This is a genomic window from Paenibacillus sp. JCM 18996 (assembly GCF_055392555.1).
This window is the reverse complement of the sequence record NZ_AP043884.1, coordinates 2,444,902-2,558,328: the sequence shown is the minus strand read 5'-3', so window position 1 is coordinate 2,558,328 and position 113,427 is coordinate 2,444,902. Positions and strand designations below refer to the sequence as shown.

109 protein-coding genes, 5 tRNA genes, 5 pseudogenes and 1 other annotated feature (1 of these 120 only partly in view) are annotated in these 113,427 nt (G+C 50.4%); of the genes and pseudogenes, 77 read left to right on the top strand and 42 right to left on the bottom strand.

Annotated features, from left to right (window positions below; genetic code table 11):
• From rfbB to ACZ5N7_RS12490, 12 genes are all read left to right on the top strand, one after another.
• Nucleotides 1-594, top strand: the 3' portion of a protein-coding gene (gene rfbB, locus ACZ5N7_RS12545) for a dTDP-glucose 4,6-dehydratase (protein WP_464654580.1). The gene continues 414 nt to the left of window position 1, outside the view; the window shows 594 of its 1,008 coding nt (coding positions 415-1,008); its start codon lies beyond the left edge, outside the window; the stop codon is at nt 592-594.
• An 11-nt stretch (nt 595-605) separates the two neighbouring features.
• Nucleotides 606-1,448 (top strand): dTDP-4-dehydrorhamnose reductase, encoded by an 843-nt coding sequence (rfbD, locus tag ACZ5N7_RS12540; RefSeq protein ID WP_464654579.1) that lies wholly within the window; start codon nt 606-608, stop codon nt 1,446-1,448.
• Between the two features lie 31 nt (nt 1,449-1,479).
• Entirely contained in the window at nt 1,480-2,109 is a 630-nt protein-coding gene (locus ACZ5N7_RS12535; protein WP_464654577.1) for a hypothetical protein, read from the top strand.
• A gap of 75 nt (nt 2,110-2,184) precedes the next feature.
• The gene (locus ACZ5N7_RS12530; protein WP_464654575.1) at nt 2,185-3,051 is read left to right on the top strand and encodes a glycosyltransferase family 2 protein; all 867 of its coding nucleotides are present in this window, start codon (nt 2,185-2,187) and stop codon (nt 3,049-3,051) included.
• A gap of 6 nt (nt 3,052-3,057) precedes the next feature.
• Nucleotides 3,058-4,464: an undecaprenyl-phosphate glucose phosphotransferase gene (locus tag ACZ5N7_RS12525; RefSeq protein WP_464654573.1), complete on the top strand. Its 1,407-nt coding sequence runs from the start codon at nt 3,058-3,060 to the stop codon at nt 4,462-4,464.
• 78 nt (nt 4,465-4,542) lie between these two features.
• Complete coding sequence (locus ACZ5N7_RS12520) at nt 4,543-4,674, top strand: hypothetical protein (RefSeq protein ID WP_464654571.1); 132 nt, start codon at nt 4,543-4,545, stop codon at nt 4,672-4,674.
• Nucleotides 4,675-4,803: 129 nt separating this feature from the next.
• Nucleotides 4,804-6,117, top strand: a complete 1,314-nt coding sequence (locus ACZ5N7_RS12515; protein ID WP_464654570.1) for a LolA family protein — start codon at nt 4,804-4,806, stop codon at nt 6,115-6,117.
• 148 nt (nt 6,118-6,265) lie between these two features.
• Nucleotides 6,266-7,429, top strand: a complete 1,164-nt coding sequence (gene alr, locus ACZ5N7_RS12510; RefSeq protein WP_464659263.1) for an alanine racemase — start codon at nt 6,266-6,268, stop codon at nt 7,427-7,429.
• Nucleotides 7,430-7,612: 183 nt separating this feature from the next.
• Complete coding sequence (locus tag ACZ5N7_RS12505; RefSeq protein ID WP_464654568.1) at nt 7,613-7,930, top strand: CopG family ribbon-helix-helix protein; 318 nt, start codon at nt 7,613-7,615, stop codon at nt 7,928-7,930.
• A gap of 2 nt (nt 7,931-7,932) precedes the next feature.
• Nucleotides 7,933-8,283, top strand: a complete 351-nt coding sequence (locus ACZ5N7_RS12500) for a type II toxin-antitoxin system PemK/MazF family toxin (protein WP_464654566.1) — start codon at nt 7,933-7,935, stop codon at nt 8,281-8,283.
• An 87-nt stretch (nt 8,284-8,370) separates the two neighbouring features.
• The gene (locus tag ACZ5N7_RS12495; RefSeq protein ID WP_464654564.1) at nt 8,371-8,721 is read left to right on the top strand and encodes an EamA family transporter; all 351 of its coding nucleotides are present in this window, start codon (nt 8,371-8,373) and stop codon (nt 8,719-8,721) included.
• Between the two features lie 100 nt (nt 8,722-8,821).
• On the top strand, nt 8,822-11,002 hold the full coding sequence (locus ACZ5N7_RS12490) for a Tex family protein (RefSeq protein WP_464659261.1): 2,181 nt from the start codon (nt 8,822-8,824) through the stop codon (nt 11,000-11,002).
• A gap of 52 nt (nt 11,003-11,054) precedes the next feature.
• Here ACZ5N7_RS12490 and cmpA read toward each other — a convergent pair whose 3' ends face one another.
• Nucleotides 11,055-11,207: a cortex morphogenetic protein CmpA gene (cmpA, locus tag ACZ5N7_RS12485; RefSeq protein WP_464654562.1), complete on the bottom strand. Its 153-nt coding sequence runs from the start codon at nt 11,205-11,207 to the stop codon at nt 11,055-11,057.
• A gap of 75 nt (nt 11,208-11,282) precedes the next feature.
• Entirely contained in the window at nt 11,283-11,633 is a 351-nt protein-coding gene (locus tag ACZ5N7_RS12480) for a hydrolase/acyltransferase (protein WP_464654560.1), read from the bottom strand.
• A gap of 109 nt (nt 11,634-11,742) precedes the next feature.
• Here ACZ5N7_RS12480 and ACZ5N7_RS12475 point away from each other — a divergent pair, with 109 nt between their 5' ends.
• The 3 genes from ACZ5N7_RS12475 (at nt 11,743) to ACZ5N7_RS12465 (ending at nt 12,412) form a co-directional block, all read left to right on the top strand.
• On the top strand, nt 11,743-12,216 hold the full coding sequence (locus ACZ5N7_RS12475) for a SprT family protein (RefSeq protein WP_464654559.1): 474 nt from the start codon (nt 11,743-11,745) through the stop codon (nt 12,214-12,216).
• Nucleotides 12,217-12,234: 18 nt separating this feature from the next.
• Nucleotides 12,235-12,310: transfer RNA gene (locus tag ACZ5N7_RS12470), tRNA-Asn, on the top strand.
• A gap of 13 nt (nt 12,311-12,323) precedes the next feature.
• A tRNA-Ser gene (locus ACZ5N7_RS12465) sits at nt 12,324-12,412 on the top strand.
• A gap of 112 nt (nt 12,413-12,524) precedes the next feature.
• Here the strand turns inward: ACZ5N7_RS12465 and ACZ5N7_RS12460 are convergent.
• A pseudogene (locus ACZ5N7_RS12460) lies at nt 12,525-12,747 on the bottom strand (hypothetical protein); the annotation flags it as partial.
• A gap of 372 nt (nt 12,748-13,119) precedes the next feature.
• On the opposite strand from ACZ5N7_RS12460, the gene ACZ5N7_RS12455 reads away from it, so the two are divergent.
• The 3 genes from ACZ5N7_RS12455 to ACZ5N7_RS12445 all read left to right on the top strand — a co-directional run bounded on the left by ACZ5N7_RS12455 (nt 13,120) and on the right by ACZ5N7_RS12445 (nt 13,394).
• Nucleotides 13,120-13,194, top strand: a tRNA-Glu gene (locus ACZ5N7_RS12455).
• 8 nt (nt 13,195-13,202) lie between these two features.
• A tRNA-Lys gene (locus tag ACZ5N7_RS12450) sits at nt 13,203-13,278 on the top strand.
• Nucleotides 13,279-13,312: 34 nt separating this feature from the next.
• Nucleotides 13,313-13,394: transfer RNA gene (locus ACZ5N7_RS12445), tRNA-Leu, on the top strand.
• Nucleotides 13,395-13,539: 145 nt separating this feature from the next.
• On the opposite strand, the gene ACZ5N7_RS12440 is transcribed toward ACZ5N7_RS12445, so the two are convergent.
• Nucleotides 13,540-13,689, bottom strand: a complete 150-nt coding sequence (locus tag ACZ5N7_RS12440; protein WP_464654558.1) for an IS3 family transposase — start codon at nt 13,687-13,689, stop codon at nt 13,540-13,542.
• Between the two features lie 301 nt (nt 13,690-13,990).
• On the opposite strand from ACZ5N7_RS12440, the gene ACZ5N7_RS12435 reads away from it, so the two are divergent.
• Entirely contained in the window at nt 13,991-14,284 is a 294-nt protein-coding gene (locus ACZ5N7_RS12435; protein WP_464654556.1) for a YciI family protein, read from the top strand.
• Nucleotides 14,285-14,841: 557 nt separating this feature from the next.
• On the opposite strand, the gene ACZ5N7_RS12430 is transcribed toward ACZ5N7_RS12435, so the two are convergent.
• Complete coding sequence (locus ACZ5N7_RS12430; protein ID WP_464654555.1) at nt 14,842-16,047, bottom strand: IS110 family RNA-guided transposase; 1,206 nt, start codon at nt 16,045-16,047, stop codon at nt 14,842-14,844.
• Between the two features lie 357 nt (nt 16,048-16,404).
• Between ACZ5N7_RS12430 and ACZ5N7_RS12425 the strand changes: the two genes are divergently transcribed.
• The 7 genes and pseudogenes from ACZ5N7_RS12425 to ACZ5N7_RS12395 all read left to right on the top strand — a co-directional run bounded on the left by ACZ5N7_RS12425 (nt 16,405) and on the right by ACZ5N7_RS12395 (nt 22,907).
• Complete coding sequence (locus ACZ5N7_RS12425) at nt 16,405-17,691, top strand: IS110 family RNA-guided transposase (protein ID WP_464654553.1); 1,287 nt, start codon at nt 16,405-16,407, stop codon at nt 17,689-17,691.
• Nucleotides 17,692-18,163: 472 nt separating this feature from the next.
• Nucleotides 18,164-18,613, top strand: a complete 450-nt coding sequence (locus tag ACZ5N7_RS12420) for an SgcJ/EcaC family oxidoreductase (protein ID WP_464654551.1) — start codon at nt 18,164-18,166, stop codon at nt 18,611-18,613.
• A gap of 69 nt (nt 18,614-18,682) precedes the next feature.
• A complete protein-coding gene (locus tag ACZ5N7_RS12415) occupies nt 18,683-18,913 on the top strand; it encodes an SRPBCC family protein (protein WP_464654550.1) in 231 nt (76 codons plus the stop codon).
• A gap of 443 nt (nt 18,914-19,356) precedes the next feature.
• Nucleotides 19,357-20,232, top strand: a complete 876-nt coding sequence (gene istA / locus ACZ5N7_RS12410; RefSeq protein WP_464654548.1) for an IS21 family transposase — start codon at nt 19,357-19,359, stop codon at nt 20,230-20,232.
• A pseudogene (istB, locus tag ACZ5N7_RS12405) lies at nt 20,232-21,010 on the top strand (IS21-like element helper ATPase IstB). Before istA ends, istB begins: the two are co-directional and overlap by 1 nt.
• A gap of 369 nt (nt 21,011-21,379) precedes the next feature.
• Complete coding sequence (locus ACZ5N7_RS12400) at nt 21,380-21,850, top strand: YdeI/OmpD-associated family protein (protein WP_464654547.1); 471 nt, start codon at nt 21,380-21,382, stop codon at nt 21,848-21,850.
• 685 nt (nt 21,851-22,535) lie between these two features.
• A complete protein-coding gene (locus ACZ5N7_RS12395) occupies nt 22,536-22,907 on the top strand; it encodes a hypothetical protein (RefSeq protein ID WP_464654545.1) in 372 nt (123 codons plus the stop codon).
• A gap of 141 nt (nt 22,908-23,048) precedes the next feature.
• Here ACZ5N7_RS12395 and ACZ5N7_RS12390 read toward each other — a convergent pair whose 3' ends face one another.
• Entirely contained in the window at nt 23,049-24,014 is a 966-nt protein-coding gene (locus tag ACZ5N7_RS12390) for an FTR1 family iron permease (protein WP_464654544.1), read from the bottom strand.
• 830 nt (nt 24,015-24,844) lie between these two features.
• Here ACZ5N7_RS12390 and ACZ5N7_RS12385 point away from each other — a divergent pair.
• Entirely contained in the window at nt 24,845-25,165 is a 321-nt protein-coding gene (locus ACZ5N7_RS12385) for a hypothetical protein (protein WP_464654543.1), read from the top strand.
• 334 nt (nt 25,166-25,499) lie between these two features.
• Entirely contained in the window at nt 25,500-27,209 is a 1,710-nt protein-coding gene (locus ACZ5N7_RS12380) for a hypothetical protein (RefSeq protein ID WP_464654541.1), read from the top strand.
• A gap of 73 nt (nt 27,210-27,282) precedes the next feature.
• Here the strand turns inward: ACZ5N7_RS12380 and ACZ5N7_RS12375 are convergent, their stop codons facing one another.
• Nucleotides 27,283-28,326, bottom strand: a complete 1,044-nt coding sequence (locus ACZ5N7_RS12375; RefSeq protein WP_464654539.1) for a hypothetical protein — start codon at nt 28,324-28,326, stop codon at nt 27,283-27,285.
• Nucleotides 28,327-28,639: 313 nt separating this feature from the next.
• Between ACZ5N7_RS12375 and ACZ5N7_RS12370 the strand changes: the two genes are divergently transcribed.
• The gene (locus ACZ5N7_RS12370; RefSeq protein ID WP_464654537.1) at nt 28,640-28,819 is read left to right on the top strand and encodes a hypothetical protein; all 180 of its coding nucleotides are present in this window, start codon (nt 28,640-28,642) and stop codon (nt 28,817-28,819) included.
• A gap of 73 nt (nt 28,820-28,892) precedes the next feature.
• Nucleotides 28,893-29,150, top strand: a complete 258-nt coding sequence (locus ACZ5N7_RS12365) for a hypothetical protein (RefSeq protein WP_464654535.1) — start codon at nt 28,893-28,895, stop codon at nt 29,148-29,150.
• 132 nt (nt 29,151-29,282) lie between these two features.
• Here the strand turns inward: ACZ5N7_RS12365 and ACZ5N7_RS12360 are convergent, their stop codons facing one another.
• Entirely contained in the window at nt 29,283-30,395 is a 1,113-nt protein-coding gene (locus ACZ5N7_RS12360) for a polysaccharide deacetylase family protein (RefSeq protein ID WP_464654533.1), read from the bottom strand.
• A 314-nt stretch (nt 30,396-30,709) separates the two neighbouring features.
• Here ACZ5N7_RS12360 and ACZ5N7_RS12355 point away from each other — a divergent pair, with 314 nt between their 5' ends.
• A complete protein-coding gene (locus ACZ5N7_RS12355; RefSeq protein ID WP_464654531.1) occupies nt 30,710-31,492 on the top strand; it encodes an S-layer homology domain-containing protein in 783 nt (260 codons plus the stop codon).
• A gap of 146 nt (nt 31,493-31,638) precedes the next feature.
• Here the strand turns inward: ACZ5N7_RS12355 and ACZ5N7_RS12350 are convergent, their stop codons facing one another.
• Nucleotides 31,639-32,661, bottom strand: a complete 1,023-nt coding sequence (locus ACZ5N7_RS12350) for a HoxN/HupN/NixA family nickel/cobalt transporter (RefSeq protein ID WP_464654530.1) — start codon at nt 32,659-32,661, stop codon at nt 31,639-31,641.
• Between the two features lie 421 nt (nt 32,662-33,082).
• Between ACZ5N7_RS12350 and ACZ5N7_RS12345 the strand changes: the two genes are divergently transcribed.
• On the top strand, nt 33,083-34,036 hold the full coding sequence (locus tag ACZ5N7_RS12345) for a hypothetical protein (RefSeq protein ID WP_464654528.1): 954 nt from the start codon (nt 33,083-33,085) through the stop codon (nt 34,034-34,036).
• 84 nt (nt 34,037-34,120) lie between these two features.
• On the opposite strand, the gene ACZ5N7_RS12340 is transcribed toward ACZ5N7_RS12345, so the two are convergent.
• Nucleotides 34,121-35,065 carry a substrate-binding domain-containing protein gene (locus tag ACZ5N7_RS12340; RefSeq protein WP_464654527.1) on the bottom strand — a complete coding sequence of 315 codons (945 nt, stop codon included), beginning with the start codon at nt 35,063-35,065 and terminating at the stop codon, nt 34,121-34,123.
• A gap of 176 nt (nt 35,066-35,241) precedes the next feature.
• Here ACZ5N7_RS12340 and modA point away from each other — a divergent pair, with 176 nt between their 5' ends.
• From modA to ACZ5N7_RS12325, 3 genes are all read left to right on the top strand, one after another.
• A complete protein-coding gene (gene modA / locus ACZ5N7_RS12335; RefSeq protein WP_464654525.1) occupies nt 35,242-36,063 on the top strand; it encodes a molybdate ABC transporter substrate-binding protein in 822 nt (273 codons plus the stop codon).
• Nucleotides 36,064-36,065: 2 nt separating this feature from the next.
• Nucleotides 36,066-36,734 (top strand): molybdate ABC transporter permease subunit, encoded by a 669-nt coding sequence (gene modB, locus ACZ5N7_RS12330; protein ID WP_464654523.1) that lies wholly within the window; start codon nt 36,066-36,068, stop codon nt 36,732-36,734.
• Nucleotides 36,735-36,877: 143 nt separating this feature from the next.
• A protein-coding gene (locus ACZ5N7_RS12325; RefSeq protein WP_464654521.1) for an IS3 family transposase occupies nt 36,878-38,226 on the top strand; the annotation gives its coding sequence in 2 pieces (ribosomal slippage) (nt 36,878-37,322 and nt 37,322-38,226; 1,350 coding nt in all).
• Between the two features lie 251 nt (nt 38,227-38,477).
• On the opposite strand, the gene ACZ5N7_RS12320 is transcribed toward ACZ5N7_RS12325, so the two are convergent.
• The 4 genes from ACZ5N7_RS12320 to ACZ5N7_RS12305 are packed head-to-tail and all read right to left on the bottom strand — an operon-like array spanning nt 38,478 to nt 41,960.
• Complete coding sequence (locus ACZ5N7_RS12320) at nt 38,478-40,157, bottom strand: hypothetical protein (RefSeq protein WP_464654519.1); 1,680 nt, start codon at nt 40,155-40,157, stop codon at nt 38,478-38,480.
• Between the two features lie 17 nt (nt 40,158-40,174).
• Complete coding sequence (locus ACZ5N7_RS12315) at nt 40,175-40,612, bottom strand: divergent PAP2 family protein (protein ID WP_464654517.1); 438 nt, start codon at nt 40,610-40,612, stop codon at nt 40,175-40,177.
• 36 nt (nt 40,613-40,648) lie between these two features.
• On the bottom strand, nt 40,649-40,999 hold the full coding sequence (locus tag ACZ5N7_RS12310) for an SMR family transporter (RefSeq protein WP_464654515.1): 351 nt from the start codon (nt 40,997-40,999) through the stop codon (nt 40,649-40,651).
• A 31-nt stretch (nt 41,000-41,030) separates the two neighbouring features.
• A complete protein-coding gene (locus ACZ5N7_RS12305; RefSeq protein ID WP_464654513.1) occupies nt 41,031-41,960 on the bottom strand; it encodes a decaprenyl-phosphate phosphoribosyltransferase in 930 nt (309 codons plus the stop codon).
• A gap of 443 nt (nt 41,961-42,403) precedes the next feature.
• On the opposite strand from ACZ5N7_RS12305, the gene ACZ5N7_RS12300 reads away from it, so the two are divergent.
• The 4 genes from ACZ5N7_RS12300 to ACZ5N7_RS12285 are packed head-to-tail and all read left to right on the top strand — an operon-like array spanning nt 42,404 to nt 48,126.
• Nucleotides 42,404-43,588, top strand: a complete 1,185-nt coding sequence (locus tag ACZ5N7_RS12300) for a HEAT repeat domain-containing protein (protein WP_464654511.1) — start codon at nt 42,404-42,406, stop codon at nt 43,586-43,588.
• 13 nt (nt 43,589-43,601) lie between these two features.
• A complete protein-coding gene (locus ACZ5N7_RS12295) occupies nt 43,602-45,059 on the top strand; it encodes a glycosyltransferase family 2 protein (RefSeq protein WP_464654509.1) in 1,458 nt (485 codons plus the stop codon).
• A 14-nt stretch (nt 45,060-45,073) separates the two neighbouring features.
• Nucleotides 45,074-45,874: a response regulator transcription factor gene (locus ACZ5N7_RS12290; protein WP_464654507.1), complete on the top strand. Its 801-nt coding sequence runs from the start codon at nt 45,074-45,076 to the stop codon at nt 45,872-45,874.
• A gap of 29 nt (nt 45,875-45,903) precedes the next feature.
• On the top strand, nt 45,904-48,126 hold the full coding sequence (locus ACZ5N7_RS12285; protein ID WP_464654505.1) for a hypothetical protein: 2,223 nt from the start codon (nt 45,904-45,906) through the stop codon (nt 48,124-48,126).
• A gap of 114 nt (nt 48,127-48,240) precedes the next feature.
• Here ACZ5N7_RS12285 and ACZ5N7_RS12280 read toward each other — a convergent pair whose 3' ends face one another.
• On the bottom strand, nt 48,241-48,576 hold the full coding sequence (locus ACZ5N7_RS12280; RefSeq protein WP_464654503.1) for a helix-turn-helix domain-containing protein: 336 nt from the start codon (nt 48,574-48,576) through the stop codon (nt 48,241-48,243).
• Between the two features lie 473 nt (nt 48,577-49,049).
• Entirely contained in the window at nt 49,050-49,217 is a 168-nt protein-coding gene (locus tag ACZ5N7_RS12275) for an anti-repressor SinI family protein (protein ID WP_464654501.1), read from the bottom strand.
• Between the two features lie 460 nt (nt 49,218-49,677).
• Here ACZ5N7_RS12275 and ACZ5N7_RS12270 point away from each other — a divergent pair, with 460 nt between their 5' ends.
• Nucleotides 49,678-50,610 (top strand): alpha/beta hydrolase, encoded by a 933-nt coding sequence (locus tag ACZ5N7_RS12270; RefSeq protein WP_464654499.1) that lies wholly within the window; start codon nt 49,678-49,680, stop codon nt 50,608-50,610.
• Nucleotides 50,611-50,763: 153 nt separating this feature from the next.
• Here ACZ5N7_RS12270 and ACZ5N7_RS12265 read toward each other — a convergent pair whose 3' ends face one another.
• Entirely contained in the window at nt 50,764-52,047 is a 1,284-nt protein-coding gene (locus tag ACZ5N7_RS12265) for an S-layer homology domain-containing protein (protein WP_464654497.1), read from the bottom strand.
• A 266-nt stretch (nt 52,048-52,313) separates the two neighbouring features.
• On the opposite strand from ACZ5N7_RS12265, the gene ACZ5N7_RS12260 reads away from it, so the two are divergent.
• Nucleotides 52,314-53,171 carry a DUF72 domain-containing protein gene (locus tag ACZ5N7_RS12260; protein ID WP_464654495.1) on the top strand — a complete coding sequence of 286 codons (858 nt, stop codon included), beginning with the start codon at nt 52,314-52,316 and terminating at the stop codon, nt 53,169-53,171.
• Here the strand turns inward: ACZ5N7_RS12260 and ACZ5N7_RS12255 are convergent.
• Both ACZ5N7_RS12255 and ACZ5N7_RS12250 read right to left on the bottom strand, forming a co-directional pair.
• Nucleotides 53,163-54,365, bottom strand: a complete 1,203-nt coding sequence (locus ACZ5N7_RS12255; RefSeq protein WP_464654493.1) for an ornithine--oxo-acid transaminase — start codon at nt 54,363-54,365, stop codon at nt 53,163-53,165. The two genes, ACZ5N7_RS12260 and ACZ5N7_RS12255, sit on opposite strands and share 9 nt — an antisense overlap.
• Nucleotides 54,366-54,383: 18 nt before the next feature.
• Nucleotides 54,384-55,307: a proline dehydrogenase family protein gene (locus tag ACZ5N7_RS12250; RefSeq protein WP_464654491.1), complete on the bottom strand. Its 924-nt coding sequence runs from the start codon at nt 55,305-55,307 to the stop codon at nt 54,384-54,386.
• Between the two features lie 151 nt (nt 55,308-55,458).
• On the opposite strand from ACZ5N7_RS12250, the gene pruA reads away from it, so the two are divergent.
• Nucleotides 55,459-57,006, top strand: coding sequence for an L-glutamate gamma-semialdehyde dehydrogenase (pruA, locus tag ACZ5N7_RS12245; RefSeq protein ID WP_464654489.1), 1,548 nt, complete (start codon nt 55,459-55,461; stop codon nt 57,004-57,006).
• A gap of 151 nt (nt 57,007-57,157) precedes the next feature.
• Entirely contained in the window at nt 57,158-57,283 is a 126-nt protein-coding gene (locus ACZ5N7_RS12240; RefSeq protein ID WP_464654487.1) for a hypothetical protein, read from the top strand.
• A gap of 329 nt (nt 57,284-57,612) precedes the next feature.
• Here the strand turns inward: ACZ5N7_RS12240 and ACZ5N7_RS12235 are convergent, their stop codons facing one another.
• The gene (locus ACZ5N7_RS12235) at nt 57,613-58,023 is read right to left on the bottom strand and encodes a DUF2621 family protein (RefSeq protein WP_464659260.1); all 411 of its coding nucleotides are present in this window, start codon (nt 58,021-58,023) and stop codon (nt 57,613-57,615) included.
• Nucleotides 58,024-58,150: 127 nt separating this feature from the next.
• Between ACZ5N7_RS12235 and ACZ5N7_RS12230 the strand changes: the two genes are divergently transcribed.
• The 4 genes from ACZ5N7_RS12230 (at nt 58,151) to ppnP (ending at nt 63,115) form a co-directional block, all read left to right on the top strand.
• Nucleotides 58,151-59,278 (top strand): deoxyribonuclease IV, encoded by a 1,128-nt coding sequence (locus ACZ5N7_RS12230; protein ID WP_464654485.1) that lies wholly within the window; start codon nt 58,151-58,153, stop codon nt 59,276-59,278.
• A 72-nt stretch (nt 59,279-59,350) separates the two neighbouring features.
• Complete coding sequence (gene purU, locus ACZ5N7_RS12225; protein ID WP_464654483.1) at nt 59,351-60,250, top strand: formyltetrahydrofolate deformylase; 900 nt, start codon at nt 59,351-59,353, stop codon at nt 60,248-60,250.
• A 441-nt stretch (nt 60,251-60,691) separates the two neighbouring features.
• Nucleotides 60,692-62,710 (top strand): transketolase, encoded by a 2,019-nt coding sequence (gene tkt / locus ACZ5N7_RS12220; protein ID WP_464654481.1) that lies wholly within the window; start codon nt 60,692-60,694, stop codon nt 62,708-62,710.
• 87 nt (nt 62,711-62,797) lie between these two features.
• Nucleotides 62,798-63,115 carry a pyrimidine/purine nucleoside phosphorylase gene (gene ppnP, locus ACZ5N7_RS12215; protein WP_464654479.1) on the top strand — a complete coding sequence of 106 codons (318 nt, stop codon included), beginning with the start codon at nt 62,798-62,800 and terminating at the stop codon, nt 63,113-63,115.
• Nucleotides 63,116-63,286: 171 nt separating this feature from the next.
• Here ppnP and ACZ5N7_RS12210 read toward each other — a convergent pair whose 3' ends face one another.
• Entirely contained in the window at nt 63,287-64,579 is a 1,293-nt protein-coding gene (locus ACZ5N7_RS12210) for an NAD(P)-binding domain-containing protein (protein WP_464654477.1), read from the bottom strand.
• A gap of 111 nt (nt 64,580-64,690) precedes the next feature.
• On the opposite strand from ACZ5N7_RS12210, the gene ACZ5N7_RS12205 reads away from it, so the two are divergent.
• The 5 genes from ACZ5N7_RS12205 to ACZ5N7_RS12185 all read left to right on the top strand — a co-directional run bounded on the left by ACZ5N7_RS12205 (nt 64,691) and on the right by ACZ5N7_RS12185 (nt 69,047).
• Nucleotides 64,691-66,046, top strand: coding sequence for a glucose-6-phosphate isomerase (locus ACZ5N7_RS12205; protein ID WP_464654475.1), 1,356 nt, complete (start codon nt 64,691-64,693; stop codon nt 66,044-66,046).
• Nucleotides 66,047-66,855: 809 nt separating this feature from the next.
• On the top strand, nt 66,856-67,500 hold the full coding sequence (locus tag ACZ5N7_RS12200) for a YigZ family protein (RefSeq protein WP_464659258.1): 645 nt from the start codon (nt 66,856-66,858) through the stop codon (nt 67,498-67,500).
• A 19-nt stretch (nt 67,501-67,519) separates the two neighbouring features.
• Nucleotides 67,520-68,086, top strand: coding sequence for a TetR/AcrR family transcriptional regulator (locus tag ACZ5N7_RS12195; RefSeq protein WP_464654473.1), 567 nt, complete (start codon nt 67,520-67,522; stop codon nt 68,084-68,086).
• A gap of 179 nt (nt 68,087-68,265) precedes the next feature.
• A complete protein-coding gene (locus ACZ5N7_RS12190; RefSeq protein ID WP_464654471.1) occupies nt 68,266-68,490 on the top strand; it encodes a DUF1128 domain-containing protein in 225 nt (74 codons plus the stop codon).
• A 281-nt stretch (nt 68,491-68,771) separates the two neighbouring features.
• A complete protein-coding gene (locus ACZ5N7_RS12185) occupies nt 68,772-69,047 on the top strand; it encodes a hypothetical protein (protein WP_464654469.1) in 276 nt (91 codons plus the stop codon).
• A gap of 233 nt (nt 69,048-69,280) precedes the next feature.
• On the opposite strand, the gene ACZ5N7_RS12180 is transcribed toward ACZ5N7_RS12185, so the two are convergent.
• Nucleotides 69,281-70,195 carry a LysR family transcriptional regulator gene (locus ACZ5N7_RS12180; RefSeq protein ID WP_464654467.1) on the bottom strand — a complete coding sequence of 305 codons (915 nt, stop codon included), beginning with the start codon at nt 70,193-70,195 and terminating at the stop codon, nt 69,281-69,283.
• A gap of 139 nt (nt 70,196-70,334) precedes the next feature.
• On the opposite strand from ACZ5N7_RS12180, the gene trxA reads away from it, so the two are divergent.
• Nucleotides 70,335-70,652 carry a thioredoxin gene (gene trxA / locus ACZ5N7_RS12175; protein ID WP_464654465.1) on the top strand — a complete coding sequence of 106 codons (318 nt, stop codon included), beginning with the start codon at nt 70,335-70,337 and terminating at the stop codon, nt 70,650-70,652.
• 156 nt (nt 70,653-70,808) lie between these two features.
• Here trxA and ACZ5N7_RS12170 read toward each other — a convergent pair whose 3' ends face one another.
• The gene (locus ACZ5N7_RS12170; protein ID WP_464654463.1) at nt 70,809-71,534 is read right to left on the bottom strand and encodes a class I SAM-dependent methyltransferase; all 726 of its coding nucleotides are present in this window, start codon (nt 71,532-71,534) and stop codon (nt 70,809-70,811) included.
• Nucleotides 71,535-71,742: 208 nt separating this feature from the next.
• Here ACZ5N7_RS12170 and rpiA point away from each other — a divergent pair, with 208 nt between their 5' ends.
• The 3 genes and pseudogenes from rpiA (at nt 71,743) to ACZ5N7_RS12155 (ending at nt 73,504) form a co-directional block, all read left to right on the top strand.
• On the top strand, nt 71,743-72,417 hold the full coding sequence (gene rpiA, locus ACZ5N7_RS12165; RefSeq protein ID WP_464654461.1) for a ribose-5-phosphate isomerase RpiA: 675 nt from the start codon (nt 71,743-71,745) through the stop codon (nt 72,415-72,417).
• Nucleotides 72,418-72,437: 20 nt separating this feature from the next.
• Nucleotides 72,438-72,586 (top strand): annotated as a pseudogene (locus tag ACZ5N7_RS12160) (winged helix-turn-helix domain-containing protein); the annotation flags it as partial.
• A gap of 129 nt (nt 72,587-72,715) precedes the next feature.
• Nucleotides 72,716-73,504: a class I SAM-dependent methyltransferase gene (locus tag ACZ5N7_RS12155; protein WP_464654459.1), complete on the top strand. Its 789-nt coding sequence runs from the start codon at nt 72,716-72,718 to the stop codon at nt 73,502-73,504.
• A gap of 49 nt (nt 73,505-73,553) precedes the next feature.
• On the opposite strand, the pseudogene ACZ5N7_RS12150 reads toward ACZ5N7_RS12155, so the two are convergent.
• Nucleotides 73,554-73,826 (bottom strand): annotated as a pseudogene (locus ACZ5N7_RS12150) (right-handed parallel beta-helix repeat-containing protein); the annotation flags it as partial.
• Between the two features lie 401 nt (nt 73,827-74,227).
• Between ACZ5N7_RS12150 and ACZ5N7_RS12145 the strand changes: the two are divergent.
• Entirely contained in the window at nt 74,228-75,661 is a 1,434-nt protein-coding gene (locus tag ACZ5N7_RS12145) for a DHA2 family efflux MFS transporter permease subunit (protein WP_464659257.1), read from the top strand.
• Nucleotides 75,662-76,730: 1,069 nt separating this feature from the next.
• Here the strand turns inward: ACZ5N7_RS12145 and ACZ5N7_RS12140 are convergent.
• From ACZ5N7_RS12140 to ACZ5N7_RS12120, 5 genes are all read right to left on the bottom strand, one after another.
• Nucleotides 76,731-77,360 (bottom strand): ABC transporter permease, encoded by a 630-nt coding sequence (locus tag ACZ5N7_RS12140; RefSeq protein WP_464654457.1) that lies wholly within the window; start codon nt 77,358-77,360, stop codon nt 76,731-76,733.
• Nucleotides 77,361-77,386: 26 nt separating this feature from the next.
• A complete protein-coding gene (locus tag ACZ5N7_RS12135) occupies nt 77,387-78,280 on the bottom strand; it encodes a glycine betaine ABC transporter substrate-binding protein (RefSeq protein WP_464659255.1) in 894 nt (297 codons plus the stop codon).
• Nucleotides 78,280-78,972, bottom strand: a complete 693-nt coding sequence (locus ACZ5N7_RS12130; RefSeq protein ID WP_464654455.1) for an ABC transporter permease — start codon at nt 78,970-78,972, stop codon at nt 78,280-78,282. Before ACZ5N7_RS12130 ends, ACZ5N7_RS12135 begins: the two co-directional genes overlap by 1 nt.
• On the bottom strand, nt 78,969-80,123 hold the full coding sequence (locus ACZ5N7_RS12125) for an ABC transporter ATP-binding protein (protein ID WP_464654453.1): 1,155 nt from the start codon (nt 80,121-80,123) through the stop codon (nt 78,969-78,971). The genes ACZ5N7_RS12130 and ACZ5N7_RS12125 overlap by 4 nt, the downstream gene beginning before the upstream one ends.
• Before the next feature lie 124 nt (nt 80,124-80,247).
• Nucleotides 80,248-81,246: a cation diffusion facilitator family transporter gene (locus ACZ5N7_RS12120; protein ID WP_464654451.1), complete on the bottom strand. Its 999-nt coding sequence runs from the start codon at nt 81,244-81,246 to the stop codon at nt 80,248-80,250.
• Between the two features lie 218 nt (nt 81,247-81,464).
• Here ACZ5N7_RS12120 and ACZ5N7_RS12115 point away from each other — a divergent pair, with 218 nt between their 5' ends.
• Complete coding sequence (locus ACZ5N7_RS12115; protein ID WP_464654449.1) at nt 81,465-81,797, top strand: ASCH domain-containing protein; 333 nt, start codon at nt 81,465-81,467, stop codon at nt 81,795-81,797.
• Between the two features lie 77 nt (nt 81,798-81,874).
• On the top strand, nt 81,875-82,318 hold the full coding sequence (locus ACZ5N7_RS12110; protein ID WP_464654447.1) for a hypothetical protein: 444 nt from the start codon (nt 81,875-81,877) through the stop codon (nt 82,316-82,318).
• Here ACZ5N7_RS12110 and hxlB read toward each other — a convergent pair whose 3' ends face one another.
• Nucleotides 82,319-82,876, bottom strand: a complete 558-nt coding sequence (hxlB, locus tag ACZ5N7_RS12105) for a 6-phospho-3-hexuloisomerase (RefSeq protein ID WP_464654445.1) — start codon at nt 82,874-82,876, stop codon at nt 82,319-82,321. It abuts the gene before it with no gap.
• An 8-nt stretch (nt 82,877-82,884) separates the two neighbouring features.
• Nucleotides 82,885-83,517 (bottom strand): 3-hexulose-6-phosphate synthase, encoded by a 633-nt coding sequence (hxlA, locus tag ACZ5N7_RS12100; RefSeq protein WP_464654443.1) that lies wholly within the window; start codon nt 83,515-83,517, stop codon nt 82,885-82,887.
• A 257-nt stretch (nt 83,518-83,774) separates the two neighbouring features.
• Between hxlA and ACZ5N7_RS12095 the strand changes: the two genes are divergently transcribed.
• From ACZ5N7_RS12095 to ACZ5N7_RS12085, 3 genes are all read left to right on the top strand, one after another.
• Nucleotides 83,775-84,176 (top strand): winged helix-turn-helix transcriptional regulator, encoded by a 402-nt coding sequence (locus ACZ5N7_RS12095; RefSeq protein ID WP_464654441.1) that lies wholly within the window; start codon nt 83,775-83,777, stop codon nt 84,174-84,176.
• 110 nt (nt 84,177-84,286) lie between these two features.
• Nucleotides 84,287-85,009: a futalosine hydrolase gene (locus tag ACZ5N7_RS12090; RefSeq protein WP_464659253.1), complete on the top strand. Its 723-nt coding sequence runs from the start codon at nt 84,287-84,289 to the stop codon at nt 85,007-85,009.
• On the top strand, nt 84,981-85,820 hold the full coding sequence (locus tag ACZ5N7_RS12085; RefSeq protein WP_464654439.1) for a 1,4-dihydroxy-6-naphthoate synthase: 840 nt from the start codon (nt 84,981-84,983) through the stop codon (nt 85,818-85,820). Before ACZ5N7_RS12090 ends, ACZ5N7_RS12085 begins: the two co-directional genes overlap by 29 nt.
• Nucleotides 85,821-85,901: 81 nt before the next feature.
• Here ACZ5N7_RS12085 and speD read toward each other — a convergent pair whose 3' ends face one another.
• Nucleotides 85,902-86,729, bottom strand: a complete 828-nt coding sequence (gene speD, locus ACZ5N7_RS12080; protein WP_464654438.1) for an adenosylmethionine decarboxylase — start codon at nt 86,727-86,729, stop codon at nt 85,902-85,904.
• A gap of 175 nt (nt 86,730-86,904) precedes the next feature.
• Nucleotides 86,905-88,521 (bottom strand): 23S rRNA (uracil(1939)-C(5))-methyltransferase RlmD, encoded by a 1,617-nt coding sequence (gene rlmD / locus ACZ5N7_RS12075; RefSeq protein WP_464654436.1) that lies wholly within the window; start codon nt 88,519-88,521, stop codon nt 86,905-86,907.
• 160 nt (nt 88,522-88,681) lie between these two features.
• Here rlmD and ACZ5N7_RS12070 point away from each other — a divergent pair, with 160 nt between their 5' ends.
• Both ACZ5N7_RS12070 and ACZ5N7_RS12065 read left to right on the top strand, forming a co-directional pair.
• Nucleotides 88,682-89,638, top strand: a complete 957-nt coding sequence (locus tag ACZ5N7_RS12070; RefSeq protein WP_464654434.1) for an ABC transporter ATP-binding protein — start codon at nt 88,682-88,684, stop codon at nt 89,636-89,638.
• Nucleotides 89,635-90,738, top strand: coding sequence for an ABC transporter permease (locus tag ACZ5N7_RS12065; protein ID WP_464654432.1), 1,104 nt, complete (start codon nt 89,635-89,637; stop codon nt 90,736-90,738). Before ACZ5N7_RS12070 ends, ACZ5N7_RS12065 begins: the two co-directional genes overlap by 4 nt.
• A 265-nt stretch (nt 90,739-91,003) precedes the next feature.
• On the opposite strand, the gene ACZ5N7_RS12060 is transcribed toward ACZ5N7_RS12065, so the two are convergent.
• From ACZ5N7_RS12060 to ACZ5N7_RS12050, 3 genes are all read right to left on the bottom strand, one after another.
• Nucleotides 91,004-91,228, bottom strand: coding sequence for a hypothetical protein (locus ACZ5N7_RS12060; RefSeq protein WP_464654430.1), 225 nt, complete (start codon nt 91,226-91,228; stop codon nt 91,004-91,006).
• Between the two features lie 233 nt (nt 91,229-91,461).
• Entirely contained in the window at nt 91,462-91,719 is a 258-nt protein-coding gene (locus ACZ5N7_RS12055; RefSeq protein ID WP_464654428.1) for a DUF5132 domain-containing protein, read from the bottom strand.
• A gap of 100 nt (nt 91,720-91,819) precedes the next feature.
• Nucleotides 91,820-96,517: a cation-translocating P-type ATPase gene (locus ACZ5N7_RS12050; protein ID WP_464654426.1), complete on the bottom strand. Its 4,698-nt coding sequence runs from the start codon at nt 96,515-96,517 to the stop codon at nt 91,820-91,822.
• A gap of 166 nt (nt 96,518-96,683) precedes the next feature.
• Here ACZ5N7_RS12050 and ACZ5N7_RS12045 point away from each other — a divergent pair, with 166 nt between their 5' ends.
• The 6 genes and pseudogenes from ACZ5N7_RS12045 to ACZ5N7_RS12020 all read left to right on the top strand — a co-directional run.
• Nucleotides 96,684-96,881 carry a hypothetical protein gene (locus ACZ5N7_RS12045; protein WP_464654424.1) on the top strand — a complete coding sequence of 66 codons (198 nt, stop codon included), beginning with the start codon at nt 96,684-96,686 and terminating at the stop codon, nt 96,879-96,881.
• Between the two features lie 104 nt (nt 96,882-96,985).
• A complete protein-coding gene (locus ACZ5N7_RS12040; protein ID WP_464654422.1) occupies nt 96,986-97,351 on the top strand; it encodes a hypothetical protein in 366 nt (121 codons plus the stop codon).
• Nucleotides 97,352-97,581: 230 nt separating this feature from the next.
• Nucleotides 97,582-99,735 carry a polyphosphate kinase 1 gene (gene ppk1 / locus ACZ5N7_RS12035; RefSeq protein ID WP_464654420.1) on the top strand — a complete coding sequence of 718 codons (2,154 nt, stop codon included), beginning with the start codon at nt 97,582-97,584 and terminating at the stop codon, nt 99,733-99,735.
• Nucleotides 99,736-99,922: 187 nt separating this feature from the next.
• Entirely contained in the window at nt 99,923-100,141 is a 219-nt protein-coding gene (locus ACZ5N7_RS12030; protein WP_464654418.1) for a hypothetical protein, read from the top strand.
• 134 nt (nt 100,142-100,275) lie between these two features.
• Nucleotides 100,276-102,039, top strand: coding sequence for a B12-binding domain-containing radical SAM protein (locus ACZ5N7_RS12025; protein WP_464654417.1), 1,764 nt, complete (start codon nt 100,276-100,278; stop codon nt 102,037-102,039).
• A gap of 36 nt (nt 102,040-102,075) precedes the next feature.
• Nucleotides 102,076-102,183: pseudogene (locus ACZ5N7_RS12020) on the top strand (metallothiol transferase FosB); the annotation flags it as partial.
• A gap of 160 nt (nt 102,184-102,343) precedes the next feature.
• On the opposite strand, the gene ACZ5N7_RS12015 reads toward ACZ5N7_RS12020, so the two are convergent.
• From ACZ5N7_RS12015 to mnmL, 4 genes are read right to left on the bottom strand one after another with little or no spacing between them, the layout of a single operon-like run.
• A complete protein-coding gene (locus tag ACZ5N7_RS12015; protein WP_464654415.1) occupies nt 102,344-103,318 on the bottom strand; it encodes a type I phosphomannose isomerase catalytic subunit in 975 nt (324 codons plus the stop codon).
• A 58-nt stretch (nt 103,319-103,376) separates the two neighbouring features.
• Nucleotides 103,377-103,955, bottom strand: coding sequence for a tRNA 5-(aminomethyl)-2-thiouridylate-methyltransferase MnmM (gene mnmM, locus ACZ5N7_RS12010; RefSeq protein ID WP_464654413.1), 579 nt, complete (start codon nt 103,953-103,955; stop codon nt 103,377-103,379).
• 28 nt (nt 103,956-103,983) lie between these two features.
• A complete protein-coding gene (locus ACZ5N7_RS12005) occupies nt 103,984-104,199 on the bottom strand; it encodes a hypothetical protein (protein ID WP_464654411.1) in 216 nt (71 codons plus the stop codon).
• Nucleotides 104,200-104,231: 32 nt separating this feature from the next.
• On the bottom strand, nt 104,232-105,179 hold the full coding sequence (gene mnmL / locus ACZ5N7_RS12000; protein WP_464654410.1) for a tRNA modification radical SAM protein MnmL/YtqA: 948 nt from the start codon (nt 105,177-105,179) through the stop codon (nt 104,232-104,234).
• Between the two features lie 180 nt (nt 105,180-105,359).
• Here mnmL and ACZ5N7_RS11995 point away from each other — a divergent pair, with 180 nt between their 5' ends.
• Nucleotides 105,360-105,830, top strand: coding sequence for a WGxxGxxG-CTERM domain-containing protein (locus ACZ5N7_RS11995; protein WP_464654408.1), 471 nt, complete (start codon nt 105,360-105,362; stop codon nt 105,828-105,830).
• Nucleotides 105,831-105,977: 147 nt separating this feature from the next.
• Nucleotides 105,978-106,736: a tRNA (guanosine(46)-N7)-methyltransferase TrmB gene (gene trmB, locus ACZ5N7_RS11990; protein WP_464654406.1), complete on the top strand. Its 759-nt coding sequence runs from the start codon at nt 105,978-105,980 to the stop codon at nt 106,734-106,736.
• A 56-nt stretch (nt 106,737-106,792) separates the two neighbouring features.
• Here the strand turns inward: trmB and ACZ5N7_RS11985 are convergent, their stop codons facing one another.
• Nucleotides 106,793-107,917, bottom strand: a complete 1,125-nt coding sequence (locus tag ACZ5N7_RS11985) for an MGDG synthase family glycosyltransferase (RefSeq protein ID WP_464654404.1) — start codon at nt 107,915-107,917, stop codon at nt 106,793-106,795.
• 144 nt (nt 107,918-108,061) lie between these two features.
• Nucleotides 108,062-108,589 (bottom strand): phosphatase PAP2 family protein, encoded by a 528-nt coding sequence (locus tag ACZ5N7_RS11980; protein ID WP_464654402.1) that lies wholly within the window; start codon nt 108,587-108,589, stop codon nt 108,062-108,064.
• 225 nt (nt 108,590-108,814) lie between these two features.
• Here ACZ5N7_RS11980 and ACZ5N7_RS11975 point away from each other — a divergent pair, with 225 nt between their 5' ends.
• The 5 genes from ACZ5N7_RS11975 to rplT all read left to right on the top strand — a co-directional run bounded on the left by ACZ5N7_RS11975 (nt 108,815) and on the right by rplT (nt 113,149).
• Complete coding sequence (locus ACZ5N7_RS11975) at nt 108,815-109,987, top strand: glycosyltransferase family 4 protein (RefSeq protein ID WP_464654401.1); 1,173 nt, start codon at nt 108,815-108,817, stop codon at nt 109,985-109,987.
• A 384-nt stretch (nt 109,988-110,371) separates the two neighbouring features.
• A complete protein-coding gene (locus ACZ5N7_RS11970; RefSeq protein ID WP_464654399.1) occupies nt 110,372-111,607 on the top strand; it encodes a glycosyltransferase family 2 protein in 1,236 nt (411 codons plus the stop codon).
• 73 nt (nt 111,608-111,680) lie between these two features.
• Nucleotides 111,681-111,816: a sequence feature (ribosomal protein L20 leader region), on the top strand.
• 133 nt (nt 111,817-111,949) lie between these two features.
• Nucleotides 111,950-112,483 (top strand): translation initiation factor IF-3, encoded by a 534-nt coding sequence (gene infC, locus ACZ5N7_RS11965; protein WP_464659251.1) that lies wholly within the window; start codon nt 111,950-111,952, stop codon nt 112,481-112,483.
• A 69-nt stretch (nt 112,484-112,552) separates the two neighbouring features.
• On the top strand, nt 112,553-112,753 hold the full coding sequence (gene rpmI / locus ACZ5N7_RS11960; RefSeq protein ID WP_464654397.1) for a 50S ribosomal protein L35: 201 nt from the start codon (nt 112,553-112,555) through the stop codon (nt 112,751-112,753).
• A 36-nt stretch (nt 112,754-112,789) separates the two neighbouring features.
• Nucleotides 112,790-113,149 carry a 50S ribosomal protein L20 gene (gene rplT / locus ACZ5N7_RS11955; RefSeq protein WP_464654395.1) on the top strand — a complete coding sequence of 120 codons (360 nt, stop codon included), beginning with the start codon at nt 112,790-112,792 and terminating at the stop codon, nt 113,147-113,149.
• Nucleotides 113,150-113,427: the final 278 nt, after the last annotated feature.

Here is a 113,427-nt window from a genome sequence, read left to right as displayed (position 1 = left end):
GAGGAAACACCGCTAGCCCCTAATAGCCCTTATTCAGCTAGTAAAGCGGGAGCTGATCTGCTTGTTAGAGCCTACCATGAAACGTTTGGTTTTCCTGTAAATATTACGAGATGCTCTAATAATTACGGCCCTTTCCACTTTCCGGAGAAGTTGATTCCATTAATGATAATTAATGCACTGAATAACAAAGAACTTCCAGTGTATGGAGACGGCTTAAACGTTCGCGATTGGCTACATGTTGAAGATCATTGTGCTGCCATTGACTTGGTACTCCATAAAGGTGCGAATGGAGAGGTGTACAACGTCGGCGGGAACAATGAAAGGACGAATATCCATATAGTGAAGAAGATTCTTGAACTTTTGGGTAAATCGGAAGATATTATTAAATACGTAAAAGACCGACCAGGTCACGACAAGCGTTATGCAATAGATGCGACAAAACTTAAAAATGAGTTGGGTTGGAAACCAAAGTATACGTTCGAAACGGGTATAACTGAAACAGTTCAATGGTATTTAAACAATCGAGACTGGTGGAAACGCATCATAAACGGTGATTATCAGAATTACTATGAACAGCAATACATTAAACGATAGCAGAGGTATTTATGAAAATTCTTATTACTGGTGGCAGCGGTCAGTTGGGGACAGATGTTACTCTTCTATTAAAAGAGTGTTGTGAAGTTTTTTCTTACTCGAGTAAAGAATTGGATATCATTAATCAATTCTCAGTTTATAATAAAGTAGATCACATCAGACCTGATGTTATTATTCACTGTGCTGCTTATACAAAGGTAGATTTGGCTGAGTCAGATTCAGATAGAGCCTACCAAGTCAATGCTATAGGGACTCGAAATGTAGCAGTAGCTGCTGAAAAAATAGGGGCCAAAATTGTTTATATCAGTACGGATTACGTGTTTGGCGGCACTTCTAGTATACCTTATAAAGAGTATGACCAAACCAACCCTATCACGGTATATGGTCGTTCTAAATTGGCCGGTGAGGAATTTGTTAAGTCCTTGTCAACCCAATATTTTATACTTAGAACGTCCTGGGTGTATGGCAAGTATGGGCAAAATTTCGTTAAAACAATGCTGAATTTGGCTAAGGATCGTAGTGAACTGAGTGTTGTTAAAGACCAGGTCGGTTCACCAACTTACACAGTGGATTTAGCTAAATTTATCCAACGGGTTATCCAAACCGAGTACTACGGCATTTATCATGTGTCTAATTCCGGCGTCTGTTCTTGGCATGAATTTGCAGAAGCGATATTTAGAGAGGCTGGCTTTAATCAAATAAAAGTTAACCCTGTGACTACTGCTGAGTTTCCAAGGCCAGCTCCAAGACCGGCTTTTTCGGCAATGGATCATATGGCCATAAGAATCAATGGGTTTGAAGAATTAAGACATTGGCAGGATGCATTGAAAGAGTTTATAAACGAAACCGAATGAGCAATACGGTAGTAGGAAATGGAGGGTCATCATGAAAATTATCGTTTCAAGGTTCATAAAATCCCTTCTTTTTCTTGTCTTAGGTGCCGGTTTTGTTTATTTTTACTATCAATGGTATGAAACAGAATCTGCTCAAACTCAATTGGTTAGTAAACAACAAAATACTAAATCTAACAAACAAGATCAACCAGCTCAAAGCGAGAAACAAATTGCGGTGGAGTATTTTGACGCCAATAAGTGGGATAATAACACGGACTTAAAAAAGGTATATAAGGGAACATATGAAATTGAGGGAGACAACGGCAAAAAAGCTGTTTGGGTCAAAAAAGAATCGGATATTCTAATCACTGTTCCCCAAGCTAATGATATTCTGGTTAAAGGATATATACCTTTCTCATTACACAAAAAAGCGGATGAGAACATAAAGGAAGTTAAAATAAATGTTCTGGTAAATAAAAAAGTTATCGGTGAGTTAACGTTTACAGAGGATAAATCTTTTGAGTATACTGTTAAAAGGTCTGCTTTTGAGAATGATGGAAAACAAGTTGATATCCAACTTGAAGTCGATCATGATTACATTCCTTCTAAAACTGGTCTATCCAAAGATGAACGGTCATTAGCAATGTTAATAAATTACATTGGTCCTAACCAAACTCCCTAATGAGGGAGTTTTTTTAATCTTTCCCGGGATTTCATGCTATAATAAAAGCAAATAAACTTTTTCGGGGAAAATTTCATGTATTTAAGTATTTTGGTTGTTAGTTATAACACTAGAGATTTAACATTAAACACTTTAGAGTCCATTTATCGTTCCAAAACGAAATATGAATATGAAGTTATTCTAGTAGATAATGCCTCTGTAGATGATTCTGTTGAAAAAGTAAAGCAGAGTTTCCGATCTGTGAAGATTATAGAAAATGCGGAGAATGTTGGTTTTTCAAAAGCGAACAATCAAGCCATGAAAGTTGCATCTGGAAAATACATACTATTATTAAACTCAGATACAATTGTAGAAGAAGATTCACTTGACATCATGATTCGTTTTATGGATTCCCACACTAAGGTGGGTGCTGCCGGCTGCAAGGTGGTGCTTCCTGACGGATCTTTAGATAAAGCGTGTCGTAGAGGGTTTCCTACACCCTCGGCGTCGTTCTATTACGCTTTCGGCATCAGTAAGTGGTTTCCTCGGAACCCGCGGTTTAACCAATACCAGCTGTCCTACCTGGATCCCGACGAAGAATATCCGGTAGATTGCCTGGTGGGGGCTTTTATGATGGTTCGGAGCGAAGTGATAGAGCAGGTGGGGATGCTGGATGAGGAATTTTTCATGTATGGCGAGGATATTGATTGGTGCTACCGTATTAAGCAGGCCGGATGGGAGAATTATTATTACCCACGTACGCAAATTACCCATTACAAAGGTGCCAGCAGCCGGAGGAAGCCTTTTAAAATCATATATGAATTCCATAGGGCCATGATTCTGTTTCACAGAAAGCATTACAGGCAAAAGTATTCCTGGGTCGTTAATAGTCTCGTATATGCCGGGGTTTGGGTTAAGCTGGGACTTTCTCTTTTACTAAACCGTTTTGGTTCCGTGAGGTGAACAATCGTGTTAAGGCAAAGGCAAGGATTACTACCACAGATTTACTCGTTTTTTGACTTTCTTTGTATTCATGCGGTGTTTGTTTTTTCATGGTGGTTGAAATTTCAAAGCGGATGGATTGCTTATGAGAATCCTCTTCCTTTTGCCCGGTATACTTTCTGGACATCCGTCTATGCTGTAGTTGCGATAGGAATTGCGTATTTCCTCAATTTTTATGTTCCTAAGAGGAAGAAGAAGTTCTCTTATGAAGTTTTTAAAATCCTTCAAATTCATATTTTAAGCTTATTGATTCTGATCAGTATTTTGTTCGTTTTTAAAGAAATCAACGTGTCGCGGCATTATCTTACGCTTTTTCTGGTAAACAATATCATTTTTATGATCATCTACCGCTTTATTGTCAAAGCCACACTAATCCAGCTCAGAGAAAAGGGCTATAACAAACAGTACATACTTATCTTGGGTGCGGGATCGCTGGGCAGAAGGTTTTACGAGAATGTCGTTAACAATCCGGAGTTGGGCTATGATGTGGTTGGGTTTTTGGATGATTTCCACGACAGCCATGAAGAAAAGTATGCCAATTACAAGCAAATCATCGGTAAGATTGACGAACTGGAGAACATTTTACATAAAACCATGATTGATGAGGTTATTATCGCTCTTCCTTTGGCGGCTCACAAGAAATTTGCCCAGATCATTAATACCTGCGAAAAAGCGGGGGTAAAGACATTAATTATTCCGGACTTTTTCGATTTTCTGCCGGCGAAGCCTTATTTTGATAATTTTGCGGGGATTCCTTTGATCAATGTCAGGGACATTCCGTTGGATGAAGCTGGAAACCGGTTTATAAAACGCACGTTTGATATTACTTTCTCTCTGGCTGCTTTGATTGCTGTCCTGCCGTTGATGTGTTTGATTGTAATTGGACTGAAGCTTACGTCGCCCGGTCCGGTCCTGTTCAAGCAGGAAAGGGTGGGCCTCAACCGCAGAAATTTTATGATGTATAAGTTCCGTACGATGAAGATTCTTCCCAAAGAAGTGTCCGACACTGGCTGGACGGTGGAAAATGACCCCAGAAGGACGAGGTTCGGGGCGTTTTTGAGAAAAACTAGTCTGGATGAGCTGCCGCAGTTCATCAATGTTTTGAAAGGCGATATGAGTGTGGTGGGGCCGCGGCCGGAGCGTCCGTTTTTCGTGGAACAATTTAAAGAAGATGTGCCTAAATATATGATTAAGCATCATATTCGGCCTGGGATCACCGGTTGGGCCCAAACGAACGGGCTGCGCGGGGATACTTCCATTGAGGATAGAATCCAGCATGACATTTTTTATATAGAAAATTGGTCTTTTGTTATGGATATGAAGATTATTATGAAAACGATAGTGAACGGACTTATAAATAAGAATGCTTATTGAAAGCCTGCGGCCAAGTATATTTACATCCAAAACTCCTAATACTGTCTGATAGATAGAAAAGTAACAGGAGGTATCGCAATGTACGAACCGGATGATCCTCGCCAAGAGGACAGTTTGGCTGTAGGCAAAGGAATTGTTTTTGGGGTCCTGTTCGGGGCCATTCTATGGGCGGTTATTATCGTTGGGTGGATTTATTTTTTTGTGAAGTGAGGGATCGGACTGTGTCCGGTCTTTTCTTTTTTTAATAGGGCAGAACTCCCGGCTAGTCTGCATAATCGTCCAAGTCCTCTCATAGACATGTACCAGTATGTAATTTCATGGGATTGAGGGGATGATGGAATGCGTCGGGTCACATGGGTATTAGCTGTCATAATGAGTCTGGCCTTGGTTCTGGCGGGCTGTGGAAAAAAAGATGCAGGCGCGGTAGTAAAGGATTTGGATCGTGTGATCAATAAGCTGGACAGCTACCAAGGCTCGGGAACGATGGTGCTTCATACGGGGCAGCAGCCTCAGGAGTATCAGGTCGAAGTTTGGTATCAGAACCCTCATTATTATCGCATTGCTTTAACGAATGAGAAGAAGGATATTACGCAGATTGTCCTGAAAAACGATGAAGGGGTGTTTGTGCTCACTCCGCATCTGAACAAAAGCTTCCGTTTCCAAAGCGAGTGGCCTGAAAAGCAGGGGCAGGTGTATCTGTTCCAGTCGCTGGCCCACAGTATTCTCAATGATAATGACCGTCAGTTTACGACCGATGATAAAAATTATGTGTTTAATGTGCTCGCGAACTATCAGAATGGATCGTTGGCCCGCCAGAAAATTTGGCTGGATAAAAAGAATTTGGCTCCAAGGCAGGTCGAGGTCCTCGATTCCAATGCGAATGTGATGGTGGATGTGAATTTTACGAAATTTGAGTTCGGCAGGAAGTTTGATAAGGATTCTTTTCAAATGCAGCGGAATTTGACTGGCTGGAATATTCAGAAGCTTCCGACGCTGGGGCTGGGCAAGGATGTTTCTGGTCTGAATGCGAGCGGCGGCCAGACTGATGTAGCGGCGAAGCAGGGAGACGCGGGTAAGGCGGCGACTGGCGCGGACGTGAGCGGTGGCAAGGCGGACGCGGGAGCGAAGCAGGGAGACGCGGGTAAGGCGGCGGCAGGAGCGGGAGTGAGCGGCGGCAAGGCGGATGCGGGAGCGAAGCAGGGAGACGCGGGTAAGGCGGCGGCGGGAGCGGGAGTGAGCGGCGGCAAGGCGGATGCGGGAGCGAAGCAGGGAGACGCGGTCAAGACGACGACTGGCGGGGGAAGCGCCGCAGCGCAGCAGTTCGGTGTGATCGAGCCGCAGTACTTGCCAAAGGGTGTTGCGCAGCGGGACGTAACCGAGATTAAGTTAGGCGATGAGAAGGCGATCATGCTGAGATACTCCGGAAAGTTCAACTACAACCTTGTGGAGTCCCGGCCTTTGGCTCAAACGGCGACATCAATGTCGGCAGATCTGGTTGATCTTGGGTTCGGGTTTGGCGTACTGTCAGGCACGGATATGAAGACCCTGACCTGGATGTCTGACGGCGTTGAATTCAGATTGTCCAGCGGGGATTTGCCTATGACTGACATGATTCATGTAGCTCAAGCCGTGCAGGGGCAGATGGGTAAGTAACTTCCATGTTCACATTGACAGAGCGGCGGGAACCGATTAACATAAATACTGTCGGTCCATGATCGGTACAAGAGATCGATAAGGGGAAGGGTCTGCGATGTCGGACGGCTTCCCTTTATCGGTTTATTTTATGAAGAAGGTGAACAAGGTGGACTCGTTTTACCGTCCCACAAGGGTGGAGATTTCTTTGGACGCCCTTCGCCATAACATCCAAAGCTTTCAGCAAATACTGCCCAAGACGATGAATATTATGGCGGTCGTTAAAGCGAATGCGTACGGGCACGGGGCCGTTGAGGTTTCAAGGGAAGCATTGGCTTGCGGCGCGAGCAGATTGGCGGTGGCTTTCCTGGACGAAGCGCTGGAACTGCGGAGAGCGGGTATTACAGCTCCCATTCTGGTTCTGGGCTACACGCCCCCGCAGGGGCTGCTGACAGCGGCGGAGAACGATATCACGTTGGCTGTGTACAGCGACAATGTTCTGGAGGCTCTTACCAGCCTCAAAAACGAAAAGCGTCTTAGAATCCACATCAAGCTGGACACCGGAATGGGCAGAATCGGCCTTTATAAGGAAGAGGATGCGCAGAGGTTCGTCGAAAAGGCGCTTCAACTGCCCAATGTGTTGGTGGAGGGGTTGTTCACTCATTTTGCGGCCGCTGATGAGGCGGACAAATCCTATACGTTCGAGCAGTACAGCCGTTTCGAGCGGATTGTGGATTATTTTGCACAAAGGGGAATCCGTTTCGACCTGCTTCACACTGGAAACAGCGCAGCAGCCATAGAGCTTCCCGAGCTTTCTTATAATATGGTCCGGCTTGGCATCAGTATGTACGGGATGTATCCTTCGGACGAAGTGAACAGGGAGCGGGTAGAACTTCAGCCGGTATTAAGCCTGAAAACAGCTGTCGTGATGGTCAAGACGCTTCCTCCGGGCTCTGGCATCAGCTATGGCACAATTTATCACACTAGCAAAGACGAGAGGATCGCCACGCTGCCCATAGGCTACGCCGACGGCTTCTCACGCATGCTGACGGAAAATGCGGAGGCTTTGCTGCACGGCCGCAGATATCCTGTCGTCGGCAAAATTTGCATGGACCAGTGTATGATCGAGGTGACGGACGCCCCGCGCTGCGATTTTCACGATGAGGTGGTGCTGATCGGCAAGCAGGGAGATCAAACCATTTCCGCGGACGAAATTGCCAGCCGGCTTGGCACGATCAATTATGAAGTTACCTGCATGATCTCGCATCGGGTGCCGCGCATTTATATGCGGGATGGCGCCGCCATAAAGGTGGTAAATCCGCTTAATCCTTAAGGGGCACAGAGGTGTGGAAACATTTGGAGATGTAAATTTTGATAGAATTCTTATATGCTAAAGAGGAATTTGTCTTTTTGTATCGAATAGTATAGCTTGTGCAAAATTGAAGAAGTGTATATCATAATTGCTGTATCTATGCATATACTTGCTTTTGTATAATTCTGCTTCATTATCGTCATAATGGTAATATTGGGTCGTTATGTGGGGGTGCGATTAGTAATAATGCATAATACTACGAAAAGAATCATGATCAGCCTGCCAGACCAACTGCTGGAGGAGGTAGATGGGATCGTGGAAGCGGAAAATTCCAATCGGAGCGAGTTTATTCGTCAAGCTATGAAGCTTTACCTCCTGGAAAGAAAGAAAAGGTACCTGCGTGAGTCGATGCAGCGCGGTTATATGGAGATGGCAAAGATCAATCTTAATATGGCCTCGGAGGCATTTCAGGCGGAGGAAGACGCGGAAGTCACGCTGGACCGCTTAGTTAGCGGGGTGTAGCCTTGATTGTCAAACGTGGCGATGTATTTTTCGCAGATTTGTCCCCCGTCGTAGGCTCGGAGCAGGGCGGTATCCGGCCTGTTCTTATCATTCAGAATGACATTGGCAACCGGTTTAGCCCTACGGTCATTATCGCGGCCATCACCGCGCAGATCCAAAAGGCCAAGCTGCCCACGCATGTGGAAATTGACGCGGAAACTCACGGTTTTGACAGAAACTCGGTCATTCTCCTGGAGCAGATCCGCACGATCGATAAGCAAAGGCTCACCGACAAAATTACTCACTTGGATGAAGAAACCATGCGTAAGGTCAACGATGCGCTGCAGATTAGCGTCGGGCTGATTGATTTTTAGCGGGTGGAAGGCATATCAATAGCAAGCATGGAGACGTCGCAAGACGTTTTTTTTGTGGTAAAAGAAAATAAGATAGGGGATTCATACATGGCAATTAACGTGTTCTTAATTATCTCCAACATCATTCTTTTGGTCGCGGGACAAACTCTTTGGAAACTAGGCCTCAATAAAATCGGGAGTTTTCAGCTTTCCAACCTGTCGAAAATCCTGTTCTCCCCCTACATCATCTCAGGCGTTTTTCTTTACGGTATAGCGACGGTTTTATGGCTGGCGATTTTGTCGCGGCTGCCTCTGAGCCTTGCTTATCCTTTACAAAGTCTGGCCTACGTGGCAGGGATGATAATCGCGCTGTATTTATTTAATGAGACGATCCCTGTGACCCGTTGGGTTGGGGTTGGAATTATTTTGGTGGGAGTATCGGTTCTGAGCTGGAAATAAGCGGCGCGTATAGGAAAATAGTCAGTCTTAAGATTTAAGCAAAGGATGGTTTGTTTTGGATAAAGAACTGGTTGACACACATACACAGGAAGATCCCAAAATCGCGAAGCAGCAGGCCGCCCAAAGAAAAGAACGTATGCTCGAGCAGATCGGGGCCGAACTGCAGCTGCCGGTGACTAAAGTGCGCGCTGCCATGGGGCTGCTGGACGAAGGGAATACGATTCCTTTTATCGCCCGGTACCGCAAGGAAATGACAGGTGAGCTCGATGAGAACCAGCTGCGCGATGTGGAGGAACGGCTGCAGTACCTGAGAAACCTGGAGGACCGCAAGCTGGAAGTGATTCGGTTGATTGACGAGCAGGGGAAGCTGACGGAGGAGCTGAGAGCCTCCATAGAGCAGTCAGCCAAGCTGCAGGAGATAGAGGACCTGTACCGGCCTTACCGCCAGAAACGCAAAACGCGTGCCAGCGTCGCCAGAGAGCGGGGACTCGAGCCTCTGGCCGTGTGGATCATGGCGCAGCCTAAGATGGGGACTCTTGCGGAGGAGGCGGCGAAGTATGTCGATGCGGAGAAAGAAGTCCATAGCGCCGAAGAAGCCGTCCAGGGGGCTATGGATATCCTTGCCGAGAATATCGCCGACGACGCGAAAGTGCGGGCTTGGGTGCGGAAGTTTACTTTTGACCAGGGAGCGGTAAGGACGGAAGCAAAGGATGCGGAACAGGATTCGGTGTACGAGATGTACTATGCTTATCAGGAGCCCGTGCGGAAGCTGCCGCCCCATCGGATTCTGGCCATAAACCGGGGCGAGAGGGAAGATGTGCTGAAGGTTTATTTGGAAGTGCCTGTGGAGAAGATCCACGAGTACATTGCGCGCCAATACATAAAAGGTCCTTCCATTGTCAGAGACACGCTTCAAGCGGTGGTGGAGGACGCCTACAAGCGGCTCATCGCCTCCTCCATCGAAAGGGAAGTGCGCAACGAGCTGACGGAAAAAGCCGAAGAGCAGGCGATCCGGATTTTCTCCGAGAACCTGCGGAATTTATTGCTGCAGCCCCCTGTGAAAGGGAATGTGGTGCTTGGGGTCGATCCGGCCTACCGGACAGGCTGCAAGCTCGCTGTAGTGGATGAGACGGGCAAAATGTTGGAAGTCGCCGTCACTTACCCTACACCTCCGAACAACAAAGTCGCGGAAGCCAAGGCAAAGTTCAAGTCCATCATCGAAAAATACGGCGTACAGCTCATTGTCATCGGCAACGGCACGGCTTCCAGGGAGACGGAGCAGTTCGTCGCGGAGCTGATCGGGGAGATGAAAAAGCCGAGCCTCCATTACATTATTGTCAGCGAGGCGGGCGCCAGCGTGTATTCGGCGTCCAAGCTTGCGCAGGGAGAGTTCCCGGATCTGGACGTGGCGGAGCGAAGTGCGATTTCCATCGCGAGAAGGCTGCAGGATCCGCTCGCCGAGCTGGTCAAAATCGAACCAAAAGCGATCGGGGTCGGCCAGTATCAGCATGACGTGTCGCAGAAGCGGCTGGACGAGAGCTTGAAGGGAGTCGTAGAGTCGGCGGTGAACCATGTGGGAGTGGATGTCAATACGGCATCTGCAGCGCTTTTATCCTATATCTCCGGCATTAATGCGACACTTGCCCAGAATGTGGTGAAATACCGTGAGGAGAACGGCAAGTTTGCCACCCGTGCCCAGCTGCAGAAGGTGCCCCGACTGGGCGCTAAGGCTTTTGAACAGTGTGCGGGATTCCTCCGGATCAGTGACGGCAAGAATCCGCTCGATAACACTCCGATCCATCCGGAATCCTATGATGTGGTGGATAAGCTGTTCGGCGAGCTTAGGATGGAGCTGAAGCAGTTAGGGTCTGCCGAGCTCAGGGAGAAGCTGAAGCAGGTGGAGGCGGACGAACTGGCTGTGAAGCTGAATGTGGGTGTGCCTACGTTGAAGGATATTTTGGACAGCCTGCAGCGGCCCGGTAGGGATCCTCGGGAGGAACTGCCGCCGCCGATTTTCCGTACGGATGTGCTGCAGTTGGAGGATTTGACGCCCGGTATGGAGCTGCAGGGAACGGTGCGTAATGTGATTGATTTCGGGGCTTTTGTGGATATCGGCATTAAAAATGACGGGCTTGTCCATATTTCCCAGCTGGCCGACCGTTTTGTAAAACATCCGATGGATGTCGTCTCCATAGGCGATATTGTGAAAGTCTGGGTGTTGGGTGTGGATTTGAAAAAAGGCAGAGTCAGCCTGACGATGAAGAATCCGAAAGGCGAGTAGAACGACAAAGAGCATTTGATGAGAAGCGATCTCTTCAGATGCTCTTTTTATTTTATCTTTTTTTGGTTCCCTGCTTGGAGGTGAACAGTTCGGCATCCGTACGTTTCGACCGGTAAAAAAACCAGCAATCGTTCAGCAGACGGATTTGCCGGCGGTTTTTGGTGTAAAAGGCACGCATCAATTGATTGCTAAGCCATTGCGGCATGCTTCCAGCCCCTTCCTGAATCCTTATATCAGCATATGGAAGGAATGGGCGAATGGTGCAGGTCCGCTTGACGGGTTACTCGAATTCTTCTTCGTACCACTGCTCAAGCTGCGCCTGAAGGGCGCGGATTTCCGTCAGCAGAGACACCAGCGGGTATTTGGTCTCCTGGATTGCGGCAAACTTTTTCTCCAATTCGTTTATGTAGTCAAGTCCGTTCGTAGAGGCGTACCGCGGGTCAACCGCTTCCAGGTTATCGCATTCGGCGATGAGGCAGGGCAGGGAAGGGATGTCCTCGGCGGTTAGCTTATCCGCTTCTTTATGTAACCTTTGGTGAAGCGCGGTTAGCTGATACATATGGGATGACGGCATTTCGACAAACCGGATTTCGTTCGGTGATTTCAGGATTCCGTACCTCATGGTTGGCATGCATATTTCCCCTCTTTCGTAAAGCCGCTTATCTTTACTTGACAGTGTAGCCTAAGATAAGGTACAAATTCAAGTGGATACCAGCAAAAAAATCGGGAGAGGATAACGAATGAACGATGCGCAGCTGCAAGCTTGGGTGGAACGAATTTCTTTGGCGTCGTTCGGTGTTCCTTTTCGACACCAGGCGCGGTTCAACACTCGGCTCCGTTCGACCGGCGGGAGGTATTTTACACGCACCCACGATATCGAAATCAGCGCTCTGCAGTATGAGACATATGGTGAGGATGAAGTGGAGAAAATCATCAAGCACGAGCTTTGTCATTATCATCTGCATTTGGCCCGAAAAGGATACAAGCACCGCGATGATGATTTCAAAAGCTTGCTGAAGAAGGTGGGGGGGAGCCGCTTTTGTACGGCATTGCCGCAAGCGGGACGCGCGGAACCGTACCGGTACCAGCTTCGGTGTGTGAGCTGCGGGAAAGAATATTTGCGCAAGCGCAGGCTCGATCCCGGGAAGTATGCGTGCGGCCGGTGCAGGGGGAAGCTGCAGCTGTTTACGCTTGACACCGTTAATAATAAATGATATATTAGTGTTCGTCCTTCCCTGATAGCTCAGTTGGTAGAGCACTCGACTGTTAATCGAGTTGTCACAGGTTCGAGTCCTGTTCGGGGAGCCATTTTTTATTTTTTGGAGAGATACCCAAGTGGCTATAAGGGGACCCTCTGCTAAGGGGTTAGACTGCGTAAGTGGTGCGAGGGTTCGAATCCCTCTCTCTCCGTACAGACCGAGTAAGTCGTCCAATTTGGACGGCTTTTTTTAACGTTAAGGCTAAGTTTAACCTCAATGTTGATTTTCAGCGTTTGATTAATTTATTTTCTCATCGAATATACTTCAAAAGCAGTTTTCAAGGAGGGAATTCATCGAATTTATTTTGAAATTCTTCAGGAATTATGAATTCTGTATTCTTTTTAAAATTCACTTATTAGAATACCATGGGCATCTTGTAACAAGGCACCTTTGAAAAAACAGAAGCCCAAACGTGTAACAAGGAACACCCCGCTTCAATTCTTCGGTCAGCTGACAGTCAAGAATGAGCATTCTCAATTTCTCCAATTCTTTCTGTCACTTTTTGAATTTACTTAATTCCACAGTAAGCCATCCTTCGAAGTGTTATATTCGTATCCTTGACAGAAAACAGGCATAAAGAGACTAACATATTCTTTTTATTCGACGTTGTGTTTTCGTACTCCTTGTTATCCAGGTAGTGAAACTATGTCAGGTAATGCTTCAAATATTTTGTTGCAGCCCATTAAAGCGGTCCATCCAGGGGCCAAAGGAAAGTGGTTTGGATTACTTTTAACAGGCTTTCACAGAAACATGATATAGTAACACTGGCTGGTAATACTTTCTTTATAAAGGGACTTGCCAAGCGGCTAATTCTCAGCTATAATAACACTTGTCGTCTTTGAGACGTCGCTGTATCTAGGCCCGTTGGTCAAGCGGTTAAGACACCTCCCTTTCACGGAGGTAACAGGGGTTCGATTCCCCTACGGGTCACCAATTTTTATGAGCCATTAGCTCAGTCGGTAGAGCACCTGACTTTTAATCAGGGTGTCGAAGGTTCGAGTCCTTCATGGCTCACCATTTTCACCTCTGAAGATGGTTCATATTGTAACGTGCGGTCATGGTGGAACGGCAGACACGCTATCTTGAGGGGGTAGTGCCCATTGGGCGTGAGGGTTCAAATCCCTCTGACCGCATACCTCGAAAGTCCTTTCTCAGCTTGGTCAAAGTTGAGTGAGGACTTTTTTGGTTTTATTTTTATAAGTGCCTCTGTAAGGACTCCGGTCACGGTTTGGTCACATTATATAGAAAGATAAACAAATGTAAAGATTATTACATTGTCTACATATTAAAAAAGAAGCAAGCTGTTTTCTTCTTAAAGCATGCAGCAAAATGAACTGGTGATAAATAGCCGATCGCACTGTGGATTCGTTTGTGGTTGTAGAAAAATTCAATATACCGATAGATGGCATTGTAAGCCTGTTGCTTCACTACATCTGCGAGAGTCCAAAAAAGACAGTAAAGAAAATCGTTGTTTTGAAATGTCGATTACACATCAACAACTTAACGTCTGTTGCTCCATTCTTATGATCTGTTAACGTACACGATATTATTAAGCTAACTGGCAGTAGAGCAGTGATGATTAGAGCTCGAGAATCACATATACGGCATTGTGTTATAATAGAAATACTTGGTTACAGCGGGGTATTTCGCACTGTTTCAGACACGAAAGGGAACCGAAATTGGCGTACAAAGTATGGCATAAGCTTTGCAAAAGAAAGGATGAAGAAAAATGCATTTCATGATCAAATATCCGCCAAAGAGAGCTTCATTCGCACAGGACATGACCGAAATGGAAAGAGAAATTATGGGCCGGCACATCGCCTATTGGACAGATCTGATGAACAGGGGCCATGTTTTAGTGTTTGGCCCGGTGATGGCTCCGAGTGGCTTCTACGGATTGGGGATTGTAGAGGTGGAGGGCGAAGAACAGATTCGTGGTTTTCTCCAAGAGGATCCTGCCATCCAAGCAGGGTTAATGGACACAGAATTCTACCCGATGCAGGCGGTTGTGCCGCAGAAATGAGAAAAGGTTATGTAGAGGACGTATTCCAAATGGGAGCGTTCTTTTGTTTGTTCAACTATGGGGTAGCATAAGCTTGAATCACCTTCCTTCCAGGATATGGGTAAAAAGCGTTGAGCTAACGAGGTATTCTCCTTCCATAGCTTGTCTGAATTAACTTTGTTGAAATATAAAAGAACCATTACTTGATGTACGAGTTTGTAATGAGATACGTCCTGATTGAGTTATACCAATTCGGGCGATTCAAAAAGGTCTTACTGTAATAGATTGAACCCGATTCAGGAGTCGACGCACGTATTTTCACCCCGCTTCTGAGTTCCTAATATTTAAATTATTCACGGAAACGGATTATGCTTGGGTACTTTTTAACGGATAACGATAGTGGAGGAGTTGCTTCAGGCAGCTCCTCTTTTGGTTTATTGAAGTAACCCAGCTAATATCTTGTCAAGATTTTTCTAGTTAACGAGTAGTGGATTGATGTTATACTTGAAATTGAGCATGCCAAATAACCTTCCAATACAATTATGGAAGGTTTTTCACGAATTTCAGTAAATTATAAACTAAGTTAATTCGTGGAAGGCTTCTTTCCTGTTAAGCATAGCAAAGATCCAATGGAGCAACTTATTCACACAGGCGATCATCGCTACTTTATGGGGTTTGCCCTCGGACATTTTCTTGTCATAAAAGGCTTTAAGCTTTTTACTTCCGGTACGTCTCAACCCGCATAGCACAGCCATATATAAGGCGTGCCTCAGGCTGCTGGAGCCTCGCTTCGTGATCCGGTTAATTGTTGCGGTAAACTTACCGGAGATATGCACGCTTGGATCTACACCAACGAAGGCAACGAGCTTCTTAGGATGATTAAACCGACTGATCTCACCAAGTTCGGAAATAATCGTTGCAGCGATTTTCTCTCCGATACCGGGGATCGACTGGATAATCTTATATTCAACAACTTCATTTGCAAAGGCATCTATTTGCTTTACGAGGGTTGATAGATGCTTTTTGTAATGAAGCAACATATTGATGTACATACTCATGCTGAACAAATGACTTTGGAATAGAGCTTTCCGAAAGGGATTCCGGGTCGCCGCTGCCATAAGCTCTTGAGCCTTATCCTTAGCCCATTGTTCGGAACGATGTGGACATAGAATCGCGATCCTCTCCGTTAATTGAGCTTCACCGGCACTCAGAACAGCCTCAGAAGTAGGGAATTCTAATAAGGTTTGTAAAGAGATCACCGAATACAAATCCCCGAATACGCCCTTATACTCGGGAAACACTTGATCTAAAACCGCATGGAATTGAAGTTTGATCTGAACAAATTGATCCGTTACCGATTCATGCTGTCTTGTAAGATTACGAAGGTTTAGTAATTGAATACCTCTTTTCTTACGGGGTTCAAAATCTTCCTTGTAAAAGAACTCGCATAAAGCATAAGCATCAACGGCATCTGTCTTCACTTTACGTAAGCTTGAAGACTTTTTCGCTTGATAAGACAGAAGTGGGTTTATAACAATGTAAAGGTAGTTATGTTCATCCAGAAACTGAGTAACAGGGGTATGGTAATGACCTGTTGCTTCCAGAATGACCATCGGTAGCTGTCCTGTCATGGCTTGAATATCTATCAAGAGTTGAAGGAAGCCCCCCAATCCATCACGGGTGTGAAGGACAGTAAAGCTTTTGCCATAAGGCTTTCCCTTGTCTAAGAAGATTTGACCTTTACTCTCTCCACTAGCAACATCCAGTCCAAGTACTGGATTCATCCTTGTATCACCTCTATGATTTTATTTGCCGGTATCCCCTAGTCCTTCTTGCAGTGTCATAGCTTCGCTTGTTATACGAGATCTATGTCTCAACCAGCCTCAAACATGTTTCTACAAGTAGGGGGCGAACATGTTACTTCACGGGATCACAGTCCCTCGGGCAGTGACGTTCTACCCCGGCTACCCGTAAACTAAACCCCTTAAAGAAAAAGAGGTCAACCAGTAAAAACTGGTTAACCTTATAATACGAACGGGCAGCATTCCTGTTATGAAGTAATTTTCGGATTTGAGATAATAAAAAACTCCTGATAGTGTTGGGTTGTCGCACCATCACTAATCAGGAGGTAGATCTACAACATGAGTATAACGCAAAACAGCAAGATTCGCAGCATCACACATTCAACATTGGTCGTAGGTGCAGACATTGCTAAGAAAGTACACGTTGCCCGGGCCAGCGATGTTCGGGGCGTAGAACTTGGCAAACCCCTAACCTTTGACAACAGCAGACGGGGCTTTGAGAAGTTGCTGTTATGGATTCAGTCGCTCTTGATTGAACACAGCTTTAATAACGTCGTTTTCGGTGTTGAGCCAACGGGTCACTATTGGATGAACCTCGCACAATTCCTCCGTCACCAAGGGATTCAGGTTGTTCTGGTCAACCCGATGCATGTGAAAAAAACCAAGGAACTTGAGGACAACAACCCTACCAAAAGCGACCGAAAGGATGCGCGCGTCATTTCGCAGCTGGTCAAAGACGGAAGGTACTCCGTACCCCACATTCCCAAAGATATCTACGCCGAATTACGGGTGGGAATGAACGAAAGAGACCGTTTGTCTGAGGATCTGAAGCGAGTGCAAGCGCGTATTCACAATTGGCTGGATCGGTTCTTTCCTGAGTTTACTGAGGTGTTCAAGGACTGGGAAGGCAAGGCAGCCTTAGTCTGCCTGCATAATTTCCCTTGCCCACAGGATATTCAAGAAAAAACGGCATCTGAGATTGTTGGCATGTGGAGAACAAACGGAATTTCACGGGGAGTTGGAATGAGCAGGGCGAATCTGCTGCTTGAGGTGGCACAACAGTCGATCGGTCTTACAGAAGGACTGCAGATGGCGCGTCATGAACTGGCGATTCTGCTCAGCCAGTATGACTTGTGTCAAGAACAGCTGGAGCTTCTTATGATAGAAGTCGAGCGGTTAGTCAGCCAAATTCCTGGTACAAAGCAAATGCTGACTATACCGGGCGTCGGGTTAGTGACCGTTGCCGGGTTTATTGCTGAAGTTGGGGATCTCTCTAGCTATGACAATCCAAGACAAATTCAAAAGCTGGCAGGGCTGACTCTCAAGGAGAACAGTTCCGGCAAGCATAAAGGTCGAACTCAAATTAGCAAGCGTGGACGTCCTAAGCTCAGGGCACTTTTATTCCGCTGTGCCATCCCATTGCTTGCAAAGAATACGGAATTTCAGGAATTGCATAGATACTACACACAAAGAGCGCAAAATCCGCTCAAGGCCATGCAGTCGGTGATAGCGCTGTGCTGCCGGCTCATACGGGTGTTATTTACACTTGGGCAAAAAAAGGTGCCGTACGATCCAGCAAAAGTGTTGGGACCGGTGCACATTGCACGATTACAGAATGCGGCTTAATTCTTTGAAGTTTTCCTAGCAGCTGGCTGATTCACAGTAACATCTGACAAACGAAGCACGGAGAACCGGTACGACACTATTACTTGGGGCACCGACCCTGCCGGGCAGCAAAATACTGGTCTCCACCCTTTGATAGGCAGAACGATGGAATGAAACGGGACGAAACAAGGACCCTGTGAGACATGGGAGGGTAAGCCGCAAAGGTACGGTGTGGAGCTCCAATGTGCGACCATATTTTAACAAGAGGGATTTATCCCTTGTTTGCGTGCGCCCATTTTCTCCGGAATCTTACCAAGGGAGAACCTTTGCCCAAATCGTCTGCTCGATTGACTCAGAAATACTATGAAAAAGCTAGAAAACGTGAGAAAACAAAAGAACATAGAGGGAGATTAGTTGCAAAAGAAAGAGGTTATCTGTGTAGGAAATTGTTATAATTGAGATAAGAAAAGTAACGCTTTAGGGAGGAAATGTAATGGAGCAATCAGTATCGAATGAAATCGAAACTGTATATTATCAATTATTAGACGCTTGGAATAACAGAAGTGCTAGTAGTATGGCTGAGTTGTTCACAGATGAGGGTGAGCAAATCGGGTTTGATGGGAGTCAATCAATTGGTCGTGACGAGATATTTTCACACCTCAAATCCATTTTTGAACATCACCCAACGGCTAAATTTGTAAGCAAGGTTAAAGATGTGCGATCACTTGGTTCTGATGCAGCTATTTTACGAGCAATAGCAGGTATGGTGTCTCCAGGAAAATCAGACCTCAATCCTAATGTCAACACTCACCATACTCTAGTTGTAGTTAAAATCGAAGGGAATTGGCGTATACAACTTTTTCAGAACACCCCAGCACAGTTTCATGGAAGACCTGAGTTAGTTGAACGAATGACAGAAGAGCTACGACGGTTGATTAAATGAATCCAATTAAGCTTTTTCCAGTTCAGTAACTCCCAATCAATGTTGTTGTTCAGCTCACGGGTACGATAGTTGAATAAAAGAGAAGTTTCATTTAGGCATAAATTGGAGTTTGATTATCCAGTTCCACCAGAAAAAGTTTGGGAAGCCATCACAGACAGCCGTAAGTTGAAGTCGTGGTTTATGGAAAACGACCATGTTCCTGTCGTTGGGCATAAGTTTCAGTTAAAAGAGAAGCCTCAACCTGGCTGGGATGGCATAGTTGATTGTGAAGTGATTGAGGTAGATAAACCGCACATGTGAACGGCAGTGCTAAAATCCCCAATAATGGCACTTGAAAATTCCCCATAATCGGCAGACACTCTTCCTTATGGGGGAGAGACAATGATCAGGAATGGGGAGTTTTACGTGATTCAGCACATGAGACAAAAAGGAATGAGCAAGACGCAAATCGCCGAGGAACTCGGCCGTGACCGGAAGACCATCGGGAAGTGGCTCCGGGAAGACGGTCCGCAAGCTTACAAGCGGCAAACGCCGAAACCGAGCATCCTGGCGCCGTTCCAAGACTACATCCGTTCGCGAATGGAAGAAGGCTGCCTGAACGCAGCGGTACTGTTCGACGAAATCAAAGCCAAAGGCTACATGGGCCAGATCCGACTATTGCGTTCGTTCATGGAGCCACTGCGGCCAGCGGTGCTCGCCAAAGCGACCGAACGTTTTGAAACGCCGCCGGCAAACAAGCGCAGGTGGACTGGGGACATTTCAAAGTCGAATGGAAGGGCGAGGCGAAACGGCTGTATGCCTTCGTCATGGTGCTTGGCTATTCCCGGACGATGTACCTCGAATTTACGGAAGACGAACGACTGGATACGCTGATGGGCTGCCATGTCCGGGCGATGCAGTATTTCGGCGGCAGGCCGGAAACCGTGCTCTACGATAATATGAAAACCGTTGTCACCGGTGTGGACGATCAGGGCCACCCGGTATGGAATGAGCGGTTCGCCCGTTTTGCCGCTCATCACGGGTTCCTGCTCCGGCGCTGTGCGCCGTATCGTCCACGCACCAAAGGGAAAGTGGAAAACGGTGTCGCGTATGTACGCAAAAACTTTTGGCCGCGCGTGCGCACCTTTACCGGTTTGACCGATCTGAACATCCAAGCCCGCTTGTGGCTCGATACGGTGGCCAATGTCCGTATCCACGGCACCACGCATGAAGTGCCGCTGCAGCGTTTACAGCAAGAAGTTCTGCAGAAGTTTAATGTGCGCCCCTTCGATGAAGCGGAGCGGCATGCCCGCAAAGTGTCTGCCGACTCCCTGATCTCCTATGCGGCGAATCGCTACTCGGTGCCCTGGCGGTATGTGGGGCAAACAGTGGAGGTGCAGGATGAGCGCAATGGCCGCCTCCGAATTTTTGCTGGGGACAAGCTCATCGCCGAACACGACAAAGCCACTGGGCACCATGAGGTGGTCTTCGACCGCAAGCATTCCGAAGGCATCCGCTCCGCAGTCGGGAAGCCCAAGCAGCTGCCCATGCCGCGCTTAGTCCAGCAAGCGTTGCCCGACGTGGTCGTGCGCGATCTGTCGGTCTACGAGGCGTTTCTGAATGAGGCGGTGATCCAATGATGGTGGTCACCGAACGGTTACAAGAGGCTTTCGAAGAACTCGGGTGGAGCCGGATTCCGGAGATTCTGCACCACCATGCCGAGGAAGCGGCGGCACAGAACCGGACATATCTGGAGTTTCTGGATGGGCTGCTGCAGGAGGAACTGTCCGCTAAGCATGACCGGTTCATCCGCATGAAAACCCGCATGGCACACTTACCGTACCACAAAACGCTCGATCAGTTCGACTTCGGCTTCCAGCCGTCGGTCGAAGAGCGGCGCATCCGGGACCTGGCGACACTGCGCTTTGTCGAGCACCAAGAGAATCTGGTCTTTTTGGGGCCGCCCGGTGTGGGTAAAACCCATTTGGCCGTAGCACTCGCGCTGGAGGCGATTAAACGGCGCTACACGGTGTATTTCACCACCGCACACGATTTGGTACAGACCTTGCAGCAAGCGCATCTCAATAACACGATTACGCAGAAAATGAGGGCGCTCACCAAACCGAATCTGCTGATCATCGACGAGATCGGCTACCGGAAGATGGATGAAACTGCCGCCCACTTCTTCTTCCAGATCATCGCGGAGCGCTCGAGTCTGGCTCGATCATTCTCACCTCTAACAAGTCTTACGGCGCCTGGGGAGAAATCTTTGGGGACTCGGTCCTCGCTACCGCCATCCTCGACCGCCTCCTCCATCACTCCAGCACGATTAACATCAAGGGGGAGAGCTACCGAATCAAAGAGAAGAAAAAAGCCGGATTTTTCCGACCCGATCCGGATGAGGAAAAAGAAAATTAAATAGATTTTCACCGGCCTCACTCGGGCCTTCTACTTGCACCTTTTGGGGAAAATTCAAGTGCCGGTTTTGGGTAATTTTCGTTTGCAGTTGACACACAGGCTTGTATGGAAATGGTGGGGCGGTTCATCTAAAAAAAGACGCACACAACTGTCATTTGGATACTCATATCGATGAATGGAGGCACGCGTCTCATGCTTGAGCATAATGGCTTCGAAGGAATGGGTGGTATATTACTTAGTTTCATGTTGAAATCAGGATGGCGAAAGAAACTTCTTGGAGAAGGATTCGCCGCACTTCTATAAGACGGGATAAAAACACACACTAGACATTATAGGTTGCCAACTTAAATTTAATTAGAGGGGTTTCAAATGATTACATTTCAAGCTAAATTATACAGGCCAAATGCCCCAGGAACATGGACATATGTGGAGTTCCCATTTTCTGTAGAGGAGAAGTTTGGAACAAAGGGACGTGTCCCTGTAAAAGGAGAAATAAATGGCGTTTCCTTTCGTAGTTCTCTAATGTCCCAAGGGAAGAATACCCACCATATTCTGGTCGTTAACGGGGACATAAGAAAAGCAATCAGTGCAGAAGCAGGGGATCTTATAAACGTTTGGTTGGAGAAGGATGACGCTTTACGTGAGGTAGCAATACCGGACGATTTTCAATCTGCGTTACAACAGCAGGAGCAGGCACTTAACCATCTTGATAAAATGTCCTATTCTCGCCGTAAGGAATACGTCGATTGGATAGAGGGAGCAAAGAAGGCGGAAACACGCAGCTCCCGTATTAAGAAGGCGGTAGAAAGGTTAACCGAGGGATTGGGCTTGAAAAACTAACTTTAAGGAATAGGATCAGCTACCATACCGCCGAGTCAAGCATCATCAAACGATGTTGCTATTTCTTATCAGAATTTCTAAGAAGCCCATACAGCACGAACGAATACGTTGTGTGGAAGCAGGAGTGCTACTGTCGTTTTTCATTATTCGAAATTTGGAAATCGTGTAAACGTAGCCCCGCGGGGGATTCGCAAGCACTAGCGTGGGTGTATACATTAAAGGGTTGCCTTCAAAGGACTGAGGGGACAAAATAAGATGTAGTCAGCGGTCATTCACAAAAATAAACGCTCCAACGGTCTCTGAAATACCTTATACTGAAGGCAAACAAACTGAATCAGATAATTCCAATCCTCTACAACTTCATTAATCGTTCCATGCTGTCAGCAACTAGTACATTTATCCACTTTCATGCCTGCTCAACTCCTTTTGTAATAGAGTTATAGTTTAACTTCTTATCCTTTACCCACAGAATAATGAAAATCTTATGTAGACAGCTTATTCATTTGTTTACAAAGTGAAAAATTTGTTTATTTGTTTTTGTGATGCTTAGCATCAGCGGCCAAGTGGAATTTGAATAAGAGGAATCGCACATTGGCTGAAGGAAGAGGCTTCCACTGGGCAAGGAAGCGTATTGATCTCCACCTCCAGACAGCTCCATCAGGATGTGAAGCAAGCGGCTTCCGCTTTGGAACTGGCGATCCATGCGGTTAAATACAGTCCGCTGGTAAAACAAAGACATTTACAATTATTGAAGGAACAACAACATCTGCAGCTTTTAAAGAAAGTGTATTATCACCTTTTCGAAATGCAGAATTTTCTGGTGGAATGGTCACAAATGGGAGAGATTACGGAAGCTGACCGAAATGAATGGAGTGAAAGATTTCAAAAATTTTCCTATTTAGTCAGAAGGGAACACACAGAGCGAGCTGATTCGCTAAAGATGATGGTACCCTCAACTGTAAAAAGCTATGCATTTCCTCTCTACCTTGAAGCTCGTCAATTGTTTTCTATCTTTCAAACCATACAAAAAAGGGATATGCCGACTGAAAATTTGTGACGGCCATATCCCTTTTTAACTATTTCTTAATTTTCTAAAGTTTTCTGCGGATGCAAAATGCTCGAATAAGAAAATCAACAGTTACGTTTTCTACTCTTTAGACTATCCGAGAAAGAAGACAACACAGATCCACAGCTCATATTAACTTAATTTTTCTGCCAACTTTGGCTTCCAACTTCGTGTGAACTGCAAGAAGACATACGAGCCAACAACAAAGACAAAAGCAAAGCCTTGAGCAACTAATGTTTCAACATTGGGGAAGATCGAGAACCAAACTCCCATCCAATCAGGAATATTTAGATCCATTTTTGTAGTCGGAATCCATCCTGCTTGTTGCATTTCTAAGGCGGTTTCGCCAGTCATAACTAAAAGAACCACGACCAGCAGAGCACCAGTTATAATCAACATTTTCTTATAAGGGAGTTTTTGATGAGCGACAAAGTTCAGCAATGCCACGATTCCGGTAAAGAACAATCCGATCAATGCTCCCAATAGAACGAAATGGCTTCCTACTTGTAAGCGGATGTTTTGAAGGAAGAGTACCACTTCAAAACCTTCGCGATACATCGATGTTAAGCCGATGACCACAAGACTCCAATACGAAGCTGAAATGTTTGTGTTTCCCTCTTTTGGAACATCGGTGATTTGACGGCGTTTTTTATTGTGCAGCGAGATCCAACCCGTCCAATAAATTTTGTGAAAGAACCAGTTCATGATGACTAGAAGAACGATATTCGCTAAAAGTCCGGTTCCCGCCTGAATGTTAAGTTCAGACGTTGTATTTCCCACTAAAGAAATAATACCCACTACCACGAACCACGTTACAATGGTTGCTAAAAAGGAAATGCCTGACCCAACAAATATTGGTTTCCAGGAATCTTTTTTAGTTCGTACAAGACCTGCAGTAATCGCCGATAAAACCAGGATTGCTTCTAATCCTTCGCGAAAAACAAGGATAGAAACATTCAATATGGCAGTGGATGGAGTTATATTACTTGCGGTTGGGTCTGGTGCGCCTCCCGAAGTAATTCCTTGCCATACCAAGACACCGACGATGATAAGAGCCAATATACCGAAAGTAACGTTTTTCATATTTAAAGATTTCAAGTTGTCTCCCTCTTTTTCTCAGTTTATATACGATATTGAAAATCATTATCACTGAAATTGATTATAAAAGAGAGATCGAATTTGGTCAATAATTTAGAGGAAGATGAGAATGATTATTAATTAATATTAAATTTAATGAGAGGTTTTATCATGATAAGTGGGCAAAGTGTAGGATTAGATGAAACATATGAGGTTCGTTATTCAGAGTAAAAGCAACAGATTGACAGCAAACTGTGAAAGGGTATTGGTTTGGTGATGAGAAGATATCACATTATCCCGCCCATGCCAAAGTAGCCGTTTTCCCTCGTTCGCTCCGAATTTGTATCTAATTCTACCAGCCGTAAAGGAACTGCACTAGGCAAGCTCCTTCAGTATCGTATCCGGTAGCCTAATGTCCTAGCGCATAAAAACCAACAAAAAAGTGGCCCCAGTCCCTTCAAATTCTTACTTCCTCGCCTTTTAAAACTCATGACCAAGCTTCATTAGTACCCGCTTCTCGATCCGAAAAACATTCGAATGTGGGTACCGAGCTCCTTAACGATCTCATATTGTTAGTAGTCTGTTTAGACGACCATTTTGCATTTGATTGATCAATATCTGAATTCCAATTAATTGAGCGAATTGCAAAATAAACCCACTAACTTACGTGAAAACAACACGTTAAGGGATTGGTTTTTTTGTTGAAATTTTCTGTTCAAGACTTTGTAAATTACAAATTTAATGTTGAAAGCGGTTTGGTTTGATTTTCTCTCTTGGAGAGGTTCACCGGGTCAGCTTTCGGGTAAATAAAATTTACAATATTTTCAAAATATTCCAAGGCGGTGAGAAGGATGACAATAAAATACAGCATTAAGTGTCATGGCTGCGAAGTTTTGGTGCGTCAAACAGAAGATAAACAGTATCATTTAGTCATTCAAGCGAAGACGAACCCGCTGAGTTATGGGAATTTATTAAAAACATACAAGGGCAAGCATGAGGCGATACAAGCAGCTGAACAATTTTGCAAGATGATGGCTTCGGCCAAGGAACGCGGTTATCATTTGGAAAAAGAATATTTCGTCAGACCGGAAGGGAAAAAAATTCCGATCTCCGCATGTTTAAGAACGGAAGCGGAAGCTTCGCATTGGATGGAGCAAAACAACCAGGTCTAAGCCGATAAGGAGGCCTGCTAGGTTCCGGCTAGTGGCAGGTAACGGACGGGGCATTCATTTCCGGCATTATGTCGATAGTCCCAATCAAGGGCTGCGTCGAATACTGGGCTGTTGTGAAATTGGGTCAAATTAAGATTGAAACCTCCTGTCCTTCACGGTTCGGGAGGTTTTTCTCATGACTCTTTAGTGTTTATGAAATGACTTGTCATGTCCATAATGAGGGTGATGTTTTTCTTGTGTGACTACGAGAAAGTTCTTTTAAAAGAACTATTTGTTCTATATAATGAAAATAGAAATCCGTAATCTACCATTTTATAAGTGAGGATGTGATCTCTTGTCCAAAAGAAACAAGTTTACACTACTTCGTGGTTTCGTCTGCAGTGTCGTCTGTTCATTTGTACTTACGGGCGGCGTTGCGGCTTTGGCGGAACCTGCTCCTGAATCCGTTTCGGAAAATCTGCTGAGCATAACAGCCAATCGGCTTCCCCTGCTTCAGAGTGATAGAAAAGGGGGCTTTGTAAAGGCCGAGCTTAGTGGTAAGGAGATTCAGCTTAACCGTGTTACAGCATCGGGACAAGTCGTAAGCAGTGCTTTTTCCGCCCCTGGGCAGCTCTCTTCGTTAAACGGCTTTACACAAACTGCAGACGGCGGATATCTGCTGGCGGGACAAGCCTCAAACGATTCCTCCGGACAGCTGAAGATCGTTAAAATCAGTCCTTCCGGCACAGTAGTATGGGAGCAAGCTACTAACCAGATGACCGATTACACTCCCGCTTATTTTCAGGAAACAAATCAAGGCGGAATTATGCTGGCGGCTACTCGGAAAGGGCAGACTACGGCCAGCGATATTTATCTGTTAAAATTGGATTCTAACGGAAGCAAAAAATGGGAGCATGTGATCAGCGGCCCTTACAATGAGGCAGTCCATTCGTTGTCGGCAACCGGAGACGGCGGAGTGGTACTAGCCGGGGAGTGGCAGGTCGGCACCAGTGACGGGAAGATCAACCGTGATTTGTATGCAGCCAAGTATGATGCGGACGGAAATCGCGTGTGGGAGCGCAAGCAGGAAACGGGCGGAGATACGACGGGGAACGACGTTGCCGAAACACATGACGGCGGTTTTATAGTCGCCGGTAATAATGCGGATCTGAGCTATACACCCGCCTACTCAGGATATTTATTGAAGCTGAATGCCAAAGGCGAGCCTGTTTGGGACAAACAGCTGACTTCTTCTTTGCAAAACAGCTATGCAAACCAAGTCCAGGAAGACAAGGACGGAAATCTGATGGTTGCCGGTACCGTAAACCATCACATGATCAACATGGGTACTCATGAGGCAGACGGATATTTGCTGAAGCTGGATCCGTTCGGCAGCCCAATCTGGGAGAAAGTTATGAAAGGCGGAGAGCGTACGTATAGAAGTGTTTCCAAAATTCAGCTGACACCGGAAGGCTATCTCGCCATTGGCAGCACAGAAAAGTATCGGGGAGTTTCCTCCGGTATGATTCTTACGAAACTGGATGCAGGGAACAAACCCGCACCTTCCACCCTTTCATTTGATAAAGAGGAATATAAACTCACCGCAGGACAATCGGTTTACTCCGTTCTTAATTCGGTGTACGGCGGCCAGGCAGTGGATGTCACTCGCGGCGGCCACTTGACTATAGACAATCCGGCGGTAGCTACGGTGGATTCCTCCGGACGTATTTCCGGGCTCCAGTCCGGCGATACGGTTCTGAGGGCCGTGTACGGAGGAGCGTCTTCCAGTGCCAAAGTGCATGTTGAAGGGGCGGAAAACCCGGCATTGAAGTTCGATTCCAGCGAATACAGCATTATTGTGGGGCAATCGCTCGACACTCACCTGTATGCGGAAAACGGCGGCCATCAAACGGAAGTCCCAACTGGGGCACATTATGAATGGTCCAATCCTGCGATCGCTTCAATCGATGATAAAGGCAATATAACCGGGCATAAAAACGGAATAACGGAACTTACAGCGACTTACCAGGGAAGAAAAACGAAGGCAATCATATACGTCTATTGATCATAATGCATGTGTGTTAACCGGTTCCCGAGGGAGCCGGTTTTTTGCCATTCCATAGAAATAAACGACTGTGCTACTTGGCGACAATGGCCGGGTTGGCGATCAGGAGCGACTCAGTGGTCTCCCAGAGTGTGGGTAAAAACTGGATGACTTCCTCGCCTCGACGGATGAGGTCCCCGGTAGACGTTATGCCTAAGTCAGCGACGATAGCATCAAAGGCTGGAGCGAGTTCACGTTGCAAGTCCGATGAGGCGTCTGCAGCCAGAATCTTGTGGCAGCGTGCAAAGGTCGCCACGATCCAGAACACCGCTTCGTGGTGGTCGCCATCATGGATTAGTTTACGGCTTCCGTCGATGGCAATAGGACGAGCTGCGCTGGTGATGTCCGTGCTGAAGAAGAACGGAGTCTTAGCTACTGCTGCAGCGGCGTCGAATGTTCGGGCGAGTTCGTCGAGATGATGTTCGACGCGCTGAGGGGTTAGATCAGCGCAGCCGAGCAAGTTCAGCAGGTCCGGGTAGAGGCTGCTGTGGCCGTATTCTTTAAGCACTTCACGTGCGGCCAGATAGCGGCGTCGAACGGTGGGATTTCGTAAGGCGGCCACGAGGAGTACGTGCGTAGTCACGCCGGTGGAGAACAGCCACGCCATCACCTGGTCGTGCCACGGCGCGGAGGTGTCGATGCCCCGCAGCCCGTTCTCGATCTTCTGCCGAACGTTCTCGCATCGGCGACGGACCCACAGCAGCTCAGCAAAGTGGCGGGACACCTCTGTTTGCAGTTTGCGCAGATATCCGGTGGGGTCGGAGATGATGGTGTCCACTCGGAAGCTGCCTGCCAGGTGATATGACGTCAGAACCTCCTCGGCCGAAGCGAGCTGGCTCCAGGACAGATAAGTGGCCTCGACCAGCGTGCCGCGGTAGACGAACTTGCCAAGCTTCCGCGGGGGCTCGGCCTCCGCGGTCACGATTACGACGTCGATATCGGAGGCCGCCGACAATTCCGCATCATCAGGCAGCCCTATCGTCGAGCCGCTGAAATACGCCCCCCCGAACCCGGCCTCCCGGCTTGCGTGCTGCATGACCCACTCAGCTGCCGCTGTTCGCGCAGATCCGACTCTCATAGATACCATCCTCCACTTCGCCTAAACTTTAAATCCCTAGGTTTCGCCACTCTAATTACCTCCAACGATTATTTTTTTGAACGTCTACATTATAGTCCAGCATAGAAATATTACTAGTCTGTTTGTTTTCAGAAATATCAGTTATTATATAAGGGTAGGAGTTGCCATGCGGCGGCTCCTATTTCTTTTGTCCAAGTAACGCAGCGCCCAAAGCACTGTAAAATAGGATATTGTCCCTATCAGGACATGGCTAATATCCCTTAGACTGATGGTGAAACCAGCGAACCCATCGCTTCGATTAAGGAGGAGGATTATGGAAGTTAGCAGCCAGAAAGGGATCAGAGATCTAAATGCCGTAATTAGGGATCTACGGGGAGTAAGAATGATCGTGGCCCACAATCAATTCGAAAATGAAGACCATGCAGTACGACAAACCTTGACCTTTGTAGAAGAAGTCATAAATCACTTATCTATGCTGAAGCTAAAAGATTAAAATTATTAACATCGGATGAGGACCTTTTGCGGTTCACCCTCGCCCGGAAGATACCCCTCAGGAGGACGCAAGAATGAAAAGGTTGATTATTAAAAGAAATCTATTGCCATGGTACAACGAAATATACAATACATTGGATTTGAATGCGCCTGGTTTTCCGCAGACAGTGTTAAATAAAATTAAGACGTTTGGCAATTCTGCAATAGAAACTATCGACAAGAAAAAAACTACGTTCGTTCGTGTGAAAAAGATCTTACCTGTCGAGAACGACAGTGCTTACGGAGCTGATTTTGCATTCATTGCCGATATCCGCCGGTACCTATACCCGTGATTATCCGAACAAAATATAAAAAAGCCTTGAAAGATACCGGATGACATTCCGGAATCAGAAAAATGAAGGATCCGCATGACGGATCCTTCATTCAAAAACTTTGAGCACAAACCAGCCAGGAAAGCATAAAGCTTAATACACGTATACTTTTGCCGCTGCCTTGGTGTTGTTGTATGTTGCCGTTAACACCGTTACTCCACGCTTTAAGCCTTTGATGTTCCCCATACTGTCCACTGACACGATTGTCGGGTCCGCGATTGAATATGTACTGTCTCTTGTTACGTCCACTTTCTTACTTCCATTTAACGAGGTGACTGCTGTATCCAATGTTTCCCCGACAACGACACTGTACTCTTCCGAATCGAGCTTTATATCAACTTTCGGTGATTCGGGTTTGCCGGTGCCATATACACTGTCGGTCACCTTCGCGCTTTCTTTAGTTTTAGATGGCTCCTTCACAGTTTCATTTGAGATAGGACTGGCACTATTGTCATCTGCGTAAGCCGGAATACCCAATAGCTGAGAAACGGTTACAGGCTCGAGCCCTTGGTCTCTCAACCTTTTTATAATGCGGGGAAGAGCCTCGACCGTGGAGGATAAATTCGCTGCACCATCGGGGGAGGCGGAATGCATGATAATAATTGCACCCGGCTTGATTTGGTCAAACACTTTACTCTCTACCAAATTGGCAGGAATTTGCTTCCAATCCTGGGTATCAACGTTCCAGCCGATGGTGTATATCTTTTGCTCTGCCAGCCATTTCACTTGGTCTTCAGTTATGCGTGTGTAAGGCGGACGGAATAAAAGAGGGTCATGCCCGCTGATTCTTTTCAACAGTTTTCCCGTATCCAAAATCTCGTTCTGGAACTGGGCGGCGGGCAGAGACGGCAAGCTGGGATGGTCGTATGTGTGGTTGCCAATGTCGTGTCCTTCGCTGATGATGCGTTTTACAAGCTCCGGATGAGCCTCTGAATGCTCGCCGATCAGAAAAAAAGAGGCTTTAGCATTTTGTTCCTTGAGCACGTCTAAGACACGGGGAGTATATTCGATATCAGGCCCATCGTCGAAAGTGAGGGCTACCTGGCGTTTGTCTGATGGACCGCTCTGTTTTACATAAACCGGGTAATTTTGTGCCATATCAACCATTGATGCTGGCTGCTGCGCATCTTTTGCGGAAGCGGGAGCGAGTCCCGTCAGCCAAAAGAAACTTACTGCGACCGCAGTCAGTGACGTCCACGTTTTCATGAAAAACATCTCTCCTAATTTTTGTTCTTAAAGCCGGCCGGCTCATACAATCTCTATTTTAAATTTGAATTCCGTGGATGAGAATCATACAAACGTCATTAAATTCGTTAAAATATGATGAAATTTGCCCATAAAACTTTACATTATATAGGTCAAATTGTTCATTATAACGAACAAAAAGGGGGCGTTCGGCCTGTTCCTCTACCCTTAATAAAATAATAATATTTAACTCCATTAAGTTACCCTCACAATCCAATATAGTTCTTCCGAATTAAATGGTGTAGGAAATAAAAACCATACAAAGGATGATGACTATGAAAAAGCTTTTGGCTACCGTATCAGTTTTCTCTATTTTATCTCTCTCCGCTATACCGGCCTTCGCAGCCGAGAAGAACGGGAATGTTAATGTCAAAGGAAACCACAATCATGTCAAAATCGATAACAGCATTAAAGTGGAAAACAACCTCAACATTAATTTGGTGGACATCGGCGGACATTGGGCAGAAAAATACATAAGAGATCTAGTGAGCAAAGGCATCCTGGAGGGGGACGAAAACCAACACTTCAATCCGGACCAGCACGTGACCCGCGAACAATTCGCCGCAATGGTAACAAGAATGTTTCACTTGAAAAACACATCTGCAACGCAAGATTTTAATGATGTACCGGCAAAACGTTGGTCTTATAATGTCGTAGAAGCTACCAAAGATTATTTTGATGCTTACAAAGACCTTAATGGCGGCTACGACTTCTTACCTGCGGAAGGAGCCCAAAGACAAGACGTAACGGTTACTCTTGTCAAAGTGCTGATGAAAGTGAATGCCTCCATTCAATTGATGGATGCCGGCGCTGCTGATCAGTTGCTTCACAGTAAATTCAAGGATGCGGATAATATTGCAGCCGTACTTCGTCCTTATGTAGCTACTGCCGTGCAAAACAGTCTTATCCAAGGTGATGACCAAGGCCGGTTCAATCCGGACAACACCCTTAGCCGTGCCGAGGCAGCTACTTTGTTGGATCGTTTGAAAGATATGAATGTGGTTGTCGGCGTTCCTTCCGGCTCTGCCACGGTTACAGGCAGCACTTATGGAAACTAATTTTAATTAATGCGCTGCTATTAAATGCAAACTTCTTCTTCGCCTTTACGGTGAGTGGTACCCATACCTGATGTTAGGTATGGGTGCTTTTTGTTTAACTGCAGCTTTTCTGTAAAAAAAGTATGGTAAGCAAAAATCGGTAATTTTCACATCGAGCTGTAGCGTTCTTCAACTTTCATGACCTTCCATACGGTTACGGAAAGAATCCAGGCCGCCGCGAATAATCCCGCAAGCATATAACCCAAATTACCAAAGTCGAGGTTCCCCACCCACCGGAAAAAACCGCTCTGCAGATTCAGCTTGTCAGTCAGCACCTGCAGAAGTTCAACTGCTCCTATAAATAAAGCGGCGATGACAGATATGGAGGTTACGGTGACGTTGTAATAAATTTTGCGGATCGGGGTGGAAAAAGCCCAGCGGTAAGCCGTTGTCATAAACATGCCGTCCGCTGTGTCCATCAAGCTCATGCCAGCGGCAAACAAGAACGGGAGGCACATGATTCCGAACACGGAAACCGAGCTTTTGGCCGCCCCGGCGGAAATCGCCAATAATCCTACTTCAGTAGCGGTGTCGAAGCCGAGCCCGAACAAGAATCCAAGCGGATATACATGCCAGCTCCGTCCGATAAATTTCATCATGGGCATAATCATTCGGGCAAGCAGCCCTCTGGAATTGAGCAGCTCTTCAAGCTCCTCATTTTTAAACCGGCCTGTTCTCATTTTGCGGAAGACTTGATAAAGATTGAATAAAACGACCAGGTTGACCAAGCCGATAATAATCAAAAAGCTGCCGGACACCGTGGTGCCAATAACGCCTCCGATTTCCTGGAGCTGAGGCATCTCATTCTGCACCCATTTCATAGAAAGCGCTATCGCGAGCACCATAAGAAAAACGACAGAGGAGTGTCCCAGCGAAAAATAAAATCCGATTCCCAACGGGTTCCTCTTTTGCTGGATCAGTTTTCTCACGGTATTATCTATAGCGGCAATATGGTCAATATCGAAAGCGTGCCGCAGCCCGAAAGAATAGGCCAAAGCGCCGAGTCCCCAGAAAGCGGGGTTCCCCGGAGCTGCAGAGATTAACCCCAACAATCCAATCACATGCAATCCAAGCACGCATAAAAAATATCCGCCCCACGAGGATCTCCTCTTCCAGGCTTTCTGCAGCATATGTACGATCCTCCTCATGCTTTTTTCGAATATCCAAGCGATTCCATTTCATAATACCATCGTGCCGCAGATCGAGTAAATAAAAAACATAATTCCGGGCATTCGCATTGATGGCGTAAATTAAACGTTTTTTCACAATAAATAGGTATTAGTATACTGAAAAAAGGGCCGGGATAGTCCATTAGGACAATGGCAAGTTAGTATTTTTGGTAGTACATGACTATGGCAGAATATACCAACGGGCGAATATAATATGAGTTGTCCATAATAATGAGTAACTCCTGCAAAGGCAAGAAAAAACGGAAAGGACGCGCGCGTAGAGGAGAGCACACCGGCTAAGAAAGTGCCTGCTTAAAACGATGATCGAACCGCCCGCTCGACTGGCAATGCAGAAGCGAAGAGAAGGAGTATGAAGTAAACTTTGAGTAAGATGAAGCACCTATTGGCAGCGGCGTTGGTAGTGTCAAGTGTTTTTGCAAGCGCAGGTATGGGCGCCCCTTCGAAAGCGGTCGTTTACGCGCAAGGAGCAGGAGGAACTACGGCTATGACGGCTTTGCCGGCGAACGCTCCCCGATGGAAGGCCAACTGGCTCTGGGATACGGGCCTCATCGTGAGGGAGAAAGTCAATGTTGTTACTTTTATGAAAACGAATGGAGTCAATCTGCTTTATTTGCAAATCGATCCCTCGATAGACGCGGCTTCTTATAAAGCGTTCATTCAGGAATTGGGCTTGTCCGGTACAAAAGTGTATGCGCTGAGCGGTGATCCGCATTGGGTACTCTCGGAGCAGCGGTCAAACATTACGAAAACAGTGGATTGGGTCCGGGCTTATAACGCGGGAGCGGCTGAGGGAGAGAAGTTCGCAGGTGTGCAAATGGATATCGAACCGTATTTGCTCCCCGAATGGAATACGGACCGCAATGGAATGATTCAAAACTGGATGGATGCCATCACGCTTTTTGTCGACGAAACAAGAAAAGCATCCGGCCTTACGGCTTCGGCGGCGCTTCCGTTCTGGTTGGACACTCTTTACGTACCGGGCGCCGCAAACAACCAGAAGCTTCACGAATGGATGATCGGACAGCTGGACCAAGCTGCCTTAATGTCGTATCGCAATTTTGCAGCCGGTGAAGGCGGGATCCTGGACCTGGTGAAGGAGGAAATTGCCTCGTCTGACCAACTGGGCAAGCAGATTGTGGTCGGAGTCGAGACGCTGCGCAACACGGAGGCTTCCTATTTGAGCTTTTATGAGCCGGGTGCCGCCAAGATGCAGCAGGAGCTGTCGGTTGTAGACAGCACTTTGAACGGCCACCTCGGCTATGCCGGTTACGCCGTGCACGATTACGCAGGCTGGCGCGCGCTTCTTTCGCGCTAGAACAATCCCCCGCTGCAATAAAGGGACTGTTGACAACTCACGATGCTGTCAACAGTCCCTTTTGTTTAGGGGTGTTCTTCCCGTCTAGTAGGCCGCGTGCATAATTTTACCTGTTTGCGACAGATCATAGCCTCCGATAGAATGCAGTTCGCGCTTCAGAGAATCAGACAGCAGGATCTGTTTTACGAGATCGACCCATTCCCTGTTCTCGGGCAATTCAAGCATCACAAGGTCGTAACGTTCTTGAATAAGCGGGATAAAATCAACCCCCACCATATACGCCGCTTTTTCGATGCCTACCCCGACGTCTGCTTCTCCGCTGGCCACTTTCCCCGCAACTGCCAAATGGCTGGATTCCTGTGTTTCATACCCTTCCAATTCCATGGAAGAGATTCGATGAATGCGCAGCTGTTCGTCAAGCAGTACGCGTGCACCTGCTCCTTTTTCCCGATTCACCATTTTTAAGCCTGATTTTCCAAAGTCACTCCATGAATGAATCTGCTTGGGGTTTCCTTTCCGAACGTAAATTCCCGCTGAGCGGCAAACCAGATTTACGATAGTGTAGGGAAAGCCTGTGAGTATTCTCCGGATATAAGGTACATTATATTCCCCGGTGTCGCCATCCAATAAGTGAGTGCTGACGATATCCGCCTCGCCCTGATACATTGCAATTAAACTATCCATGCTTCCCGTGTAGGAGCGAAGCGGCCGGTAGGCTTTTGAACGTTTTTCAATATGCTTGGCCAAAATATCCAGGCTGGCGTCTTGCCCGGTTATCACAATAGTGCTTGTCCTTGCGTTATTGCTGTCGTGCGATAAGGCTGTAGACGGGTAAAGTTGGAGGGAGGCTCGGCTTTCGCCTTTGGCTTTGGCTTTATATGCTTCCAAATCCGCTGCATCGACCCTCATTTGTCTTCCGACGCGATAGGATGGCAGTTCCCCTTTTTTAATGAGATCATAGACTGTCAGCTTGGATATTTTCAGTATTCTTGCAATTTCCTCTGTTGTGTAGGATACGTCGTTAGACAATCTGCCCACCGCCTTCAACTCTATTATATCCGAAATGGATATATCTTGTTAATAAAAGATCATCATAAACTCTCAGGTATTGTGTGATAATTAGTTATAATTAAATATAACAGGTTATATTTAATAATTAATCCCTGTATGGTAGAATAACTACTGTTAAGGAAGGGGAGGAAAAAATGTTCAGGAAATGGGCAGGGCTGGTTGGTTTTTTGTTTCTAATATTTTCCATAGGATGTTCAGCAGGGGGGCAGGCGGAGAAACCGGGTAAAAACGCGAGTCCGACGCAAACCCGGCAGGAAAACGTGGAATTAACGGTTTCTGCGGCAGCCAGCTTAACCGATAGTTTGAAGGAAATTCAAGGCCTGTATGAGAAAGAACACAGCAATGTCAAATTGACATTTAATTTCGGGTCGTCCGGTACGCTGCAGCAGCAAATCGAACAGGGAGCTCCGGCAGATTTATTTATATCGGCAGGCAAGAAGCAGTTGACGGCGCTGGTCGATAAACAACTGATCGATAACAGCGGGCAAACGAACCTGCTTACCAATGAGCTTGTAGTTGTAATTCCGGCAGATTCGAAAACGCCGTTGAGCGGGATTGAGGATGTAACCAAGCCGGAGATCAACAAGCTGGCGATCGGTCAGCCCGACACGGTTCCCGCAGGAAGCTACTCAAGGGATGCTTTATCCTACTACAAGATATGGGATCAACTGCAGCCCAAGCTGGTTTTGGCCAAGGATGTCCGCCAAGTGTTAACCTATGTTGAGACAGGGAACGTCGAGGCCGGTTTTGTGTATAAAACGGATGCGCTGACTTCTTCCAAAGTAAAGGCCGCTTTTACCGTGGACCCTAAGAGTTACAAGCCGATCGAGTACCCGATGGGAATTATCAAGTCTACGAAGCATGCGAAAGAGACACAGGAGTTTTATCAATATTTGCTAAGTAAACCGGCTCAGGATATTTTCGTAAAGTACGGATTTACGCTGGCCCATAAATAACGATGCTCATATTGGAGTCAAAGGACTTTATTTGGCCGATATTGTTGTCTCTGAAGATAGCTCTTCTTTCCAGTTTCATTGTGTTTTTTGTGGGGATTTTGTCGGCATGGTTTATGGCTAATAGAAGGTTTTCGGGGAAAACGTTGCTGGAAACTCTATTCCTGCTTCCTTTGGTGCTGCCGCCAACGGTGGTAGGGTTTATTTTGCTGCTGATCATTGGCCGGAAAAGCTGGATTGGCAGCGGAGTCGAGCGGCTTTTTCACCAGTCCCTCGTATTTACGTGGTGGGCTGCCGTGATGGCGGCCGTTGTGGTAGCTTTTCCGCTGGTTTATCAGACCGTAAAGACCGGTTTCGCCGGGGTTGACAAAGATTTGCAGGATGCTGCGCGGTCCATGGGGGCCAATGAGCGGCAGGTGCTTCGGTTTGTGACGATTCCACTCGCACTGCGTTCCCTTGTGTCGGCGTATATATTGGGATTCGCAAGAAGCTTGGGGGAATTCGGGGCGACCTTGATGGTGGCAGGAAATATTCCCGGAAAAACGCAGACGGTTCCTACAGCCATTTACATAGCGGTGGAGTCGGGCAACATGGCCTTGGCCGGGTACTCGGCAATGTCTATTATTGTTATCTCTTTTGCCATGCTGCTGCTGGCAAACAGGAAGGCGGGCTAAGTGCCCGTGCGGCGCTTGTTTAGCATGGCCCGCGCAGCTGTGGGCTGCGCGTTGGGCCATGCTGTTGCTTTAAAAACCCCGCGTGCCTTTGAACTGCACCCCAATTGTTAGACACCACTAACAGTTGGAGGTGCAGTTTTTTTATGGGTAAATTTAGTGCGGAAGAGAAGCTCCAAGCAGTACAAGCTTATTTGACAGGGAAAGAATCGTATAGGGAAATTGGAGCACGTATAGGCGTGGATCACAAATCTGTTGCAAAATGGGTGTCCCTTTATCAAGCGCATGGCATGGAAGGCTTGGTCACAAGGTATACAACCTATTCAAAAGAGTTTAAAATGGACGTACTGAATTTTATGAACGAATCAGGGACGTCTCTTTTAGAAACCGCCGCGACTTATAACATTCCAGCGCCTGCGACCATTCTACAGTGGAAAAGAGTTCTGGAAGAACGAGGTGAAGACGCCCTAGAACCAAAGAAAAAGGGGCGTCCATCCATGAAAAAAGAAACAAAGAAATCGACTCAAGTTGAAGGTTCGGTCGAAGCACTACAAGCAGAATTAGAGCGTCTTCGAATGGAGAACGCCTACCTAAAAAAGTTGAATGCCTTAGTTCAAAACAAGGAAAAATCACGAAGCAAGACAAAGCGCAAGTAATATTTGAACTAAGGCTAGAATTCCCCATTACTTCACTCATTCAACTGGCTCAGATTCCACGTAGCACGTATTATTACTGGGTAAGTACACTTGGTCGACGAGATAAAGATGCAGACTTAAAAGCCCGCATTACAGCCATCTATCATGAACACAAGGGTCGTTATGGTTATCGTCGTATTACAGATGAACTGCACAATGAAGGGCACCTAGTAAACCATAAAAAGGTGCAGCGCATTATGCGTGAACTTGGGTTGAAATGTACAGTTCGAATGAAAAAATATCGTTCATATAAAGGGAACGTCGGTAAAATCGCACCTAATATACTAAATCGAGATTTTCATGCAACAAAACCAAATCGGAAATGGGTAACGGACATTACTGAATTCCATCTATTTGGCGAGAAGCTATATCTCTCACCTATGTTGGATTTATTCAACGGGGAAATTATTACGTATACCATTGATTCTCGCCCAGTCTATTCTCTTGTGTCCAGGATGCTGGACCAAGCGTTTGAACGTTTGAATGAAGCCGATACACTTCTGATTCATTCCGATCAGGGCTGGCATTACCAAATGCGTAAGTATCAACAGGCGTTAAAGGAACGAGGGATTACTCAAAGTATGTCACGCAAAGGAAATTGTTACGATAATGCCGTTGTCGAAAATTTCTTTGGCATCTTAAAATCCGAATTCTTATATACACAGGAATTCGAGAGTATTGAAGAGTTCAAAGTGGAACTAGAAAAATACATCAACTACTATAATCACAAACGAATTAAGACAAAACTAAAAGGCATGAGCCCAGTGCAGTACCGAACTCATGCCTTGAAGGCAGCATAACTAAATAGTGTCTAACTTTTTGGGGTCACTTCACTTTGGCAGCGGGGTTTTTGGCGGTCGAGAAACCCTGGGCGGAGGCAGGTATAACGGATGTAGAGTTCACGTTCCGCCTTTCAAACTGTGTTCATTCCGCTAAATATAATAAGAGAACACAGTTTGAACAGCGGACGGAATCCGTTATAGCCTGTTGGAGCCCCTGATTGTTTCTCGCCTCAAGCACAAATCCCGCGTACAACCGTACGCGGGATTTTTTATTTCTTCGATGCCATAGGAGTACCGGCAGAGCACACCTGCGTGCCTGAGCGGACGAGCGTCTTCGCATCGGCGCAGGTCAGGCCTTCCTTCACTTCCTTATACGCGATGCCCATTTCTTCAAAACGTACGCGGTTGGACCAGGTGTAAGAGAAGTCGGTGGCCACCGGTTGTTTCGCATTTTGCAGGGTGGCCAGCTGCTGCTTGAGCTCCTGGCTCCAGGCGTGCTGGCTGTTGACATACGATCGGGCCACAAGCCCGACATTGACGGCAAGTATCGCGACAAGCGCCCAGGAGACGCCTTTTACCCATTTCATTTTATCGACGCCTAACCCGACAAATGCGCACAGGAGCGGAACCGCCCAGAGCTGCGGGACATACCGCGCCCACCAGGCCGCCGGATTAATGAGTACCGACACAAGCAGTACGGCGAGCACTCCGGCCAGAATGAGCGCCCTGGTGAGATTGATCCTCATAAGGAGCAGGAGGACCAGCACCGTCACCAGCAGGGCCCCGCCAAACAGGGGACCGAATCCGGCGATCGCCACATCGGGCTCCGAGAAAGGACGAAGCTCTTTGCTTGACACCGTGAACGGGATCTTGGGCTCCGGACCTGCATTGGTCGTCGAATTGTAATCGGTCGGAGAAAGGTTGGAGATCACCATGCTCTGGACACGATTCATGGCGAAAAAGCTTTTGGGCGTGAAGGATTCCACGACGTCTCTGGAGCCTTGTCCCGCTAAAGGGTAAAAAGGATGGCCGTGGCGGATTACATTCGTGGTGTAGGGATTGAACCCCAGAATAAACACACCAGCTATTGCGCTGGCCAGACCAAGCACCATTATGCGCTTCATCAGCTTGAACTTTTCTGCCATGTACAGCGAAATGAGAAGTCCGATGCACAGCACGCCGGCATAACCGACAGCCGTAAATTTATTGTTCACGGTCAGGATCAGGGCCGCGCAGAATACGGTGATCGTCCACTTGTCCGACAATTTGAACACTAAATAACCCAAGGCCAGCATGTACAAAAGCAGCGATGCCAGCTGACCGTCCACATAAAAGCCGAAGCTTTGGTAGATGGAGACGGGGTTTAAAGCGAGCAGAAGAGCAACCGCAAACGCGCGTGCCTTTTTCGCTTCGTTCATATAAAGCAGCGCGGCGAGCGATATGAAGAAGGATCCGCCGATAAGAAGCAGGTTGAACATTTTGCTCAGCTCGATATGGCCTGTAAGCGTATAGAGCGACGCCGCGCAAATTTCCGCCATTTTAGCGTAATGGTTGATCCAGATGTCCTGCCCGGTTCCAAGCTTCAGAGGGGCGTCGTACACTGGATTCCAACCGTTTTTGAGATGGATGATCGCTTCCTGGTGGTAGGTTTGCCCGTCATAGGACAAGTCGTAGAACTGGCCGCTGATCCACAGGAAAAGGAAGAACATAGCGGCGAAGCCGATCCATACCGCGGCAAGCGCCTTAATCTTGTGATCCGGGAAATAGGTCCGTCCGGCGAACCACGTAAACAGCATAGTCACAAGCAGAGCAATCGGCAGATGAAAAGGCGTGATATGAACTCCCGCAAGGAACAGCAGCGATGAGACGACAAAGATGGAAGCTATAAATATCAGTGCCGTCATTCCTAGCAAAAGGCTGGTTTGTCTCAGATTGATTCGGTTATTCACTTCACTCTCTCCTTCATTTAAAATAACGTGATGAACAGTGATCCTACCCAGGCGATGAGCGTACCTACTGCCAGACCGCCCAGCACCTCCGCTCTCGTATGTCCTTGTTTTTCGCGGAGTATAACGGCTTCGCCGGATTCCATCCTGCGGTTCAGGCTGTTGATGTGCTTGGCTGATTCCCCAACCGCACGCCGGACTCCCGTAGCGTCGATGATCACTATGAAAGTGAATGCCGCGCCAAGCCCGAATAACGCAGTGTCAAAACCCTGGGTAAATCCGATGAGCATCGTGATGGAAGAAATAACCGAGGTGTGTGTGCTTGGAAACCCACCGTTGCCGATATGGTTTTTCGCTTCACTGCCGTAGCGGATGGAGTTGAACATAAATTTAAGGGCGCCGGAGAGGAACCAGGCCAAAAAGGGAATGATAGCATAAATAAAGCTGTGTAATTGCATGATTCTCCTCCATTACTGAAATACGGTGACGCGAATTTACGATTTTGAAATAAACAATACTCCCGCCATAATTAAGCCGACCCCGACCATTTTTGGCGCCGTTACCGCTTCTTGAAACAGGAACCAGCCCGCGGCCATGACCAGGATATAACTGAGGCTGACCATCGGATAAGCAGTGCTGAGCGCCATTCTTTTGAGAGTCATCAACCAGAAAAGAGAGCTCAGCCCGTAGGAGAACAATCCTGCGAGCACAGGCCAGGAGCTGAAGGTCCGGAGCAGCGGCCCTGCATTAGCGAGGATCGGCTTCGGAGCTTCCATGCCCCATTTCATCAGGATCTGGCCTAACGTTCCCAGTAGGATGGATGCCGCCAGCAAAAGGAACTTCATTACTTCTCCTCCTTCCCCGCAGTTGTAGTGGTTAACCGAAGTAGAATAAAATCAGGACGACACACAAAGCGTAGAGCATGACGGTCGCAAGAATATGCTTGTCTTCAAGCAGCACCTTTTCGGGCTTGCCGCCGCGGTCCTCCATATGGATCAGGTACAAATACCGGAACACCCCGTAGATGACAAATACGAGAGTCCACATCAATTGAATGGAATGCCCCGAAGTAAAGGTGAACAGCGCGTAAGAAATGATCGTGGCAGTGGTGACGATGCTGTTCAGTTGGTTCAGCATTTCCATAGAGTAAAAATCAAGCACCTTGCGGTGAGAGCCTTTGTTGTTTTGGAGCAGATACAGCTCGTGCCTTCTTTTGCTTACCGCCAGGAACAAAGCCAGCAGCATCGTACAAATCAGGAACCAGGGCGTAAACGGAACGTTTATGACAAGGCCGCCGCCTACCGCACGAAGGACAAACCCGGCCGCTACGATTAAAATGTCAAAAATGACGACATGCTTCAATTTGATCGAGTAAGCTACATTCATAGAGAAGTAAACGGCCAGTACCAGCGCGAACAACGGGTTAAACGCAAACGCCGTGGCCAGACACCCGGTGAGGATGACGCCCCCGGCCGCCAAAGCGAGATGAGGGTTGAGTGCGCCTGATGCGAGCGGGCGGTGTTTCTTCTCCGGATGCTCGCGGTCGGCCTCCCTGTCCATATAATCGTTAAGGACATACACACAGCTGGACACCAGACAGAACAGCAAGAAGCCGATCACGGATTTCCATAGCATATCCATATTGGATACCTTGATCGAGAAAATGAGCGCGGCGAAAACGAGCAGGTTTTTGGTCCACTGCTTCGGCCGCATCAGCGCAAAGAAAGATACAAGTGCATAGGCTGCGCCGGCTGCCCCGCTGAGTTCTCTCTCTTTTACGGGGATTTCGGTGTTGCGTAAATTCATTGGTTTACCATCCTTTCAAATAGTATGCAGCTCTCCAGTTATTCATTATATAGAACGAATCGTTCGCTATAAAGTCACAACATTATGAGGATTTGGCGGGATTTGGGAGAAAAACGTTGGAAATTGTTCTGTAAATGGAACAAATCCCAAATTTTTAGAGTTTTCAAAACTCCTTTCATTGACCTATACTTAAATCGGGATTGTGTTGATAGAACAATCTGAAAGGTTCGCAAGGGCCGAGTAATCGGTTGGGTGCCGGAATGGGCCCGGGAGCACAGACGGTTGGCTGCAGTGTACATAAGGCCTTGTTTGTTCGATATATTGAACACATGGATGTGCCATATGGACAAGCAAGAGCTAGTCAGAGAGACAGAGAGAACAACCGACGGATTGGGAGATTTGCTGTAACGGAGTGAAATTCATATGTGGAGGAGGAATCATTGGTGGCCGACCATGTAAAAGAAACGGCGGATATCCTGTATGTGCTGGCGGTGATGATTGTGGCCGCAATTGCCTTACTGGCTGCGCTGCGCATGAGAAAAGCCCGGAACGAGCGGCGGACGGAGGAAGTGCTGACCAGGCATAAAGATTATTTTGCTTATCTCGCTGCCCATCTGGACGATAACGACGATCTTGGGGTGCCGTACGGAACCCTCTCTTCCTTGGAGAAAAAAGTCATACAGGAGAAGCTGTTTCAGTGGATTGAGGATATAAGGGGCACAGGCCGGGCGAAGCTGGCCGATGTGTGCAGACAGCTTGGATTTGCCCAAAAGGACATCGAGCGGCTTACCCACCCTTACCGTGGAGCGAGAATTGCCGCGGCTTACCGTCTGGGTGTGATGAGGACGGAGGAAACCGTGCCGGAGCTGTTAAAGCTACTGGATAAGGAGAAATTCGGTTCGTCCCTGTTTGTGATTGCCAGATCGGTGGCCAAAAGCGCCGCTGTCATTCCCCATCTTAAAGAAATGGTCAACATTCTGGCCAAGCACCGTAAAAACAACTATGAGCTGATTGTCGATATTCTCGGAGAATCCTGGATGGATCTTTCTCCGCTGTATATAGATTTACTGAACGAGCAGGATCCTTACCTGCAGAAAATCGCCCTGACCGGCATGAAAGGACGCACCGAACCCGAGGTGTTGGACCGCTTGATCCGGTTATCGGATTCAGAGGACAAGGACCTGAGGCTGAAGGCGGTGCAGGCATGTATCCGTCAGGACAGCTCCGCGGCTGTGCCGCATATTCCAATATGGCTGAGGCATGAAGATTGGGAGATACGCGCTGAAGCTGTGGAAGCGGCGGGCGCGTCGGGAAATCCCTTTTTTACAGAGCTTCTGAAGTCGTGTTTGGAGGACCCTAACGGGATCGTTCGCTTTAATGCGGCCCAAAGTCTGCTGCAGCTGGAGGAAGCGGGCTTTAAGGCACTGTGCGAAGTGGCTGCCGCGGAGAATCCTTTGCCGTCATCGGATATGGCGCTTGAAATGATCCATGAACAAATGAAGCGGGATCAGCTGATGAGCGACAATCTTGACAATGCTCTCCAATATAATATGCAGCTGCATATTTATAAACAGTTTTTCCGGGAGGAAACTCCGCTTTTAACTGAAGTCGATAGGCTAAGCTCTTAGAAAGGAGGACAAGATGAAGGATTTTCTGTTATATTACGCGCTTTTTGCGATGTGCTCGGTGTTTGCCGTGTATATCATCTACACTGTAATATTGCTGCTGTCCCACAGGCAGGTCTGGTCGATGCTGAACAGCTTCCTGTTCTCGAAGTTCCGGGAAATGTCGGGCTCTGAGCATGTGCCGCCGGTTTCGATTCTGGTGCCTTCTTATAATGAGGAGCTGACGATTCTGGAAAGCGTGCGTTCTCTGCTGACGCTGCAGTATCCGAATTATGAGGTCATTGTCGTAAACGACGGCTCGAAGGACGGCACTTTGCAAAAGCTGATCGACGAATATGATTTATCTTCAATTTCGCATTATTCCGTTAAGGATACGTTGAAGGCGAAACCGGTCAAAGCGGTGTATGTCAATCCGGCATATCCCAAGCTGATCGTCGTCGACAAGGACAACGGCGGTAAAGAGGACGCATTGAATGTCGGTATAAACCTGTCCCGCCATCCTCTGGTATGTACGATTGACGCTGATTCGCTGCTGGAGAAGGACGCGCTGCTGAGGCTGGCCCGCTCGTATATGGAAAGCCCGGACGAGACGATTGCGATCGGCGGCAATGTGCGCGTCGCCAACGGCTGTTTGGTTGAAGGCGGGATCGTGAAGCAAGTGAATTTGCCGAAAAAGATTCTTCCCTTGTTCCAAAGCATTGAATATTTGAGATCGTTTCTCGGCGGCCGGATCGGCTGGAGCGCGGTGAACGGCTTGGTCATCGTATCCGGGGCGTTCGGATTGTTCCGTAAAGATTATTTGCTGAAGGTCGGCGGGTATGGAGGCGGATTTCCGGGAGAGGACATGAATGTCATTCTCAAGCTTCATCAATATATGCTTGAGCGCAATGAGCCTTACCGCATTCTGTTCTGCCCGGATGCGATCTGCTGGACACAGGCGCCGGATTCGCTGGAGATTCTTGCCAGCCAGCGCAGACGTTGGAGCCGGGGGAACCTGAAGAACATCTTGTTGTTCCGCCATATGCTTTTTATTCCCAAGTACAAGGCGCTGGGATTCCTGTCGCTGCCGTACACGATATTTTTCGAAACGCTGGCCCCCTATTTGAAGCTGACCGGGTATATCGCCCTTTTGGGGTATTTTCTGATGGATATGAGCAATCTGGACATTATCCTTATGTTTATCGGCATCAATATGCTTCTTGGCATCCTGTTCAGCAGCGGAGCGCTCATTATTGAAGAGATGGCTTTCAACCGGTTCCCGAAAGGCTCACATCTGGCCAAGCTGATGCTTTATTCGGTCCTGATGTCCTTCGGGTATGACCAATTGAACAACTGGTGGAAATTTCTCGGGCATGTGGACTACATCCGCAATAAAGAAACATGGGGCGTTATGGAACGCAAAAGCTGGAATGAGGACGTTCCCGTTCAAGCGGCGGGCCTTAAGCCGCAGGCCATGACAAATCAAGCAGGATAGGGGAGTAATGGATAATGATTATGCAGATCGATTCGAAGGTAAATAAAACTGGCGCACTTTTTCATACGATTGAGAACATCCGGAACATCGGCAGTGCGGACTCTTATGGTTTGATCCTGTCACAATGCGGCCTCCAGTCGGAGGATCTGCAGGATCTGGAAACCTTGGCCGGATTGGAAGACCCTTCGTTGAAAGCCCATTACCTGTATGACCGGGATTCCGGCATGCTGGGCATTTTGCTGGAAGGAAAGAAGCTGAGCGAAACCCATCGGCTGGCATTGTTCTATAAGGGTCTAATGGACAATAACGCATGGCTCAACAGCTCAATGGTCATCACCAGCGACGACGGATCCGCAGAGTGGAGCCAGGAGAGCTTCGCGGATATGATGGGCAAGCTGTCGCCCTCGGAGGCCAGGGAAATCGTCATCTACCATCAAGCGATGGATGAAGTGAAGCCCGCTACGATCCTGATCATCGACGACGACCCCGATTCGGGAGAAATCCTCAATATGCGCCTGCAGATGAGAGGGTATGAAGTGCACACCGCGGTTGACGGCGAAGAAGGACTCAGGCTTGCGGAGTCGCTGGAACCCGATGTGGTGATTACGGAGCTGTCGCTGCCGGTCTATGACGGCTTTCATATCATTCGCAGCATCCGCAAGAACGAGGAATTAAACAGCAAGGTTATGGTGCTGACGGATCACCGCCTGGAGGAAGACGTAAGTATTTGCCTCGATTTGGGCGCCGCCGATTATGTGAAAAAGCCTTATTCTCCTGTAGAGCTCGAGGCTAGAATAAGAAGATTAATAAATTAAAAGGCCTCCGGCTTAGAAGGTGAGATGGTATGAGATCCAAGGGAAAAAATTCATTGAGTTGGATGACGATCGGGCTGTCCGTTCTTGTAATCAGCGCTCTCACCTGGTATTATTGGCCGCCTAAAAAGGTGGAAAGCATGCAGCTCGATTCCGGCACGCTTATTAAATTCCGTTCTCAAGCGGAAAATGTCGAAGTATATGAAAATCAACAGTGGAAGCCTTTTTTCGTAAAGGGCGTCAATTTGGGCGCAGCTCTTCCCGGACATGATCCGGGGGAGCTGCCTATCGACAAAAAGACATATTTGAAATGGTTCTCCCAGATCCAGGACATGGGGGCCAATACGATTCGTGTGTATACTATCCTGAAGCCTGAATTTTATGAGGCTTTGGTTGAATATAACCGCAAGCATGAAAGCAAGCCTTTGTATTTTATCCAGGGAATATGGTCGCCTGAAGAGGCGTTTAATAAAGAGAAAGACGCGCTGACCCCTGATGTGCGCCAAGATTTCAAGGATGAAATCGGCCATGCTGTACAGGCGGTGTACGGCACGGGGACGGTTCCCGCAAAGTTCGGTAAAGCGAGCGGCAAATATACCGCGAATGCCGGACCTTATCTGGCCGGCTGGATAGTCGGTACCGAGTGGGATCCGCTCTTGGTGAAGAACACAAACGACAGGCATAAAGGGATGCAGCCTTATAAAGGCGAGTATGTCCAGTCCAAGCCTGAGGCAGAGCCATTTGAGATTATGCTGGCCGAGATGCTGGACACATTGGCCGGATTGGAAACGAAACAGGGGTGGCAGCACCCATGGGCTTTTGCCGATTGGGTAACGACGGATCCCCTTTCCCATCCGGGCGAGCCGCTCATCCAGGAGGACCTCGTCAGCGTGGACCCGATGCATCTGACGGCCAAAGAAGGAAGTGCAGGCCTTTACGCCTCCTATCACGTTTACCCGTATTACCCGGACTTCTTCCGGAAGGACGCTTCGCTGCAGACGGTCAAAAATCAAAAGGGAGAAGCGGATTCTTACCTGGCGTATTTACAGCAGTTGAAGCAGCACCATAAAGGAATGCCGATCATGATCACGGAATATGGAGTGCCTTCTTCTCTAGGGATGGCCCATAAAGGGACATTGAACAGAGACCAAGGGGGTCACGACGAGAAAGAGCAGGGTAAGATCGACGCCGACCTGTATAACCACATCGCGGGTCAGCATTATGCCGGCGCTATCCTGTTTACCTGGCAGGATGAGTGGTTCAAGAAGACATGGAATACCATGTTCTTTGAGCAGCCCGCGGAGCGCAGAAAGTACTGGCTCAATGTACTGACGAATGAGAAAATGTTCGGCGTATTGGCTCTCGATCCAAGCAAAGCGGATTTGATCCATATTGACGGCGATTTGAACGACTGGAATTCGTTGACAAAGAAAGACAAGACGAAGCTGGATGTGAATGTGCCGGGCATAAAATCGATGCAGGTTGCGCATGACGAAGCCTATGTCTACCTGGCAGTGGAACTGTCCGATAATTTCGATCCGGCCAAACAGCGGATTCAGCTGGGCGTAGACACGATGAAGGGCGGCAACAAGCATTCCCAGGAGCTTGGCAGCCATAAGCTCGATGAAGGCTTGGAGTCGCTGATCACGTTCGGCAAGGACGAGGAGACTCAGGTTACGGTCGCTTCCAACTATGATCCGCACCTTCGGCTGTACGGACGGAAGTATGGCATGATTCCCGTACAGGATCAGGAATTGAAGGATGATTCCGGCTTGTTCCGCCCTTGGAAGCTGGCTGTCGACCTTGAGCAGAAGCAGCCGGACTCCAAAATGTACGGGCCGTTTGAGGACGTCCAAGTCGGACAGCTTCGCAGAGGAACGGCGGGACCAGGGGATTCCATGACCATGTGGCAGTCCAAAGGGAATGTCATCGAGATGCGGATTCCCTGGATGCTGCTGGGATTCACCGATCCCAGCTCGCTCACGGCCCTGAGCTATAAGACGGGAGAAGACGGACGTCCCGCCAGCGAGCAAGTGGAGGGAATTCGGTTCGTGCCTTGGATCGAAGACGTCGCGACTCATGAAATCAAAGGATTGGGAGAACCGGGTTCCACCTTTGCAGTGTCCAAGCTGCCGGTTTACAAATGGGCGCCTTGGAATGAGGTGCGCTACACGGAGCGTCTGAAGAATAGCTATTATATTCTGAAGCAAAATTGGACGGCTGCAGAGAATTCTTCCGTGAGCCAGTCAAATTGATGCGCTGACCGGTGCAGGGCCGCGTGTGAGATACGCTTGAAAGGTTTACAAAGGGGCTGTTCCTTAACAAGGAACAGCCCCTTTTGCAATAAGATATGCGATGCTCTGCGTTACTCAAGACTTCGTTTGATTGGCTTTCCATCTATTATACTCCAGAAATTCTTCGAACTCGCGCTTCGATACTCCGGAGGCCATCGCTTCGCGGACAAGCTGAGTCCATTCTGGATCCAATTCAAGTTCAGAGGAAGTTACTTTAGGGGTATGTAGGAACGTCTCGATTGGCACATGCAGAACTTCGGATATTTTCTCGAGAAAATGAATGGAGGGATTGGACTGAATGTCCCTTTCTATCGTGCTAAGGTAAGACTTCGCTACACCGGCTTTCTCGGCCAACTCGGTCAGAGAGAGTCCCCTTTCGGTGCGAAGCTGTTTTACCCGTTTACCAATCATTGTTACTCCTCCTGAATCGAACCGTGGGTTAATAAATAAATAATTAAGAATAATAACATTGTACCAAAAAATAGCGCTTTTGTGCAGATGTTCCTTAATAATTCAATAATAATTCGATAACATAACCATACGGATACCGGTGAGACTCCATATGGCTAAAGCCTTAGAATCTTAGCCGGTTGGTACCGACCGCAGTCCGTTTCCGGCTTCATTTATATTCTTGTCCCATAGTTCGATTGTACCAGTTTGGAATATAACTGCAACAAAAATATGTTAAAATATAGGACAATTAGGCTGTCTTCAGACAGCCTAATTGTCCTAAGCCGATTTATTCCATGCCTGAAGGCGAGAACTCGCCGGCTGGATATTCTGCAAGCTCTCGTCCTTAGCTGCCAAGGGGAAAGAAGAAGGTCGGCTCACGCGGCGCGGACATACTGAAAACAACGGGGAAACTGCGCCTTATGTACGCCCGGTTAAGAATTGTAGAGGACAGATTCCTGGTCGGTTTTCTCTTGTGCCGAGGCTTCCCATAGGAACACGCGGATTTCCTCGATCGAAAAACCCATACTGCGTGCCTGCAGAATAAGATATGCCCATTCGTCATCCAAGATTTCATTAGTTTCGAGGTTGTTGAAATTCATGCCTTCCAGCACCTCCTTTATCTTTTTTCTTGTTAGTCAAAGACTACGGCGGTGTTCTACGCTAATGTTCTTCTGAGCTTCCATTATGTATCACTGATGTGGTGGTAATTGGGTACCGGGCACAACCGGATTGACGCGACCCATCATATGATTCGAAGAGCCTGCCCGGTTTGTGGGAGTTGCAATTGTAAATTTTTAATGAACATCCATCGCCTAAAATAGCAAAAAGCCCCAAGGGCAGGACTTTTTTTACACATAATAATGGTCTGCAAAAGCGCGCATATATTATTTACACCGGGAGCGGCCTTTTGAAACATCTTTTTTAAAAAAATCTTGACGCAAAAAAGCGGCTGGGAAGCTCTCTTGTATTTGGGAAATATCTGGAATATGATGTGGAGGGATAGGTGCCGAAAGCCTTCGGCGCAGCAATTTAAGCGAAAAGCTGCAGGAGAGTGTATGCATGAGCTGGATATGGTGGATTATAGCGGTTCTGCTGATTGCGATGGCCATTGTGGGTTTTTATTTTTCCGGATTGGTGATCAGAATCAAACTCGTCCCGAACGAGAATATTCTGCGGGATGAAATTGCGGCGGGCCGGATTGACAAGGCTGCTTTTGACGCGCTTACAAGAGAAGAGGTAACGATTCAATCGCCTTTCGGCTACAAGCTGTACGGGTTGTTTTTTCCGGTCGAGCGTTCCCGTAAAACTTTAATTATCGCCCATGGAGTGACCAGTTCTTTGTACGGTTCCGTGAAGTATATGAATATGTTTCTGAAACGGGGCTATAACGTGCTGATCTACGACCACCGCAGGCACGGAAGAAGCGGGGGAACCGATACGACATACGGGTATTATGAGAAGGTGGACCTCAAAGCGTGCACAGACTGGGTGCTGCAAAAATGCGGAGCGGACAGCGAAGTCGGCATTCTCGGAGAATCGATGGGAGCGGCGACGGCTCTGCAGCATGCAGCGATCGATCCGCGGGCGGCGTTCTATATTCTGGATTGCCCTTACTCGGACTTTTTCGCTCAGGTGGCGTACCGCCTGAAAGTGGAATACGGGCTCCCCGAGTTCCCTCTGCTTTTCATTGCCGACTTATTCGTCAAACTGAGATCGGGCATGTCGCTGCGGCAAATTTCGCCAATCCGGGACTTGGATGGCTTGACGACGCCTATGTTTTTCATACACGGCAAGGAAGACACGTATATTCCCCCGCAAATGAGCATTGACATGTTTAAAGCTAAGCAAGGGCTGAAGAAGCTCTATCTGGCTCCCAATGCAGACCATGCCGAGGCTTATTACAAAAATCCGGAGGAGTATGACCGTTTGGTCGGAGAATTTCTACAAGAGGTCGAGAGTGCCGGAAAGAGTTCGAAGACGGCGGTTGTCTGACCGGAGGTTATCGGTCCGACCGGCTGGTCATCTGCTCACCGAGTATCGTACATAATGCACCCGATAGATAGTAAAAGAGGCTGAGCGCGCAGGTTTCCTGTGCTACTCAGCCCGGATTTGTCAGTTCATCGCCATGCTCTTCCGGCGGCAGTCTTATTTATTTAGCTTGACGATCAAGCTGGATAAATAATACCCGCTGGGACGGTTGGATTTGGCGTCTCTAAGCTGGGTGATCAGGGTCATGCTTTGAATGCCGTTTAAAGGAATCGTCTTGGGCAGCTCTTCCGAGTGCAGGAAGCCTTGTTTGCCGTCGAACAGAAGGTTCAAATCCACCTTATCGTTGGACACGATGGACAGGGTAACCGAAGTGTAGCCGGCTGTGTTTATTGCAGTATTAATCTCCCCATCCTTGTAAAGGTCCTGCACAATGCCTCCCTTTCCGTCGAAGGCCTGCACCGGAGAAGGCGTTTGGCTCGGGTTCTGCCCCGGATAGTCAGGGACTGGTCTCGCGGAATTTGGCTGTTTCGGCTGCGGCTGCGCGGCTGTGAACACCGGAGCCGGAGGGAAGCTGGAATACTGTCCGATGACACCTTTGGCGGACAGGTAATTGAAGATCCGCTGGAGGATCGTCACAGCCTCCGCCCGGGAGATGGCTGACTGCGGCTTGAATTTTCCCTGCGCGTCGGCGGTCAGTATGCCGCTCGTATGCAATCCGGCTAAGGCACGCGCTTTAATCGCGGAGACGTCGTCGGTGATGCTGCAGCCTGTTGTATCCTTGATCATGTAAATCGGATAGATGGCGCTTTTGCCGTACAAGGAACCGTCCACCGCGCGACCCGTGGTCCCATATCTTCCGTCCGCCTGCACCGCGCCGCTTTGATCCTCTTGACGGGCGAATACCTTGAACTCCACATCTTTCATTGATGTGATCACGGAACACACCGCATTGCCGTTCTCCACATGATTGACCAAAGCCCCGTCAAAGAACACTCCCATCCACTCTGCGAACTGATACCGGCTTACCTGACGGTCCGGCTGAAACAGCAGCTTACCCGTATCGGGGTCATAAAATAAGCCGTTGTTAACAAACGTACCGTCGTACAAGTCGGAGATGTCATTATAAGCCCAATGATCCGCCGGCACATCGTTGAAGCCGGTGAGCTTGTTTGCGGCGCCCAGGTTCGGCCGGTATTTATCGAAAAGGCGGTGGATCATCGCAGTCAATTCCGCGCGGGACACTCCCCTGGCCGGATTGAATTTGCCGTCGGGCGGATAACCGTTGATAACGTTCCGGTCTTTCATGAAGTTGATTGAATCCAATGCCCAGGCGTACTGTTTATCATCGATGTCGATGAAGCCTGACGCGGCGCGGACGGGAGACAGCGGCGCAAGGAAGGCGAGCAGCAGCAGGGCTGCGAGAGTAGAAGCGAGCTTCATATGGTTATCCCTCCAAATTAATGGCTATGTACCGTTGGTTCTATTTTTATATCGGATTCTGTCCGTCGCATTGTTACTGCTTGCTTTTAGAGGTACTTTTTTTCGGGAGTCCGATGCTTATTTTTGAAATATAACCAGGCCAGGATGTTGACAGAGCGGCGTCTTTGGAGTAAAGGAAATAGAAGAAGGTGCCAACGTCCGCCTGCATTTTACGGCATAAGCCTTGAAGGCTGTCTCACTTTGGAAACACAGGGTGGTTTTTACGGATGGAGAAGAATTCGATTCAAATAGGGTTGGCGGGCTGGGGAGATCATGCGGACCTGTACGGGGAAGGAACCGGCGGCCGAAGCAAGCTGGAAATGTACAGCGCGTATTTTCCCACGGTGGAGGTGGACAGCTCGTTCTATGCGGTGCAGCCTCAGAGAAACTACACTAAATGGGTGGAGGAGACGCCTCCCGGCTTTGGCTTTCTCATCAAGGCATATCAGGGAATGACGGGGCATCTAAGAGGGAAGATTCCTTACGACAACCCGGAGGAAATGTTCCGGGAGTTTAAAAAATCCATCGCACCGGTTGTAGATTCCGGGAAACTGAAGGCCGTCCTGTTCCAATTTCCGCCTTGGTTTGATTGCACGTGGGAGAACGTGGACACGCTGCGGGGAGCCAAAAGGATGATGGAGAGCCTGCCCGCCGCGCTGGAGTTTCGACACCAGAGCTGGTTTACGCCGAATATGAGGGAGAAGACGCTGGCCTTTATGGAGCGGGAGGGCTGGATTCACAGCGTTTGCGACGAACCGCAGGCCGGCATCGGCTCGATTCCCGCTGTGCTTCATCCGACACACGAAGAGCTGACGGTGGTAAGGTTCCACGGACGCAACGTCCAGGGATGGAACCGGAACGGTCAGGACAATTGGCGGGAGGTGCGATATCTGTACCGTTACAGCGCAGAAGAGCTGCTGGAGTGGAAGGACAATCTGCAGCGGCTGTTGGAGAATACGAAGCAATTGTGCGTCATCTTCAACAACAATTCAGGCGGCCACGCGGCGGCTAACGCCAGGCAGCTGATTTCCTTATTGGGCCTGGACTATGACGGACTTGCTCCCAGGCAGCTGGATTTATTCTGACGGAACTGCGAATACATCGTGGATCCGCTCCATGGCCCAGTCCAGCTCCTCCTTCGTAATGACGAGCGGCGGGGCGAAGCGGATGATGTTCTCGTGGGTCTCCTTGCAGAGGAGGCCTTTTTCTTTGAGCGCTTCGCAGAAGGGGCGGGCCGCGATTGTAAGCTCGACGCCGATAAACAAGCCGCGGCCGCGGACTTCCTTGATGGCGGGATGAGTCATTGTCCGCAGCCGCCCGAGGAGATAGGCGCCGAGCGTAAGGGACCGTTCGGCTAGCTTTTCCTCTGCGAGCACTTCCAAGGCGGCGCACGCGACGGCGCAGCCGAGCGGATTGCCGCCGAAGGTGGAGCCGTGCGCGCCGGGTGTGAACACGCCGAGAATCTCGCGGTCGGCGGCTACGGCGGAAACAGGCAAGACGCCGCCGCCCAGCGCTTTGCCGAGAATGTAGAGATCGGGCACGACGCTTTCCCAATCGCAGGCCATCGCTTTTCCGGTGCGCCCGAAGCCGGTCTGGATTTCATCCGCCATGAACAGCACTTTGTGCTGGCGGCACAGCTCGCGGGCTTCCCGCAGGTAGCCGTCCGGCGGAATGACGATGCCCGCTTCGCCCTGAATCGGCTCTACTAGAAAGGCCGCCGTGTCGGGTGTTATGGCTCCGCGCAGCGCCTCGAGATCGCCGTAAGGGATGAGGCGAAAGCCCGGTGTGAACGGGCCGAAGCCGTCGCGGTACTCCTCTGTGGAGGAGAAGGAGGTGACGGTGACGGTGCGGCCGTGGAAATTTCCTTCGCAGACGATAATTTCCGCACGTCCGTCCGGAATGCCTTTGTGCCTGTAACCCCAGCGCCGAGCCGCTTTGACCGCGGTTTCCACCGCTTCGGCTCCTGTATTCATCGGCAGAATCGCCGGTTTACCGGTATAGGCGGCGAGCTTCGCATAGAAGCGGCTGAGCGGCTCGCTGTAAAAGGCCCGCGACGTCAGAGTCACCTGCTCGGCCTGATCCTTCAGTGCCTGAATGATCCGCGGATGGCGGTGGCCGTGATTGAGCGCGGAATACGCGCTGAGCATATCCATATAGCGGCGGCCCTCCGGGTCATCGACCCACACGCCGGAGGCTTTGGCGACGACGACGGGGAGCGGGTGATAGTTGGGAGCGCCGTATTTTTCCGTTTCTTCGATAATCTTTTTCGTCTGTGTCACTGGGATCCTCCTTTATGCTTACCTTTTGGCCATATTTTTCAATACGAACCATACATTCGCCGGCCTCTCCGCCAGACGCCTGACAAAATACGGGTACCACATACGGCCGTAAGGAACGTAGCATCTAACCTTATAGCCTTGGGAAGCGAGGTGGGCCTGAAGCCCGGTCCTGATTCCATACAGCATCTGGAACTCGAAGCGTGAGCTGTCTATGTTACCGGCGTATGCCTTGGTCCATTCGATGATCTCCTCGTCATGGGTCGCCACTGCCGTATAGGCACCGCTGTCCAAACACGCGGCGATCAGCCTGCGGAAATTGTAGTTCACCTCCCACATCTCACGGTAAGCGATATTCTCAGGCTCTTTATAAGCGCCTTTTACCAGCCGGAGACTGATTCCTACGTCCGTCAGCTGCCTCGCATCCTCGTGGGACCTGTACAGGCTGGCTTGAATGACGGCGCCCGCATTGCCCAGCCCTTCTTGGTGAAGGCGTCTCACAATGTCTATCGTACCGTCGGTGTAGGGGCTGTTCTCCATATCCAGTCTTACAAAATTGCCCAACTCGCGGGCCCGCACAACGACGCTGCGGATATTCGCGAAGGCCGCTTCCCGATCCAGAGCGAGGCCCATTTGCGTGGGCTTTAGCGAAACATTGGAGCGCAATTTTTCCCGTTCAATGGCTTCCAGCAGCTTTATATACTCGTTCCGGCATGTCCTCGCCTCCCATAAATCCGAGACTCCTTCGCCCAAATAGTCTAAGGTGGCGTGTATCCCCTGTTCGTTCAGCAGACGGACCGCCTGCATCGCTTCTTCCATAGTTTCCCCGGCAACGAATTTTCCTGCGCCCAGCTTCATTCCGAACTTGAGAGCAGCCGCTTCGGCGGCTTTATTCCCTGCAAGAGCCAGCAGCATTCCGCGAAATATTCTTGTTTTAAAATCCATATGCTCGAACTCCTATCCATGTTTGTTCATTCCAGTGCATTTTCCGTCGTAGTGGCGTCCTGATTATTTCCTGCTAATTTCTATATATGTGTCATACATATTAGTAGACACCGCAGCGCACCAGAAATTCGCAAGGGAGATGAAAGAGAACATGATGGAGCCGTTCCGCAACGAACCTTTCACCGATTTCACAGACGGGGACAATAAAAAATCCTTCCGGGCCGCATTAGACCAGGTTACGCGGCAGCTTGGACAGGAGTATGCCGTTATTATAAGCGGGGAGCGTATTCTCACCGGCCGCAAATCCGCTTCCATCAATCCGGCGCGAATTTCGCAGGTGATCGGGGAAGTATACCAGGCCGATAAGCCGCTCGCGGACAAAGCCGTTAGCAGGGCAGCGGAGGCTTATGCGTCATGGTCGCGGGTGAAGCCCGGCCAAAGAGCGCGCTATTTATACAAAACGGCGGCGCTGCTAAGGCAGAGAAAGTATGAATTCTCCGCCTGGATGGTGCTGGAGTCCGGCAAAAGCTGGCAGGAAGCCGACGCGGATACGGCTGAGGCGATCGATTTTCTGGAATTTTATGGCCGCGAGATGGAGCGGCTGGGAAGCAGGCAGCCGCTCACCCGGATTCCCGGCGAGGATAACGAGCTGACGTATATTCCGCTGGGCGTCGGCATTGTGATCCCTCCCTGGAATTTCCCGTTGGCGATTACGGTTGGCATGACCATGGCTGCCGTAGCGGCAGGCAATACGGTGGTGCTGAAGCCGGCCAGCCCCACCCCCGTCATAGCGGCGAAGTTCGTCGAGCTGCTTGATGAGGCGGGCCTGCCTGACGGCGTGGTCAATTATTTACCGGGGGCGGGCGGCGAAATCGGAGACACGCTGGTCGACCATCCGCTGGCCCGGTTCGTTTCTTTCACCGGTTCGAGGGAGATCGGGCTGCGCATCAATGAAAGGGCCGCCCGCGCCCAGCCGGGCCAGAAGTGGATCAAACGGGTCGTCGCGGAGATGGGCGGCAAGGATGCCATTGTCGTGGACAGCGGCAGCGACCTGGAGCTTGCAGCCGAGGCAATCGCCGCTTCCGCTTTCGGCTTCTCCGGCCAAAAATGTTCCGCTTGCTCGCGCGCAATTGTTCATTCTTCTGTGTATAACGAGGTGCTGCACAAAGTTGTGTCGCGCGCTCAGGCTTTGCGTGTCGGCGATCCCGCAGATCCAGCGTGCTTCACCGGGCCCGTGATTGACAACAACGCCTACAAGAAAATTCAGCAATACATCGAAATCGGGAAAAAGGAAGGACGGCTGGCGCTCGGAGGCGGCACGGGAGACGAGTCGGGGTATTTTATCGAGCCGACCGTTTTCGCGGATGTGCATCCTGAAGCCTGCATAGCCCAGGAAGAAATATTCGGGCCGGTGCTCGCTTTTATCAGGGCGTCTTCCTTCGAGCATGCACTGGAGATCGCCAACAATACCGATTACGGCCTGACCGGCTCGGTGTTTTCGCTGAGCAGGACGAATCTGGAAAAGGCCCGTGAGCAGTTCCATGCAGGCAACCTTTATTTCAACCGCAAATGCACGGGAGCCCTGGTCGGCGTCCATCCCTTCGGCGGCTTCAACATGTCGGGGACGGATTCAAAAGCGGGAGGACGTGACTACTTGCTGCTGTTCACACAGGCAAAGGTCGTTTCCGAACGGATGTGACTGCCAATATTTGTGCGTTTCGTTATAACGAACAATGCTTTATAATAAGATTTAGTAAACGAAGTGTATGGAGAACACTTGGTTTGCAATTACGGATAAATTTTTCTTCTACTTTGTAGAACCCTCTTCCCTGCACGGGAGGAGGGATATTTTGTTTTATGGGCGGCATATAGATGTAGCAAGTCGGCTGCTGCAGCGGGTTGTAAAAATTCATGAAACCGCTGCCCGGCCCCATCCGGAGGAGTGGAGCATCCACAATACCGCATTAGCGGAATAAAATTCCTCTAATTTCGGGAAATAGTCAGGGGAGGGAGGACAGCTTGAGGAAAGCGACTGGATTAGTCCCGTCAGGGGAAATTCTGTGGGAGCAACCGGTAAATAATGCAGGAAGCGGGAAGTCCGGAGTAAATTCAAAAAAAGAAAAAGGGTGTGAGGTGGTTAAGTTCATTTGCCGCCTTTAGTGTCATTTTTCCCGATGCTTAACCTCATCAAGAAACACGATACAACACCGCTGGTGCCCCGTACCCTTTTCTTCCCACGCGCAATAGTTTGCTTTACTTCAACGGACGTCGCCAAGCTTTTTCCTAAAACGCAGTCTGTAACGGGTCAGCCGAGCAGGTGCTTATACGGGCTGTAATCGATGTTATTTTTTTCCAGAAATGAAATTAAGCTGTTGTAGTCTCTCTTCGGAGTAGCCAGGATATAGCCTTCCAGACAGTGCGCTTTCGTTACTTCTTTCGCGCCCCGCTCCAAAGCGAGCTGGCCGATTCTGGCGGCTATCGAATGCTTGGCGATGTCACGAAACGGCGTCGGTACGGGAGAAACCAGCACATCGAGGAATTCCTTTGTCTCGTCGGTCCACAGCTCTCTCGAAGCCTCTACATAATGGTTCTGCCAATCCAGCTTGGACTTGCCGTCCGCCATGGGGAGCACTTTGAGAAATTTGCGGAACATAAAAAAGCCGCCGACCGAGATAAACGCAACCAGCACAAATACCCAGAAAAAGATAAACCACATAAAAGGAACGCTAGGAGCACTGCTCAAGATAGTTCACCTCGGCAACATTATACCTTATTTCTAGATTTATTTCGAGATTGCTAGTAAAATAAGAGGCAGTGCTAAATTGTAAAGGAGGCATGCTGGTATGCCAAAGATTGGTTCACACGTTTCTTTTTCCAATAAAGGATTGATTACCGCCGCAGAGGAGGCGATTTCCTACGGCTCGGGTACTTTCATGATTTATACCGGCGCACCGCAGAATACACGCCGTAAGCCTATAGAAGATATGTCCGTCGAGGAAGGCAAGGTTTTGATGGACAAGCACGGAATTGACGAAATCGTGGTCCACGCGCCGTATATCATCAACCTGGGATCGTTCAAGGAGGATACGTACGAGCTCGCGGTCCGTTTCCTGCAGCAGGAGATTCACCGCACGCATTATCTGGGGGTCCGAAACATCGTGCTGCATCCCGGAGCTTACACGGAAAAGGACCCGGAGTACGGCATCGCCCGTATTGCCGAAGGCTTGAACGAAGTATTGGATGGAGTGAAGGAGACGAATGTTAATATTGCCTTGGAGACGATGGCGGGCAAAGGGACTGAAATCGGAAGGAGCTTTGAAGAGCTGGCTTCGATTATAGAAAAGGTGACTCATAACGAGCGTCTCACCATCTGTATGGACACCTGCCACATCCATGACGCTGGCTATGACATTGTGGACAACCTGGACGGGGTGCTGGAGCATTTTGACAGCATTATCGGCTTAAACCGGCTGGCTGTGGTTCACTTGAACGACAGCAAGAATCCGAGAGGCGCCGGCAAGGACCGCCACGCTCCGGTGGGCGCAGGGATGATCGGCTTCAAAGCGATGAATGCGCTGGTGGGCCACGAGAAGCTGGCTCATCTGCCGATGATTCTGGAGACTCCCTGGATAGGCAAGGACGACAAGAAGCAACGCCCGATGTATGAGGTGGAGATCGCGCTCCTAAGCGGGAAAGTGCAGGAGCGGTTCGGCGAAGGATTCGTGGCGGATGTGGAGAAACTGGGAGATTTCTTTAAAAAGAATGAGATCGATTCACGCGCATATATTTTAACGACATGGGATTTGCTGAAGAATGACGCGAAAGCGAAAAAGGAAGACAAGCGCGAGCCGATGGAACGTTTGTACGATATGGTGGAGGACGAAGGATTGTTCCCTGAGCTGTCGGAAGAACAGGTGAACCAGCGGATTACCGTATGGCTGTCGGGGGAAGAAGCTTTGCAGACCGTTTAGTTGGAATTTATAATGTCTAGAACAGCGGCGTCAAATGAAAAGCCGCACGAATGGATGGAGGAGTTCAGTCAGATGGGTTCCATGAGTACCGCAAGAGACCGCAAGCAGGGGATCGATTACAGCAAGAGGGCGAGGATGCTCATTTCCTGTCCGGACCAACCGGGCATTGTCGCGGCGGTTTCGAGATTTTTGTTTGAGCAGGGTGCGAATATCGTGCAGTCCGACCAGTATACGATGGATCCGGAAGGCGGGATGTTCTTCATCCGCATCGAGTTTGACCTAGAGCTGCTTCAGGAACGGCTGGAGGAGCTTGGTTCAAGCTTCGCCGCGGTGGCGCAGGGGTTCCGGATGGAGTGGAAGCTGACGACGGCCGCCAAGAAGAAGCGGATCGCCGTGTTCGTCTCCAAGGAGGATCATTGTCTGCTGGAGCTGCTGTGGCAGTGGCAGGCGGGCGACCTCAATGCAGACATTGCAATGGTGGTCAGCAACCATCAGGATATGAGAGATATCGTGGAATCGATGGGGATTCCTTTCCACTATATCCCTGTCACGGCTGACACCAAGGCCGAAGCCGAGCGGCGGCAGCTTGAGATCATCGATGAAAGCATCGACCTGATCGTGCTTGCCCGGTACATGCAGATCGTTTCGCCGAAGTTTCTGGAGCACTACCGCAATAGGGTGATTAACATTCATCATTCCTTTCTCCCGGCTTTTGTCGGCGGCAAGCCTTACGCGCAGGCGTATAACCGGGGCGTGAAGATTATCGGGGCAACCGCCCACTACGTGACGGAAGAGCTGGACGGGGGCCCGATCATCGAGCAGGACATCCAGCGCGTTAGCCACCGTGACAACGTCGAGGACTTGAAGCGGATCGGCCGCGTGATCGAACGCACCGTGCTGGCCCGGGCCGTTTCATGGCACGTGGAGGACCGTATTCTCGTGTTCGAGAATAAAACGGTAGTATTTAATTAACTGCGATAGCTTTTTATGTGGGTAACATTTTTTTGAAAAAGCATGAAAAGCATGAAAAGCATTAGAAAGAAGCCCTTCGGGGCTTTTTTTGTGGAATAGACAGGATTTGGCGAATTTGATTATCTCCTCTATGGGCTGGAGGGGAAGCATTGTATTTTATACAATTAAAGTTGAGCGTTTCACAAGCAGGCGAATACTTTTCAATCCATTTGAAGCTTCCCTAACCACATTATACCACAGCCCGTTAAGGCACTGGACTAGCGGGTTTTTTATTTGCCGGAAATTGTTGTATATTAAAAAAAACGGCTGCGACATCGATTAAGCAATAACCGTTTGAGCATGCTTTTCCAGGTTGTTGTGGCGAAGCCTCAAAGCAAATGATACAATAATGCTATTGCGCAGGCAGACAAGGATTTACAATTTAGAGGAGGTTTTAGTTTCATGACTGTAACCAAAAAAACGGTGCAACAGCTTGCCGTTGACACGATTCGAACTTTAGGCATCGATGCGATCGAAAAAGCGAATTCCGGCCATCCGGGGATTGTAATGGGAGCCGCGCCTATGGCGTATGTACTGTGGACTCAGCAGATGAAGCATAATCCGGCCAATCCGCAGTGGATCAACCGCGACCGTTTTGTGCTTTCTGCGGGGCACGGCTCTATGCTGCTGTATGCGCTGCTGCATCTGTGCGGATACGACCTGCCGATCGAGGAGATTCAAAATTTCCGCCAGTGGGGAAGCAAAACTCCGGGCCATCCGGAATTCGGCCACACGGCAGGCGTGGATGCAACAACCGGTCCTTTGGGACAAGGGGTGGCGATGGCTGTCGGCATGGCGATGGCTGAAAGCCATTTGGCGGCTACATATAACAAGGATGACTTTAATGTGATCGATCACTATACCTTTGCACTTTGCGGCGACGGGGACATGATGGAGGGTGTATCTTCCGAAGCGGCATCTTTGGCGGCCCACCTCAAGCTGGGCAAATTGATTATGCTTTACGACTCCAATGACATCTCTTTGGACGGGGAGTTAAGCATGGCGTTCAGCGAGAATGTGCAGAAGCGTTTTGAGGCTTACGGCTGGCAGGTGCTTCGCGTGGAGGAGCAGAACGATCTTGCCGCCATCAACCGTGCTATCGAGGCGGCCAAGGTGGAGACGAACCGTCCGACTTTGATCGAAGTGAAAACAACGATCGGTTTCGGCTCACCGAACAAGGCGGGCAAAGGCGGACACGGAGGAACTCACGGCTCCCCGCTCGGACCGGACGAAGTGAAATTGACCAAAGAGGTGTACCAATGGGCGGATCACCCGGATTTCTATGTATCGGAAGAAGTGCGGGAGCATTACAACGAAGTGAAAGAAAAGGGAATCCGGACGGAGAAAGAATGGAAGTCCATGCTTGAGCAGTACCGCCAAGCGCATCCGGAACTGGCCAAGCAGTTCGATATGGCGGCTGCGGGAAAACTTCCCGAGGGATGGGATGCCGATATTCCGGTTTATGCGCCAACCGATAAGGCGATGGCGACCCGCGTTGCTTCAGGCAACGCACTGAACGGCATCGCCAAGAATCTTCCCACATTGTTCGGCGGTTCCGCAGACCTCGCTTCTTCGAACAATACGGAAATCAAAGGCGCCGCTGTCTTCCATGCCGAGAATTATTCCGGCCGCAACATTTGGTTCGGTGTCCGTGAATTTGCGATGGCAGCGGCCATGAACGGAATTTCGCTGCACGGTGGAGTGAGGATCTTCGGAGCCACCTTCTTTGTCTTCTCCGATTACCTGCGCCCAGCCGTCCGTCTGGCTTCACTGATGAAGCAGCCGGTCATCTACGTGCTGACGCATGACAGCATCGGCGTCGGCGAAGACGGACCGACGCACGAACCGATCGAGCAGCTGCCGGCTATGCGCGTCATTCCAGGGATTACCGTGCTGCGTCCCGCAGACGGCAACGAAACGTCCCAAGCCTGGCGCTATGCTATCGAGAATCAGGAAGGACCGGTTGCTCTGGTGCTGACACGCCAGAACCTGCCTATTCTCGAAGGCAGTGCCGAATTAGCCAGAGAGAACCTGAAGCGCGGGGCTTATGTGCTGTCGGAAGCGCCCAATGGCAAGCCGCAGGCACAGCTGCTCGCTACCGGATCGGAAGTGCAGCTGGCTGTAGCCGCACAGAAGAAGCTTGCGGAAGAAGGCATTCAGGTCCGTGTCGTCTCGATGCCGAGCCTTGAACTGTTCGAGAAGCAGTCCAAGGAGTACAAGCAGTCCGTCATTCTGCCGGATGTGAAAGCCCGTCTCGCGATTGAAATGGCTCAGCCATTGGGTTGGGAGCGTTATGTCGGAGACCAGGGGGATGTTCTGGGAATCACTACGTTCGGAGCATCCGGTAAAGGCGACCGTGTCATCCAGGAGTACGGCTTCACTGTAGATAACGTGGTAGCCAAAGTCAAGGCTCTGCTGTAACACGCCGCAGCGTCCGGTTTTGTAAGCCGGGATCGATGCCGTCAGCGTCATGCCAATGCAATGGTGAATCGTGGGGAGGAACCGACAATGGATCAGTTTAAAGGAGTTACAGTACAGAAGAAGGCTAACGTTTATTTTGAGGGTAAAGTAACAAGCCGCACCATACTTTTCGAAGACGGGACTAAGAAAACCTTAGGCATCATGCTTCCGGGAGAGTACGTGTTCGGCACCGACCTCAAAGAGCATATGGAAATTGTGAGCGGAGACTTGAGGGTCAAGCTTCCGGACCAGCCTGAATGGCTGGAGATCCGAGGATCCGGGGAATTTACGGCTCCCGGCAAGGGCCAGTTCAGTCTGGAAGTACTCTCGGTCACCGACTACTGCTGCTCATACATCGAGGAATAAAAACAGTCATGACCGACCAGTTCGGCTTTGCTTTTCAAAAAAAACCGGTGCGGCGCATTATGCGCACACCGGTTTTTGGTTGTATAGGAAATTATGATTTTCGGCGGTTGTGGATAAATGTAGATAAGCGTTGTGCAACCAGCACACGCTACTCTCCGCGGCCGCTCCGCTTTACTGCGAAACTTTGCGCAGATACTGCTCCAGTTTGATGCGCACATAAGGCGTCATTCCGGAGATCATGCAGCCGTATGTATACTGGCCGCCCTTGACTACCGCGCGGATGATTTTACTCGTAATCGGCGGCAGCTCCGCATCCGGAGGAAAATGGATGACCACGAACATGTCCTCGGACAGCGGGATGGAAGAAACGATCTGCATACCCGCATCGGAAAGGTCGGTCAGTGTTCCTTCGATTGTCTGGCCGGAATAAGAGCCTTCCTGCTCCCATTGGTGGACGGCAAGCAGCAGCTTCACGTTCATCGGTATTCGCACACTTTTGCGGCGCTCTTGGAATTCGGCTTCGCCTTCGTCTTCCTCGCGCTTGATCACCTGAAGCTTCATCCAATCCTCGTAGCACTGTATCACCGAGCAGAGGTCGGAGTCAGCGAGCCCTTTGCTGTAGCCCATCTGGAACAGCGAAGAGGCCGTCTTCAGCATAGGCGTGGGCAGCTGGAACTGACCGCTCAGATCGGAGGCCAGCAGCAGATCCTTCAGCATGAGGCCAAGGGAGAACTGGGTACTGAAGTCGCGGTTTACGATCTTGCTTCCTTTTAGCTCCGCTTGCCTGCTGTTGCCGGAGCCGTTCAGCACGACCTGCAGGAAAGCTTCGGGGTCAAGGCCGGCCCGCGTGGCGATGGCGAGCCCCTCTGCCAAGCCCGCCATGTTGATGCCGACCATCGTGTTATGCGCCAGCTTGGCGTAGGAGCCGGACCCGGACGGGCCCATATGGATGATTTTGCTGCCCATTGCCGAGAGCACTTCCCGGCTGTCCTCCAATGCTTCAGCGTCCCCGCCGACCATGAAAATCAGCGTGCCGCGCTCAGCGGCCGGTTTGCTTCCGGTCACAGGCGCATCCAGGAAGGCTGCGCCCGAAGCCGCAAGCTCCTGGTGCAGCTTCTGGCTCGCAGCGGGAGAAACGGTGCTGGAATCGATGATAATTTGCCCCTCCCGAACTCCCTTCATTATGCCGTTCTCTCCATGGAACACCTCAAGCAGAACGGAATCGTTGCTTAACATCGTAATTAAAATATCCGATTTGCCGGCCGCCTCTGCGGGCGTTTCCGCTTTCCTCGCTCCCAGGGCGGCCAATTCATCCGCTTTTTCCGCTGTTCGGTTGTATACAGTGACGCAGTAGCCTTTTTTAAGCAGATTCGTCGCCATGGGACTTCCCATCGTGCCAAGACCGATAAACCCGATTGTCTTCAATGCAATCACCTCGTATGAATGGTAATCCCATTGTAGCATTTTGAATACAGGCTGGGGAAGGACTGGTTTTCTTTGTGTACACTTAACTTGCTTTTGCTAAGGATTGTAAGTATTCTATGAATATGTAAAAATCTGAAGGAGGGCTTCACTATGACGCAAAAGCTTCATTTTGATTACAGCAAAGCTTTGTCTTTTATCGGGCAGCATGAAGTCGATTATTTGACGGACGCAGTACGTACGGCACACGAGCAATTACATAACGGTACTGGCGCAGGATCGGACTATTTGGGCTGGATCGACCTGCCGGTCAATTACGATAAAGAAGAATTCGACCGCATACAGAAGGCTGCCAAGCAGATTCAATCGGACTCCGAGGCTTTGGTAGTGATCGGGATCGGCGGATCCTACTTGGGAGCCAGGGCGGCAATCGAGATGCTTTCCCATTCTTTCTACAACAACCTGCCGCACGGTCAGCGCAAAACGCCGGCCATTTATTACGCGGGCAATAACATAAGCTCCACTTACCTGACTCATCTGCTGCAGCTTCTTGAAGGCAAGGATTTCTCGGTCAACGTGATCTCCAAGTCGGGCACCACCACCGAGCCGGCTATCGCATTCCGCATTTTCCGCGACGTCCTTGAGAACAAATATGGCAAAGAAGCGGCCCGCAAGCGCATTTACGCCACAACCGACGCTTCAAAAGGCGCTCTCAGAACACTGGCTGACGAAGAAGGCTACGAGACTTTCATCATACCTGACGATGTGGGCGGACGTTATTCCGTATTGACGGCGGTCGGCTTGCTGCCGATTGCGGCTGCAGGAATCGACATCGAGGAGATGATGAAGGGCGCGGCGGACGCCAGAGTCGCTTATTCCAACCCGGACCTGAAGGAAAATGAAAGCTACCAATACGCCGCCGTGCGCAACGCACTGTACCGTAAAGGCAAAGGCATCGAAATTCTGGTCAACTACGAACCGTCGCTTCATTTTGTATCGGAGTGGTGGAAGCAGCTCTACGGCGAGAGCGAAGGGAAAGATTACAAAGGCATCTATCCGGCTTCGGTGGATTTTTCGACGGACCTGCACTCCATGGGCCAATTTATTCAGGAGGGGAGCCGCACGCTGTTCGAAACGGTGATCCAGGTGGCCGAGGTTCCACACGAGATCGAGATCGGCACGGATCCGGCAAATCTGGACGGGCTCAATTTCCTAAGCGGCCAAACGATGGATTTCGTCAACAAGAAAGCTTTCCAGGGTACGATGCTTGCCCACACGGACGGCGGGGTGCCGAACCTGATCGTGACGCTTCCCGACATGACTCCGTACACGTTCGGATACATGGTTTACTTTTTCGAAAAAGCGTGCGGCATCAGCGGCTACCTGCTGGGTGTCAATCCGTTTGACCAGCCGGGCGTCGAGGCTTACAAAAAGAACATGTTCGCTTTACTGGGCAAGCCCGGCTTCGAAAAGCAAAAGGCGGAGCTGGAAGCAAGATTAAACGGCTAAACCGGTGGGCGCCGGCAGAGTGGTTCTCTTTTGAGAGAACCGCTCTCTTTTTTTGTATAGGAAATTATCATTTTCGACTGCTGTGGATAAAGTGTCGATAATTTGTAACTGCTAAGGTACCTTCGGGTACCTGGGCAGTTGCATGGATAAATGAGGGTTTAGATACATTCGTCCACTGGGAGACGTTTTTTGCGCAAATCCCCCCTTTTCCTATGCAGAAGATCGCCTTTACGCCCCCGCCCTTATATCGTGCAGCATCGATTCAGTTTCAGCGGTATTTCGGTTTGACCGCCCGCCGTGCAGCGCCGCCACGCGCAGGAGAACTGCAGGTAGGGAAAAATTAATGGAAATCATCCATTTAATTTGAGTTCGATATAGTTAGAGCTGCATTTACCTGGAAAACCTCCATCAATATCAGCGGTTATTCTAATAATAGACTGAGAGGGATTGAATTAACGGGAGATTTTCCATCTATTTGCATAAAAAAGCAATCAGGCAAACAAAAAGCAGGATGTTTTCCCGTTAATCAAAGTAATCCAGCATGCCGCGGGCCAGCACATACCGGACGACCCTTTCACCACTGCGGCATAAAGAAGGGAGAAGCCAGCCTTTTACACATAAAACTCTTAACATCAGAACCGCCGTCCTATGTTCGATCTCAAAATGACGTTCTACATCCTTCGGCCGGATCGGCCCAGCCAGTTGGATCGTGAGACGTATAATTAATGATTTACATTAACGCTTTGTAGCGTTAAAATAATGAAAATAGTTTTTTGGGCAGAGTGCAGAAGAAAAAGGGTGGGATTCGTATCATTGCACAGTACAAAACGGTGAGCCGTCCTGCAGAATCGGAGATCGTCATCAAGAAATCAAGGTTTATCGGTTGTGCCCAGCCCGTTGCCTCAGAAGAAGAGGCTGTATCCTTCATCGAGGCCGTCAAAAAGCGGCACAGCTCAGCGACCCATAACTGCTCGGCTTATATGATCGGGGAAAAGGATGAGATCCAGAAGCAGTCGGATGACGGGGAACCGAGCGGGACGGCCGGCAAACCGATTCTGGAAGTGATCAAGAACCAGGGATTGAAGAATGTTGCTGTTGTAGTCACTCGTTATTTTGGCGGTATCATGCTGGGTGCCGGCGGTCTGATTCGGGCGTACACGGATGGTGCAGTGGCGGCTGTCGCCGCAGCGGAAGCTGTCCAAATGGTGCTGCATGCCGAAGTATTCATTGAAATCGATTACAACTGGCTCGGAAAAGTGGAGAATGAGCTGAGAAATCGTGACATGCGGATGGGTAACACCCGGTTTACGGACAAAGTTACTTTAAGCTGTCTTCCTCTTGCAGAGGAGGCGCCGGATTTTATAGAGTGGATGACGGATTTGACCCAGGGACAGAGCGTGGTAGAAACCGGACAAAGCAGATATATCGCACATGCGATTTTACCAAAAGGGTAGAGAGGTTGGGTGAATATCAATGGCGAGGAAGGCAGTGAGCCAGGAGCTTAGCAAAGAAAGAATACTCGAAGGAACCAGGCATTTGTTCCATAAACACGGCTATCGGTCCTTAACCATGCGGGGAATCGCCAAAGAGATGGGCTACAGCCACGGCGCGCTTTATTATCATTTCAGGGAAAAAGCCGAGCTGCTGTACGCGCTGGTTATGGAGGACTTTCACGGCTTGCTGGAGAAACACAGGGAGCTCATCAGGAAGTCGAAGGATTCCGGAGTTCCCTGCCTTCAGCAGATGATGCTGGAATTTATACGATTCGGGCTGGAGAACCCCAAGCATTACGAGATGATGTTCATTATCAATGAACCTGAGCTCCAGCGCTATTCACGCAGTGAGCAGGTGCATTATCTGGATCTTTTTGCATCGGTTGTCGGGGAATTGAAATCGGAGTCTCTTCCCTGGAGCTTGTTTATGTCGCTGCACGGATTCATCTCGTACAAAATTCAGACCGGACAGACCTACGAGCAGGTAAAGCATATGGCGGAGGAGCATGTGAAATTTTTGTGTGGTAATTTTGAAGTTCCTGTGTAGAGGGGCAGGTACTGCGGGGCTGAAGCGCAAAGCGGTGGGATTAATCTTTGGAGCTTTTGCTTCGCTTTGCGGGTGTCGGAAGTATTTTGCGGGTAAACATGGTATAATAAAGCCAAAAGCTGACTGCAGCGGCGGATGCGTAATTCGGGTGTCCTATTGGCAGGGAAGGGTGGAGAGAAATGGATTTATCGAACGGTTCGACGGGCAATATCGAGTTCATGATCGAGGAGATAAAGAAAAAGCTGCGGATGGCCACCGGTGCGGCGCTGAAAGCGTCCAACTTTGACGAGGAAAAGTACGAGGATTTGAGAGACCTTTATGAGATGGTGCGTGACAAAAGCTCTTTTAGCATAAGCGAGATGGAAGCCATTACAACCGAGCTGGGAAGGCTCCGCAAAGCTTGAACGTGCAGATCAGCGTGTGAGCGGCCCTCTTTTGCCTGCGGGTGAAAGGGGGTTTTTTGGGCTAATGGAAAGTATAAATTTGCCAGGCAAATATAGAGGATTTATGTTACCGCCAATAAGGACCGTCAGGATGATTTGTTCCTCACGGTTTTTTTGTATGTGGACAGCCGCTCATTTTGTGTGGACAAATGGCAAGCATCCAATCACTATCCGGTTTTTATTCGTAAGATACAGAGCAGTGACTTTTGAATATTCGCAATGAGAGAGGCAGGTGGAGTCTTTTGAAATCGGCTGTACGGAAAGAACAGGCCAGAAAACTGATTGGCAAACAGGTTTATGCGCTGAAAAAAGATGGAACCGTCGTTGAAGGCAAATTGCTTCGGATTAAAGGCAATGAGCTGGTGCTGGCATCCCAAAAAGGTAAAACGGTAAAAACAAGCGCCATCATTCCCTTAGTGCTGTTCGATCTGCTGGCGATAGGCACTAGCCCTTACGCATACGGACCTTACGGCTATGGATATGGCGGAGGCTTTTACGGACCAGGCTACTTCTGGTAGTATAAGCCTCATTGAACCGGATACTACGTGAAAGGGGGAAATTCAATGTCCTATGGAGCAGGTTGTGGAGTTGTAGGAGGATATAGAAGCAACGTCGGTACTATATTGGTACTGTTCATTCTTTTGGTTATCATCCTCAGAACTTTCTGCTGGTAATCGGCGGCTCAGCTCAAGCCGGACTCCTTTTGGAGCCCGGCTTTTCTAATACCACAACAAGGCGTCTCACAAATAAGCTAATCCGGCTTATAGGTGGATTGATAGCTGTTGAATAACTTGAACGACAGCTCTTTGGCCTGCTCCTGCGCTTCCTTGATAAAAGCCGTCACCGGCGGAGCCGCGGCCTGCAGGTTTCGGACGCCCAGCCCTATATTCCGCTGCCTCTGGGAATTCAGGTAAGATGAGCTCACCTTGGGGAGGCTCATGGGAATGGCCATCTCGGGAAGGACGGTTACACCAAGGCCCTCCTGTACCATAGCCAGAATCGTGGCGGTATCCCGCACCTCGAACTGAATATTGGGTGTAATCCCGCTGTACCGGAACAAGGAGCGGATGAACTCGTCGCTGTCCCCGTTCGGCATGATAAACGGATCTGCGGCGATTTGCTTTAGCCGGATCGATGCCTGATCCTTGAGCGGATGGTCTGCCGGCAGAAACACGACGAGCTTATCCTGCATGAGCGGGATCGTATCGATTCCTTCGGCGGGCAGAGTAACGAAGCCCAGATCAACGACTGAAGATTCAATCCATTGATTGACTTCCTCGTAGTTGCCTTCGAAAAGGATTAATTCGATCCCCGGGTAGCGGTTGCGGAAGGAACCTATAATGCGGGGCAGAAGCTTGGCGGATACGCTTGGAATGCTGCCGATGCGCAGGGTGCCGGCCTCCAGTCCCGTCAACCCGGCGACCTCCTGCTTGATCAGCGACGTGCGCTGGATAATTTCCCGGATGTGGACGAGCACCTTTTTGCCGATTTCCGTCACCGTTACCCCGCTGCGGCTGCGGTTCAGCAGAGTGGCCCCGAGCTCGGCCTCCAGGGAGGACACTGCCTGGCTTGCCGCCGATTGGGACATGTTCAGCGCTTCCGCCGCTTTGGTAAAGCTGTGGGACTCCACGACCGCCAGAAAAACTTCGAGCTGGGGCAAAGTCATTTTACTACCGCCTTTTAGATAAGTTATTACTAATATTATATATTAAAGACATTAATTTGACTAATATTTGAAAGAGGGGTATCTTTAATACATAAGCAACACACACTTATATATAGATGACTCTAAGGAGGATTTTCAGATGGCGGTTAATGCGATTACCGATTCAACTTTTTCCGATTCAGTAAAAGAAGGAACAGTGCTGGTGGACTTGTGGGCCCCATGGTGCGGACCTTGTAAAATGATCGCTCCTGTTTTGGAAGAGCTTGACAAGGAAATGGGAGATAAATTGAAAATTGTGAAATTGAACGTGGACGAAAATCCGGAGACTCCGGGTAAATTCGGGGTAATGGGAATTCCGACGCTGCTTGTCTTCAAAGAAGGACAAATGGTGGATCAGCTGGTAGGCTATAAGCCTAAAGACCAGTTGACTGACGCTTTGCAGAAGCACCTGTCTTAACAACCGGCCTGAATACAAAGGGAAGGCTGTCCCGCAAGTGGGTTACCACTGAGGGGGCAGCCTTTTTGTACGCTCCTGCGGAGCCTTAGCGTTGTTCTAAGTGAAGCTTCACGGGTGATGTTTCTGCCAGTTTGACATGGGCAAACCCGCGGAGCTTTAGCAATGTTCCACGTGAAGCTTTAGCATCGTGTTGGCGCCTTTTTGAAAAAGATACGGGACGCGAATCTCCTCGGCCGTCCAGCCCAGCGTTCCGATCCAGGCGAGGAGGCGGTCCATTTGCCCATATCGCTTTCCCGACAAATCCGCCGTTGGGAAAATACGGATCTCCCGTGCTGTCACGCGAACAAGCTCCTGTATCGTTTGCTGATGGAAAGCATAATCCAGGCGGTCCGCATAGGTAAAGAGAAAATGCGCGGACAGCGTCATATCGAATTGACGGCTCGAAAAGGGCAGCTCAGGCAAAACAGCCGGCACATAAGCCTCCTTATGCAGCAATCTGTCTTGCGTCCATTCGCTTAATGCCCGGGAGCGCAGTTGCCGCAGTTCCTCAGGGGAACGGATCTCATCCCATAGGAAGCAGTCGTCTGCCTTCTCCACGCCCGCAACTGCAAGTTCAATGTCCTCCAGGCCTTTGTCCGCCAATTGATCTATGGAAAAATGGTATGCGAGGTCGCATGCGGTGACGTTCAAGCCCCTCCGGTTTCCCTGCGCGGTGAAAGAGCAGGCTCCGGCCGGGCAATCCAGTACGGCAAGCCCCCTGAGGTCCCGCTCGGACAAATCAAACATCCTCAAATACTCTCCCCAGGTTCGCCCGACAAAAATAACCCGGCTTAACTCCATTGCGTTGTTCTTCATCGCGTTGTCTTTCTCCTGCGCACTCATCTGATCTCATCTCACCTTTCTCGGCTCATTTGCATCTGCCTGCGGCTCCGCGCGCCGATAGCGGGGCGGCCGCACAGGCCTCTTGCCTTTTTCGACAAGCGGCTTCGCAGTTCCTCTTTTCAAGCTGAGGGATATTTGTCCCCTGATAAATAAGGTAAACTGATAGTAAAGGTTTTACTACATTTTTTAGGAAAAGGAGTTTTAAAATATGGATCAAAAGCAAAGAGCCGGCGAAAAAGCGTTAGATTATATCGAGGACGGAATGACAATCGGCTTGGGCACCGGGAGCACGTTGTACTGGACTCTGATGAAGCTCGGAGAAAGAGTGAGGCAGGGACTGAAGGTAAGGGGAATCCCCACTTCAGTAAAGACGGAGAAGCTGGCCAGGGGAGCGGGCATCCCGCTGACTTCTTTTAACGAGGTGAAACAGCTGGACCTTACCGTTGATGGAGCGGATGAAGTAGATCCGGAGCTGCGGCTCATCAAAGGCGGGGGCGGGGCCCTGCTGCGCGAGAAGCTGATCGCCCGGGCATCCAGGCAGCTCATTATCGTAGCCGACGAATCCAAGAAAGTAAGCAGGCTCGGAGCTTTTCCGCTGCCGGTGGAGATCGTCCCGTTTGCCTGGCAGACCACCATGTACAGGCTGGAGCAGGCCGGCTGCCGTCCTGAGCTGAGGATGCGGGAGGGCAAGCCTTTTGTTACAGACAACGGCAATTACCTTCTGGACTGTCTGCTGGGCGGCATTGAACGGCCGGAAGAGCTTCATACGGAGCTGAAAGGGCTCACGGGTGTCGTAGAGACGGGGCTGTTTCTTTCTATGGCGGACAGGGTGATTATCGGGACGGATACGGGAGTGGAGGTACTGGACAGGACCGGGGTGTGAGGCTTAGTAAGAAATTTTTAAGAATATTTTCGATTGATGAAATTTATGAAAAGGTCTGGAAAGACCCTTCGTTCAACGCGGATAACACGGTGGCCGTCCACGTGCGCATAATCCCGAGAAGATCGAGCTCAATCCGAAGGAACCGAAATATTTAAAGGTGGTAGGGTGAAGACCGAGCTCATAACTAATGTGCCGCACAATTTAAAAACGCCGTTGACCTCGATTATGAATTAGGTAATTTCTATTTTTCGGAGGTAATATGAATTGTAGGAAATCCTAAGAACGGAGTGAAGCAGCGATGCCTGATAGCCAAGACAAGGTGATTAAAGACGTCGTAAAAGAACAGTTTTCCCGAAACGCAGATAAATACGTCACCAGTGAATCACATGGGAAAAGCGAGGACCTTGCTCTTCTCGTGCAATTGCTGGAGCCGGAGCCGGATTGGCGCGTTCTCGACATCGCGACCGGCGGCGGGCATACGGCCAAAAGTCTGGCCCCCCATGTCGCCCAGGTTTTCGCCACCGATTTAACTCGCGAAATGTTGGTTTCGGCACATCGGTATGTGACGCAGCATGCGGACAATGTGTGGTTTATAGTAGCCGATGCAGAAAACCTTCCTTTTTTGGACGGCTCCTTCGACGCAGTCACCTGCCGGATTGCCGCGCATCATTTTCCGCAACCCGAACGGTTTGTCCAGGAGGCGGCCAGGGTATTAAAGCCCGGCGGCAAGCTGCTGCTGATCGACAACATAGCGCCCGACGACGACGAACTCGATGTGTTTATCAACACGGTGGAGAAACTGCGGGACGAAAGCCATGTCCGCTGTTACCGTTCCGGAGAATGGACTACTTGGATGGAGAAGGCCGGTCTTCAGGTGCTAAACTCACGCGTGCGAAAAAAAAACCTGGCATTCAAGCCCTGGGTTCAACGCACTACCCGGTCGCAGGAGCAGGAGGAGACGGTTGTACAGTACATCTCGGCCAGTGATCAGCGTGTCAGTGAATATTTCGGCTTGATCCTGAACGATGGGAATTATTCGTCTCTCGACCTTGAGGAATGGATGGTTTTACTGGTGAAACCGGCTTAATGCCGTTTTACGCTCGTTCGAAGAGATCATCGAGAAATCTGAATGCAGGTCATTCCCTGTCTGTATTTCCTGCAATGATGCAATCCTTCGTCCCGCCTCGACTTTCGTCATAGCCGCCAAGTGTAATGCCTGCCGCCCGATTGTGATAAATCCGGTTGAACGATACCTCCACTGCTGAAGTAAGACCGCCGGCATGCTCGCTTGCCAGCTCAATCCCGTAGTCGTTGTCATGGACGTCGTTGTTCGTGATGGTTACATTTTTGCCGCCGTCCACGTATATGCCGGCTGCCGAGTATTCCTTCCCGTAGACCGGATTGCCAAAAGATGCTTTTAAACTAAAATTGTCGCCCTATGAGGCAACAAAAACCACAATTAAATTTCCTATAGACAACCGATTGCTTTAAAATTCGTGAGAGATATTGTAAAGTAAAATGTGTTACTGCCATTGTTGCACGTGAGGACGAAGTCGGGCGACTTGCGCGACAAATCTTCGTTCTCGCCGATATGGCGTTCGAGCGCGAGTTCAAACTCGTTCTAAGTCCCGTTGACGTCAACGGTAAGCACGGTCACGACTGCCCGGCGCTCACCGCAGCCGAAGGAGATTGGGGGAGTCTCCGCTTCTGGCACGAACCAGGCGTCGAGCACCCGATGCCTCTCTTCAGGGACCGAATATGAGAGTCTCGTACAATTAGACATTTTTCTTAAGAAGGAAGTGAAACATTGATGAAGCAATACAATACACGAGCCATCATGGCGTCGCTGCTCATATGCGGCTTCGTGGGCATGTTCAGCGAGACGGCGCTCAACATCGCGATCAGTAATTTAATGGATGTGTTCCGAATTTCGGCAGCGACCGCGCAATGGTTGACAACGGGGTTTCTGCTGACGCTCGGCATTCTGATGCCGATGACCGGGCTGCTGCTGCAATGGTTTACGACGAGACAGCTGTTCATCGGCTCGCTGGCAAGCTCGATCGTCGGCACATTCATCGCGGCGCTCGCGTTCAATTTCGAAATGCTGATGGTCGCTCGCGTACTGCAGGCGGTCGGTATGGGTTTGTTGATTCCGCTCATGTTCAATACGATCCTCGTCGTTTATCCGCCGGAGAAGCGCGGGGCGGCGATGGGCTTCGTCGGTCTCGTCATTATGTTCGCGCCGGCGACCGGCCCGACTGTGGCGGGTCTTCTGATCGAGTATTTAACATGGCACTACATCTTCTGGCTCTCGCTGCCGTTTTTGGTTATAGGGCTGTTGGTAGGACTGAAGTATTTGGAAAACGTTACCGACGTTTCGAAGCCCCGCATCGATCTGCTGTCCGTTATATTATCCACGATCGGCTTTGGCGGCGTCGTATTCGGCTTCAGCAAGGCGGGCGAAGGCGCGGAAGGCTGGACCGGCGCGGTCGTGGTCACATCGATAGTCATCGGGCTGGTCGCGCTCGTGCTGTTCGCGCTGCGGCAGATGTTTATGAGCGAGCCGTTGATGGACTTGCGCGTCTTCAAGTACCGGATGTTCTTAGTAGGGCTGCTTATGGTGCTGTCGTGCATGATGATCATTTTGTCGAGCATGATTATTCTGCCGATGTATCTGCAAAACGGCATGAGACTTTCCGCGTTTACCGCCGGGCTCATGCTGCTGCCGGGCAGTGCGCTGAACGGCATCCTGTCACCGCGTATGGGGCGTTTGTTTGACAAGTATGGACCGAAGTGGCTCGTCATTCCCGGCCTTGTCGTCGTAGCAGCGATGTTATGGTTTTTCTCCGGCATTACGCCCGCGTCTTCGCTCGCTTTCATTGTCGCCTTGCATATCGGCCTAATGGTGGGCATCTCCATGGTGTGGATGCCGGCGCAGACGAACGGCCTGAACCAGCTGCCACCGGAGCTGTATCCGCACGGCACGGCGGTCATGAACACGCTGCAGCAGGTTGCAGGTGCGATCGGCACGGCGGTGGCGATCAGCATCCTTACGAGCGGCATGAATAAGTATTTGCACGACTCCCCCGCGCCGACCAAGCCGACCGAGCTGGCCAACGCGATGACGTTCGGCTCGCAGAACGTGTTCTGGTTCGCGATGATTGTGACGCTGATCGGTCTGGCCATGGCGTTCTTCATCCGCCGCGTCGTCGTCAACCATGCGGCGATGGATCCGATGCATTGATGTTCCGAGAGGGCCCCCAGGCCCCTTTTCTCGTTGTATAGGAAATTATGATTTTCGGTGGCTGTGGATAACTGTGGGTAGATACATTCATTCGCTGGGAGATGCTTGTTTTGTCAAATCCCCTCTATTCCAATCCAGAAGATCACCTTTGCGCCCCCTTCGTTATAATGGTGTTGGATCGATTTAGCTTCAGCGGATATTCCCCTGCTTTAACGGTCTGAGCACCCGCCGAGCACTGTCGCAATGCCCAGGAGAATCGCGGGTTGGAAAAATTAAAGGGAATTCCTCCATTTAATTTGACTTCGATTTGGTTACAGATGTATTTAACTGGAAAAGTGCCATCAAAATCAGCGGTTATTCTAATATTCCAGCATTCCGCGGGCCGGCACATTCCGGGCAATCCTTTTCACCATTGCCTCGGAAAGAAGGGGGCAGCCAGCCTTCTGTACATAACTTTTTCCACATCAAGACCGCCGTCTTATGATCAATTTTTAAAATGACGCTTTACATTTTTCGGCGGGAACGGCCAGCCAAGTCAGTCTCTCATAACCCTCCATATAACAGAATGCTTCCACTCGCCAGAATGGAACGGTATGTTCTTCGTCACTTATCCATGATTATAATGTATGAACAAGACAGTCCTGGTCCTTAGAAACACGTCTTTATTCACCCGCAGGGTGATTTTGTTCTCGCTGTCGGAAAGTTGCGGTCCTTTTAGCGGGGCTATGAGCGCCGGCCGGTTGGCTTATACTATCCATTACGCTAACGCAGAACGACACTGCATGGCGGCTGTTTCGGCAGCCGCTTATTTTTTCACCATGAACGGGCAGTTATCTGTTAAGTGACGTCTTGCCCAGTCTTTTTGACTTTTATAAAAAAACCAGCTTTTCGAGCACACGAAACGAAGCAAAGGATTATTAAACATTGGGAAGGTTTTTCGTTATTAAATTGGTTGATATGTGGATGTTATAGGAGGCTGGCAAGTCTGTGACGCGGGAGAGCACACGCGGGCCGCGCGGAAAGCTCACGGCCTAACGGGTTCCCTGCAGCGGCCGGGCTTACCGCGCTGCTAAGACTTCACCTGCGTCCGCCGCTGAAGCCTGGCGAACAAAAGATCCGCCAGGATGGCCAGCGCGGCGGCCGGAATCGCTCCCGCGTAGATACGCGCGGGATTGTCCATTGTGATGCCGGAGTACACCTCCCGGCCCAGGCCGTTGCCGCCGACCAGCGGGGCGATGGTGGCGACACCGATGGCGATGACCGCAGCCACCCGGATGCCGGTCAAGATAAACGGCAGCGACAAGGGCAGCCGGACCATCCAGAGCAGCTGCAGCGGGCTCATGCCTACGCCCCTGCCCGCCTCGGTCACGGCGGGATTGACCTGGGTCAATCCTACGTAGGTATTGCGGATGACCGGGAGCAGGGAATAAAGGAACAGCCCGATGACGACGGTCCTGAAGCCCAGTCCGAATACGATCATCAGCATAGCCAACAAGGCCAGGCTGGGTATAACCTGGATAATGTTGGCCACGGTCAGGATGACCGGGGCCAGCCTGCGGCTGCGGGAGGCGAGTACGCCCAGTGGAATCCCGACAAGAAGGGCCAGGATGAGCCCCGCGGCTACCATTTGGATATGGTCGAGAGTCAAGCCGATCAGATCCCGCCAGTTTTCCTGTACATAAGCAATAAATTGCGACATGGTCTGCCTCCTTTCTGTAAAAGCTGCTATTTCAGCAGTCCCGTCTTTTTCAAATACTCCTCGGCCACCCTTTTCTCGTTGCGTTTTTTGACATCGACCTCGTAAGTGAGATCAATGATCGTCTGGGCATCGAGCTTTCCTACAAGCAGCTTGACGGCGTCATCCACTTCGGGATGCTGCTGAAGGAACGCTTTGGTGACCACTGGTGAAGCATCGTACGGCGGGAAAAAATGTTTGTCGTCCTGCAGAGTCACCAAATCGTACTCTTTTAGCCGGGGATCGGTGGAATAAGCCACAACTACGTCCACTTCCCGGTTGGCAACCGCTTTATAGACCAGACCAATCTCCATGGGGAACGTTTCCTTAAACTTGAATCCATAGTGCTGGGTAAAAGCGGGATAGCCCACAACCGGCCGCTCCAGCCAGGAAGTGTCCACTCCCAGACGGTAGGAACCGGCAAACTTAGCCAAATCCGAGATGGTTTTCAGGTTTTCTTTTTCGGCAAGGTCTTTACGCACGGTAAATGCATAAGTGTTCTCAAAGCCGTAAGGGTCATACCATTTCAAGTTAAAATATTTATCGAAGCCGGCCTGCGCTTGCGACAGGACCTCCTGGCGGTCACGGGTCTCTTTTACGGGAAAATGGTTCTCAAAGATGACACCGGAATAAAGAGTACCCATCTGCAGCTGGTTCTGCTTCAGCATATCCAGCACCACGCTGGAGGAGGCGAGATCAGTCAGTACGTCGACTTTCACCTTAGTGCGGTCCTCAATCAGCAGCTTGTACATATACGCCAGTACTTTGGTTTCAGTGAAGGTTTGCGTGCCGATCCTCATCGTATTGGCGTTCCCGCAGCCCGTGAGGAGTCCCCAGCAGAGCGGCAGCACGAGAAAAAGGCCAATCAGCCGCGTGTTCCTCATCATGCTTCCACCCCTTTGTTCTGAGCGGAAGTTTCTGCGCCGCCGGCTTTGCTCGTTATTCTCCGTTCTAACCGGCCAAGGATCAAATCGACCGCCAAAGCGAGAACAACGGCCACGATCGAACCTGCCACGGTCAGTTCCTTCTTGTTGACGCTCATCCCTGAGAAAATAAGGCGTCCAAGCCCGCCCGCGCCGATCATCGCCGCCAAGGTAGCCCAGCTGACGATATATACCGTGGTCACGCGAATACCCGTCATAATGTACGGCGCGGCCAGCGGAAGCTGGATTTGCAGCAGCAGCTGCTTTGCGCTGAAACCCATCCCCCGCGCCGCTTCCACTACATTTGCATTCACCGCCCGGAATCCGGAATATGTATTCTGCATGAGCGGCATCAGAGAGTAGAGAAAAAGCGCAAAGATGGCAGGCTTCGTACCGATGCCGAGCAGCGGAATAAGAATGGCCAGCAGAGCGAGGCTCGGGATAGTCTGCAGAACATTCGCCGCCGTGAATACTGTGGTGCGGAGCAAGCCGGATTTTGTCCGGGCCATGGCGATACCGAGCGGAACGGCGATAATGATGCCGAATATTACCGCTGCGGCCGTAATCAGCATGTGCTCCCCCAAAGCATGAAGGATGTCCCCCATCCGGGTATTGAATATGTTTATAAGGTTTGCCAGGAAGCCGTTGTTCATGAGGTCTCCGCCTCGCTTTCCGCATTCCCGTACAGCTCCGAGATATAGCGTACCACGCTTCCTTTGGTGATCAGGCCGGCAAATTTGTTGCCTTCCCGTACGACAGGGACATAAGGCAGCTTATGCTCCGTGATCAAACGGACCGCTTCCGCGAGAGAGGCACCCACCGGAACGGTATGCTGGAAGGGCTTCATCAGGGTGCCTATCGTCATATTCTCATCCTGGTATTTTTGTAACACCTGAAAAATAGTGACGTAGCCCATCAGCGTTCCAGCCCGGTCCACGACCAGCAGCGAATCCACGCGCCGTCTTTCCATCATATTTACCGCTTCCGCCATACCCCGGAACGGGTAAGCGACGGCGGGGTTTGTCGCCATGACCTCTTCGACGTTCGGCAGCTCCTCGGCAGTGGCATGCTCGGGCTGCAGCCTCTTGAGGCCGACGAAGGATTTTACAAATTCATTGGCAGGCTTGCGCAGGATTTGCTCCGGCGTTCCCTGCTGGACAACCCCGCCGGCTTTCATAAGAACAATATTATCCGCGATTTTTATGGCTTCATCCATGTCATGAGTCACAAAAACGATCGTTTTCTTCAGCTCCTGCTGGAGCTCAACGATTTCGTCCTGCAGCTGCTCCCGGGATATGGGATCCAGTGCGCTGAAAGGCTCATCCATCAGCACGATCCGCGGATCCGCGGCCAGTGCCCGTATCACACCTACCCGCTGCTGCTGGCCGCCGCTCAGTTCGGCAGGATAGCGGTTCCGGTAGGTCTGCGGATCAAGATGGACCAGCTCGAGAAGCTCGTCGACCCGTTTGTTGATCCTGCTTGCGTCCCAACGCAGCAGCCTGGGAACGACAGCGACATTCTGCGCGATCGTCATATGCGGGAAAAGGCCTACATTTTGGATGACATAGCCGATACTCCTTCTCAATTCCACAGGATTCATCCGGGAAATGTCTTTACCGTCGATCGTCACTTTGCCGGAGCTCGGTACGATCAACCGGTTGATCAATTTCATGGTCGTACTTTTACCGCATCCGCTGGGCCCTATGAGCACATTCAGGCCGCCGTCTATAAATTCAAGATTCACATCCTTGAGCGCGACGAAGCCGTCCGCATATTCTTTACGCACATGTTCTAGACGTATCAATGAAGCTCCCCCTATCTATTTACCGTGCAAGTCTTATAGAACTTAATTATATGTTTACCCTCCGGATGGGAAGTGAAACACCAAGCATAGGTTGTAAATGATGGAAACCGGCAGGAATTTGTTCCTAACGCTCGTTTCCCAGGCCATGTGTAGGCTCCCAATCTTTGACCCCGTTGTCCTCCAGAATGCCCAAAGTAACGTCGGAAATGTTCGGATCGCCCAGCAGCTTGTCACGGACTTTGAATTTAATGTCATCCGCCGACGCGAGCATCAGGCCCTTCTTCAGTTCGATCAATCCTTCGACATGGTAGTAGCGGCCTTCCTGCATTATTCTCATCTGATAGATGTCCGTGACGTTCGGATCGGAAAAGATGATATCCGCGATGTGGTCCTCCACATCAGGCGGAGCGGCTACTCCGATTAAGCCCACCATATTGTCGTATCCAACGCGGAAGGACATGCCTATCATCAAACAGCCGATCACAATGGAAGCCACTCCATCCAGAGCCTCGACATTCGTGAAAGTGGTGGCTGCTACGGCAATCAGGGCAAGAAAGGAGCCGGTCGTCCCGACAAGATCCTCATAAAACACTAGGCGGGTGGAGGGAGCGGCCCTTTTTACGTTACGGAACGCGGCAGTGGCGATTTTGAGTCCCTTTACATTGAGCCTGGCCTCCCGGGCGATCTCTTTCATCGCTTTAATCAGCACATAACCGTCCATCCCGATTGAAATCACGAGCACCGCCAGATTGATCCAAAAGCCGCCGGAACGCATAGGATGGTGCACCAGGTACCAGCCTTCGCGTATGGTCTCATAGGCCATAATTGTCACCACAATGACCGCAAGCATGCAGAATAGATGAATTACCCGGCCAAAACCGCTCGGAAAACGGCGGGTCGCCTCACGCTCGGCCAGAATGCTGCCTCCGAACACAAATAATTGATTCACCGTATCCGCTATCGAATGCATGGTGGATGCGAACATCGCTCCGCTCCCGGTGAAAGCAGCGGCGAATCCCTTGATTACAGCTATAGCGGCATTACCCAGCGCGGCGGCGCCGGACGAGGTGTTCCCTTTTTTTAGTAAAGAGAGAAAAGAGCCGGATTGGAGTTTAGAGTCCATTGAATAATTCCTCCCCTCGAATGAAGATCATACAGTTGCAAAAAGTAACCAGGAATGATGTCATTTTTTACCCGGATCCTCGCTGCCTTAAACCTACTGACAGGGGAATCCGGTCCTTTGCTGCCGGCCAATCACTGTGAAATTAGAATACCAGGGACAACTTTGGTAAAATTGGATATGAATACAAGCTCGTCCAACGAGCAGGGAGTGATCAAGTGATGTCAGAAGCTTTGCCGCCAAAAACGTGTTCCGTCGAACGTCTGATTACTTTGGAGAATGAAGTGGAAAAGGTGCTCAGCGGAGCAAAGACCGCCACCCGCCGCAATGGCCGCTATGCAGATGTAGGTGAAATTATGGAGCTTCGGGGCCACGAATTCGAAGTGACCCGCGTATACCGCCAATCCTTGGGAGAATTAACGGACGCGGATGCCCGGGCAGAAGGCTACCCTACAGTGGAAGATTATAAACAGAGCATCCTCGCTCTGCATCCCGGAATGCCTTGGCTGCCGCATATGACGGTTTGGGTGCACGAATACCGAAGGGTAGTGTAATACCGGAGAAACAGTGTGGACGAATCCATCCACACTGTTCGTCTTTTGGGGATGGTTGTATGAAAGGGGAGGCCAGAGTGTCTGTTTGGTATTCTATGGTTCTGTATGCCCATATTTTTAGCGTAATTTTGAGCATAGGGCCTTATTTCGTGTTATATCCGCTGCTTTCCAAAATAGAAAAGAGCCCGCCAGAGGTTCTGCCTCTGTTTCTGGACTCTTTTCGCCATACGGTGCGGCTGACCAAGCATACGGGCCATGTGTTGGTGACCACAGGCGTTCTGCTGGCTTGGCTTGGCTCCTGGAGCTGGAACACCCCATGGATTATTGCAACGCTTCTGATCCTTGTCGGATCGTTGTTTTTTCTGGCAAGGGCCTTTTCCCCGGTGCTGCGGGCGTTAAGCAAGCCTCACACCAACCGGCCGGAGCTAGTGGCCAAGTTAAAGCGCGCCTTGATCCTATATCTTCTCATTACCATGACGATGATGTGGTTTATGGTCGCCAAGCCGGCCCTCTGGGGCTAGCTACTCCAGGTTGGCGTGTCTTCCGAACATAGTGCCGGAGTTCAGCCCCTTTTTCTCCATCAGCTTCAATATAACCGCATCACAGAATAATAAAAGCGTCTGCTCGAATAACGCCCCCATAGGCTGTATCGTTTTATGAGTATCGCCCGCCTGCTCCTTAGGTGAGCCTGGCAGCTTGACGGTGATATCCGAAATTTTGGCGATGGTGGAATCCGGGTTAATCGTGACTGCCGCGACCGATCCGCCCAGGCTTCGGGCTTTCTCGGCCATCGGTATCAGGCTTTTAGTTTCCCCAGAACCGGATCCGATGATGAGGATATCATCCTTTTCCATATTAGGGGTTACGGTTTCGCCCACTACATAAGCATCCATTCCCATCTGCATCAGCCGCATGGCAAAGGCCCGTACCATTAATCCGGATCTGCCTGCACCCGCAACGAACACCTTCCTGGATTGAAGGATGCGATCGGCTAATGTTTCCGCTTCTTCATCGGCGAGCTGGCGGGCAGCGCGATTTAATTCCTCTATGATCTGTTCATAATATTGTGTAGTCGGCATGGTCGGGATTAACCTTGTTTGATCAACTTTTGCATTTCGGCAGCCGCCGCTTTTTTATCCTCTTCTCCGGTGATGCCGCCGCCTACAATGACCAAATCCGGCTGTGCTTTGATGACTTCAGGCAGTGTGCTTAATTTGATACCTCCAGCAACGGCTACTTTGGCGTTCTTCACTACGCGCTTGATGGTCCGAAGGTCCTCGAAGGAATTTTCCCCAACCGCCTGCAGGTCGTAACCTGTGTGGACGCAAATATAGTCAACGCCGAACGCATCCAGTTCTTTGGCTCGTCCTTCTATGTCCTTGACGCCGATCATGTCGACCAGAATTTTCTTTTGCTGTTTCTTGGCCTCTTCCATTGCGCCCTTGATGGTCATATCCTCAGCCGCGCCAAGTATAGTAATAATGTCAGCGCCCGCTTCGGAAGCCTTCATCACTTCATAACCGGCAGCGTCCATAACTTTGAGGTCAGCGAGGACTTTTAAATTAGGAAAAGCTTCCTTGATTTCCTTTACTGCCCTTAGACCCTCGTTGATTACAACCGGCGTCCCGATTTCAACGATATCGATGTGCTGCTCCACTTCTTTTACCAGTTTCTTTGCTTCCGGAATGTCTACAAGATCCAACGCTAATTGAAGTTCCATTTTGGTTCGCTCCTTATAAAATAAAATTAATGTCCTCTTTGGTATGGTTAACTGTGCAGGAAGCTATTCACTTGTATCCGCCTGTAAAATAAGGATGACAACGGTGATGCCTTGCTTTTTTGGACATTTTCCCGGCGCTCCTTTAACATAGTAGGTACAATATTTATATTAAGCCTTGCAGCAAAAATAGAGAAGAATGCACTTTTTTGTACGGTGGTTACTAAAAAGTTACTTTTGAACGGGATTAGGAGAACACGATGTCGGATCTGCGAAAAGAAATTTTGGACAAACTGAAAAACGGAGAGTTCAACTGCGAAAAAGAATTGACTCTTGCGATCATCAGCGGGAAATGGAAGGTAGTCATCCTGTGGCAGTTGGGGCAGGAAGGACCTCAGCGCTACAGCGAGCTGCAGCGGCTGTTCCCGAAAATTACCCATAAAATGTTAACCAGCCAGCTGAAGGAGTTAACGGACGACGGCATTGTGCACCGTGAAGTGTATCCTGAAGTGCCTCCCAGGGTGGAATATTCGCTGACGGAGCTTGGCAGGACGCTGCTGCCTATCGTTGAAATGATGTATGAGTGGGGCATGAAGAGAATCGCGGATATTAAAAACGAGGAGTCCCTGAGTGGACAGGGCGGGAGTACAGGTTTAAAATAAAATTCAAATCGTGCAACAAAAAGGGGACAGTTAGCATGAAGCCTGACACAAACTCGGAAGCCGCCCCTTCTGCCAGCGTGGCGTCTGAGCAGCCGCCGTGCACCGCCGGGATGCGCGCCGGGAGAACCGCGCGCCCCGCTGACTCCGGCCAGCGGGGCGCGGGAACGCGCGTTTTGGTGATCACCGCAGTCGCGGCTGAAAGAGACGCGGTGGTACGTGGGCTCGCAGGCGACGACAGGTTTGTCGTGCTCGCCGGCGGCGTTGGTCCTGCAGCCGCCGCTGCGAGCACCGCGGCGGCGCTGGCGGCCGCCGACTACGGCCTGGTCGTATCCGCCGGAATCGGCGGAGGCTTTGCGGGCCGGGCCGAGGTCGGCTCGCTGGTGGTGGCCAGCGAGATGGTGGCCGCCGATCTGGGTGCGCAGACCCCGAAAGGGTTCAGCAGTGTGGACGAGCTGGGCTTCGGCTCCTCCCGCGTCGGTGTAGAAGCCGGCTTGGTCAGCCGGGTGGTTCAGGCGCTGCAGGCGGCCGGGCTGCCAGTGAGCACCGGCCCGGTGCTGACGGTCTCGACCGTCACGGGGACCGCCGAAACGGCCGCGGAACTCGCGATACGAGTGCCCGGTGCGGCCGCGGAGGCGATGGAGGGTTACGGTGTGGGCACCGCAGCCCTCCAGCTCGGAGTCCCTGTCTTGGAAATACGCGCCATATCGAATGCGGTTGGCCCTCGTGACCGGGCCGCATGGCGCATCAAGGAAGCTTTAAGTGCGCTGGAAGCAGCAAGCGCAGTATTTGTGGAGGTATTTAAAAATGAAGATCGCTTTTTCTCCTTGCCCTAATGACACTTTTGTTTTTCATGCTTTGGTGCACGGTCTTGTGCCTGGTGCTCCGAAATTCGACGTCACATACGCGGACATTGATATTACCAATAATCTCGCGGCGGGACCGCACGGGCCGGATGTGCTTAAAGTATCGTACGCTGCGCTGCCGTGGGTGCTTTCGGAATATGCGCTGCTTCCATGCGGTGGAGCGCTCGGCCGAGGCTGCGGGCCGCTGGTTTTGAGCCAGAACAGATCAGATCCGGCGTCACTTGCCGGCCGCAGGGTGGCTGTGCCCAGCGAGCGTTCAACCGCCTATCTGCTGTTCCGGCTGTGGGCCGCTCAGAATGTGCCTGGCGGCGTAGGCGAGATTATTATCATGCCATTTGACGAGATCATGCCTGCGGTACGGGACGGATTGGTCGATGCCGGGTTGGTGATCCATGAGGCGCGCTTCACGTACCCGTCTTACGGGCTGTCCCTTCTGACCGACCTGGGGAGCTGGTGGGAGGCGGATACCGGCCTGCCCATTCCGCTTGGGGCCATTATCGCCCGCAGGTCGCTTGATCTCGCTTCGATCGCCGGCTGGATCCGCAATTCTGTCGAATACGCTTGGGCACACCCTGAGGTGTCGAGGGAATATGTGATGCAGTATGCTCAAGAGCTGTCTCCTGAAGTCGCACAAGCGCATATCGAATTGTATGTCAACGACTTCACTGCGAATTTGGGAGAGGACGGGTATGCCGCGGTTACCGCTCTTCTCACCAGAGCCGCGCGGGAGGGTCTTGTGCCGGAGGTTGATCCGGCAGCGCTGCGCTGGCAGGCAGAGTAGAGGCCGATGACGAAAAAAAAGACTCCTGGCTGTATTCGAATAATACAAGCAGGAGTCTTTTTTTAGTCGAAGGTACAGCTGTTATGATTCACCCACCGAGCCATAGTTAATATTTTTCCCGTAAAAGATTTCGTCCATTTCCCATTTTACACTTTCCGTGATTTCGTTCTGTTCCTCTATACTTAACTTGTCCTTCGTGTATCCAAACAGATAATTATTCAAATCGAATTCCTTGAGCTTGCATTTTGTGTGAAAAATATTTTCCTGATATACGTTTACGTCAATCATATGGTATAAATCTTTTATTTTGCCGGGAATGTAATTCTGGATCGAGCTGATATCGTGGTCAATAAACAATTTATGGCCGCTAATATCCCGTGTAAAGCCCCGGACCCGGTAGTCCATAGTCAAAATGTCCGTATCAAACGAGTGGATAAGATAATTCAGCGCCTTAAGGGGTGAAATTTCCCCGCACGTGGACACATCGATATCCGCCCTAAAAGTGCTGATCCCTTCGTCCGGATGGTATTCGGGATAAGTATGTACCGTGATGTGGCTTTTATCCAATGCCATGACGACCGCTTCAGGAAGAGGCCCCGGCGATTCGTCGAAGGATTCCGTCGGCACTTCTACAATCGGACCCTCTGAGACCAACAAAGTTACGCTTGCACCTTGAGGCACGTAATCCTGTTTGGCGACGTTTAATACGTGCGCACCTATAATATCGGACACATGCTTCAAAATCTTGGTCAATCTGTCCGCGTTGTACTGCTCATCTATATACTCGATATAGGCTTCGCGTTCTTTTTTCGTCTTGGTATAGCAAATATCGTACATATTAAAGCTTAATGATTTGGTAAGATTGTTAAAGCCATGTAATGTGACACGCTGTTCCGGGGTTAGGCTCATGATTCATTTCTCCTTAGGGTTATTAAGTCCAGGATTTGCTTTGCACTTAACTATTTTTATACCCATTCCTTCAGAGAAAAAAACATTCCTTGCCCTCTAAGCGACAATGACCTACAAAGCAACCAGGCTGCCGTTAGGGGCTGTTCCGGTTGCTTTTACAAGATAAGCCGATGGGTTAGTTTTTGACCAACAGAGCGCAGCATTCCACATGCGAAGTCTGTGGAAACATATCTACGGGCTGCACCCATTCGAGGGTGAAGCCCCCGTCCAGCAGCACCCGGCAATCCTTGGCCAGGGTGGAGGGATTGCACGAGACGTAGACGAAACGTCTCGGCTTGGCTGCAATGACCGCGCTCAGCAGCTTGCGGTCGCAGCCCGTGCGGGGCGGGTCGACGACGATGACGTCGGGCCGCTCGCCCCGCTTGATCCAGTCGGGAAGCAGCGCTTCCGACTGGCCGACATAGAAGCGGCAGTTGCCCATGCCGCTTGCATCGGCGTTCCGCCGGGCGTCTTCGACGGCCTCGGCGATCACTTCGATGCCCCGCACCTCCCTGGCGTCCGGCGCGAGCCACAACCCGATCGTGCCCGAGCCGCAGTAGGCGTCGACCACGAGCTCCTTGCCCGTCAAGGCGGCCGCCTCCTTGACGGAGTTGTACAGCTGGACCGTCTGGGACGGATTCAGCTGAAAAAAAGCCCGCGGGGACAAGGAGAACTTGACGCTTCCCAGCGTCTCGTCCAGTCGTTCCTTGCCCCACAATATGGTCGTCTTCTCCCCGAAGACGAGCGGAGTGTCCGCGTCATTCACATTCTGCGCGATCGTGGTAACCTTGGGCAGCCTCCGCCGGATCTCGGCCAACAGCTGCTCCTTTCGGGGCAAAGCGTCCGAGGCCGTGATCAGCGTCAGCTGCACTTCGTCCGAAGTCTGCCCGATCCGGGCCACGACTGTCCGCAGCACGCCCTGGCGCTTTCTTTCATTGTAGACGGAGATCCCCAGCCTGCTTGCGATCTCCTTTACCGCCGCAATCGTTTCGTTGATGGCCGGATGCTGGATGGGACAGCCCGAAATGTCCACAAGCTTATGGCTGCCGGCGGAATAAAGCCCTGTGATCACTTTCCCGTTGTCTATCCCGACCTGCAGCTGCGCTTTATTGCGGTATTGCCACGGCTCGTCCATGCCGAGGATAGGACGGAGGGGCACCTGCTCCAGCTTCGTGTATCGCTGAAAAGCCTCTCTGACGATCTCTTCCTTGGCCGCGAGCTGCGCCTGGTAAGACATATGCTGCAGCTGGCAGCCCCCGCAGGTGTCGTAGACCGGGCAGTCCGGCTTTTTGCGGTGAGGGGATTTTTTCTCCACCTGGACCAGCTCCGCATGCAGAAATCCCGGCTCGATGCGGGTGACCAGCGCTTTGACCACTTCATCCGGCAGCGCCCCTCGTATGAATACGGCCTTGCGCTTGTAGTAGCCGACGCCCTCGCCGTTGATGCCGATCCGTTTGATCGTCACCGCGATGCGGTCTCCCGGCCTTAAGTCCTCCGCGGTCCCTTCGTACTTGCCGTAAGAGGCCTCTCGACCCTGCTTTCGTGCGAATCCGGAAGTGCCGCCCGATCCGCCGGATTTAGGCGACAACTCCGCTCCTGCAGCTGAAGGCTTTCCCGCCAGCGGTTTGCCCGAGGACGGCTTTTGCGCTCTTCCGCCTGACGGCTTTCCCGCCGCCGCCGGATTCCCTTTTGACTGAACGCTGCCTCTGTTTCCTGACTTGCCTTGCGGTGTATTCGAATCGAATTTAGGCATATTTCCTCGCTTCGCGCTATCTTTTTGTTGCTTCTAATATACCACGCGGGGTCCGGCGCACCAAGCTTGAGCAAAAACTGGACTTTAAAAAATCCCGCTGAGCGGATAGAATCGACTTATACAATGAAATCAAAAAAAGAACCCGGGAGGAGCCATACCATTGGAATCCGAGCAAGTTGTAATCGAAGCCGACGGGCTCGTCAAAACGTACGGCAAGTTCCAGGCGGTGCGGGGGGTCAGCTTCCAGGTGCGCCTTGGCGAAGTTTTCGGGCTTCTTGGGCCAAACGGCGCGGGCAAAACCACAACGATGGAAATGATCGAAGGGCTGAGGCTGCCTGATGGGGGAACGGCGAGGGTTGCGGGATTCGACACGCAGAAGGACCTGGCCAAGGTGAAGGAAGTGATCGGCGTGCAGCTGCAGTCGACTTCCCTGTTTGAGCTTTTAAAAGTGAAAGAGATAGTGAAAATGTATGCCAGCTTTTACAAACAACCCGTGCCGGTGGGGCCGCTGATTGAAGACATGACTTTAACCGAAAAAATGAACGACCGCGTCAAGAACCTCTCCGGAGGGCAGAAGCAGCGTCTGGCTATCGCCTTGGCGTTAGTCAATGATCCGAAGGTGATTTTTCTCGACGAACCGACGACAGGACTCGATCCTCAAGCACGCAGGACACTGTGGGACATTATTTTGAGGCTAAAAGAAAAAGGCAAGACCGTCGTGCTCAGCACCCATTACATGGATGAAGCCCATGTGCTGTGCGACCGGATCTGCTTGATGGACCAGGGGCAGGTGATCGCGTTGGATACGCCCGCTGCGTTAGTGCAAAGCCTGCAGTCCGAGAGCGCGATCGAGTTTCGGCTGACGGGAGAGAATCAATTGCCGGAGGAGCGAAGCAGTGCAATGATGCGGGAGCTTGGCGAAATCCAGGGAGTGACCAAGGTGGATCTGCGCAAGGACACCTTCGTTCTATATACGGATCAACTGCAGACGGCGTTAACCGGGCTGATCCGGCACAGCAGCGAAGCCGGTCTCCGGTTGTCGGACCTTCAGACACGCACAGCTACGCTGGAGGATGTCTTCATCCAAATGACGGGAAGGAGCTTAAGGGAATCATGAACGCTTATTGGCAGCTCACGCTCGCCCAGCTAAGATTATTCGCGCGCAATCGGCAAGTATTGTTTTTTACCCTGTTCTTTCCCATTTTTTTCATGATTATGCTGGGATCGTTCCTGGGCGGCGGAGGCACTGCTTCCGTATCGGGATACGTGATCGACCAGGACGCCAGCGCTGACTCTCGGAAACTGCTGGATTCTTTGCAAAAATCCGGCGTTTTGGACGTGAAAACTGCGGATAACCTGGATACCTCCCTGCAGGAACTGAAAAAAGGAGATAAGCAGCTCGTTCTCGTCATTCCCAAAGGATATGCAGAAGCGGTCGCCATGAAAGGCGCGAGCTCGACAAACGCTGCCAGGTTGAAACTCTATTACGATCAAACGAACCAGCCGGCCGCCCAGGTGGGACTGCCGATTGTCGAACGAGCCGTGGATGATATCTCCAAACAAATGTCGAATTACGTGCCAATCGTCACGGTTCACCCGGAAGGGGTCCAATCGCTGAAGCTGCGCTACATCGACTTCCTGGTGCCGGGCATCGTGGCCATGATGATTATGAACAATAATCTGAACGGTGTGGCCGGACAGATTGCTTCCTGGCGGGAGCGGGGCGTGCTGCGCAGGATGCAGAGCACTCCGCTTAGCGCCCGGACTTTTATCGCTGCGCAAATCACGGCGCGACTGCTGCTGAACGGCGCCCAGGCGCTGATCGTGCTGCTGGTGGGCAGCTTGGTGTTCGGCACCCAGGTGAACGGGTCTTGGTGGCTGCTGATTTTCTTCGTCGTATTGGGAACGCTGACGTTTATGTCGATCGGATTTATCATTGCCGGGCTTGCGAAGACACCGGAAAGCGCGGGGCCGATTGCCGGAATAATTTCTTTCCCGCTCATGTTCCTGGGCGGCGTATTCTTCCCGATCAAAAGCATGCCGGAATTCCTGCAGCCGGTCGTGAAGGCCCTGCCTATCTCCCATTTATCCAGCGCGATCAGGCAAATTATGAATGTAGGAGCCGGTTTTGCCGGTGTCTGGACGGAGGCTGTGCTGCTTGGCGGCTGGCTGGCCGTGGCTTTTATCGTGGCAGCGTTCACTTTTAAGTGGGAGTAGGGAGACGTTTGGCGGCTCAGTTGGGGATGCGTGAAATGCGGAAGTGCATAATTTGTAGTTGTGTTTCTTTTTAAAGTAACGTGCGATCTACGGAAAAAGCCTTTTTAAATCGAAAAAGAGAGTGCTTCTCTAATCGACAGCATTAATATCGGAATCTGATCTGCCGCCGTCAGCAAGCCATGCGCAAGGCCACCTGCGTCAAGGCCACGCCCGTGGCGCATTCCGGGCCTCCATCGGCAAAACGGACGCCCAGGGCCACAGTTTCCTACCGCAGCCGGGGAAACGAAATAAAGCTCAGCAGATTGATTCCGGACTTCTTGCCTTTTTCTCTTACCTGTCCCAGAAATTGGCCGAGAAATCCTTCCCATTTTACTCCGATCTGCTTCTTGGCGCCGCTGTTCTCAAGCATCATTCTCACGCTTTGATTTAAAGCGGTTTCCAGGTGAGACAAGGCTTCCCGCAAATGATAATCTATGTCCTGCTCCTCCATAGCATCTCCTCACTCTCCACTTGGTTTGAAGGCCGTCTATTGTTATTCAACCTTGCTATATAAGTTGAACGAAACTGTAACTTGATTACTCTGCATCATCTGAGTGGCATGGCACGGCACCATTTCAGCTCAAAGCACTCGACAAGAGTAACAGGAAAAACTGATGCTAATCTTGAGCAACTGTATCCATTCCAATTATATAGGTTCTTCATAAGCTTGTTTCTTACGTCGCGCTACTCTTCATCAAGCCATGCGATGTCTCTATCCATCTGCTTTTTCATTCGTTCAAACTGTGCTTCGGCGATAATATCCTCTACTTCCTCCCGCGCCATTTGAACGAAAGACCTCGCGCGGTTGATCAGATTGACACCGCTCTGCCTTCCGTTAGCGGCTAGCGGCCGCAGAGTCGATTTGGCGACGGGCAGCAAAGCGGAGGCCGCAATGGCGAGCGCAGTCCCGATTATGATCTTGTCCAGGTTTTTCTGAATCATTGCTGTTCCTCCTAGAAAATGATTTTGCGATTGTACGGCCTAAGCCGCGGTTTTGAACCGCAGGATAGGCCGGAGAAAGCTTTTCGCCCTAAGCCGCGGATTAAACAGCAGCAAAAGCCGGATGCAGCTGTCTGCTTTCCTGCTTTTTCGAAATCAGGGCCAGCACCGGTCTCGACAAGATCGAAACGGAGCCGGCGACTGCCAGAATCGGAAGCCAGTGCCTCAGCGTCAGCGGAGCCGTATGGAAGAATCCCGCTACCGCAGGGATATACAGGGCGGCCAGTAAAGCCAGCCATGAAATGCCGAGGGCGCCAAGCAAGAAACGGTCCTTCGCCCAATCCCGCACAGTTTCCTCCGAGCCCTCCTGCCGCCAGGAGAAGGTTTGGATCAATTGTCCCGACACCAGTGTTGCGAACGCGATGCTTTGTGCAACTGGGAGAGACGCGCCTGTCGCCAGGCTTGCAGCAAATAATCCAAGCGAGCCCAGGCCTAGAAGGACTCCTTTGGTAATTACTTTCTGGTAGAGATCCCTGTCTACAATATCCGTGCGTTTGGTCTGCTTCGTTTTGTTGCCGGGGTTTAAAGCGAGTACCATAGCCGGCAGGGCATCGGTCAAAAGGTTCATCAGCAGAATCTGGATAGGAACGAGCGGGATAGGCAAACCGGCCATCACTGCCGCGCTCGTTACAATAATCTCCGCCAGATTGCCGGTCAATAAGCAGCCAAGCGCTTTACGGATGTTGCCGATAATCGTGCGGCCTTCTTTGACTCCATCCACGATCGTGCCAAAATGGTCCTCCGTCAGAACCATATCCGCGGTTTCTTTCGTGACCTCCGTGCCGGTCCGCCCCATGGCGATCCCCACATTGGCCTGTTTGATCGCCGGGGTGTCGTTCACTCCGTCGCCTGTCATGGCAACAATATGTCCGCGTTTTTGAAAAGCGGTCACGATACGGAGCTTATGCTCAGGCGTGACCCGCGCGAAAATCGAAACGTGGTCCACGACCCGGTCGAGCTCCTCCTCCGATAACCGGTCCAGCTCATGGCCTGACAGAACGTTCTGCGCTCCGTCGTAGATGCCGAGCTGCCTTCCGATGGCGATGGCTGTAATCGGGTGGTCGCCGGTAATCATCACAGGCTTGACCCCAAGCGCAAAAGCCTCGCGGATACTGTTCTCCACCTCCGGTTTGGGAGGGTCGATCATTCCTGCCATGCCGACATAAATCAGCTCCCGCTCGTCAATGCCTTCGTGGTCAGCGTCCTCTTCAACGGGGCGGTAGGCGAAAGCGAGAACGCGCAAGGCATCGGCTGAAAATCTGTCGTTTTGCTGTAAAATTTGCTGTTTTTGTTCCTCCGATAAAGGCAGGATTTCCCCGTTTTTCTGATACCGGCTGCAGTGGCGGAGGATGGACTCCACGGCGCCCTTGGAAAATACGTAGCATTCCTTCTCGGACTGCACGTCTTTACAAACCACACTCATTTTGGCGGTGTTCGAATCGAACGGCACTTCCCGCCCGCGGTGCCAGTGGGACATATCCTTCAGCCACATGCCTTTTTTGGCAGCGAGCGCCAGCAGGGCGCCTTCCGTCGGATCTCCCTTGGTGACCCACTGCCCATCCTGCTGTTCCAGCGTACTGTTGTTGCACAGCAAGCAGATTTGCAGAAGCCTCTCGAGATCGGGGTTTTCTGCCGGCCCTCCGTAGTTTTCCCTTTCCTCCAGAGCGGCGGACGCAGCGGCCACCTCCGGGTTCAGTTCATTTAAGCTGCCCGCAGGGTCATAGCCGTTGCCGCTTACCGTCCAGGCGCGATCCAGCGTGCACAGTGCTTTGACGGTCATCTCATTTTTGGTTAAGGTTCCCGTTTTATCCGTACAAATTACCGTAGTCCTGCCTAGCGTTTCCAGGGAGGAAAGTTTTCTGATCAGCGCGTTTTTCTTCGCCATGCGGAATATGCCCGCGCTTAGCGCGATCGTTATGGTTACAGGCAGCCCTTCCGGTATGGCCGAAGCCGCCAGCGTAATGGAAGTGGAAATCATCTGCGTAATCGGTATGCCGCGCAGCAGCCCCGCCACAAACACAAGGACCCCCGCAACAAGCGCGCCTTTGACGAACTTTTTGCTGATGGATGTTACTTTTTCCTGCAAAGGGGTGGCCTCTTTATCCTGCTGCTTCAGAAGTGACATCAAGTGGCCGATCTCCGTCCCCATCCCGGTCCGTACAACAACGCCGGTGCCCTTGCCTCCGCATACGTCGGTCCCCATATAGAGCATATTGAACCGCTCGGACAGCGAGCAGTCCTCTGTTAGAGAAGGCTCGTTCTTGTCGATGGGCAGAGACTCCCCTGTCAGCGCCGCCTCATTGACGCGCAGGTTCCAGGAACGGATCAGGCGGATGTCGGCCGGCACCCGGTCTCCGGCTTCCAGAGCCACGATATCTCCGGGAACCAGCTCCTCCGCAGAGAGTTCAACCTGCCGGCCGTCCCTGAGCACCCTGCACAAGGGAGCTTGAAACTGGTTGAGCGTCTCAACCACTTTTTCCGCTTTCCGCTCTTGAATCGTCCCGATCGCGGCATTGGCGAGCAGGATCCCGCCCATCGCGATCCCGTCGAATAAACCGCCTGTAAATATCGCAAGCGCGGTCGTCCCGAGCAGAATCATTGTGGTAAACTCCCTGAACTGACTGAGATAGGACATCAGCCACGGAGTCGGCTTTTTGCTGGCCAGACGGTTCCAACCATGCCGGTTCCTGAGGGAAGCCGCCTGTTCCGAGGTCAATCCGCGGTGCTGGTCCACGTGGAAATTTCCCAAAACCTGCTCGCTTGGCACAGCATGCCACAGAACGGCCTCCGAAGTGGCGGCGATTTCGTTCTTGTATACGCGCTCGGGTGCGGACGGAATGGATTCGCTGATTTTCTTGGATCGGGACATGAAAACAAGGGACAAGGCATCCGCGGCCAGATTGACGACGGGAGCGCTGATCACTCCCAGAGTGGCCAGAGCGCTGCCCACTGAATTCCATTTCTTCGTCACTGAAAAGTGCTCGTTCACCGTCTGGTCCATTTTCTCGGCAAAGATCGCACTTTGCTGAATATTTTTCAACTCGTGGATCGAAACAGACGGAATTCCGGCCTCATGAAAAAAGCCATTGACCTCGTTTTCCTCACTGCCTGCCACAAATAATACGTCTTCGCCGAGCTGCTGCAGGACCGCGATCCGTTCGATCACTTCCCCCTGGTGCACAGACAGCCAGCTTTGATCCAGCCGGGAACGGGAAAGCAAGTCCTCGCTCACTTCCATGCTGTTATTTAATAATGCAAGACGCCATCCCTTTTGTATAAAAGAGGCCGCAGCGCGCCCGTTTTCATTCAAGGTGGGTTCCTGGTGCTTGGTGATCAATCCGATGCATTCATTTTTGTTATTACCCAGTTTTCCAGCAAAAAGAACCTCATAGCCTTTTCTTGCCAGCCTTTTGGATTTCAGCTCATAGGCCGCGCAGTCAACGCCGTGCTCCTGCAGGAATTTACAGCTGCCGATCAAGATCAGGCTGCCGTTTACTTTGCCCTTCAGGCCTTCTTTCGTTTCTTCCACATGAAAAGCGGTGCGGATGGTGCGGCACGTTTGTTTCGCTTTGGCATACACCTCTTCTTTCCACGGGTGGCTGCTTTTTTCCAGCAAGGCGGCCGTCAGGCAGATCAGTTTGTCCGCGTGCTCTGCCTCATCGGTGATACATTCAATTTCTTCCGATGCCGGTTTGTTAAAAAGCAAGGAGGAATCTTCAAGCAGAATCGTTTTCGTTCTGGCCAGCCTGGACAGCGACCCTTGTTCCGGCACTACATAATTTCGCTCGCCGGAGACCAGTTCGGCCTGGTTCCAGGCATACTGGGCGGGCATTGTAGCAGGCCGCGGGTTGGCAGCCAGCAGAACGGCAACGGCGCGCAGCGGGTTCCCGGTCACAGCCCAGGTCACACCTGCGCCAATCATCCCCAATTTGCCCGCTTTCTCGCTGTAACTTTGAATTTCAGGCGATAAAGCAATAGTTTGATGCCCGCATATCACGGAGTTGCATCGTCTCCAATTTACATACTGCAAAAGACTCAGTCCGGCAAGCACGACCAGATTCTCGCGTATAAGTGCCAGGGCAAGAGCGCTTGTGCCCAGCACCAAGTCGGAATTTATCGTTTTCTTTTCGGAAAACGTTTGGATTCCCCGCTTCAGGAAGGGGTACCCCGTTAAGACGGAAACAAGCGCGGATAAATAAAAAGGTACCGGACTTCCGGCCAAGGACGACCTTCCCATAAACAGCTGTTTGGCTCCCAAAACCGCCAGACCGCCCATCGACAGAGCCAACGGAAGCGGAATGTTCTCGGCGGATTTTGTATGCTCAGTGCCTGGCAGTGAAGGCATCGTCCGAATGTCCTCGGGCAGCCCGACTTCCACAGCTCCTCCAGCCGCAACCTCCAGCTTCACTTGTTCCGCAGCCGCAACCTCCAGCTTCACTTCTTTCATTTCAGCCGAAGTTTCAGGAGAGACGGGCACGCAAGTTTCCTTTAAGGAAATCTGCCTCTCCAAATTTTGGATCAGTCCGAAAACTTCCTGCAAATTGATTGCTTTTTCGTCATAAACAAGCAGAACTCTGCCTGTAAGAGTACAAGCTTCGATTTTGCTAATCCCTGCGCGGGAGGAAAACTGTTCGATCAGACACTGTGCTATAACTTCGTTTCCTGTCAGGCCACAGATTTCCATGCGTATTCTCCCCGGCAATATGCGGAGAAATCTGTTTTTACTTCGTAATGGAGTCATCCACACCCTCCCCTTAACCTGAGTATCAACTAATCGATGAACAATTATTTCGTTATTATTGACTGCAGGAATTGAAATATACAAGTATTATTAAATGCATTTAATGGAATGATTTAAGTAAAAAACCTCTACCCGAGGCGATTATAAAATACAGGAGGTTTAAAATATGATTAAATCACCCATTGGCATCCTTTTGGCTGCCGCCGCAGTTGTTCTCGCCGTCTCACCGGAAGCGCGCAAAACATCGCGCAGATTGGCGGTCAAAGGTACGGCAGTGCTGCTCGAAATCACGGACCAGATCAAAGACGCCGCCGCTGCGCGTAAAGAAAATGAAACCGGTAGAAAGAGCTCTATCTTAAAATGAGCAGGTTGGTAAATGCATGAAATGCGCTGAATGATGAGTTGCAAATCAATAATCGGGCACAATTCTTCTATGGACTTAACTCACAACAACAAGGAGTGATCGGGATGCTGCAGGGCGGTTCTTTATGGGCAGGAATTATTTCCGGCGGTTTAACACAAATCCAGGACACCAGGAATTTAACCAACGGACAAATGGATAAAAAAGAATTCGCGGTAAGAACGGCGGGCAACGTAACCGGAGCTTTCGGCGTCATGGCCGGCATAGAATACGGCGCGCTGCTCGGCACTTCGATTTTACCCGGAGCGGGAACCATCGTGGGATCCATTGTGGGCGGACTGGTGGGCGACAGACTGGGACGCGTCGTTGGAGTACAGGCGGGCAATGCGCTTGTCCATAATCCGATGCTGAACAGTGTTATGAGGCCTGCGGCGGAAGCTGGCGCTGAAACCCAGTCTCAAATGATGCATTGAATTTCTTTTTAACTGAATAGATATTCATTCACTCGCTGACTCTGCAATCAGGCGGGTGTTTTTTTAACACATTTTCATGCAAAGGGTGACCTCAATGGCCAAAAGCGAGAATGAGCCGACTGCAGATTTGATTACATTTCGCTGCAGTGCCACATGGAGATTGTTTCAAAGAATAGGGACGCTGCTTTTTAAAAGGAAAAATTAGCATGGCAAACGAAAGGAGGGACGGCATGACACCAGAGGGTACGCAGGAACATTCCAGATATATCAATCGGCATTTAAGCTGGCTGCAGTTTAACAGGCGGGTGCTCGAAGAAGGTCAGGACGAAAGCGTCCCTCTGCTCGAGCGTACTAAATTTTTATCCATCGTTTCTACGAATCAGGATGAGTTTGTGAGCGTAAGGTTGGCAGAAATGCTGGATAAAGTCAAAAGCGGAAGCTGCGAGGCCGATTTTACGGGATTAACGCCGCAGCACCTGCTGCAGAAAGTATTGGAATCCATGAAGAGAATGGTAAGACACCAGTACGGCACACACAAACGGATCGACCGGCTGCTGGCGGAACAAGGCATCCTGTTTACCACATACGCTGAGCTCGCGCCCGATCAGAAAGAAGAGATGGAAGCCTATTTTATTGAAAGGGTCTTCCCGGTCCTCACGCCGCTGGCTGTCGATAAAAGCCGTCCTTTTCCACTCATCCGGACCAAAAGCATCTATATCTCGGTTGTCTTAATGGATCCCGGCGACAGGGTAAACCATTTGGCGCTCGTTGAAGTTCCATCCAATCTATCCCGTTTTATCGAGGTTTCGCCGCAGCCCTTGAGAGCGCAGAAAACTTTTATTTTGCTTGAAGATTTAATTAAGCAGTATATCCCTACAATTTTTAACAAGTATCATCCGGTCTCATTAAATATGTTCCGTTTGACGCGCGACGCCGACCTCGTGCTGGATGAAGAGGGGGCGGAAGATCTGCTGGATGAAATGGAGAAGGTGCTGCGCAGCAGAAAGTGGGGCACCCCGGTGCGCCTGGAGGTCGAGACGGGATTTGACCCGTATGCACTCGAGCTGCTGAAAGAAGAGCTGGGCAACGATTACCCTGTATTCGTCATCGATGGCCCAATTGATTTAAGCTATTATATGGCTTTTTCAAGTTCTTTGTCGGGGTATGACCATTTGAGGTATCCGAAATTCGAACCGGTTTATCCGCGGGAATTTGAGGAAACGGATGACTTTTTCAGTGTACTGCAAGCGCGGGATGTGATGGTTTTTCATCCTTATGAATCATTTGAGGCGGTGGGCGACTTTATTGACAGGGCCGCGGAGGACTCCTCCGTGCTGGCTGTTAAAATGACGCTATACCGGGTGAACGGGGATTCGAGGATTATTCAGTCATTGATACGCGCGGCTGAAGCGGGCAAGCAGGTGACCGTCGTGGTGGAATTAAAGGCGCGATTTGATGAAGCCAGAAATATCGAATGGGCGAAAGCGTTGGAAAAAGCGGGATGCCATGTGGTGTACGGTTTGGCAGGCTTGAAGATTCACGCGAAGATGACCATGGTCGTACGCAGGGAAGCCGATTCTTTAAGGCGGTATATCCATGTGGCGACAGGAAATTATAACGGAGACACGGCGCGGATGTTCACCGATGTAGGACTGTTCACTTCCAACCGGAAGATCGGCGAGGATGTCTCCAATCTGTTTAATGAAATCACGGGGTTCTCCACCCCGGGTGAGCTGCATCTGCTGGGCGTATCCCCCACTCATCTAAAACAGCGGCTGTTCAGCCTGATTGCCCGCGAAGCGGAAAACGCCGCTTTAGGCAAGCCGGCCCGGATCATCGCCAAAATGAACGCCTTATCCAACCAGGAGCTCACGGACCAGCTATATGCCGCTTCGCGGGCGGGTGTCAAGACAGACCTGATTGTCCGCGGCATATGCGTGCTGCGACCGGGGATCCCCGGCCTAAGCGAAAATATAACCGTGCGCAGCATAGTCGACCGCTTTTTGGAGCACTCCCGGATTTTTTATTTTGAGAATGCCGGTGAGCCGGAGGTATGGATATCCAGCGCGGATTGGATGACCAGAAATCTGGACCGCCGGATTGAATTGATGTGCCCTGTGCTTGATGCAGGGTTGAAATCCATCGTAGTCCAGTTTTTAAAGTTGATGCTCAGCGATAATGTAAAAGCCCGGCTGCTGCTTGCCGGCGGCCAATATGCGAGGGTGAAAAACGAACAGGTCTCCTATCGCAGCCAGTTTCTGGCTAAAGAATGGATCATGGACAGAAAAGACCTATCCAAGCAGCGTGTCGAAGGCTGGCCTGCCGGGATGGCGGCCCATCCGTACGCAGAGCAGGGCGGCGGCGACTCGGTGGTTTATCACTGAACGTTGCGAGTGGGTGAGAATTCCGCTGCCTTGCTGCGGAAGCAGTTGTTTTATACAGCCTTTGCAACCGACGTGTATATAACCCGCTTTCCGGGCATGCTTGACAATAATATATAAAAATACAGTGCAGCCGTAGGAAGTCTTTTGTCCTACTCTGCTATTCGCGGCGACAGGAGAGAGTATCGGGATGATTTTATATCAATTGGCGAAATGGATGGAAGAAAGGGCGGGCTATATGGAGCATTTGAAGGATACTGCTGGAGATATAACCTTTTTCAAGTATAAAAAAGAACAGCTGGAGGAGACCATCATTTCCCAAACGAACGAGTGGATGACCCTCCACAGTATATATGGCGCGCCTTCCCGCACTGCCGGCCTCAGCGCGCTGGACCACGAGATCGGTTAAAGTCTTTCCATCCGCTTTTTTTCAGTGTAGAATAGAGGGGTCTTGTCGCCCGCCATTACAAAAGCTTTACATATGGGGGGTCGGCAAAAGCCAGCCGCTGCCGGCAAATTACGCTGCAAAAGAGGCCTGTTAACATGAAAGTCGTATTAACCACATTAAACGCCAAGTACATTCATACGTCTTTGGCTTTGAGATATTTGAAAGCGTTCTGCGACAAAGACTTCGATGTCGAGATCAGCGAATATACAATCAAGGACCCGGCGATGAATATCGTCTCCGACCTGTTCCGGAAGCGGCCCGATGTCCTCGGGTTTTCCTGCTACATTTGGAACATCGAGGAGACGATCGCCGTCATCGGCATGATCAAAAAAATCATGCCCGAGCTTACCGTCGTACTGGGCGGTCCCGAAGTGTCCTACGACACGGAATATTGGATGAACCGGATTCCCGAGGCCGATTACATCGTGATGGGCGAAGGGGAAGAGACGCTCCACCATCTGCTGAAGGAGCTCACGGGAGATAGGGCGATGTATTCCGTGTTCGGAGCCGTCTACCGCAAAGGCGGTAAAGTGCTGACCAACCCGCCCCGTCCCAAGCTCAAGCTGGATGATATTCCGTCGCCGTACCGTTTCGCCGAAGATGTGCCGAGCCTGGCTAACCGCGTTGTTTATTTCGAGACTAGCCGGGGCTGCCCGTTTTCCTGCCAATTTTGCTTATCGAGCATTGAGGTTGGGGTGCGGTATTTCGATATGGAGCGGACCAAGCGCGACCTTCTGTATCTGATCGATTCCGGCGCCAAGCTGATCAAATTCGTGGACAGGACGTTTAATATCAAAAGAGATTATGCTATGGAAATTTTCCGGTTTTTGATCGAGAATCATAGAGGCTGTGTGTTCCAGTTCGAGATTACTGCCGATATCATGCGTCCCGAGGTGCTGGACTTCCTGTCCGAGAACGCGCTTCCAGGGGTGTTCCGGTTTGAAATCGGGGTTCAGTCCACCAATGAAACGACGAATGAACTCGTGAAGCGCAGGCAGAATTTCACCAAGCTGGCACGCACCGTGGACAAAATAAAACAAAGCGGCAAGATCGACCAGCATCTGGACCTGATCGCCGGGCTGCCGGAGGAGGATTACCACTCTTTCCGCAAAACGTTCAATGACGTGTTCGCCCTGGGGCCGGAAGAGCTGCAGCTCGGTTTTCTCAAAATGCTTCGCGGCACGGGAATGCGCCACGATGCCGCCAAATACGGATACATCTATATGGACCATGCGCCGTATGAAATTTTGGGCAACGATATATTGCCTTTTACCGATATTATCCGCATCAAAAGGGTCGAGGACGTACTGGAGAAGTACTGGAACGCCCACCGGCTGGACCACACGGTCCGCTACCTGATCGATCACGAATTCAGCTCCGCCTTCGATTTCTTTCAGGAGTTCGGCGATTATTGGGAGAGCAGAGGCTGGCAGCGGATCGGCCATCAGCTGGAGGATTTATTCACGCGGCTTTATGCGTTTTTGAGACAGCGCGGAGCCAGGCAGCTGCCCGTGATCGAAGGATTGATGAAGCTCGACTACTTCGCCGGCCATAAATATAAGCCCCGCAAAGTATGGTGGAACTTCTCTCTGGAAAAAGAACAGCAGAACGGTCTGTACAAGCTGCTTGCCGAGCATCCGGAGGCCGTATCAGGCGGATTTGCCTCGCTGGAGGTCAGCGAAAAGGAGCTTCATAAGCATGTGATGGTGGAGCAGGTCCCTTTTAATTTGGGACGGTATTTGGAGACGGGTAAAACGGACGGAAGCGGCGAAAGCCTGCTGATCGCCTATTTCCAGCCGGATTCAGGCGAAGAAGCGCAAATTTACTCAATGGACCTTCTGCGTCGGATCTCCGTTTAACCTTATAAAAACAGGGGCTTAGGCGTTTTAAGTTTCCTTTTTGTCGATGGACTTTCCGCCGCATATCCCGGACTATGGTTGGCTCTGAACGAAGAGCGGCACATTCCACGGGAAGAGATTGGGCAATCTTACACCCACATTGCGGGGCAGCGGGGGGAACGATTTTGCGGAATTCGCGAAAGTGAAGTACCCCTCATTGTAGATAACGTGTTCACCCGAGAGAATAGCCCTGACTCAGGAAAGCGTCTTGACTCCAAAAATCGAAAAAAGAAGCCCTCCGCGAAGGAAAAGCCTCCTGTGCTGATTAGTGGATATAACTCCTTAACACCGTCAAATTGCCTTCCAGCGCATAATCTCCGAGTGCCGCCGGGACAAGGAAACAATCGCCGGCTTTGGCATCGAGAGCGCCGTCTGCCCAAGTAAGCTGGCCGGTACCTTCACAAATGACATGTATGACAAAGCTTTCGGCTGTCGTGCTCAAACTCCAGTGTCCGTCGACTTTCCCTTTTTCCACGATAAAATAAGGAGATTGCGCAAGAGCCAGCCACTCGTTGGGGGTAGGGAGGTCCGTTTTCATATAGGTGGAGCCGGCGCCGTCGTAAGCAATCACGTTAAGGGAATCCTCGATATGAAGCTCGCGGGGCTGTCCGTCAAGTCCGGGCCGGTTGTAATCGTACAGGCGGTAAGTGGTGTCTGAGTTCTGCTGGATTTCCGCTACCAGCACGCCTGCCCCCAAAGCATGCACCGTGCCCGCAGGAATGTAAAAAGAGTCTCCGGCCCCCACGCTCACTTCGTGCAGGCTGTCCAGAATCCGGTCTTCCTCGATCGCTTTAGTCAGGGATTCGCGGCTTTCGCCGTCTTTAAGGCCGTAAATGATTTTGGCTCCGGGTTTAGCTGCTAATATGTACCACATTTCCGTTTTGCCCAATTCACCAGGCGTTAATTTCCCGTAGTGATCATTGGGATGGACCTGGACGGAGAGGTCGTCTTCACAGTCCAGAAGCTTGATCAGCAGCGGGAAGCGGCCGTTTTTCTCCGAGAACCCGCGGGATCCGAAAAATTCCTTGCCGTACTGCTCGCGCACCCGATCCAGGCCCCACCCGGCCAAGCCGCCGTTCATCACTTTCGTTGTACCATTGGGATGGTCGCCGATCATCCAGCCTTCGCCGATGCGCCCTTCCGGCAAAACGAGGCCGAACTGCTCTAAAGCCCGCCCGCCCCAAACTCGTTCTTTCATTTCAGGTTGAAACTGTAGAGGATACGGTTTAACTGCAGACACGGCGGAAATCCCTGCTTTCTTGTAATAATTGGTCTTTTCTGGTTATTATACCATAGCTCTATCTTTTTTCGATAGCGATGAGGAAGGGAGGGTGCTGCCGCTGGTTCATAAACCGGTATTGCAGCACTTGATACTCCTTCCGGGAAAGGCTGGCGGCCCATTTCATTACAGACTGGGCTTCTTCCTGCCCGCCTTCGTGACCGGGGTAAAGCACCGCCGTGATAACGCCGCCTTTGTCAAGCAGGTTTAGCGCGGCGTCTAGCGCTGGAAGGGTGGTCGAAGGTCTCGTTATGGTTGCGTGGTCCGCTCCCGGAAGGTAACCTAAATTGAACATGACGGCTTGAATATAGCCATGGTTTGAGAAGGGAACCGCTTCAGACATCTCCGAATGGCTGCGTAGAAAGAATTGGACTGTTTCGGCGGCCGCAGGGGATTCATTGCGCAGGCGGGCGGCAGCGTTATCCAATGCTTGCTGTTGGATGTCGAAGCCGTACACCCGCCCGTGGAGACCGACCAACCGCGCAAGAAAAAGCGTATCCACGCCGTTTCCGACCGTCGCGTCGACGACAGCGTCTCCGGGTCGCACACGTTCTTCGATCAGCTTGTGAGCAAAGCTCAGAATTGACGGAAAGCCCATGTAAACCTTCCTTTCCAAGGTAGTCGACTCAAGGGGCTGCGGCTTTGGCAGCCTCTGTGGGCTGAGGCTGCGGCACGATCGGCGCCGTAGGAGCGTGCGGCTTGGCTGGCTGTGCTGCATCAGCCTCCGGCTTTGTCATCTGCTGCTTTAGGGCAGCAGAATTAGGTTTGGGCGGCTCTGATTTGGGAGGGGCTGCAGCCGCGCCCAGCCGCGAGCCAACCCAGCCCTCCCGCGTGGGCTGCAAATCTCAACCCCACGCCGCGGCCAAGCTACTGCCTATGCCTGCCAAAACTTGCCCTGCCACGAATCTCTGCGCTTTAACTCAGCGTCAAACGCGTTAAGCACTTCCCACTTTTTCAAACTCCACATCGGGCCGATCAGCAGGTCCCGCGGCGCGTCGCCTGTCAGCCGGTGAACGATCATTTCGGGCGGCAAAATTTCCAATGTATCGACAATAAGCTTCACATATTCGTCTTTCTCCAGAAATCTGAGAAGCCCCGCCTCATACTGCTTGACCATGGGAGTTTTGCGCATCAAATGGAGAAGGTGGATTTTGATCCCCTGCACGTCCATCTGAGCGACAGCTTTGCCTGTTTCCATCATCATTTCGTGCGTCTCGCAGGGAAGCCCGTAAATAATATGGGCGCAGGTCCGGATATTGTGCTTTCTCAGCTTGGCTACCGCATCAATATAGCACTGGGTGTCGTGGGCCCGGTTGATCAGAGTCGAGGTTTTCTCGTGGATCGTCTGCAGCCCCATTTCCACCCACAAATAAGTCCGCTTGTTGAGCTCCGCCAAATATTCCACAACATCGTCAGGCAGACAGTCCGGCCGCGTGGCGATCGACAGCCCTACCACACCAGGCTGTTTGAGAATCGCTTCATAGTATTCTTTTAATTCCTCGACCGGCGCGTAGGTGTTCGTATAAGCCTGGAAATAGCCGATATACTTGGCTTCGGGCCATTTTTGGTGCTGCAGGTCCCGTATTTTATTAAACTGGGTGACCAGGTCGTCTCTTCGGCTTCCGGCAAAATCGCCCGATCCCCGCGCACTGCAAAACGTACAGCCTCCGGCAGCGATTTTTCCGTCCCGGTTAGGGCAAGTAAAGCCCGCATCAAGCATCACTTTGAACACTTTCGTGCCGAACTCGCGCCGCATTTCGAAGTTCCATGTATGAAAACGTTTATCCTCCCACAGGAGGGGTTTAACGGAAGATTGCTGCATTTGCGATAAACTCCTTTTTCGTAATCATAACATTATTGTAATCAAAAAATCTGCAAAAGCGAACCCCTGTAATTTTTACCTCTACAATGAAGCTGCCAATAACTGCTCACAGCATAAATCCCTGGCACTCAGAGAAACATAAAGATGCAACAAAATACTCTTCATGAAGGGAGATTTACGATGAACAAGCGTCACGCGGCTGCTTTCGTTTTGGCGTTGGGACTGGGATTGGGTCTTGGAGCTGACGCCTATGCCGAAGGTTCCGCTGCTGGAACCACCAGCACCACCAGCACAACAGGAACCACTACCGGAACGAGCGGAACCGGAACGAGCACCGACACGACCGGAACAGGCACGACTTCAGGTTACGGCACTACCACCGGCTATGGTACGACAACGGGTACAGGTACGAACACGTATGGTACAGACAACTACGGCGGTGCAGCAAACAGGATGAACACCAGGGCGGACGGAACTACTGGAACTACTTCAACTTACAGCACAGATTATTACGGAAATGCCAACAACTATAGAACTTATGCGGATACTCGTCCGAACACCAACTACGGATGGTTGGGTCTTTTGGGATTGATCGGACTCGCGGGGATGCGCGGCAAAGACAAAAGCCCAAATAACCACCCTAACCGTTAATCCGCGGGCTTCCTGGAAAACACCCTCGAAAGAGCGGTGTTTTTTAATGATTTTCCAATTTGGAAAGCCCAAGAGCTAACCTTTGATTTTCGGCCTGTAATGGACTATCATTTGCATGAGACAATGATGGATCTGGAGGCATAATAGATGAGATTACGCGGAAGAAAAGGGATTCGTGAATCGATTGAGCGGCAGCAGGATCTGGTGATTCTGAATCCACGCGATTATAAAGGCCAATGGGCGGAATATTTCGGCAACGGCCGGCCGATCCATGTAGAGCTCGGTATGGGCAAGGGCCGGTTTATCTCGCAAATGAGCATCAAACACCCGGAAGCGAATTTTATCGGTATCGACATGTACGACGAGCTTCTGCGCAAATCCAGCGAAAAAGCCCGCGCCGCCAGACTGGAGAGCGGGATCGGTGATACAAGCAACCTGGCGCTCGTCCTGTTCAATATCGAACACATAGATGAAATCTTCGGCGCAGGGGAGATCGATCGCATTTATCTTAACTTCAGCGATCCGTGGCCCAAAAAAAAGCATGAACGCAGAAGGCTCACCCATCCGAGGTTTGTCCGAAAATATCAAAGCTTTCTGAATGAACGCGGAGAAATTCATCTCAAAACCGATTCACAGACGTTATTTGAATTTTCATTGAATTCCTTTGCCGACCTCGGACTCCGCATGCGCAATATTACGCTTAACCTTCATAGGGACCAAGTGAATCCCGACCATGTCATGACTGAGTACGAAATGAAGTTCGTCGAGCAGGGCGTCAACATCCACCGATGTGAGGTAGTGATCGGGAAGCAGAGTCTGGACCAGCATGTCAAAGCGCTGGAGGCCGATTTTGCAGACAAGGGCTTTGGCAAGCGAAAAGCGCCTGAGCATTTCCCCGAAGCCTGACCGGCACGAAAAAGGTCTCCCGATGACGGCGCCGACAGCCGCCGGGGAGACCTTTTTTAATTGTAGCTCAGCAAATGCTCGATGATCGCTTGAGAGCATTCCGCGGGTTTGTATTGGTGGAACCGGTTGGTCATGAACTCACGGTGCTTCACCACTTCGGGATACTGCTCAACCAGATGGGATAACCAGGCGTCTATCGTTTCCTCGGAGATGACCTTCTCCCCGAATCCCTGCTGTGTAAAATATAGCACATTCTCTTCTTCCTGCCCCGGAATCGTGTTGTAGAAGAGCATCGGGATGCCCTTGGCCAGGCCCTCCGTGCACGTCATACCGCCGGGTTTCGTGATCAGCAGGTCCGAAGCGTCCATCAGCTTGTCGACGTCTGAAGTGAAGCCCATCAAACGGATGTTTTGGTGACGGAAGCTGGGGTGGTCCGACAGCTTCGCTAACGTCTTGACATTGCTCCCCAAGCAGAAAATGAGCTGCACCTGATCGCGCCATCGGGTGATATGCTCCATCAGCTTCTCGTTCTTCACAAGCCCCCAGCCGCCGCCCATAATGAGAACGGTAGGGAGGGGCTTCAAAAACAGCTGGCTGCGGATTTCCTCCCGATTATTGGGGGCCCAGAAATTCGGGTGGATTGGAATCCCCGTCACCTGGATGTTCTGTGAAGGCACTCCGCGGTGCATCAGCTTCATTCTTACATCCGGCGTCGACACCAGGTACCTGTTTACTTCCGGATTCACCCAAGTGCCGTGCGCGTCGTAATCCGTAATGACCGTAAACAGGGGAACGGACAGGCCGAACCTTTTTAATCTGGACACTACGGCATTGGGAAAAGGGTGCGTGCACACGATCGTGTCCGGCTTGAGCTGTTTAATGATCTCCGCTGTCTGGGAGTAGCAGATGCGGTGGAGAGCGAGCCTGGTGAAGCGGTTTAACGATTTTTTGTACTGGGAACGATAAAGGGCTCCATACAGTCTCGGCTGCGACGTTACGGTTTTACGGTACATGGTGAATATCCACGGCGCGATGGTCGGATGCAGGAATGAGCCCAGCTCCATTACCCTCGTCTGAACGGCGGGGTCCAACCGCCGCAAGCCAAGGGCCAGCGCGTGAGCGGCTTGCGTATGCCCAGCGCCAAAGCCTTCGGACAACAGCAAAACTCGTTTCTTTCGCAATGAATTCACCTAACCTTACCATGGAAGTTTCTAATTTTATCATTAACCGTTTTTTGAAAGATTATATCAGTTCCTTGCAAATGCACAACTGGACTCGGGGCTGGGATGGGCGAAATTAAATCGGTGCTGCAGATCAATTCTGATCTAACCAACAAATAATACGCTTAAAACCGCCGCGGCAGAACCCAGAAAAGAACCTGCCAGCACATCCGAAGGATAATGAAGCCCCAAATAAATTCTTGATAGCCCAACCAGCAGGGCGATGGCCACAACCGCCAACCCGAACCAGAAAGAAAGAGCGGCGAAGGGGATCACAATCGAAAAAATCGCCGTTGTATGGCCGGAAGGAAAAGAATGGTCCGTCAGCGGATTCTTGCCTATTTTGGCGTCCGGCAGCACCAGGTAGGGGCGCAGACGCGGGTATTTTTTCTTGATAATCGCCACAGGGATGTGGCTCAGAGCAAGCGCCAGGCAGCTCTGCAGTCCGGCGAGCCTCCAGTGCCCGTGTCCGAACACCGCGACCATAAGGGCGACAGCGATCGTAAAAGTAGCGCCTCCCATATGGGTTATTCTCGAGAATAAAAAGTCCAGAATCCCGTTATGGATCTTCCGGTTGACAAAAAAGAACATCCTTTGTTCACGAACCTGCAGCCAACTCACCATCCGACTCATGAAGTTCGCCTCCTTGGATTGCATTACCTTGTGGAATATATATTTTAAGTGTAGCTTACAATTGTTAAAGGGATATTAATTCCAAACCGAATTAACATAAAAAACTTTAATTTTGAGTTGATTTTCAGTTAACATTTCGGCGATATGATCAAATTGACACCTTTTTACAGGTTGCTGCGGGTTCCATCAACGCTTTCCGGTGAACACCTAAGGAGGGATCGGGTCATGCGAGTCGCTTTGTTTACGGACACTTACGTGCCGGACGTCAATGGAGTTGCCAAAACACTGGGCCGCTGGGTTCAATATCTTGAATCCCGTGGAGCGGAATGTAGAGTATTCGCGCCTCAAAGCCAGCAAGGACAAACTGAACAATATGGTGTGGAAAGATTTTACAGCATTCCTTTCCTGTTGTACCCGGAGTGCAGAATGGCTATCCCGAACCCGATGATTCTGAACAAGGCGCTGAGAGAGTTCCAGCCAACCATCGTGCATGCAGCTACGCCGTTCAATCTCGGACTTTTCGGGCTCCGTTACGCCAAGAAAAACAAAGTGCCGTTCGTCGCTTCCTACCATACGCATTTTGACCGCTATTTGAGCTATTACAAGCTGCAATGGATGGAGCCTATGCTGTGGAAGTATATGCTCTGGTTTCATCAGGATTGCCGCAAAATTTACGTGCCTTCCCAATCGACTCTGGACCACTTGAAAAGCAAGGGCATGGGCGCTCTTGAAATTTGGTCAAGGGGAGTCGATGTGGGGCGGTTTCAACCTCTCGTCGACAGGGTAGAAATTCTCAGAAAGTATAGAATACCGGCTGACAAATTCGTCCTGCTCTTCGTGGGCCGTCTGGCTCCGGAGAAAAGCGTCGATGTGCTGCTTCAGGCGTTCCGCTCTCTGCCTGGGTCCGTGAGAGATCAATGCGTGCTCATTATTGCGGGAGACGGGCCCCAATTCGCGCAGTTGAAAGAAGATTGCGCAGGCGCCGCCGATATTCGTCTGCCGGGCTTTGTGGAAGGGCAGGAGCTCTCGGAGCTCTATGCCGCCGCTGATTTGTTCGTGTTTCCTTCCGCGACCGAAACCTTCGGCAATGTCGTGCTCGAGTCGATGGCTTCGGGCACTCCCGTGATCGGAGCCGACGCAGGAGGAGTCAGCGACAACATCAAGCATGGAACCACAGGCTGGCTTTGCCCTCCGGGGGATGCCGCTGCCTTCGCGGATGCGGTGGTTGCCCTGTACCGCGAGCACGGATTGCGCAGGCGGCTGGCGATACAGGGCAGGGAGTACAGCCTCTCGCAATCCTGGCAAGAAATTTTCGGCAGATTGTTCCATAGCTATGAGGAAGTATGCGAAAGCGCGTCGGCAAAGCAGAAGACAGACCTTCTCACCGCCGTGAAATAAGCGGCATGAAGTTGTTTTGGAAGCAAAGGTGTTTTATAATAAAACAGGCTATATGTAGCTTCCCTGTTATTTCCTTGCCGGCCATCGGAGAGAATGAACGGAAACGGGAAGGATTCGAGCAGAAATATAAGAACAGCAGGCTAAAGCCCCTTCAAATTAGTCAATACTAAGGTAACGCATCGACTGCCGTTATTTTGGGATTTTGACAAATGGGTTCAAACAAGAGAAAATCTAAGACGGCTGCCGAACCAAAAGGGGTAACAAGACACGAATAGTATAAGTGAGGCTTCCGATCGAAGCGGTTCGACGAGGCGAATTCGTGTTTACAGACAAACCGCAGAGAGAAAAACAATAGGGGTATATTTAAAAAGGGGGACTTAAGCGATGCTGGACACAATCTTGCTCGCACTGCAGATTGTCTTGGCGTTAATCGGAGGCTACCAGCTGTTTTTGACTTTTTTCGGTTGGTCAAAGCCCAAGGCAACCAAGCATTTCGCGCCGACGAAATCATTTGCGGTTCTTGTCGCGGCTCACAATGAGGAACAGGTTGTCGGGGCGCTGATCGAGAATCTCAAGCGGTTGGATTATCCGAGACATTTGTACGATATTTTTGTGATTTGCGATAACTGTACCGACAATACAGCGGAAATCGCCCGTTCCCTGGGGGTTTACGCATACGAAAGACGCAATCCTAACCTCAGGGGAAAAGGCTACGCGATCGAGTGGATGCTTAAGGAGCTTTGGAAGCTCCCGCGCTCTTACGACGCCATCGTGATGTTCGACGCGGACAACCTGGTAAATCCTGATTATTTGACACATATGAACAACGACCTGTGCAACGGTTCGCGGGTGATTCAGGCCTACCTGGATACCAAAAACCCTCACGATTCCTGGGTCACCTCCGCTTACGCCATCACTTACTGGTATTGCAACCGTCTATGGCAGCTGCCGCGCAAGAAGCTGAAGCTGGCTAATTATCTGGGCGGTACAGGCATGTGCTTCGAATCCAATCTGCTGAAGGAAATGGGTTGGGGGGCCACATCCCTTGTCGAGGACCTGGAGTTCACGATGCGCTGCGTGCAGCGCGGCATTTACCCGACTTTTAATCACGAGGCGAAGGTCTATGACGAGAAGCCTCTGACGTTCAAGGCGTCCGCCAAGCAGCGGCTTCGTTGGATGCAGGGACACTTTACCGTGGCCAGAAGATTCTTCTTCCCGCTGCTGCTGCAGGGGATCAGGGAAGGCAGCTGGGCCAAGATCGATACGGCCATCTACGCTTTGAATGTGTACAACACGTTTGTCGGCTCCATTGTCACCGTTCTTCTTTGGGGGGATCTGGTGCTGACCGGAGGGACTTCTTTTACATCGCTGTATACGGTCGCTCCTTTGGTTTTCAACATTCTCACCGTCGCCATCTACGCCCAGTTCCCGCTTGCAATGATCATGGAGAAGGCGCCGCTCAAGTCGTACAAAGGCCTGATCACCTATATCGTCTTCCTGCTTTCCTGGTGGCCGATTACGTTCTACGCGTTCTTTACTCAAAACAACAAGCAGTGGAGCCATACCGAGCATACCCGCGTCATCCGTCTTGATGAAGTTCAGAGCAAGCAGGTAAGCTAACAGCTGCAAGCTGTGAGCTAAAAGCATTGACATTCCCTTTTAAGCGTGGTATTGTAGTTTAGTCGATTTATATATGCACAAGCAGAAGCGCCCGCTTCTCACCTGTCCGACTAAAGTTGGCTGGTATTCGGATCTTTATAACAAGAGCGAAGATGATCATTCGATCATAACAGATGTGGGCACTTATGCGCCCGCATCTTTTTTTGTTAAAGAAGTTAAAGTTCGCTGAGGTTTATGCTGAATTCAGACATTCTTTTCCGGGAAAACCTGCATTTTAATCGCGGTCGCTCATCCTTGAATGGCTTCGGTAGAGGTTTTCTTGATTCATCGAAAGTCAGTTAGATCCTATGGAGGTGGCACGCTATTAGTAAAGAGCATCTAATCAATGAGGAAATTCGAGCCAAAGAAGTTCGTTTGATCGGCGCTGACGGAGAGCAGCTGGGAATCAAGCCTTTCCGTGAAGCGATGCAGCTCGCGGCGGACGCGAACCTTGATCTTGTCAATGTCGCTCCAACCGCCAAACCGCCGGTATGCCGCATTATGGATTACGGGAAGTTCCGCTATGAATTGCAGAAGAAAGACAAGGAAGCCCGCAAGAACCAGAAGATTGTGGATATCAAAGAAATCCGTTTGAGCGCGACGATTGACGAGCATGATTTCCAGACCAAGCTTCGCAACGTCCAGAAGTTTCTGAATGACGGCGACAAGGTGAAGCTGTCCGTCCGTTTCCGCGGCCGTGAAATCGCGCATGCGGAGATCGGCAGAAGACAGCTGGAGCGTATGGCTGCGGAAGTGGCTGAGCTCTGCAGCGTTGAACGCGCACCGAAGCTTGAAGGCCGCAGCATGATTATGATTCTTGCGCCTAAAGCCAACTGATTTACGGACTATTCCGAAGGTTCTCATCGACCTATGCGATATACAATATTTTTAGGAGGAACAATTCCCATGCCAAAAATGAAAACACACAGCAGTCTTAAAGACCGTTTCAAAATTACGGGGACTGGTAAAGTCAGAAGATACAAAGCTTACAAAAACCATCTTCTGTCCGGTAAATCCGCTCGCCAGAAGCGCGTTCTTGGAAGCAACCCTGTTATGTCTTCCGGAGACGTAAAGCGTCTGAAGCAGGGCCTCTCAAACATTAAGTAATTTAATTATTTTTCTAAAAACTAGGAGGGTTTTACTATGGCAAGAGTTAAGGGCGGGTTCGTTACCCGTCGTCGTCATAAAAAAATATTGAAGCTTGCAAAAGGTTACTTTGGTTCCAAACACCGCATATTTAAAACAGCTAATGCGCAGGTTATGAAATCCTTGCTGTACGCATACCGTGACCGCCGTCAGCGGAAGCGCGATTTCCGCAAATTGTGGATCGTCCGTATCAACGCGGCCGCACGTTTGAACGGCTTGTCCTACAGCAAATTGATGCACGGCTTGAAGCTTGCAGGCATCGAAGTGAACCGCAAAATCCTGGCCGATCTGGCTGTAAACGATCAGCAAGCCTTTGCTGACCTGGCTACTGCAGCCAAGCAAAAAATGAACGCATAATTTGGACCGCCTCCTTCGTGGGGCGGTTTTTTGCTGCCGTAGAGAGCCCCTGCTCCTATCATCAGGGAAGAGGTCCCATTCACTTTTTCATAATGAATATGGTTGAAATTGTGATAACCTATTGACTAATGGAAAGGCTATGCATATAATTAACTAAAAATCACACAGTTGAATTGTTGAACGGCTATGAAGAGGACGAAGTGATAAGGGCCCTTATGTCCAGAGAGCGAAGGAAACGCTGAAACCTTTGCCTTAATCCTTTATCGACGAGCTCACCT

Coding starts and splice junctions, on each gene's coding strand:
- rfbD (WP_464654579.1), top strand. CDS start 606: ATGAAAATTCTTATTACTGGTGGCAGCGGTCAGTTGGGGACAGATGTT.
- ACZ5N7_RS12535 (WP_464654577.1), top strand. CDS start 1,480: ATGAAAATTATCGTTTCAAGGTTCATAAAATCCCTTCTTTTTCTTGTC.
- ACZ5N7_RS12530 (WP_464654575.1), top strand. CDS start 2,185: ATGTATTTAAGTATTTTGGTTGTTAGTTATAACACTAGAGATTTAACA.
- ACZ5N7_RS12520 (WP_464654571.1), top strand. CDS start 4,543: ATGTACGAACCGGATGATCCTCGCCAAGAGGACAGTTTGGCTGTAGGC.
- ACZ5N7_RS12515 (WP_464654570.1), top strand. CDS start 4,804: ATGCGTCGGGTCACATGGGTATTAGCTGTCATAATGAGTCTGGCCTTG.
- ACZ5N7_RS12505 (WP_464654568.1), top strand. CDS start 7,613: ATGGTAATATTGGGTCGTTATGTGGGGGTGCGATTAGTAATAATGCAT.
- ACZ5N7_RS12495 (WP_464654564.1), top strand. CDS start 8,371: ATGGCAATTAACGTGTTCTTAATTATCTCCAACATCATTCTTTTGGTC.
- cmpA (WP_464654562.1), bottom strand. CDS start 11,207: ATGCCGCAATGGCTTAGCAATCAATTGATGCGTGCCTTTTACACCAAA.
- ACZ5N7_RS12480 (WP_464654560.1), bottom strand. CDS start 11,633: ATGCCAACCATGAGGTACGGAATCCTGAAATCACCGAACGAAATCCGG.
- ACZ5N7_RS12475 (WP_464654559.1), top strand. CDS start 11,743: ATGAACGATGCGCAGCTGCAAGCTTGGGTGGAACGAATTTCTTTGGCG.
- ACZ5N7_RS12435 (WP_464654556.1), top strand. CDS start 13,991: ATGCATTTCATGATCAAATATCCGCCAAAGAGAGCTTCATTCGCACAG.
- ACZ5N7_RS12430 (WP_464654555.1), bottom strand. CDS start 16,047: ATGAATCCAGTACTTGGACTGGATGTTGCTAGTGGAGAGAGTAAAGGT.
- ACZ5N7_RS12425 (WP_464654553.1), top strand. CDS start 16,405: ATGAGTATAACGCAAAACAGCAAGATTCGCAGCATCACACATTCAACA.
- ACZ5N7_RS12420 (WP_464654551.1), top strand. CDS start 18,164: ATGGAGCAATCAGTATCGAATGAAATCGAAACTGTATATTATCAATTA.
- ACZ5N7_RS12400 (WP_464654547.1), top strand. CDS start 21,380: ATGATTACATTTCAAGCTAAATTATACAGGCCAAATGCCCCAGGAACA.
- ACZ5N7_RS12385 (WP_464654543.1), top strand. CDS start 24,845: ATGACAATAAAATACAGCATTAAGTGTCATGGCTGCGAAGTTTTGGTG.
- ACZ5N7_RS12375 (WP_464654539.1), bottom strand. CDS start 28,326: ATGAGAGTCGGATCTGCGCGAACAGCGGCAGCTGAGTGGGTCATGCAG.
- ACZ5N7_RS12370 (WP_464654537.1), top strand. CDS start 28,640: ATGGAAGTTAGCAGCCAGAAAGGGATCAGAGATCTAAATGCCGTAATT.
- ACZ5N7_RS12365 (WP_464654535.1), top strand. CDS start 28,893: ATGAAAAGGTTGATTATTAAAAGAAATCTATTGCCATGGTACAACGAA.
- ACZ5N7_RS12360 (WP_464654533.1), bottom strand. CDS start 30,395: ATGAAAACGTGGACGTCACTGACTGCGGTCGCAGTAAGTTTCTTTTGG.
- ACZ5N7_RS12355 (WP_464654531.1), top strand. CDS start 30,710: ATGAAAAAGCTTTTGGCTACCGTATCAGTTTTCTCTATTTTATCTCTC.
- ACZ5N7_RS12350 (WP_464654530.1), bottom strand. CDS start 32,661: ATGCTGCAGAAAGCCTGGAAGAGGAGATCCTCGTGGGGCGGATATTTT.
- modA (WP_464654525.1), top strand. CDS start 35,242: ATGTTCAGGAAATGGGCAGGGCTGGTTGGTTTTTTGTTTCTAATATTT.
- modB (WP_464654523.1), top strand. CDS start 36,066: ATGCTCATATTGGAGTCAAAGGACTTTATTTGGCCGATATTGTTGTCT.
- ACZ5N7_RS12315 (WP_464654517.1), bottom strand. CDS start 40,612: ATGCAATTACACAGCTTTATTTATGCTATCATTCCCTTTTTGGCCTGG.
- ACZ5N7_RS12310 (WP_464654515.1), bottom strand. CDS start 40,999: ATGAAGTTCCTTTTGCTGGCGGCATCCATCCTACTGGGAACGTTAGGC.
- ACZ5N7_RS12305 (WP_464654513.1), bottom strand. CDS start 41,960: ATGAATTTACGCAACACCGAAATCCCCGTAAAAGAGAGAGAACTCAGC.
- ACZ5N7_RS12295 (WP_464654509.1), top strand. CDS start 43,602: ATGAAGGATTTTCTGTTATATTACGCGCTTTTTGCGATGTGCTCGGTG.
- ACZ5N7_RS12290 (WP_464654507.1), top strand. CDS start 45,074: ATGATTATGCAGATCGATTCGAAGGTAAATAAAACTGGCGCACTTTTT.
- ACZ5N7_RS12285 (WP_464654505.1), top strand. CDS start 45,904: ATGAGATCCAAGGGAAAAAATTCATTGAGTTGGATGACGATCGGGCTG.
- ACZ5N7_RS12280 (WP_464654503.1), bottom strand. CDS start 48,576: ATGATTGGTAAACGGGTAAAACAGCTTCGCACCGAAAGGGGACTCTCT.
- ACZ5N7_RS12275 (WP_464654501.1), bottom strand. CDS start 49,217: ATGAATTTCAACAACCTCGAAACTAATGAAATCTTGGATGACGAATGG.
- ACZ5N7_RS12270 (WP_464654499.1), top strand. CDS start 49,678: ATGAGCTGGATATGGTGGATTATAGCGGTTCTGCTGATTGCGATGGCC.
- ACZ5N7_RS12265 (WP_464654497.1), bottom strand. CDS start 52,047: ATGAAGCTCGCTTCTACTCTCGCAGCCCTGCTGCTGCTCGCCTTCCTT.
- ACZ5N7_RS12260 (WP_464654495.1), top strand. CDS start 52,314: ATGGAGAAGAATTCGATTCAAATAGGGTTGGCGGGCTGGGGAGATCAT.
- ACZ5N7_RS12250 (WP_464654491.1), bottom strand. CDS start 55,307: ATGGATTTTAAAACAAGAATATTTCGCGGAATGCTGCTGGCTCTTGCA.
- pruA (WP_464654489.1), top strand. CDS start 55,459: ATGATGGAGCCGTTCCGCAACGAACCTTTCACCGATTTCACAGACGGG.
- ACZ5N7_RS12235 (WP_464659260.1), bottom strand. CDS start 58,023: ATGTGGTTTATCTTTTTCTGGGTATTTGTGCTGGTTGCGTTTATCTCG.
- ACZ5N7_RS12230 (WP_464654485.1), top strand. CDS start 58,151: ATGCCAAAGATTGGTTCACACGTTTCTTTTTCCAATAAAGGATTGATT.
- purU (WP_464654483.1), top strand. CDS start 59,351: ATGGGTTCCATGAGTACCGCAAGAGACCGCAAGCAGGGGATCGATTAC.
- tkt (WP_464654481.1), top strand. CDS start 60,692: ATGACTGTAACCAAAAAAACGGTGCAACAGCTTGCCGTTGACACGATT.
- ppnP (WP_464654479.1), top strand. CDS start 62,798: ATGGATCAGTTTAAAGGAGTTACAGTACAGAAGAAGGCTAACGTTTAT.
- ACZ5N7_RS12210 (WP_464654477.1), bottom strand. CDS start 64,579: ATGCTACAATGGGATTACCATTCATACGAGGTGATTGCATTGAAGACA.
- ACZ5N7_RS12205 (WP_464654475.1), top strand. CDS start 64,691: ATGACGCAAAAGCTTCATTTTGATTACAGCAAAGCTTTGTCTTTTATC.
- ACZ5N7_RS12195 (WP_464654473.1), top strand. CDS start 67,520: ATGGCGAGGAAGGCAGTGAGCCAGGAGCTTAGCAAAGAAAGAATACTC.
- ACZ5N7_RS12190 (WP_464654471.1), top strand. CDS start 68,266: ATGGATTTATCGAACGGTTCGACGGGCAATATCGAGTTCATGATCGAG.
- ACZ5N7_RS12180 (WP_464654467.1), bottom strand. CDS start 70,195: ATGACTTTGCCCCAGCTCGAAGTTTTTCTGGCGGTCGTGGAGTCCCAC.
- trxA (WP_464654465.1), top strand. CDS start 70,335: ATGGCGGTTAATGCGATTACCGATTCAACTTTTTCCGATTCAGTAAAA.
- ACZ5N7_RS12170 (WP_464654463.1), bottom strand. CDS start 71,534: ATGAGTGCGCAGGAGAAAGACAACGCGATGAAGAACAACGCAATGGAG.
- rpiA (WP_464654461.1), top strand. CDS start 71,743: ATGGATCAAAAGCAAAGAGCCGGCGAAAAAGCGTTAGATTATATCGAG.
- ACZ5N7_RS12155 (WP_464654459.1), top strand. CDS start 72,716: ATGCCTGATAGCCAAGACAAGGTGATTAAAGACGTCGTAAAAGAACAG.
- ACZ5N7_RS12145 (WP_464659257.1), top strand. CDS start 74,228: ATGAAGCAATACAATACACGAGCCATCATGGCGTCGCTGCTCATATGC.
- ACZ5N7_RS12140 (WP_464654457.1), bottom strand. CDS start 77,360: ATGTCGCAATTTATTGCTTATGTACAGGAAAACTGGCGGGATCTGATC.
- ACZ5N7_RS12135 (WP_464659255.1), bottom strand. CDS start 78,280: ATGAGGAACACGCGGCTGATTGGCCTTTTTCTCGTGCTGCCGCTCTGC.
- ACZ5N7_RS12130 (WP_464654455.1), bottom strand. CDS start 78,972: ATGAACAACGGCTTCCTGGCAAACCTTATAAACATATTCAATACCCGG.
- ACZ5N7_RS12120 (WP_464654451.1), bottom strand. CDS start 81,246: ATGGACTCTAAACTCCAATCCGGCTCTTTTCTCTCTTTACTAAAAAAA.
- ACZ5N7_RS12115 (WP_464654449.1), top strand. CDS start 81,465: ATGTCAGAAGCTTTGCCGCCAAAAACGTGTTCCGTCGAACGTCTGATT.
- hxlB (WP_464654445.1), bottom strand. CDS start 82,876: ATGCCGACTACACAATATTATGAACAGATCATAGAGGAATTAAATCGC.
- hxlA (WP_464654443.1), bottom strand. CDS start 83,517: ATGGAACTTCAATTAGCGTTGGATCTTGTAGACATTCCGGAAGCAAAG.
- ACZ5N7_RS12095 (WP_464654441.1), top strand. CDS start 83,775: ATGTCGGATCTGCGAAAAGAAATTTTGGACAAACTGAAAAACGGAGAG.
- ACZ5N7_RS12090 (WP_464659253.1), top strand. CDS start 84,287: ATGCGCGCCGGGAGAACCGCGCGCCCCGCTGACTCCGGCCAGCGGGGC.
- ACZ5N7_RS12085 (WP_464654439.1), top strand. CDS start 84,981: ATGAAGATCGCTTTTTCTCCTTGCCCTAATGACACTTTTGTTTTTCAT.
- speD (WP_464654438.1), bottom strand. CDS start 86,729: ATGAGCCTAACCCCGGAACAGCGTGTCACATTACATGGCTTTAACAAT.
- rlmD (WP_464654436.1), bottom strand. CDS start 88,521: ATGCCTAAATTCGATTCGAATACACCGCAAGGCAAGTCAGGAAACAGA.
- ACZ5N7_RS12065 (WP_464654432.1), top strand. CDS start 89,635: ATGAACGCTTATTGGCAGCTCACGCTCGCCCAGCTAAGATTATTCGCG.
- ACZ5N7_RS12060 (WP_464654430.1), bottom strand. CDS start 91,228: ATGGAGGAGCAGGACATAGATTATCATTTGCGGGAAGCCTTGTCTCAC.
- ACZ5N7_RS12055 (WP_464654428.1), bottom strand. CDS start 91,719: ATGATTCAGAAAAACCTGGACAAGATCATAATCGGGACTGCGCTCGCC.
- ACZ5N7_RS12050 (WP_464654426.1), bottom strand. CDS start 96,517: ATGACTCCATTACGAAGTAAAAACAGATTTCTCCGCATATTGCCGGGG.
- ACZ5N7_RS12045 (WP_464654424.1), top strand. CDS start 96,684: ATGATTAAATCACCCATTGGCATCCTTTTGGCTGCCGCCGCAGTTGTT.
- ACZ5N7_RS12040 (WP_464654422.1), top strand. CDS start 96,986: ATGCTGCAGGGCGGTTCTTTATGGGCAGGAATTATTTCCGGCGGTTTA.
- ppk1 (WP_464654420.1), top strand. CDS start 97,582: ATGACACCAGAGGGTACGCAGGAACATTCCAGATATATCAATCGGCAT.
- ACZ5N7_RS12030 (WP_464654418.1), top strand. CDS start 99,923: ATGATTTTATATCAATTGGCGAAATGGATGGAAGAAAGGGCGGGCTAT.
- ACZ5N7_RS12025 (WP_464654417.1), top strand. CDS start 100,276: ATGAAAGTCGTATTAACCACATTAAACGCCAAGTACATTCATACGTCT.
- mnmM (WP_464654413.1), bottom strand. CDS start 103,955: ATGGGCTTTCCGTCAATTCTGAGCTTTGCTCACAAGCTGATCGAAGAA.
- mnmL (WP_464654410.1), bottom strand. CDS start 105,179: ATGCAGCAATCTTCCGTTAAACCCCTCCTGTGGGAGGATAAACGTTTT.
- ACZ5N7_RS11995 (WP_464654408.1), top strand. CDS start 105,360: ATGAACAAGCGTCACGCGGCTGCTTTCGTTTTGGCGTTGGGACTGGGA.
- trmB (WP_464654406.1), top strand. CDS start 105,978: ATGAGATTACGCGGAAGAAAAGGGATTCGTGAATCGATTGAGCGGCAG.
- ACZ5N7_RS11980 (WP_464654402.1), bottom strand. CDS start 108,589: ATGAGTCGGATGGTGAGTTGGCTGCAGGTTCGTGAACAAAGGATGTTC.
- ACZ5N7_RS11975 (WP_464654401.1), top strand. CDS start 108,815: ATGCGAGTCGCTTTGTTTACGGACACTTACGTGCCGGACGTCAATGGA.
- ACZ5N7_RS11970 (WP_464654399.1), top strand. CDS start 110,372: ATGCTGGACACAATCTTGCTCGCACTGCAGATTGTCTTGGCGTTAATC.
- rpmI (WP_464654397.1), top strand. CDS start 112,553: ATGCCAAAAATGAAAACACACAGCAGTCTTAAAGACCGTTTCAAAATT.
- rplT (WP_464654395.1), top strand. CDS start 112,790: ATGGCAAGAGTTAAGGGCGGGTTCGTTACCCGTCGTCGTCATAAAAAA.